The sequence below is a fragment of the Dyadobacter sp. BHUBP1 genome (genome assembly GCF_050587785.1).
Lineage (GTDB): Bacteria > Bacteroidota > Bacteroidia > Cytophagales > Spirosomataceae > Dyadobacter.
In genome coordinates this window covers 1-115,343 of record NZ_JBOBIH010000004.1, presented here as the reverse complement: position 1 = coordinate 115,343, position 115,343 = coordinate 1, and the positions used below count along the sequence as shown (strand labels likewise).

Annotated in this window: 90 protein-coding genes and 1 pseudogene (1 of these 91 running past the window's edge); 40 read left to right on the top strand and 51 right to left on the bottom strand. The window is 49.6% G+C overall.

Annotation, left to right across the window (positions count from 1 at the left end):
* On the top strand, positions 1–1,028 hold the 3' portion of the coding sequence (locus tag ACQ4MZ_RS17090) for a PQQ-binding-like beta-propeller repeat protein (RefSeq protein WP_430846601.1). Its footprint begins 574 nt before the window's first position; 1,028 of the gene's 1,602 nt are visible here — the last part of the coding sequence; its start codon lies beyond the left edge, outside the window; its stop codon occupies positions 1,026–1,028.
* A gap of 72 nt (positions 1,029–1,100) precedes the next feature.
* Here the strand turns inward: ACQ4MZ_RS17090 and ACQ4MZ_RS17085 are convergent, their stop codons facing one another.
* From ACQ4MZ_RS17085 to ACQ4MZ_RS17070, 4 genes are all read right to left on the bottom strand, one after another.
* Entirely contained in the window at positions 1,101–2,558 is a 1,458-nt protein-coding gene (locus ACQ4MZ_RS17085; protein ID WP_430846599.1) for a glycoside hydrolase family 30 protein, read from the bottom strand.
* A 56-nt stretch (positions 2,559–2,614) separates the two neighbouring features.
* Entirely contained in the window at positions 2,615–4,081 is a 1,467-nt protein-coding gene (locus ACQ4MZ_RS17080; protein WP_430846597.1) for a RagB/SusD family nutrient uptake outer membrane protein, read from the bottom strand.
* 12 nt (positions 4,082–4,093) lie between these two features.
* Positions 4,094–7,060 carry a SusC/RagA family TonB-linked outer membrane protein gene (locus ACQ4MZ_RS17075; RefSeq protein ID WP_430846594.1) on the bottom strand — a complete coding sequence of 989 codons (2,967 nt, stop codon included), beginning with the start codon at positions 7,058–7,060 and terminating at the stop codon, positions 4,094–4,096.
* A gap of 327 nt (positions 7,061–7,387) precedes the next feature.
* Positions 7,388–9,370, bottom strand: coding sequence for a 7TM diverse intracellular signaling domain-containing protein (locus ACQ4MZ_RS17070; RefSeq protein WP_430846592.1), 1,983 nt, complete (start codon positions 9,368–9,370; stop codon positions 7,388–7,390).
* 341 nt (positions 9,371–9,711) lie between these two features.
* Here ACQ4MZ_RS17070 and ACQ4MZ_RS17065 point away from each other — a divergent pair, with 341 nt between their 5' ends.
* The 5 genes from ACQ4MZ_RS17065 to ACQ4MZ_RS17045 all read left to right on the top strand — a co-directional run bounded on the left by ACQ4MZ_RS17065 (position 9,712) and on the right by ACQ4MZ_RS17045 (position 17,316).
* The gene (locus ACQ4MZ_RS17065) at positions 9,712–13,077 is read left to right on the top strand and encodes a PKD domain-containing protein (RefSeq protein ID WP_430846590.1); all 3,366 of its coding nucleotides are present in this window, start codon (positions 9,712–9,714) and stop codon (positions 13,075–13,077) included.
* A gap of 5 nt (positions 13,078–13,082) precedes the next feature.
* Entirely contained in the window at positions 13,083–14,093 is a 1,011-nt protein-coding gene (locus tag ACQ4MZ_RS17060; protein WP_430846588.1) for a PorP/SprF family type IX secretion system membrane protein, read from the top strand.
* Positions 14,094–14,523: 430 nt separating this feature from the next.
* Positions 14,524–14,904 (top strand): SPW repeat protein, encoded by a 381-nt coding sequence (locus ACQ4MZ_RS17055; RefSeq protein ID WP_430846586.1) that lies wholly within the window; start codon positions 14,524–14,526, stop codon positions 14,902–14,904.
* Between the two features lie 9 nt (positions 14,905–14,913).
* Positions 14,914–15,666 carry a DUF72 domain-containing protein gene (locus ACQ4MZ_RS17050; protein WP_430846584.1) on the top strand — a complete coding sequence of 251 codons (753 nt, stop codon included), beginning with the start codon at positions 14,914–14,916 and terminating at the stop codon, positions 15,664–15,666.
* Positions 15,667–16,443: 777 nt separating this feature from the next.
* A complete protein-coding gene (locus tag ACQ4MZ_RS17045) occupies positions 16,444–17,316 on the top strand; it encodes an AraC family transcriptional regulator (RefSeq protein WP_430846582.1) in 873 nt (290 codons plus the stop codon).
* A gap of 74 nt (positions 17,317–17,390) precedes the next feature.
* Here ACQ4MZ_RS17045 and ACQ4MZ_RS17040 read toward each other — a convergent pair whose 3' ends face one another.
* Genes ACQ4MZ_RS17040 through ACQ4MZ_RS17030 form a run of 3 tightly spaced genes read right to left on the bottom strand, consistent with a single transcriptional unit; the run spans position 17,391 to position 22,155 of the window.
* Positions 17,391–17,861 carry a SusD/RagB family nutrient-binding outer membrane lipoprotein gene (locus ACQ4MZ_RS17040; RefSeq protein ID WP_430846580.1) on the bottom strand — a complete coding sequence of 157 codons (471 nt, stop codon included), beginning with the start codon at positions 17,859–17,861 and terminating at the stop codon, positions 17,391–17,393.
* A 28-nt stretch (positions 17,862–17,889) separates the two neighbouring features.
* Positions 17,890–18,945, bottom strand: coding sequence for a SusD/RagB family nutrient-binding outer membrane lipoprotein (locus ACQ4MZ_RS17035; protein ID WP_430846578.1), 1,056 nt, complete (start codon positions 18,943–18,945; stop codon positions 17,890–17,892).
* A gap of 27 nt (positions 18,946–18,972) precedes the next feature.
* Positions 18,973–22,155, bottom strand: coding sequence for a SusC/RagA family TonB-linked outer membrane protein (locus tag ACQ4MZ_RS17030; protein WP_430846576.1), 3,183 nt, complete (start codon positions 22,153–22,155; stop codon positions 18,973–18,975).
* A 290-nt stretch (positions 22,156–22,445) separates the two neighbouring features.
* Between ACQ4MZ_RS17030 and ACQ4MZ_RS17025 the strand changes: the two genes are divergently transcribed.
* Positions 22,446–23,522 (top strand): dihydrodipicolinate synthase family protein, encoded by a 1,077-nt coding sequence (locus tag ACQ4MZ_RS17025; protein ID WP_430846574.1) that lies wholly within the window; start codon positions 22,446–22,448, stop codon positions 23,520–23,522.
* On the opposite strand, the gene ACQ4MZ_RS17020 is transcribed toward ACQ4MZ_RS17025, so the two are convergent.
* Positions 23,519–24,412: an NmrA family NAD(P)-binding protein gene (locus ACQ4MZ_RS17020; protein ID WP_430846572.1), complete on the bottom strand. Its 894-nt coding sequence runs from the start codon at positions 24,410–24,412 to the stop codon at positions 23,519–23,521. The genes ACQ4MZ_RS17025 and ACQ4MZ_RS17020 overlap by 4 nt on opposite strands.
* An 81-nt stretch (positions 24,413–24,493) precedes the next feature.
* Between ACQ4MZ_RS17020 and ACQ4MZ_RS17015 the strand changes: the two genes are divergently transcribed.
* The gene (locus ACQ4MZ_RS17015; protein ID WP_430846570.1) at positions 24,494–24,895 is read left to right on the top strand and encodes a winged helix-turn-helix transcriptional regulator; all 402 of its coding nucleotides are present in this window, start codon (positions 24,494–24,496) and stop codon (positions 24,893–24,895) included.
* A gap of 49 nt (positions 24,896–24,944) precedes the next feature.
* Here the strand turns inward: ACQ4MZ_RS17015 and ACQ4MZ_RS17010 are convergent, their stop codons facing one another.
* The 9 genes from ACQ4MZ_RS17010 to ACQ4MZ_RS16970 all read right to left on the bottom strand — a co-directional run bounded on the left by ACQ4MZ_RS17010 (position 24,945) and on the right by ACQ4MZ_RS16970 (position 37,472).
* Positions 24,945–26,135 carry a glycosyl hydrolase family 28-related protein gene (locus ACQ4MZ_RS17010; protein WP_430846568.1) on the bottom strand — a complete coding sequence of 397 codons (1,191 nt, stop codon included), beginning with the start codon at positions 26,133–26,135 and terminating at the stop codon, positions 24,945–24,947.
* A 100-nt stretch (positions 26,136–26,235) separates the two neighbouring features.
* Entirely contained in the window at positions 26,236–27,696 is a 1,461-nt protein-coding gene (locus tag ACQ4MZ_RS17005; RefSeq protein ID WP_430846566.1) for a RagB/SusD family nutrient uptake outer membrane protein, read from the bottom strand.
* A 17-nt stretch (positions 27,697–27,713) separates the two neighbouring features.
* Positions 27,714–30,797, bottom strand: coding sequence for a SusC/RagA family TonB-linked outer membrane protein (locus ACQ4MZ_RS17000; RefSeq protein ID WP_430846564.1), 3,084 nt, complete (start codon positions 30,795–30,797; stop codon positions 27,714–27,716).
* A 66-nt stretch (positions 30,798–30,863) separates the two neighbouring features.
* Positions 30,864–32,276 (bottom strand): PQQ-dependent sugar dehydrogenase, encoded by a 1,413-nt coding sequence (locus tag ACQ4MZ_RS16995; protein ID WP_430846562.1) that lies wholly within the window; start codon positions 32,274–32,276, stop codon positions 30,864–30,866.
* Between the two features lie 107 nt (positions 32,277–32,383).
* A complete protein-coding gene (locus tag ACQ4MZ_RS16990) occupies positions 32,384–33,445 on the bottom strand; it encodes a dihydrodipicolinate synthase family protein (RefSeq protein WP_430846560.1) in 1,062 nt (353 codons plus the stop codon).
* 200 nt (positions 33,446–33,645) lie between these two features.
* Complete coding sequence (locus tag ACQ4MZ_RS16985; protein ID WP_430846558.1) at positions 33,646–34,662, bottom strand: NAD-dependent epimerase/dehydratase family protein; 1,017 nt, start codon at positions 34,660–34,662, stop codon at positions 33,646–33,648.
* A 1-nt stretch (position 34,663) separates the two neighbouring features.
* Positions 34,664–35,896, bottom strand: coding sequence for an Nramp family divalent metal transporter (locus ACQ4MZ_RS16980; RefSeq protein WP_430846556.1), 1,233 nt, complete (start codon positions 35,894–35,896; stop codon positions 34,664–34,666).
* A 227-nt stretch (positions 35,897–36,123) separates the two neighbouring features.
* The gene (locus ACQ4MZ_RS16975; RefSeq protein ID WP_430846554.1) at positions 36,124–36,519 is read right to left on the bottom strand and encodes a DUF6223 family protein; all 396 of its coding nucleotides are present in this window, start codon (positions 36,517–36,519) and stop codon (positions 36,124–36,126) included.
* Between the two features lie 128 nt (positions 36,520–36,647).
* Entirely contained in the window at positions 36,648–37,472 is an 825-nt protein-coding gene (locus tag ACQ4MZ_RS16970; protein WP_430846552.1) for a helix-turn-helix domain-containing protein, read from the bottom strand.
* A 415-nt stretch (positions 37,473–37,887) separates the two neighbouring features.
* Between ACQ4MZ_RS16970 and ACQ4MZ_RS16965 the strand changes: the two genes are divergently transcribed.
* The 6 genes from ACQ4MZ_RS16965 (at position 37,888) to ACQ4MZ_RS16940 (ending at position 44,442) form a co-directional block, all read left to right on the top strand.
* Complete coding sequence (locus ACQ4MZ_RS16965; protein WP_430846550.1) at positions 37,888–38,217, top strand: hypothetical protein; 330 nt, start codon at positions 37,888–37,890, stop codon at positions 38,215–38,217.
* Positions 38,218–38,229: 12 nt separating this feature from the next.
* Positions 38,230–39,327, top strand: coding sequence for an ABC transporter permease (locus tag ACQ4MZ_RS16960; protein WP_430846548.1), 1,098 nt, complete (start codon positions 38,230–38,232; stop codon positions 39,325–39,327).
* Positions 39,324–40,715 carry an ABC transporter permease gene (locus ACQ4MZ_RS16955; RefSeq protein WP_430846546.1) on the top strand — a complete coding sequence of 464 codons (1,392 nt, stop codon included), beginning with the start codon at positions 39,324–39,326 and terminating at the stop codon, positions 40,713–40,715. The genes ACQ4MZ_RS16960 and ACQ4MZ_RS16955 overlap by 4 nt, the downstream gene beginning before the upstream one ends.
* Positions 40,708–41,403 (top strand): ABC transporter ATP-binding protein, encoded by a 696-nt coding sequence (locus tag ACQ4MZ_RS16950; RefSeq protein WP_430846544.1) that lies wholly within the window; start codon positions 40,708–40,710, stop codon positions 41,401–41,403. The genes ACQ4MZ_RS16955 and ACQ4MZ_RS16950 overlap by 8 nt, the downstream gene beginning before the upstream one ends.
* Before the next feature lie 32 nt (positions 41,404–41,435).
* Positions 41,436–43,886, top strand: coding sequence for a TonB-dependent siderophore receptor (locus tag ACQ4MZ_RS16945; RefSeq protein WP_430846542.1), 2,451 nt, complete (start codon positions 41,436–41,438; stop codon positions 43,884–43,886).
* Positions 43,887–44,022: 136 nt separating this feature from the next.
* Complete coding sequence (locus ACQ4MZ_RS16940) at positions 44,023–44,442, top strand: ester cyclase (protein ID WP_430846540.1); 420 nt, start codon at positions 44,023–44,025, stop codon at positions 44,440–44,442.
* 117 nt (positions 44,443–44,559) lie between these two features.
* On the opposite strand, the gene ACQ4MZ_RS16935 is transcribed toward ACQ4MZ_RS16940, so the two are convergent.
* Both ACQ4MZ_RS16935 and ACQ4MZ_RS16930 read right to left on the bottom strand, forming a co-directional pair.
* The gene (locus ACQ4MZ_RS16935; protein WP_430846538.1) at positions 44,560–44,958 is read right to left on the bottom strand and encodes a DoxX family protein; all 399 of its coding nucleotides are present in this window, start codon (positions 44,956–44,958) and stop codon (positions 44,560–44,562) included.
* A 131-nt stretch (positions 44,959–45,089) separates the two neighbouring features.
* Positions 45,090–46,028 (bottom strand): NADP-dependent oxidoreductase, encoded by a 939-nt coding sequence (locus tag ACQ4MZ_RS16930; protein WP_430846536.1) that lies wholly within the window; start codon positions 46,026–46,028, stop codon positions 45,090–45,092.
* Between the two features lie 182 nt (positions 46,029–46,210).
* On the opposite strand from ACQ4MZ_RS16930, the gene ACQ4MZ_RS16925 reads away from it, so the two are divergent.
* Entirely contained in the window at positions 46,211–47,734 is a 1,524-nt protein-coding gene (locus ACQ4MZ_RS16925) for a PLP-dependent aminotransferase family protein (protein WP_430846534.1), read from the top strand.
* A 77-nt stretch (positions 47,735–47,811) separates the two neighbouring features.
* On the opposite strand, the gene ACQ4MZ_RS16920 is transcribed toward ACQ4MZ_RS16925, so the two are convergent.
* From ACQ4MZ_RS16920 to ACQ4MZ_RS16905, 4 genes are all read right to left on the bottom strand, one after another.
* Positions 47,812–48,705, bottom strand: coding sequence for an alpha/beta fold hydrolase (locus ACQ4MZ_RS16920; protein WP_430846532.1), 894 nt, complete (start codon positions 48,703–48,705; stop codon positions 47,812–47,814).
* 29 nt (positions 48,706–48,734) lie between these two features.
* Positions 48,735–49,217 (bottom strand): SRPBCC family protein, encoded by a 483-nt coding sequence (locus ACQ4MZ_RS16915; RefSeq protein WP_430846530.1) that lies wholly within the window; start codon positions 49,215–49,217, stop codon positions 48,735–48,737.
* Between the two features lie 2 nt (positions 49,218–49,219).
* Positions 49,220–49,540 carry an ArsR/SmtB family transcription factor gene (locus tag ACQ4MZ_RS16910; RefSeq protein WP_430846528.1) on the bottom strand — a complete coding sequence of 107 codons (321 nt, stop codon included), beginning with the start codon at positions 49,538–49,540 and terminating at the stop codon, positions 49,220–49,222.
* 181 nt (positions 49,541–49,721) lie between these two features.
* On the bottom strand, positions 49,722–51,038 hold the full coding sequence (locus ACQ4MZ_RS16905; protein ID WP_430846526.1) for a sensor histidine kinase: 1,317 nt from the start codon (positions 51,036–51,038) through the stop codon (positions 49,722–49,724).
* A gap of 178 nt (positions 51,039–51,216) precedes the next feature.
* Here ACQ4MZ_RS16905 and ACQ4MZ_RS16900 point away from each other — a divergent pair, with 178 nt between their 5' ends.
* The 3 genes from ACQ4MZ_RS16900 (at position 51,217) to ACQ4MZ_RS16890 (ending at position 54,301) form a co-directional block, all read left to right on the top strand.
* A complete protein-coding gene (locus ACQ4MZ_RS16900; protein WP_430846524.1) occupies positions 51,217–52,383 on the top strand; it encodes a helix-turn-helix domain-containing protein in 1,167 nt (388 codons plus the stop codon).
* 149 nt (positions 52,384–52,532) lie between these two features.
* The gene (locus ACQ4MZ_RS16895; protein ID WP_430846522.1) at positions 52,533–53,165 is read left to right on the top strand and encodes an outer membrane beta-barrel protein; all 633 of its coding nucleotides are present in this window, start codon (positions 52,533–52,535) and stop codon (positions 53,163–53,165) included.
* A gap of 23 nt (positions 53,166–53,188) precedes the next feature.
* Positions 53,189–54,301 carry a serine hydrolase domain-containing protein gene (locus ACQ4MZ_RS16890; protein WP_430846520.1) on the top strand — a complete coding sequence of 371 codons (1,113 nt, stop codon included), beginning with the start codon at positions 53,189–53,191 and terminating at the stop codon, positions 54,299–54,301.
* A 233-nt stretch (positions 54,302–54,534) separates the two neighbouring features.
* Here the strand turns inward: ACQ4MZ_RS16890 and ACQ4MZ_RS16885 are convergent, their stop codons facing one another.
* The gene (locus tag ACQ4MZ_RS16885) at positions 54,535–55,602 is read right to left on the bottom strand and encodes a Gfo/Idh/MocA family protein (protein ID WP_430846518.1); all 1,068 of its coding nucleotides are present in this window, start codon (positions 55,600–55,602) and stop codon (positions 54,535–54,537) included.
* A gap of 311 nt (positions 55,603–55,913) precedes the next feature.
* On the opposite strand from ACQ4MZ_RS16885, the gene ACQ4MZ_RS16880 reads away from it, so the two are divergent.
* From ACQ4MZ_RS16880 to ACQ4MZ_RS16870, 3 genes are all read left to right on the top strand, one after another.
* Positions 55,914–56,252, top strand: coding sequence for a PadR family transcriptional regulator (locus ACQ4MZ_RS16880; RefSeq protein ID WP_430846516.1), 339 nt, complete (start codon positions 55,914–55,916; stop codon positions 56,250–56,252).
* Positions 56,249–58,900 carry an ABC transporter permease gene (locus ACQ4MZ_RS16875; RefSeq protein WP_430846514.1) on the top strand — a complete coding sequence of 884 codons (2,652 nt, stop codon included), beginning with the start codon at positions 56,249–56,251 and terminating at the stop codon, positions 58,898–58,900. The genes ACQ4MZ_RS16880 and ACQ4MZ_RS16875 overlap by 4 nt, the downstream gene beginning before the upstream one ends.
* Positions 58,901–59,085: 185 nt before the next feature.
* Positions 59,086–61,431: a TonB-dependent receptor gene (locus ACQ4MZ_RS16870; protein ID WP_430846512.1), complete on the top strand. Its 2,346-nt coding sequence runs from the start codon at positions 59,086–59,088 to the stop codon at positions 61,429–61,431.
* A 114-nt stretch (positions 61,432–61,545) separates the two neighbouring features.
* Here ACQ4MZ_RS16870 and ACQ4MZ_RS16865 read toward each other — a convergent pair whose 3' ends face one another.
* The 7 genes from ACQ4MZ_RS16865 to ACQ4MZ_RS16835 form a co-directional block, all read right to left on the bottom strand.
* Entirely contained in the window at positions 61,546–62,790 is a 1,245-nt protein-coding gene (locus tag ACQ4MZ_RS16865) for a M14 family zinc carboxypeptidase (RefSeq protein WP_430846510.1), read from the bottom strand.
* Positions 62,791–63,037: 247 nt separating this feature from the next.
* Positions 63,038–64,477, bottom strand: a complete 1,440-nt coding sequence (locus ACQ4MZ_RS16860; protein ID WP_430846508.1) for a RagB/SusD family nutrient uptake outer membrane protein — start codon at positions 64,475–64,477, stop codon at positions 63,038–63,040.
* Between the two features lie 15 nt (positions 64,478–64,492).
* Entirely contained in the window at positions 64,493–66,298 is a 1,806-nt protein-coding gene (locus tag ACQ4MZ_RS16855; RefSeq protein WP_430846506.1) for a SusC/RagA family TonB-linked outer membrane protein, read from the bottom strand.
* Positions 66,247–68,034 (bottom strand): SusC/RagA family TonB-linked outer membrane protein, encoded by a 1,788-nt coding sequence (locus ACQ4MZ_RS16850; protein ID WP_430846504.1) that lies wholly within the window; start codon positions 68,032–68,034, stop codon positions 66,247–66,249. Before ACQ4MZ_RS16850 ends, ACQ4MZ_RS16855 begins: the two co-directional genes overlap by 52 nt.
* Positions 68,035–68,445: 411 nt before the next feature.
* Entirely contained in the window at positions 68,446–69,615 is a 1,170-nt protein-coding gene (locus tag ACQ4MZ_RS16845) for a FecR family protein (protein WP_430846502.1), read from the bottom strand.
* A 70-nt stretch (positions 69,616–69,685) separates the two neighbouring features.
* Positions 69,686–70,276 carry an RNA polymerase sigma factor gene (locus ACQ4MZ_RS16840; RefSeq protein ID WP_430846500.1) on the bottom strand — a complete coding sequence of 197 codons (591 nt, stop codon included), beginning with the start codon at positions 70,274–70,276 and terminating at the stop codon, positions 69,686–69,688.
* Between the two features lie 212 nt (positions 70,277–70,488).
* A complete protein-coding gene (locus ACQ4MZ_RS16835) occupies positions 70,489–71,472 on the bottom strand; it encodes a GlxA family transcriptional regulator (RefSeq protein ID WP_430846498.1) in 984 nt (327 codons plus the stop codon).
* Between the two features lie 196 nt (positions 71,473–71,668).
* Between ACQ4MZ_RS16835 and ACQ4MZ_RS16830 the strand changes: the two genes are divergently transcribed.
* The gene (locus ACQ4MZ_RS16830; RefSeq protein WP_430846496.1) at positions 71,669–72,139 is read left to right on the top strand and encodes a DinB family protein; all 471 of its coding nucleotides are present in this window, start codon (positions 71,669–71,671) and stop codon (positions 72,137–72,139) included.
* 36 nt (positions 72,140–72,175) lie between these two features.
* Positions 72,176–72,535: pseudogene (locus ACQ4MZ_RS16825) on the top strand (hypothetical protein); the annotation flags it as partial.
* 17 nt (positions 72,536–72,552) lie between these two features.
* Here ACQ4MZ_RS16825 and ACQ4MZ_RS16820 read toward each other — a convergent pair.
* Positions 72,553–73,419 (bottom strand): LysR family transcriptional regulator, encoded by an 867-nt coding sequence (locus ACQ4MZ_RS16820; RefSeq protein ID WP_430846494.1) that lies wholly within the window; start codon positions 73,417–73,419, stop codon positions 72,553–72,555.
* Positions 73,420–73,541: 122 nt separating this feature from the next.
* Between ACQ4MZ_RS16820 and ACQ4MZ_RS16815 the strand changes: the two genes are divergently transcribed.
* Positions 73,542–73,949 (top strand): EthD family reductase, encoded by a 408-nt coding sequence (locus ACQ4MZ_RS16815; protein ID WP_430846492.1) that lies wholly within the window; start codon positions 73,542–73,544, stop codon positions 73,947–73,949.
* A gap of 442 nt (positions 73,950–74,391) precedes the next feature.
* Here the strand turns inward: ACQ4MZ_RS16815 and ACQ4MZ_RS16810 are convergent, their stop codons facing one another.
* From ACQ4MZ_RS16810 to ACQ4MZ_RS16770, 9 genes are all read right to left on the bottom strand, one after another.
* Positions 74,392–75,132: a hypothetical protein gene (locus ACQ4MZ_RS16810; RefSeq protein ID WP_430846490.1), complete on the bottom strand. Its 741-nt coding sequence runs from the start codon at positions 75,130–75,132 to the stop codon at positions 74,392–74,394.
* Between the two features lie 86 nt (positions 75,133–75,218).
* Positions 75,219–75,617, bottom strand: coding sequence for a VOC family protein (locus ACQ4MZ_RS16805; protein ID WP_430846488.1), 399 nt, complete (start codon positions 75,615–75,617; stop codon positions 75,219–75,221).
* 186 nt (positions 75,618–75,803) lie between these two features.
* The gene (locus ACQ4MZ_RS16800; RefSeq protein WP_430846486.1) at positions 75,804–77,591 is read right to left on the bottom strand and encodes a RagB/SusD family nutrient uptake outer membrane protein; all 1,788 of its coding nucleotides are present in this window, start codon (positions 77,589–77,591) and stop codon (positions 75,804–75,806) included.
* Positions 77,592–77,601: 10 nt separating this feature from the next.
* A complete protein-coding gene (locus ACQ4MZ_RS16795) occupies positions 77,602–80,757 on the bottom strand; it encodes a SusC/RagA family TonB-linked outer membrane protein (protein ID WP_430846484.1) in 3,156 nt (1,051 codons plus the stop codon).
* Positions 80,758–82,122: 1,365 nt separating this feature from the next.
* Positions 82,123–84,951, bottom strand: a complete 2,829-nt coding sequence (locus ACQ4MZ_RS16790) for an RICIN domain-containing protein (protein ID WP_430846482.1) — start codon at positions 84,949–84,951, stop codon at positions 82,123–82,125.
* A gap of 512 nt (positions 84,952–85,463) precedes the next feature.
* Positions 85,464–86,351, bottom strand: a complete 888-nt coding sequence (locus tag ACQ4MZ_RS16785; RefSeq protein ID WP_430846480.1) for a helix-turn-helix domain-containing protein — start codon at positions 86,349–86,351, stop codon at positions 85,464–85,466.
* A gap of 8 nt (positions 86,352–86,359) precedes the next feature.
* The gene (locus ACQ4MZ_RS16780) at positions 86,360–87,364 is read right to left on the bottom strand and encodes an aldo/keto reductase (protein ID WP_430846478.1); all 1,005 of its coding nucleotides are present in this window, start codon (positions 87,362–87,364) and stop codon (positions 86,360–86,362) included.
* A gap of 120 nt (positions 87,365–87,484) precedes the next feature.
* Complete coding sequence (locus tag ACQ4MZ_RS16775; RefSeq protein WP_430846476.1) at positions 87,485–88,312, bottom strand: NAD-dependent epimerase/dehydratase family protein; 828 nt, start codon at positions 88,310–88,312, stop codon at positions 87,485–87,487.
* A 70-nt stretch (positions 88,313–88,382) separates the two neighbouring features.
* Positions 88,383–89,243: an AraC family transcriptional regulator gene (locus ACQ4MZ_RS16770; protein WP_430846473.1), complete on the bottom strand. Its 861-nt coding sequence runs from the start codon at positions 89,241–89,243 to the stop codon at positions 88,383–88,385.
* Positions 89,244–89,408: 165 nt separating this feature from the next.
* Between ACQ4MZ_RS16770 and ACQ4MZ_RS16765 the strand changes: the two genes are divergently transcribed.
* From ACQ4MZ_RS16765 to ACQ4MZ_RS16750, 4 genes are read left to right on the top strand one after another with little or no spacing between them, the layout of a single operon-like run.
* Complete coding sequence (locus tag ACQ4MZ_RS16765) at positions 89,409–89,546, top strand: hypothetical protein (protein ID WP_430846471.1); 138 nt, start codon at positions 89,409–89,411, stop codon at positions 89,544–89,546.
* A 33-nt stretch (positions 89,547–89,579) separates the two neighbouring features.
* A complete protein-coding gene (locus ACQ4MZ_RS16760; protein WP_430846469.1) occupies positions 89,580–90,074 on the top strand; it encodes an RNA polymerase sigma factor in 495 nt (164 codons plus the stop codon).
* Complete coding sequence (locus ACQ4MZ_RS16755) at positions 90,058–90,705, top strand: hypothetical protein (RefSeq protein WP_430846467.1); 648 nt, start codon at positions 90,058–90,060, stop codon at positions 90,703–90,705. Before ACQ4MZ_RS16760 ends, ACQ4MZ_RS16755 begins: the two co-directional genes overlap by 17 nt.
* Before the next feature lie 34 nt (positions 90,706–90,739).
* Positions 90,740–91,243 carry a hypothetical protein gene (locus ACQ4MZ_RS16750; protein ID WP_430846465.1) on the top strand — a complete coding sequence of 168 codons (504 nt, stop codon included), beginning with the start codon at positions 90,740–90,742 and terminating at the stop codon, positions 91,241–91,243.
* Positions 91,244–91,296: 53 nt separating this feature from the next.
* Here ACQ4MZ_RS16750 and ACQ4MZ_RS16745 read toward each other — a convergent pair whose 3' ends face one another.
* The gene (locus ACQ4MZ_RS16745) at positions 91,297–93,558 is read right to left on the bottom strand and encodes an ATP-binding cassette domain-containing protein (protein WP_430846463.1); all 2,262 of its coding nucleotides are present in this window, start codon (positions 93,556–93,558) and stop codon (positions 91,297–91,299) included.
* Between the two features lie 47 nt (positions 93,559–93,605).
* Here ACQ4MZ_RS16745 and ACQ4MZ_RS16740 point away from each other — a divergent pair, with 47 nt between their 5' ends.
* The 3 genes from ACQ4MZ_RS16740 (at position 93,606) to ACQ4MZ_RS16730 (ending at position 95,248) form a co-directional block, all read left to right on the top strand.
* The gene (locus ACQ4MZ_RS16740; protein WP_430846461.1) at positions 93,606–94,037 is read left to right on the top strand and encodes a MarR family winged helix-turn-helix transcriptional regulator; all 432 of its coding nucleotides are present in this window, start codon (positions 93,606–93,608) and stop codon (positions 94,035–94,037) included.
* A gap of 243 nt (positions 94,038–94,280) precedes the next feature.
* Positions 94,281–94,466: a DUF3606 domain-containing protein gene (locus tag ACQ4MZ_RS16735; RefSeq protein WP_430846459.1), complete on the top strand. Its 186-nt coding sequence runs from the start codon at positions 94,281–94,283 to the stop codon at positions 94,464–94,466.
* Between the two features lie 2 nt (positions 94,467–94,468).
* Positions 94,469–95,248, top strand: coding sequence for an Fpg/Nei family DNA glycosylase (locus ACQ4MZ_RS16730; protein ID WP_430846457.1), 780 nt, complete (start codon positions 94,469–94,471; stop codon positions 95,246–95,248).
* Between the two features lie 274 nt (positions 95,249–95,522).
* On the opposite strand, the gene ACQ4MZ_RS16725 is transcribed toward ACQ4MZ_RS16730, so the two are convergent.
* A complete protein-coding gene (locus tag ACQ4MZ_RS16725) occupies positions 95,523–96,101 on the bottom strand; it encodes a DUF4142 domain-containing protein (RefSeq protein ID WP_430846455.1) in 579 nt (192 codons plus the stop codon).
* Between the two features lie 103 nt (positions 96,102–96,204).
* Positions 96,205–96,396, bottom strand: a complete 192-nt coding sequence (locus tag ACQ4MZ_RS16720) for a DUF2188 domain-containing protein (RefSeq protein ID WP_430846453.1) — start codon at positions 96,394–96,396, stop codon at positions 96,205–96,207.
* A 321-nt stretch (positions 96,397–96,717) separates the two neighbouring features.
* Here ACQ4MZ_RS16720 and ACQ4MZ_RS16715 point away from each other — a divergent pair, with 321 nt between their 5' ends.
* The 3 genes from ACQ4MZ_RS16715 to ACQ4MZ_RS16705 are packed head-to-tail and all read left to right on the top strand — an operon-like array spanning position 96,718 to position 99,575.
* The gene (locus ACQ4MZ_RS16715; RefSeq protein ID WP_430846451.1) at positions 96,718–97,779 is read left to right on the top strand and encodes an oxidoreductase; all 1,062 of its coding nucleotides are present in this window, start codon (positions 96,718–96,720) and stop codon (positions 97,777–97,779) included.
* A gap of 9 nt (positions 97,780–97,788) precedes the next feature.
* Positions 97,789–98,748, top strand: coding sequence for an SDR family oxidoreductase (locus tag ACQ4MZ_RS16710; RefSeq protein WP_430846449.1), 960 nt, complete (start codon positions 97,789–97,791; stop codon positions 98,746–98,748).
* A gap of 26 nt (positions 98,749–98,774) precedes the next feature.
* Positions 98,775–99,575 carry a helix-turn-helix domain-containing protein gene (locus ACQ4MZ_RS16705; RefSeq protein WP_430846447.1) on the top strand — a complete coding sequence of 267 codons (801 nt, stop codon included), beginning with the start codon at positions 98,775–98,777 and terminating at the stop codon, positions 99,573–99,575.
* Positions 99,576–99,579: 4 nt separating this feature from the next.
* On the opposite strand, the gene ACQ4MZ_RS16700 is transcribed toward ACQ4MZ_RS16705, so the two are convergent.
* The 5 genes from ACQ4MZ_RS16700 to ACQ4MZ_RS16680 all read right to left on the bottom strand — a co-directional run bounded on the left by ACQ4MZ_RS16700 (position 99,580) and on the right by ACQ4MZ_RS16680 (position 106,058).
* Positions 99,580–100,260: a sensor histidine kinase gene (locus ACQ4MZ_RS16700; protein ID WP_430846445.1), complete on the bottom strand. Its 681-nt coding sequence runs from the start codon at positions 100,258–100,260 to the stop codon at positions 99,580–99,582.
* Positions 100,261–100,936: 676 nt separating this feature from the next.
* The gene (locus ACQ4MZ_RS16695) at positions 100,937–101,962 is read right to left on the bottom strand and encodes a hypothetical protein (protein ID WP_430846443.1); all 1,026 of its coding nucleotides are present in this window, start codon (positions 101,960–101,962) and stop codon (positions 100,937–100,939) included.
* Positions 101,963–102,293: 331 nt separating this feature from the next.
* Positions 102,294–103,967, bottom strand: a complete 1,674-nt coding sequence (locus ACQ4MZ_RS16690) for a hypothetical protein (protein ID WP_430846441.1) — start codon at positions 103,965–103,967, stop codon at positions 102,294–102,296.
* 19 nt (positions 103,968–103,986) lie between these two features.
* Positions 103,987–105,429 (bottom strand): FAD-dependent oxidoreductase, encoded by a 1,443-nt coding sequence (locus ACQ4MZ_RS16685; RefSeq protein WP_430846439.1) that lies wholly within the window; start codon positions 105,427–105,429, stop codon positions 103,987–103,989.
* Between the two features lie 242 nt (positions 105,430–105,671).
* The gene (locus ACQ4MZ_RS16680) at positions 105,672–106,058 is read right to left on the bottom strand and encodes a hypothetical protein (protein WP_430846437.1); all 387 of its coding nucleotides are present in this window, start codon (positions 106,056–106,058) and stop codon (positions 105,672–105,674) included.
* A 521-nt stretch (positions 106,059–106,579) separates the two neighbouring features.
* Between ACQ4MZ_RS16680 and ACQ4MZ_RS16675 the strand changes: the two genes are divergently transcribed.
* Both ACQ4MZ_RS16675 and ACQ4MZ_RS16670 read left to right on the top strand, forming a co-directional pair.
* A complete protein-coding gene (locus ACQ4MZ_RS16675) occupies positions 106,580–107,473 on the top strand; it encodes an alpha/beta fold hydrolase (protein WP_430846435.1) in 894 nt (297 codons plus the stop codon).
* Positions 107,474–107,656: 183 nt separating this feature from the next.
* Positions 107,657–108,052, top strand: a complete 396-nt coding sequence (locus ACQ4MZ_RS16670; protein ID WP_430846433.1) for a hypothetical protein — start codon at positions 107,657–107,659, stop codon at positions 108,050–108,052.
* A 521-nt stretch (positions 108,053–108,573) separates the two neighbouring features.
* Here ACQ4MZ_RS16670 and ACQ4MZ_RS16665 read toward each other — a convergent pair.
* Complete coding sequence (locus tag ACQ4MZ_RS16665; protein WP_430846431.1) at positions 108,574–108,960, bottom strand: hypothetical protein; 387 nt, start codon at positions 108,958–108,960, stop codon at positions 108,574–108,576.
* Between the two features lie 71 nt (positions 108,961–109,031).
* Positions 109,032–109,655, bottom strand: coding sequence for a hypothetical protein (locus ACQ4MZ_RS16660; RefSeq protein WP_430846429.1), 624 nt, complete (start codon positions 109,653–109,655; stop codon positions 109,032–109,034).
* Between the two features lie 306 nt (positions 109,656–109,961).
* Here ACQ4MZ_RS16660 and ACQ4MZ_RS16655 point away from each other — a divergent pair, with 306 nt between their 5' ends.
* From ACQ4MZ_RS16655 to ACQ4MZ_RS16640, 4 genes are all read left to right on the top strand, one after another.
* Positions 109,962–112,745 (top strand): CshA/CshB family fibrillar adhesin-related protein, encoded by a 2,784-nt coding sequence (locus tag ACQ4MZ_RS16655; protein ID WP_430846427.1) that lies wholly within the window; start codon positions 109,962–109,964, stop codon positions 112,743–112,745.
* Between the two features lie 661 nt (positions 112,746–113,406).
* A complete protein-coding gene (locus tag ACQ4MZ_RS16650) occupies positions 113,407–113,994 on the top strand; it encodes a DUF416 family protein (RefSeq protein WP_430846425.1) in 588 nt (195 codons plus the stop codon).
* 221 nt (positions 113,995–114,215) lie between these two features.
* Positions 114,216–114,857 carry a DUF3885 domain-containing protein gene (locus ACQ4MZ_RS16645; RefSeq protein WP_430846423.1) on the top strand — a complete coding sequence of 214 codons (642 nt, stop codon included), beginning with the start codon at positions 114,216–114,218 and terminating at the stop codon, positions 114,855–114,857.
* Positions 114,858–115,066: 209 nt separating this feature from the next.
* On the top strand, positions 115,067–115,343 hold a 277-nt coding region (locus ACQ4MZ_RS16640), incomplete at its 3' end, for a DDE-type integrase/transposase/recombinase (protein ID WP_430846421.1).

Below are 115,343 nucleotides of genomic sequence, written 5' to 3'. Positions count from 1 at the left end.
ACGATGAAACGGCGCTGATCAAGTCGTCGGGCCTCCATTTGGTCAGGATTACCGATGGAGAGGGCTGGTCTGTGGACCGCGTCTCGCATTCCGAAAAGGTAGATATGAAACGGGTAGGGCTTGCGGTACTCACGGGCGTGGCATTAGGTGCGGCAAGCGGCGCCATGAGCGGCGGCGCATACTACGCCTATGGGATACCTTACGGCGGAAATTCCTACATGAACCTTTTCCTGGACATTTGCTCCAATCCGGTTTTCAATAAAGACACCGTTTTCTTCGCCGCGAAGAACAAAATCAGCTGCCATTCGCTGGATGGCAAAACCATCTGGTCCACTGATCTGAACGAGAAGCAAACCAGTAAATCGCATTTGTTCAGGGAAGGCGGTGTCCTGTATATGATCAACACGGGGTATGCGATGAAGTACGGCAGTCCGGCGCGTTTCGGTACGCCGTTTATTGCAGCGTTCGATGCAGCCACAGGCCGGCAGCTTTTCATGAAGGTTTGGGACGAGCGCAAAAGTTACTTCACGGACTATATGATCCAGGACCGCGACCTGTACCTCTTGTACCGCGATAAGCTCGAAGTCCACGAATTTTCGCCCGACGGGTTGACGCAAAAAAACAGGATAGAAATGCCTGACGGCAATGAAATGCATTCGTTCGTATCGGACGATTTATTCGCAAAAAAAGATTCAGCCTGCTTGCAGTTAAGTCTCGACCGCGAACATTATTATATCCGCTCGGAAGCCGGTGACATTCTGAAATTCAACAATGATTTTGTACTTGTCGAAAAAGTAGACAAAAGTATCCTGTACCAGAATTACTTCGAAAATGCAGATTTCCGGTTTGTGGGTAACGAGAAAGAAACATTCGTCGTCGATAAAATCGGCAATTTACCGGTAGCTCGCTGCGAAATCCCGGTTTACGCATCGCGCTTTGGGACGAAGTTTTACTATCGAAAGTCCAACCTCAATATCGCGGAAATGGATATGCGTCCGTTCATGAGCGTGTTCGGCAGGCCAGAATAATTTGCCGCAAGACCCATCCGGCCTGCCGACCTTTTGTGTCGACGGGCCGGGGATTTCCTATTGGTATTCAGGCTATTTCCAGTAGAAGGTCGCGACTGCACTGGGATCAATCGTATAGTTGAACTGATTTTCGCCAAATACAACCGTGAATTTGCTGTTATCCGCTCCCTGGTTCAGCACTACCAGTACTTTCGAACCGTCGGGATTGAGAAATGCAACGTGTTCCAGCTTCGTCGAAGCACTCAACCGGCCTGATTCCACGCGGAATGCGCCTGGCCGGACGAATTTAGACATATGCGCAATCGTGTAATATTCAACGTTTTTTGTCAGGCTGCCATCGGAAGCGATTGTAACTACACCCCGGCAGTTATCGCATCCTTTGTTTTTGGGGCCGTCGTTTTCGTCGAGCGCGATGTTCCAGAGCAAAGCATTTTTTGACCAGTTGTTGGCCGTTCCGATAAAAATATTGGACATATTCCATTTCAGGTTGTCGGAGAAATTGACAGCCCAGCGCCCGCCCGATATTTCGGTGAAATACAATCCTTTATCGGGAAATTTGTCGTGCACCTCGCTCATGGCGGCTACATTTCCCCCATAAGCATGAAATGCCGATCCCGCCACGTACTGGCTGGCCTGCGGATCATTCAGAATCGAGATCGGGTATCCCGGCCTGTCCCAGTTATGGTCGTACAGCAGGATTTTCGTTTTAATCGCTTTTGATTTAAAAAGCGGTCCCAAATGCTGTTTGATAAAGAGGCCCTGCGCTGCCGAATCCATGCTCATGGACGGATAGGCCGCCTGATGTAACGGCTCATTCTGCACCGAAATCGCGTCGATCGCAATGCCTTCCTTTTTATAAGCATCCAGGTATTTCACGAAATAATTGGCATATACCTCATACCACTCGGGTTTGAGGCTTCCGCCAGCCAGTTTCCCGCCCGTTTTCATCCATGCCGGCGCCGACCAGGGCGTTGCCATAATCCGGATGGCCGGTTGCAAGCCCACGACTGATTTCAGCACCGGTATCAGGTCCGTCTGGTCTTTGGCAACGGAGAATTGGGCTAATGCGGGGTCTGTCTGGCCTGCCGGCAGATCGTTGTACGTAAAATCTTCCAGCGAGAAATCCGAAGCCCCCATGGTAATGCGCAGATAGCTGATCCCGATGCCGTTTTGCGGGTCAAAAAAGTCTTTAAGGAGCTTTTCGCGTTGTGATGCATTCAGTTTTTGATTGATCAAATAGGCGGAAGAACCGGTCAGCGCCGCTCCAAAACCTTCCATTTCCTGCAATTTGGCCGAAAAATCAATGTTGATCAGGTTCGGGGAAGGCGCTCCGGTGCCTGCTTTTATAATGGAAAGCCCATTTTCGTTCTTGAATAATTTACTTTGCTGACCATTCGTAACCCAAACCGCTACCTTGTTTGCCGAGGTCGTATCGGTGGGTCTGGGGTTGTCGTTTGCCGGCGCTTCGGCCGAGCAGCTCGTTAACGCAAAGGTCAGGCCGGCGACCGTCGCCATCAGTATTTCTTTCATAAGTTGAGTCAAAAAAGAAGTCATGCCGGGACGCCGGCATGACTGTACATTATTTTCTAGTAACCTTTATTTTGGGTCAGGTTTGCGTTTTTATCGATCTCTCCCTGCGGTATCGGCCATACCAGCCTGTTTTCAGTCAATTTGTAATTCAGACTATTACCCGCGCCATCTTTCACCGCTTCCATTACCGGCACTACCCTGCCCGTCCGCAGCAGATCATACCAGCGCTGCCCTTCAAATGCGAGCTCCAACCGCCGCTCCTTTTCAATGGCCAGCCGCATGGCCGCCTGATCTGCCGCCGGCGTCGCCGCCAGTTTCGCCCGGGTCCTGATCTGGTTCACCAACGCACGCGCACCCGCCAGATCGCCGGTTTCGTTCAGAGCTTCCGCTTTCAAAAGGAGTACGTCGGCCAGGCGGTACATGATGATATTCTGCGAGGCGTCAGTATTGCGCATTTTATAAGCGAATGGAAACTTAGTCAGCGCCCAGTATTTATCCGACCATTTGCCGGTTACGTTGGCCGTGTAAATCGTCGATGCCTTGCGTACAACGTCTTTCTCATCGTCAAAAGCTTTCACCAGGTCATTGGACGGCGTATTGAATTTTTTCCAGTCGGTCCCGTAGAACATGGACGAGCCCCAGTTCCCGCCGGTTGACCAATCCTGGAAATTCAACTCAAAAATGGCTTCTGCACTGTTTTCATGTTTGCCGTCCCACAAATCCTCGAAATTGGGCATAAGCGTGTAACCCAATGCGATCACCTTGTCGGCATGCTCTTTCACCTTTGCCCAGTCCTTGCGGGTAGCATACACCTTGGCCTGTAAGGTGTACACGGCGCCGGGGGTTACCGTCATTTTGTTCGGTCCGGATTTCGGCACAGCGGGAGCCGCTTCGTCGAGGTCTTTCAGGATTTGCGCGTAAACCTGCTCCGCTGTGCTCCTGGCGGGGTAAAGCTGACCGTATATTTCCTCTACATTTTCAGAAGTAATGGTAGGCAGCTCGTCCACTACCAATGGTACGTCGCCAAAAATCCGCACGAGGTCAAAATAAGCCCGCGCGCGAATGAACTTCGCCTCGCCGACGATCTGCGCCTTCCGGGCAGCCGACAACGATGCATCGGTGACCTTAGGTACATTGGCGATGATCGAGTTGGCGCTCGCGACGTGGTTGTACAAATACCGCCAATCCCTGGCCGCAACCGCATTGGTAGACAGAATCCTGAACTCGTCCACCTCAAACCAGGCCGCATTGTCTGCCCCGGCATAGGAGTTGTCCGACTGCCCGTCTCCCAGGATGAAGTAATCCATCACATAATATTCCGCCGAGCCGTTCTTGAAAATCGCGTAGCTCCCCGCCAGGGCGGCCTCGGCGCTGGCCGCGTCTTTGATCGTGGAACCCGCCGTACCGCTACCGCTTTCCCCTACCACGGTTTGAGAAACCGGCTGTAAATCCAATTGGTCCTGGCACGCAGGCAGCAGTATCGACGCGCCCAGTACCCATGCTATATAATTAGTCCTTTTCATAAAATCCCTGAATTAAAACGAAACATTAAGACCTGCTACGAATGCACGGGACACCGGGTAGGTTCCGTAGTCGATACCCAGGGTAGCACCGCTGGACGTAAACGCATTCACCTCAGGATCAAACCCTTTGTATTTGGTGATGGTAAACAGGTTTTGCGCCGTGAGGTAAACGGACGCCCTGCTCAGCTTGATCTTTCCGGCAAATTCCTTGCTGAGCGCATAAGAAATCGTCGCGCTTTTCATTCTCAGAAAAGATGCGTTCTCCACAAACCGGGAGGAAATCAGTGAGTTGTTGACGTTGCCATCGGTAGCCCGCGGAATATCGGTGATATCTCCGGGTTGTTTCCAGCGTCTCAATACTTCGGTCGACTGGTTTTTGCTGTCGTACATTCCCTCCGTTTCCAGCCTCGAAGCATTGAATGCCTTGTTACCCTGCGAACCCTGGAAGAGGAACGACAAACTAAAATTCTTGTAGGTGAGGTTGTTGTTCATCCCGTAGGTGAATTTCGGCTGGGCCGATCCCAGGACAGTGCGATCCGAGGGCGAGAACGCGCCGTCGCCATTAACATCGCGGTAAATCATGTCGCCGGTTTCGGGATTCACGCCGTCCGCAATGTATCCGTAGAAAGTGCCCAGCGAGGCGCCTTCCTGCAAAATGACGATCTGATCGCTCCGGCCCTCAACATCGGCGTAGCGGTAGATCTTGCTCAGCTGCAACTCGGTGATTTTGTTACGGTTGAATGCGATATTAAAATCGGTCGTCCATTGAAAGTCAGCTTTATCGAAATTGACGGTCGATAATACGAATTCAAGCCCCTTGTTTTCCAATTTTCCGGAATTGCGGGGCATGTAGGTGTAGCCGCTCGTATTGGGTAACGGCACATTGAGTAGCAGGTCATTCGTCTTTTTCAAATAGGCGTCCGCCGTGAAAGTGACGCGGCCCTGCAACATGCTCAGATCGATCCCGATGTTGGTTTGCGTAGTCGTTTCCCATTTTAGATCAGGGTTGGGCGCGTATGTGGGTGGTGTTACAGCGGGGCCCGAAGGCGGAGTCGTAGGTGTGCGGCGCGTGTAGGAATTAAGGCCGTAGGAGGCATAATTTGCCAGACCTTCCTGATTACCGTTCTGGCCCCAGCCGCCGCGCAGTTTCAGGTCATTGATCACCTTCACATCCTGCATGAAAGGCTCGGCAGAAATGCGCCACCCGGCCGACACCGATGGAAAAAAGCCCCATTGATTACCCTTAGCCAGTTTCGACGAACCATCCGCCCGGAAATTGGCCGTGATCAGGTACTTGCTATCGAAATTGTACATCAGGCGTCCCAGGTACGAGTTCAGGAACCATTCCGATTGCTCGGTATACGCTTCCGTAATCTCGTTCGCTGCGTTCATCGTTTTCACGACGCCATCCGCAGGGAAATCGCGGCCTGCCATGTAAGCGTTGTTCCAGCTGTTTTTCTGGACGGTCGTTCCTGCCAATGCCGAGAACTCATGTTTTTCCCACTTCTTCTCGTAGTTCACGGTGTTTTCCCAGAGATAGGTAAAAGAGTTGCTGCGTGTCGCATTGCCCAGCCCGTGGGTACTGCCGTTGGCCCCCCAGCCTTCGGTGGTCCGGTAGGGATCGAGGTAGTAATCGTTGGTATGATTCATGAAATCGATCCCGAAATTGGAGCGCAACACCAGTCCTTTCGCCAGCGTCAGGTCGCCGGCCACATTACCGAAAATGCGGTTGTCGCGGGCGGCCTGCGTCGGCCCGAACATCGCTGCAAGCGGGTTGTCCCAGCCTGCTTTAAGCGGATTAGTGGAGAAAATAGTACCCCTGATTGAATCCTGGGAGTAAATACCCATGGTCGGCGGAGCACCTAATGCTCCCAGTACCACTGCATTACGGCCCGCATTGTTGTTGTCCTTCACGTCCCTGACCTTCGCGTTGGCATAGCTGACATTGGTCGTCAGCTTAAACCAGCTTTTGATCTGGTTATCGAGGTTCATACGGAACGAATACCGCCGGTAGCTCGCCGGCTGGATAATGCCCTTGTCCTGGGTGATCGCACCCGAAACGAAATACCGGTTTTTGTCGGTACCACCCGAAAAATTGAGCTGGTAGTTCTGATTATGCCCGGTAGTGAAAACCTCCTTGTTCCAGTCGGTGGTTTCACTGCCCACCGTCACATTGTGGCCCATTTCATTCATCAGGTCGGCATATTGCTGCGGGTTCAGGACCTCGATCTTCTTCGCGATGTTTGAAATGCCGTAATAAGCTGCAAAATTCACTTGCGACTGATTGGCCTTCCCGCGTTTAGTCGTCACGATCACCACGCCATTGGATGCCCTGGCACCGTAAATGGCTGCCGAGGAGGCATCTTTCAGCACCTGAATGCTTTCGATATCGTTGACGTTCAGGTCGCGCGTGTCCATCGTAGGCACACCATCGACCACGTACAACGGCTCGTTGCCCGCCTGCACGGACGTAGCCCCGCGCACACGTATGGATAATGCGCTGCCAGGCTTGCCCGAGGGCTGCGTAACCTGCACACCCGCGGCCTTACCCTGTAATGCTTGCGCCGCCTGCAAAATAGGCCGCTCTTCGATATCCTTCGTATCCACTGACGCAATGGAGGTCGTAACGTCGCCACGCTTTTGCGTGCCATAGCCGATCACGACCACCTCGTTCAGCGTTTTCAGATCGCCGCCGAGCGTCACATCGATTTGCGTCCGGTTGCCCACTGCAATTTCCTGCGTTTCGTAACCGATGAATGAGATCACCAGCACGGACTCCCCGTTGGGCACGCCGATCGAATAGTTTCCGTCTACATCTGTCACAGTACCTGATTGCGTCCCCTTCACCAAAACGCTCGCGCCGGGCAAGGTCTGGTTTTGCTGATCCCTGATCACACCTTTCACGACAATCTCCTGCGCATTCGCCAGGCTTGCTACCGCGAAAATCATGGCAATGAACATCGTAATTCTCTTTCCCATAGAGTGTTAATGCATTATTGGTAATTAATCTGATAAATTCTTGGACAATTCCATGGGGTCAAAGTTAGGTATACTTTGAGAAAAACAATAGCAAAAAATGAATGTAATCTCCTGTAATATAGACACTTATGAATATTTTGATACGGTTTAAACCCGTAGTAAAAAAGGAGTGATTTATCTGATTTACAAGCAGTGACGAAGGCTCTCGCACACTGGCGGGGTATAGGACTGATACGCCTGCAAACCGCCGCTTTCCGGTTAAAAAAAGTGCACGATTTTACCTAAACCTGGAAAAATATGCGGGAGACCTCGCGGGCGCAGTTCGTCTCAGATCGCTTCAAGGGGGTGTTCCAACACCAGCAGGCTCCAACCTTCGCCGGATTTGGAAGCGGCGATCTCTTTGCGGCGGTCATGCATTACTTTTTTGATCCTGCTTGCGTAAGCCCAGCAAGTGCTCTGCCGGATGGAGAGGATTTCAGACAGCTTATGGGAAGAGATTTTCCCCTTGGTTGTATACATCAAAAACACCATGTAGAATGCCTTATTAATCGGAATGCGCGTGTTCTGAAAAATGGTGTGCGCGATTACCGACTCATCATAGTCGCATTTGGCGCACCTGCGGCTGTACGGCGAATGCCCGTGAAAAAAGTGGTCGTGATTGCATTTGCGGCATTCGTAACGATCGTTCTCCGTATCGTTGCCCCACTTCATTCCGGCCAGGAACCGGAAGCAGCTCTCGTTGTCGGGGTAGATCTTGCTGAACTCCTCAAAATCCACTTCCGTGGACATGACGCGGGCTTGCGTCACTTTCACTACATTGGTGTGCAGGACCTCATTATCTTTTTCGAGCAACAGGTTCATTTGAAGGATTTCTTCCTTCTGCTTCTGCAACAGTTCGTTTACCTGGGTCAGCTCCTGGTTTTGCGCCTCAATGATCGCCGACTTTTCCACGACCTCGCGCGTCCGCTCCGCGACCTCGGCTTCAAGCCTGACATTCAGTGAGTCTTTCAGCTTTTCATTGAGCTTCATCTGGTGAATCATCTGTCTCTGCGCCTTATCCTTCTTCTTTTTCAGGATACTCACCTTATCGCCGATCGCGAACGAGAGAAAGATCATTTCGATGACAAAACAGATACTCAGGCTGTAATAGGTAACCACCCCGAAGTTCAGACCTTCCACATGCAGCATCAGCAACAGCTTGTGAATGAAACCCAGCGAAAGAAAGCTATACCCCAACACAAAAAAACGCGCCGGATGATACCCTTGCCGGTAAATATGGATGCCCGTGTAAAAAGCCACAGCAAGCGGCACCAACTCCACAAACTTATAGCTGAACCAGTTGGTATCTACGACAAAGCAGGCCACAAAAAAGATTGTCCGCAGCACCATCACCAGGATAATGAAGCGGTCCAGGGCAGGTGCCTTTTTATGGGTATAAAGCAATGTCCTGGTAAACTGCAAGGCGAAAATGCTGATCCCGTATAACGCAATACCGTAAGCATATTGGTTCCATTCGGGCGCATTGGGCCACAGGTACTGGTAGGCGATACCATCCACACACATCTCGAAAAGCCCTACACATAAATTATACAATACATAATACAGGTACTGCACCTGCCGGACCGCGACGTACATCATCAGGTTGTAGAAACTGAAAACCAGCACCATACCATAAAATATCCCGAAAATAAAATACTCGTCCAGCGCATAGGCAATGAACCGGTTGACCGATCTCAGTACGATAATTGCGTCGGCTGTCTGATGTGATTTTACGCGGAAATAGTAGGTGCCGTCAAAGGCTGTGTCGTTGGCGATATTCAATTCAAAGTTCTTGTGCGCATATTCCCGGTTACCAAACGGCAGCTTGTCGCCCATTCGCCGCACGCTGTATCCGCCTTTTCCATCCGGTAAATAGGCGGTGATGTCGTCGATTGTCTGGTCGAAAAATTCCAGCACCCAGTTTTTGCGGCTTTCGGGATTGTGACGGATCTTTATCCGGAACCAGTAGGTTGATTTCAGGTGGTAATTTTGGGGCGTGTTTGCCGGGTTATTTACAAAATGCTCGTTTAGAGGTGAAGACAGCACTTGCGAAAAGGTATAAGAACCCGCCGTATCTTCCAGATACTGGATTTCTTCCCCTACAAACATATGTTGATCCTGCCAGTCGACGATTTCCCTGGCAGGTTGGGAAAATACGCCTGTAACGCCGATCAGGGAAATCAGAAGGGTAATTCCAATCCGCTTGATCAAATTCAGAAAGACAGCAATATGTAAGAATAGGGGTTTGATCACCGTACCGCTTTCTTTCAAAGTTAACAGATTACACCCTACACGGTCAAAAAATCTTATCCACTTTTCAATGACCTAATTGCTCGCACGCCCCGAAGGCGTCTTCTTTTCGACACTTATTAACCTTCATTTTGTCACGTATACAAAACAACGTCCCCCCTATTTGAACAACTCAAATACTCCTTTGGCGATCGGCTCGCTCACAGAAATAACCATTTGAAAGCTTATTTCAACGCCAGGGCAATAAATAAGTCGTCGACGGTAAAAAGTTGGTGACTTATTTATTTCAGAGTGCTATCTTTAATGCCCGGATCTTTGTTTCCAACCCTCTGTCTTTCTGTGTTATCAAACTTAAAATTGCATTGAAATACCTTCTACCCGCCTTTCTATTCCTGTTTTTAACCTTTTCTGCACACGCGCAAATACCCGTTGACTTCCAGTTTTGTACCGGCACCGGCGAGCTCTGCGTAACACCCAGCGACTCGACGTACGAACTTTGTCTTACCCTCAAACCCGGTTTTTGTGATTCGAAAGAATATGAAATCAGGTGGGGCGATGGCAACACGGAGCGCGTTTCGCTGACTGCCGAAAAGAAAGCCATGCACGTTTATGACCTCAGGCAGTTCGCCAAAAATTGCAGTGCTGCCGAAATTGAATACAACTTCAATATTCGCGCCGTGAGCTGCGGGAATGATAATAAGGGTTATCTGCTGATATTCAAGAAAAGACCGGAAGCAAGGCCGGTGATCGACGCAGCTTGCGCAGGTGCTGCCGTGACGATCCGGAACGAGAGCTGCCCCACCTACGGCGTCGACTTTTTATGGGAATTCAGCGATGGCCGGACGAGTACCGACACCTATCCGTACCTTTCTTTTACAGACCCTACCAAAACCTACAAAGTAAAACTGACAGCTACTTCCAAGGTTTGCGGCACCAGTACGGCCGAGACCGAGTTTAAACTCGCCAAACCGCCTGTTCCGGATTTTAAAGTCTCCGGTGTATCGGTCATTGAAAAAGACACAGTTGTGTGTTTATCAAGCGGCGGCATCATCGATCTCGACGGTAGCATTTCACAGGACGAGTCGGGCTACGGCTGGGAGATTGAGGGTGGAAAATTCAGTTATCAGAACAATACCAAGCCTAATGCCGCGGCCATCAAAATCAAACTGGAAGAGGCTAAGGAGTATACCATTACGCTAACCGTCAACAACAGTTGCGGTAACAGGAAGATTACCAGAAAGTACAAGGTCATCAGCACCATAGCACCATCCATCACTCCGCAGCCGGATGTGTGTGAAGAAATAGCCTACAAGATAGCCAATCCTATCCCCGGTGCCGTTTATACCATGAATGGCACCCCGTTCTCGCCCGGCCAGGAGGTTCCTCTCAAATTTGCTTCCGCGCCATACATTGTGGTGGCCAAAGTCCAGAACGCCTGCGGCACGCAAATAGCCAGCGATACTTTCAGCGTTTCCCCGGCTCAACCGGTAAAAATCTTATCCATTCCCAAAGACACCCTTATCTGTACAAGCTCCGGGCGCATTTTACTTACCGCCAACCTGCCAGGCGGCGAGTGGAGCGGAGGTGCCATCGAAACCGTTAACGGGCAAAGTTTCTTTATTCCCAAAACACCCGGCAGTTTCAATATCACGTACACCCGCGGTACGGGCAAATGCGTGATGACGACATCCGTGAAGGTGTCTGTCGAAGGGATTGAGGCCACCGCCGACAATAAATCCATCTGCGAAGGAACGGCCTGGATCAAGCTCTCCGGCACCCCGGCGGGCGGCCAATGGGCAACCGCTTCCTGCTCTGGCTGTATTAAAGGAGACACCCTCTTTACCGCCGGATTATCAGGCAATGAATTTGATATCCGGTACTCCGTTGCCAGCAAGACCGGTTGCAGGGCGGAGGCACAGGCAAAGGTAACGATGGGCAGCCCCAAAGCAGAGTTCTCCCTTCAAGACGGTTGCGCAGGGCAGGCTTTTAAGCCTGTCAACACGTCGTTGCGGGCAGAAGCCTACGTGTGGATGGTCAATAATCAAATCGTTGCCAACGAGGCGAACCCGGAACTTCAATTGTCTCCCGGCAAACAAACCATCGCACTTGTCGCACGCGCAGGTGCTTGTGCCGACACGCTCATCCGGGAGATTACCATTACACGTCCGCCAGCGAAAATCAGTTTTACACCCAGCGTAACAGCCGGCTGCGCACCTTTAAATGTGTCCTTCAATGTGAGCGGCAATGCCGAACCTGGTATCGAATATGTTTGGAAGGTAAATGGTCAGACTGTTTTTAAGGGATTCCAGCTTGCAGCCAAAATACTTGAAAATACGAGCAGAAAAGATTCCGTCTACCAAATCAGCGTCGCGGCCGACAATGCCTGCGGAGGCCAAACCGATGTGAAGGAAGTGACTGTCCGGCCAGGCACAGTCGCCGAGATCGGCGTCGATTCGACAATGCTTAGGTGCACACCTGCTTCGCTCCTGTTTTCCAACCGGTCCACCGGCCACGACAAAAAAACGTCGGTATGGTCGTTTGGCGACGGAACCACGCTGGCATCCGCCAACGATACGCTATCCCACCTCTTTTCGGCGAAGGACAGCGCCAGAACTTACATTGTCAGACTGAAAGTCACCGGCGAATGCGGAGCCGACAATGACTCGGTGGCTATCCGTGTGTACCCCAGCACCGTGAAAGCATTGTATACCATTTCCAAATCGGAAGTATGTCCGGGAGAGGTTGTACAGTTCAAAGATGCTTCGGTTCCAAAGCCGGTCCGCTGGCTATGGCGATTCGGCGACGGAACCATTGCAACCACCGCTAATCCCACGCATACATTTTCGAAAAGCAAAAGCGAGTACAAAGTGACGCTGATCGCATTCACCGACTGTGGCTCCGACTCTACCCAGTTGACGATCAAAACAACAGAATCGCCCTCAGGAACCTTTGAGAGCCCCGCCATTGCCTGCAACAACTCATCGGTAAAGTTTGCCAATCAATCACCTCCGGAGATCGGATTTGTGTGGGACTTCGGGGATGGCAGTGCGCTGGATTCGCTGAACCACTCGCCAGAACACCTGTTTCCAGGCACGGGGACCTATCAGGTAACATTGAGTGTATTCCGTAAAACCCAGGCTTGCAAGGTAGTTGCCAAAAAAACTGCGGTAACCGTCGTTTCCCCCGCCAAAGCCGATTTTGGCTTCGCAGGCGACTCACTATTCTGCGCTCCCGGCCCGGTAGTCATCCGCAACCATTCCGAACCGGCCGACCAATATCTGTGGTATTTCAGTGACGGAGGAACGGCCGAAACGCGGGAGCCGGCCCTCCCCTTTGAACCAGGCACATACGATGTCAAATTGGTTACGGTAAAAGGCGGGGTTTGCCTGGATTCGACTGAGCGCGCAGCTGCATTTGTCGTCCGGGAATGCCAGGTAGACATCCCACAGGCATTTACGCCTAACGGTGATGGCCACGGCGACCGCTACACGTTGTTCGGGGCGGGGATCAGCAGAATTGGTCTTTTGCGGATCCGCAACCGATGGGGAGAAATTGTCTTTGAAATGAAAGATGTACAGCCCGGCAGCCAGCAGCCGGGCGAATCCTGGGACGGGACTTTCGGCGGCAAGGAAATGCCTGCCGACATGTACGTTTACGAAGCCGAAATACGCTATATCGACAAGAAAAAATCCGGGAAGCTACGGGGGAACATTTACCTGACCCGCTGACATTTATGAAAACAATGCTACTTTTCACGGGCGTGATTTATTGCCTGTGCAGTTCTGTCCGGGCACAGTCACCGCAATTTTCCCAATTTTACGCGAACCCTGTTTATGCCAACCCGGCACTTGCCGGAGATGCCGGAACGCCCCGTCTGATCGCCAACTATCGCAATCAATGGGCAACCGTTGGCACCGCATTTCAAACGGCTGCTTTCTCGTTCGACACTTATGCCGAGGATCTGCAAATCGGCCTGGGCGTTCAGGTGCTTCACGACCAGCGCGGCAGTGCTCTGAAAAGTGATCAGCTCTCCGGCCAGTTTTCGAAATTGGTGTACCTCGACGGCCAAAAGGAACTCCGGCTGATCGGCGGTGTCCAGGCTGCCTGGGCATTAAACCGATGGAACGGGGCCGACCTTACCTATGTTTCCGATTTCCTGGGCAGCCCGGATCCGCTCTCCGGAAATGCCATCCAGCAAAACCGGTTTACTTTGTCGGTCGGCGGCATTCTTGAATACGTACCCAGGCATGAAGACTATGCTTCCTACTGGATCAGCGGCGCATGGCACAATATGGGCGTCAATAGCCCTGTCAGCATCGATCATCAGCGGATCAACATTCAGCTCGGCTCCAAAATCCCCATCGGCATCCCGGCTTTGTTCGGCAACAACCTCGGCAGCGACCTGAGCCGGGAAAGCGCGCTGAACCTGGGAATGCAGGTCAGAAAACAGGGAAGCTCGCGGCAGCTCGATGCCGGCTTTAATATGATCTTTTCGCCTTTGGTACTGGGCGTTTGGTACCGCGGGATGATCTGGGGAGACACCCGGCGCGACGCGCTCATCGGTACTGCCGGATGGGCATATGGCAATATACTTTTCCAGGCCAGTTACGACCTTCCCGTGTCGTCCCTCGGCCTGGATACCGGGGCACTGGAAGTGTCTATTTGGTATGGCGTCGACGCCCTGTTCCGTTTCGCCGGCAAAAGAACGACTGATCGCAGAGCACGTAAATGCCTTCGTTACTGAAAACGGAATGCGGTGGCCAAGATACGCTGCCGGCAGCAATGACTCATACTCAGCTGTTACTTGCCTTCCGCCGGCGCATTTACAAACTCCTCTTTTTCCGTAGCGATCTGATTTCCCCAGAGTAGTTCGGTTGGTAAGCGGATCATCCTTTCCCTGCCCTCAAATTACTCCGTATCCGGAACGATTTTTGTAAGCCGGTGCAGCTCACAAAATCTGTTGCTGATGCTTACTACCCTATTCCGACGGCTGCGGCCAGGCACAACCTGCAAATTACTTTTGATAGCGTGCCTGCCTTATTTTGGCGACCAAAACGTGATTACTTCGGGGGAGACAATAGCCCCTGGACTGGACCAGGGTAACTTCAACTGGCACGGATTTAATGCATACTCGACGCTTTAATTTACACTTCTCACTATTAACCAAGCTTCCAATGAAAATCGTCAGCACAACCAACCATGCCCGAATTGATTATCTGACAGGGTTGTTCTTCATGTCGTCGCCCTGGATTCTAGGCTTTAAAGAATCTGTTGCAGCCACCTGGATTATGTTGCTGGTTGGTTTGGCAGCACTAATCATGTCGCTTTTTACCAACTACGAAGGCGGTATGGTCCGAAGCATTCCCATGCGCATACATTTAACCGTCGACATCTTCATGGGAGCATTTCTGGCGTCATCGCCCTGGCTGTTCGGCTTTGCTGAGCAAGTGTTTCTGCCCCAGCTGATGATGGGCCTTTTCCAGGTGCTGATCAGCCTTGTGACATCTAAACATCCCGCCGAGCAGCATTCGGAAAGGGTTGTTGACCGGCAATAATAACCACTTATGAACGACTCCGACTTGTACCTGGGCACCAGCGGCATTTTGCTGCCCTATAAAAATCAAACGCAATACCCACCCGAATTTGAGGGAAGAAGCAGGTTGCAGGTCTATGGACACTTCTTTAATTCCCTGGAAGTCAACTCCATATTCTATAAACTCCCCCGGCCCGCAACGATCGCCCATTGGAGCGAATCGGTGCCGGAGACATTTCGGTTTACATTTAAATTATCGAAGCAAATCACGCACAACCCTGGATTGAATTTCCATCTGGAAGATATTACCGCTTTCACAGAAACCATCCAGGCGGCAGGAAACAAATGCGGCTGCATTCTGATACAGTTCCCGCCGTCGGTCAAATTCAATTTGTTCGGGCGATTGGCTGACTTACTTTCGGCCGTAAAGGAAGGAACCGCAGACCAATGGCCATTAGCCGTTGAATTCAGAGACCGGTCGTGGTATCGGCAGGAAAGCTACGACCTGCTCGATGAATTCGGATTGCCAATGGTGTACCATGACAAAGCTGGTAGCCAATCCCCACAGCCGGCGCTTGACTCGGATGTCGTCTACCTGCGGTTCCATGGCCCGGACGGCAATTACCGCGGCAGCTACGATCCTGGCCTCCTTTATGAGTATGCGGGATACGTATCGGGCTGGCGCCAGGCCGGGAAAACGGTTTACGTGTATTTCAACAACACAGCCGGTAATGCTTTAGCTAACCTTCAAACCATGCAAACCTATCTTGAGGATTTCGATTAGCAGACTGCACCGGCTGGGTTTTTGCCTTTGATGCCAGAATCCGCTGAGTTAAAACCAACGATGAAATACATGCGCGGCTTCAAGTCTTACTAAAAATAAAGCAGGACTAAAAGCCCTGCCTATCCTCTGCCTAACTAAATTAAAAATGTCATAAATCCGGGTGTTGCCGTGCTCGTGCCCATCGTTCTGTTTCAATTCTGAGCTGTGCCGGTCTATTTCTGCCGGTGGAATCGGCCAGATATTGACACCCGGCAGGGACCTGGCACCAATGGCTGAGCAACAATGCCCGATCTTCGAAGTCGACGGTTTTTCATGACGAACTTGAAGCTAAATAAGCTTATAAAGAAAATTCCGGGCAGTTGTCGCAACCCAAAGGGCACAGCATAACCACCCACTCGTGGACTGTATCGAAACACGGAGGTCCGCCAACCGAACCTGTGGGAATCCAGTAAATAGAGCTCGGGTTAATATTTTACAATACTATATTTGTACATCGGGCGCTGGTTGCGGGAGTTTCCGTCAGCTTTCTCCCCTGTCAGGTATCATAAAACAACGCAACCGTCGATCTGAACGCTCGAACGCCTCATGCAAGAACGAGAGCTGCCGATCGGACAATACAAAGAAAATATATTGAAAAAGCTGCCGCGGACAGTATTCTATCCAACTATTAAGCTATCTTGGCATTTGAAATATTTCGCAGTTTTTCTTGTGTTTTTTTGATTTGCAAATTCCCCGGAAAAGGACGGGTACGCTCATATCCTCCTAAAATCCTTTACCATGAAACCTCATCTTTTGCAGGTAGCGACCGCGCCAAACAGATCGTTCAGCGTCAGAAAAGAACTGATTCCCAACATCAACTGCCGATGGCACCGCCACGCGGAAGTGGAGCTGATTTGCTTCCACAGAGGCAGCGGTACTCAGTTCGTCGGTGACGATATCAGGCGTTTTGCAGCGGGCGATGTGGTGCTTGTCGGCTCCAATCTGCCGCATTATTGGCACTACGACAGCGAATATCAGGCAGAAGGAAATGATCAAACCGATCCATTTGCAACGGTCGTTCATTTCACAGAGAATTTCTGGGGAGAGCGGTTTCTGATGCTCACCGAGAACGCGACGCTCAGGAATGTGCTGGACAGGGCCAGGCGCGGCTTGTCGGTAAGAGGCGAGCCGGGAGAGCTCATTGCCGGGTTGATGGAAAAACTGCACGTTGCCGAAGGCCCCTACCGCGTAATGCTTTTGATGGAATGCCTGATTGCTGCGAATCGCGCGGACGAAAACGACGCATTGGCTTCACTGGGATTCAGAGGAGACAATGCCGAACAGGAAAGTGAGCGGATCAACGCCATTTACAAATACACGCTCGCGCACTTCCACGAGAAGATCAGTCTGGAAAAAATCGCGTCGATTGCCGGACTTTCCCCCAACTCTTTTTGCAGGTACTTCAAGTCGCGAACAGGCAAGCAGTTCTCTCAATTTTTGATCGAGATCAGGATCGGAAACGCTTGTAAAATGCTGATTAATAACAATATGAACACCAAGCAGATCTGCTACGCAAGTGGTTTTCTGAATTTCACTTGCTTCTATAAACAATTTAAACAAATAACCGGAAAAACGCCTGCCGCTTACCAGCAAGCGTTTTCCAACCGATAGCTTTAAACGGGCGTCGGATGCCGCGGCGCCCGAACAACTGCTTTTGGTTTCTTATCGATTATCCTGTTTTTCGATTATTGTTTGTCCCACCAAACCCTTGTTTTAAAATTATCTGTCCCCTGACGCGCCACTGCTGCATTGTAGTTGGCGGCATTCAATACCGGTTCGTCCTCCGGATAGCGTAACCTGCGTGGGTAAGTCCCGTCGGTTTCGTTGCTCGGATAATTGATGGGCGTCAGCTTGGGGTAGCCCGAGCGACGAACATTCGCATAGGCTTCGAGACCATTCATAAAGCAGGCCGCCCAATATTGGGTGTTGATCTGTTCGTACGCTTTTTCCTTATCGGCGGCACCTACAAAAGGATTGGCCGTGAAGTAGGCATTAATTTCGGCATCCGTGATGACTGCTGATGCGTCGTATTTTGCCAGGTTTTTCATAGCCCCGGCAACACCGCTTTTGTAAAGCGCCTCCGCGTCACCGCTTATCCATCCGCGAATCGTCGCTTCTGCCAGCATCAGCTGGACTTCCCCATAGGTGAGGCCCATTCTCGGGCCATCGAGTTTGGCATAAACATCACGGTTGATACTGGTGCTGGTCTTTCGTATTGTCCCAGCTTGGGTCAGTTTTAATAGTTACCAGATTGAAACCGTTCGGCATGCCTTTCTGAACAGCGGGGTCCGTATTCTTGGTAGATGCCTTGGAAGGATCCGAATAAACGGCCACCATGTATTTCAGACGCGGGTCGTTGCGGCTTTTCATGTAGTTGAAGATCGTTGCGCTGATCTTGCCCGGTGATACACCCGATACGGACAGCGTCCAGCTTTCCCCATTCACAAGGGATTGGTTTGCGCCGGTTTTGTCCGGAAACCTGACGTACATATTATCATCGACGGACGTAAATACCCCGCCGGCGACGGCTTTTTTCACCCAGGTTTCGGCAGTTGCCGGTTCTACTTTTTGCAACCGCATGCCCAGGCGCAGCATCATGGAATACCCGAACTTCTTCCATTTAGCCACATCCCCGCCGTAAACAATGTCGGCCGTGACGGCCCCCTTCGATGCGTCCAGCTTCGCCGTCGCGTCTTCCAGCTCACTGAGCATATGGTAATAGATATCCTTTTGGGTATCATATTTAGGCTTATAGTTTTGTGCCGAAAAGCCCTGGTTGGCCTCCGAATAAGGCACGTCGCCGTACAGGTCCGTCAGACGATGGTATATTACCGTTTTCCAGATCCTGGCCATATTATGCAGGTTGCTCAGCTCTGGTTTGTCCTTCGATAATTGTATGGCGTCTTCCAGCAGCTTGCTTCCCCCGTTCACCGCATTGAATGTGTTCTTCCACAGGCTCTCGCTTCCGCCTTTGTTATACACATATTTGTCCCCAAAGAAATCGAATGTCCCCGCGTCGCTCAGCGTTGCAAAATGCTGGACGAAAGGCTCGGTATAATGCAGGGAAGCCCCGTCGTCACCCCTTGACGAAAATAGCTGTGCGGAAGTAAACAGATAAGCGGGGCTAAATCCCTCGGCAGTAGCTGCATTGGGGTCCCTATTGAGTTTTTCAAAATCGCCGTCGCAGCCTTGCAAGAGCATTGTGCTTACGGCCAATAGAATGCTGAATGTTTTTTTCATTTTAAACAGGTTTGGTCCGTTCCCGATTTAGAATTTCAAATTCACGTTAAAGCCGTAGCTTCTGGTTGGAGGAAGCTGTGTCGATTCGATCCCCTGGTCGTTACCGGCCGACAAATTCGTTTCCGGGTCGATCCCCGGTGTATGTTTCAGTAGGGTCTGGAGGTTTCTGCCAACGAGCGAGACGCTGGCACCTTTTACGAAGCCGATCTTTTCATACAATGCGCGCGGCAGGTTGTAGGTCAGCGACACGTACCGGAGTTTGATAAAACTTGCATTGTACAGATAGTCGTCCAGCGCATCGCGGCGCCTTACGATAATATCACGGTTGTTGACCTGGGCAGCCGTCACCAGTACCTTATTTTCCTCTCCCGTTTCGGTCACGCCGGGCAGCACCACGCCATTCGCCCTACCAAGCAATGAGCGCGGGGACATTCCGCGGTGTTCCAGGTTGTAGTTGGTATTCGAATAGATCAGCCCTCCGAATTTGCCATCCACCTGGGCCGACAATGTAAACGACTTGTAGCTGAATGTGTTGGTAATACCGGATGTATACCGTTGAATACCCGAGCCGAATGCCTTCACATCCGTAGGTACGATCGGCAAGCCTTTGGCATCCATCACATCCCGGCCATTGGCATCGCGCTTAATGGTACGCCCGACGATCTGCGAATACTCCTCTCCTACCACTTGTTTCAGGAAGACCTTGGTGGCCGTCCCCAGCAGGAACTCGTTGGTCGAATTCGAGATTTTCAGGATTTTGCTCTTGTTGTAGGCCACGTTGAGCGAAACATTCCAGCTGAAATTCTTAGCAGTAACGGGCCGCGCGGTAAAAAGCATTTCGACACCCCGGTTGCGAAGCTCTCCCACCGTTACCACTGCACCGTTATAACCGGTAACCGACGAGACTGTTTCCGTAGTAATATCATTTTTGGTAGACCTGTTATACGCTGCCACGTCGATTCCCAGCTTGCCATTGAAAAGGCGCAGGTCCAGGCCCGCCTCCAATTCATTCACGCTCAGCGGACGGAGATTTTTATTGGGCACCACGGCCTGGTTAATGGTGCCCAACGGTTTGCCGTCGTAGCTGTAAGGCAGTACGCCGTAGGTCAGATTGAGCTGGTACGGGTCTGTGGCCCCGCCCACCGATGCGTATGACACCCTGAATTTGCCGAAACTGATGGCCTTGGGCATTTCAAACGCATCGGAGAATACGTAGCTAAGACTGGCGGACGGATAAAAGTAGTTGTTCGACTCAGGACTGAGGGTCGAGAACCAATCGTTCCTGCCCGTTACGTTCAGAAACAGATAGTTTTTATAGGCCAGCTCCGCAGTACCGAACAGGGAGTTAATCTTATTATCCATAATACTGGTGGTTGTGTTTCGGACCGAAGTGTTGTTAATGACTTCCAGGCGGGGCGTGATAATGCCCGATCCGCTGATATTGGTACCATTGCTGTGCTGCGCCATGAGGTTACCGCCCGCATTGACCACCAAATTAAAATCCTTGTTCAGCGCCTTGTTGAGGCCGATCATCCCTTCGAAATTTCGCTCGTAGAAGTTGGTCGTGATCTGGTCGATCTGGCCGTTGGGACGATAACCGGTACCCTCGGGAACGATCTTATTGATTTGATAGGAAAACATATCCTGTCCGACCTTCCCCTGCACAAACAGCCAATCAGTGATGTTCCACCGCGCATTGATCGCCGCAATGAACCGGTCCTTCTGCGTATGGTTTTTGATCTGATTGAGGGCATAATACGGGTTGGTAGCGCCCAGGTCGGTGCCAAGGACTTTCTCCTTAAATGTAACGGGATCGTACCCGGGTGCCAGCGCGCTGGTGGGCATGTTACTGTTCACAAACAAGATAGTCCCCGCACTGTTGGCATTGTTCGTTTCCAGCACGTAACGGTTATCTACCTTTTCGTTGATGTAGTCGACATTGGCGCTGATCGCGATGTTTTTGGTAGCATTCTGATTGATGCTCAGGCTGACATTATCCCTGCGCATTTTCGCATTCCGAATAATGCCTTTGTTGCGCATATCTGTCACGGCGAGCCTGAAATTTCCCTTATCCCCGCCCCCGGTAAAGGCTATGTTGTTGGAAGAAGTATACCCGTTGCCATAGAAATCCTTCAAAACCTGGTCCTTTACGTACGAATAGGGCCTCTCCACGCCATCCAGCTGCACGACCATCGATCCATCGTAAGGCGCACCCCAATGATTTTGCCCATGCGCCGCCGCAACACCAACACCCGACGGTTTCACGCCATTATAGCCCTGCCCATATTCCTTTTGCAGGTCCCAAATAAAATACGGCACCTCCACGGTATTGTTGGAGTTGAGTTCGATACCGATGCCTTTGTTCCCTTTGCCCGATTTGGTGGTGATAATAATGGCGCCGTTTTTAGCCCTGGACCCATACAATGCCGCGGCAGCCGCACCTTTGAGGACCGTCATATCTTCTACGTCATCGGGATTGATGCTGGATATATTGTCCCCCCAATCGGGATTATCGCCCTGTGTCTTCCCGAACTTTGTATTGTTCATCGGAATCCCGTTGATGATAAAAAGCGGCGCATTGTCGCCCGTAAGCGAAGTATTGCCCCGGATGGTGATCCGGCTAGACCCGGCCGGTCCGGTCGCCGCTGCCGAAACGTTTACCCCAGCGACCTTGCCGGCCAGCGAGTTGCCGATGTTGGTTTCCCGCGTCTTTGTAAATGCACTCCCTTCCACTCTGGTTACCGAATACCCTACCGCCTTAACCTCCTTCTTGATACCCAGGGCCGTCACCACCACCTCGTCAAGTGATTTGGTATCAACAGCCAGTTTTACTTCCAGGACGGAACTGCTGCCGACAGTGATTTCCCGAGGCTGGTAGCCCACAAACGAAAATACCAGAACGGCGTCGGGCCCTGGCGCTTCGATCGTAAAATTTCCACTCGCATCGCTACTCGTGCCCTGCTGACTTCCTTTCACCAAAATATTCACACCGGGAAGGCCATCCCCTTTTTCGTCGGTTACCCTTCCCTTCACCGTTTGAAGGAATGCGGGCCTGCCGACGCTCCCGCTACTAATAACAATGCTTGCGGATTCAAATGGCGCGGCCGCGCGCGTGGAGATTGACAGGCCTACAAGGGCGGCTAACAGGCAACACCACTTGCAACTACTTGTAAAGCGCGTACCATGTTCTGGTAAAACTTTTTGTTCCATGGACTTAATTGGGTTAAGTTTTGAAAGGATCCACAAAACGCTTAGCAACTAAGTCATAGGTGGATACAACTACATGTACGGCTTCACATTGCAATCAGGCCTCCGAACAGTACAATTTTTTAGAAATAAATTCCAAAACAATTGCGTCGTGGCATTGCGAAGCAGATTCACCCGGAAGAATCTTCCTCCGAAAGGAGCAGTCCGAAAAAATATTGGATGAAAAAGACTACCCATTGTGACATTTTCAAGTACTCCTTACATCACTGGATCATCTTAACCCTTAACATTCCATGAAAACCGAGAATAAAGTGAGCAGAAGGGATTTCCTCGAAAAAATGACGCCTGCGACGTTAGGAATTCTGGCTGGCGGTGGGATTAAGCAGTCCGCCCGCGCACATGATCATGCGACAGGCGTAACAGCCCCTCAGGCTTCCGCAGCAGAGGAGAAAAAATTCGTCCCGGTTATGATCACCCCATTCGGTACGGATCTGAAAATTGACTATGACAACGTTTCCAGGGTCATCGACTTTTACCTCGCCGCAGGTGCAAAGGGTTTCTTTGCCAATTGCCTGAGCAGCGAAATGTATTTTCTGAACGATCAGGAACGCATTGACCTCACCAGACACGTGGTGAAGCGTGTAAAAGGAAAAGTGCCGGTCGTGTCAACGGGCTCCTTTGGCGATTCTCTCGCGGACAAAGCACTATTTGCCAAAAAAATTGAAGATACCGGCGTGGATGGTGTTATCCTGATATCCAGCCATTTTGCCCGACCAAACGAAAGCGACGAGGTGCTGATGGAGAATTTCGAGCAGTTTTTCGCGCTTACCGGGAATATGAAATTGGGCACCTACGAGTGCCCCTCGCCGTATAAGCGGATTCTTTCCCCTGAGGTATTCAAGTTCCTGGTGTCCAACAGGAACCTGATCTACCACAAGGATACGACCGAAGATCTCGGGAAAATCGAAGAAAAGCTGGCTGTATCAAAGGGCACTCAGATGGAGCTGTACAATGCCCATTCCGCAACCGCCCTGAAATCACTGCAAAGGGGTGGAAAAGGCATGTCGCCTATCTCTGGAAATTTCTACCCCGAAATACATACATGGCTCTGCCAGAATGCAGATAATCCCTCCAAATCAGAAGATGCGAACTGGATACAGGGCGAAATAACACGCATGGAGCCGCTGATCTCCAGAGCCTACCCGCTGAGCGCAAAGTATTTTCTTAAAAAACGGGGCCTGCCTGTTGAACTCACATGCAGGGCGAACAGCAAAGTCATAACGCCCGAGCAACAACAAGTTCTGGATACAGCACACAGCACGTTTACCGGCTGGTGCGACCGGCTGGGGATACAGGTGGTGAAGGGTTAGACCGGGAGGCGTGCAGCAGAAAACTCTCTCGAAAACGCATCCAATGTGACTCCGCCGACGGGTTGCTGCTGTTGTTTTTGGTAATCCTCGGCAAAGCTCCCATCACGAATGGCCATCCCGATTTCGATGATATAAACCTGCGCCATAGTCCGGGAAAAACCGTCTCGCATAAGGGCTTCCAAAAGCTGTTTATCGGAGAACTCTGCCCAATAAACGTCGTCCTTCCCAATCGCCGCGCCAAGCGCCCGGGCTACCTGTTCGCCGCTCTTTACATCACTGACCACGTACTGAATCTGTTTTCCCGAAACTGAGAAATCATCGATCGCCCTGAATGCGGCCTCCGCAATATCCCTCGGGTGCGTGAGCGGCAGATGAATGGATCCGTTAAAGTTGTTGCCGACTATGCCCTGGTGTTGGATCATCGGCATTGCTCCATAAAAATTGGTCATAAACATCCCCGGACGCAGGTGCAAGATGTGCACGTGTTCCAACTCGTTAAGGCGCTGTTCAACATAAAAATTCGGGCCGGTCGGTCCGAGGCCATCTTCCAGGTGCGCACCGATACTACTCAGATTCACCGCGAGCCTGACACCGGTTTCCTTCACGGCATCTGCGTATTGCCGACCGATAGTCTTTATATATTCCTTGATATCCGGTGCGTGAAAATCGGGAGGTATCATCAGGTACACTGCGTCACTGCCTTCAAAGGACCGCTTTACAAATTCGTAGTCATGCACCAATCCCACCATCGGTACCGCACCCAGGGTGCGAATTTCTTCCGACCGCTCCGGATTGGACGTAACAACCTTGACCGTATGTCCTTTTGCTGTTAATTTTTCTGTCAGGATACGTCCTACGTTTCCCAGAGAGCCTGTTACTGTTACAATCATTTTTTGTCTGTTTAAATGTTTGCCCAAAACTAGATTTGAACTTACTTTTGTACAAGTACTTACCCAATGGTATGTTCAACTATGGCAAATATTAAAGAGACCTCGGTCATCCAGGAAAACAAAAGCAATGCCTTTGCAGCATGCCCTGTGACGTTCGTAATGGAACGGATCGGCGGGTATTGGAAACCCATTATCCTGTTCAATCTCCTGACAGGCACCAAGCGTTATCACGAGCTGCGAAAGTCGGTACCGGGTATTACCGAAAAAGTACTGATCCAGCAATTGAAGCAACTGGAATCCGACCAGCTTGTCACGAGGATATCAAAACCGGTCGTTCCACCCTATGTTACGTATGAGCTTTCTTCCCAGGGCAGGGCATTACGTCCGGTACTACTGGCGATGGCCGAATGGGCCGTCGGGCATGGAGGGGCACAATCCGCGCAATTCGAAAAGCAATTAGCCGACTTCCCCGGCGAGGAATGATGGTACATTCTCAGAATGAAATCCGTGATTGTGCTACCAAAAAGTTTCTCTACTTCTTGTTCAGTATTTCAATGTCCGATATCCTGGCTTTGGAAATATGGGCCTTCCCAAAATCAATCAGGGCGTTGCCAGTCAAGCCTTTGTACGTAATCGACACATCCCTTAAAAGCAACTCATTTACGACCATATTGTCGTCAAAACGGAAAGTTGGCTGGGCATACCGTCCCTCTTCCCGGCTGACACCTTCAATGACCAACCGGTCGATTTCCGAATTTTTAAACGTAACGGGTGCATAAGAAGCATGCAGGTTCGGGTGCTCGGACCGGGAATACACATTGGTGCCTTCGACGCGGGAAATCCTGACATTTGAGAAATATCCCTTCTTATCGAACAAACTATAAAACAAAACCGAGGCCGCGGCGGTGTTGCCCTTGACATTGTCGATTGTAATGTTCGAAACGCGGGTGTGCTCAAACGTGTAGAATGCTACACCTTTCAATGCGGGGATAGAGTCGTAAATATTTTCAGGGAAGATGTTACGTACCGTCACGTTTTCGTAGTTCCTGGCGGGGAACGGCGACATTTTCCCCTGAAAACTGGCACCGCCCGATGCAAATGCGATCAGATCGTCGTTGGTAAAGCCCGAAATATTTTCGATCAATACATTGTTTCCCCCGCCGGTAACGCCGTCGCCATTGTGGTTCAATGCGCTCGTAAACCGGGCATCGCGGAACGGATTTTGCTGAAAGCGGATATCGTGGATGTACACGCTGTCGCATTCCATGTAGGCAATCCCCCAACTGCGCGTACTGTCGATCTGCAACTTACCTACTTCCAGGTTTTTGACCTTGTAAAAGAAGAACCCGAAACAAAAGTCCGAATTTTCGACCTTGTCACGGATGGTGCGCGTTTGCGTCCAGGCATTGCCGTTCCATTTTCCGCCAAAGATCCTGATGTTTTCGTTTCCCTTTTCGATATCCTTGTTACGGAGCAGGTACTGGTTCGATGATTTCTTCAATTCCAGATAGGCCTTCGGATCGGCGACGAGCGTAAAATTGGAAGGGATCAGCAGCGGAGCCGATAGTATATAATGACCGGCCGGGATTTCCACCCGGTTGGTCCCTTTCTGGGCGGCGCGGTCGATGGCTTTTTGCAGGGCTTTGGTGTCATCCTGCTGACCAATTGCACAAAATGCTCTGCCAAACGCCAAAAGAATCACTAACAGATGCCGGAATTTCACTGGTTTGAGGGTTAAGGATTGCGAATGCAGTAAAAATAAGGGTTTAGGTAGAGACTGCCCGTAACCGGCAGCTGCCGGTTACGGGCGTCGAAATAACTGCTTAATATCCGTTGTTCTGCTTCAAACCAGTCGAAAGATCGATCTGTGCCTGCGGAATAGGGTATACTTTCATGAAGTCCTTGGGTGTAAGGTTCACTACAACAGGCGTTTTGGCCGCATAGTTGTAAAGACGTTCCTCCTGCGCCATCACGGTCAGGTATTTGCCGGTACGCACGAGGTCGAACCAGCGCTCGTGTTCGTAGGCAAGTTCCAGCTGCCGCTCGTTGAGGATCAGGTCCATAAAGTCGGCGGCTTCCGTGCCCTTGTAGTTGTGTGTTGCGTTTCCGAATGCGCGTTCGCGGACTTTATTAAGCTGTACGAGCGCATTGGCTTTATCTCCCAGCTTGAAAAGCGTTTCGGCGTACAACAGCAGAATATCCGCATAACGCAACACGGGAATATCGATCCCTGATGCGCCATAGGAATGCTTGACGGCATATTTGCTCACATACGGGTAATAAATGGGCTCCGCATTGGGCTGTGCCGGCGAAGTCCACCACTCCTGAACCGTGGCGGCTTTACGCTTGTCGCCCGTTTCGTATTTCTTCATCAGGCTCCACGATGGCAGCGAAGTCTCGGCCCCGCGATCGGCAATCCCGACAAGGCCGCCATTGGGCGTATAAGACGTCGACAAGCTTTGCCCATTGGTTCCGTCTACATACTTGACGGTAAACAGAATTTCGTCGTTGTCCTCCGATTCGAGCTTCCAGAGAGAAGCGAAATCGCTCACCAGTTTGTAATCCTGCTCATTGACGAGCTTTTCCAACTGCGTTTTCGCATTTGCCCAATCCTGGCGATAAACATAGACTTTGCCTAACAGACCCATAGCCGCTCCCTTGCTGGCACGCCCGGTAGCGATGGATTTGCGTGCGGGGAGTTTAGCGATGGCATCGGTCAGGTCTTCGACGATCAACGCATATATTTCCTCCTCGGTCGATTTAGGCAATGCCGCCGCTTCGGTAATGGAAATTTTATCGACGACTTTGGGAACACCGCCAAAAACCCGCACGAGATCGAAATAAAACAGCGCCCGCATGAATTTGGCCTCTCCGATATACTGGTCCTTTAAACCCGCCCCGTAGTTGGTAGGCGTGTCGATATTGAGCAACACCGCATTTGCCCGGAAAATACCATTGTAAGTTGTATTCCAGAATGCGGCTGTCAAAGCATTGTCGGCGTTCACGGTCAGGAAATCGACGTCGTTAGAACCGGCGATGGTTGTATTGGCCGACATATACAGATTATCCCCGGGCACTTCCATCAGCAGATAATCGGTCGGGCGGCGGGTTTGCAGTGAATTATACACGCCCAGCACGGCCTGGTTGATATCATTGGCCGTCTTGTAAAAATTCGTCGGCGTAAGTACCGATTCCGGTGTGAGGTTCAGCAGCTTGTCTTCGCAGCTGGTCAGGCCCAATGCAATCAACATCAGGGCGGTTTTAATAGGGTTTGTAATTTTCATATCCTGATTTTCAAGCATTAAAAATTGAAATTGAGACCCAGCGTGTATACCCTGTTGATCGGCGCCGCGCCATTGTTATAGCCTGGTTTGCTGGCCGTTCCGGCAATTTCGCCGCCCGTGTAACCCTCCGGATTGTAGCCATGAAAACTTTTTTTGGTAAACATGAATGGATTCGCGAGCGACGCATACACGCGCAGGCCCGACAAATGCAGCTTCTGCGAAATATTCGCTGGTACCGTGTAGCCGAGGTTGATATTCCGCACCGCCAGGAATGAGGCGTCCTCGATATAAGCGTCCGACGAGGACTGATAAGTGAGCTTGCTCAACGAACTGGCGGGTACCATGCCATTGCCTGGCTCCGCTTCCGACCACCACTGCGTATCCACCAGCGAGCGGCGCATTGCACCGAGCAGTGCACCCTGGTAATACTCGTTTTCAAAATTATACATCTTAGCCCCTACCGAAGCCTGCATGGCGATGCTCAGGTCAAATGCTTTGTAAGCAAAGTTATTGATCAAGCCAAAATAGGCCTTAGGCTGAAAGTTGCCAAGAATCACTTTATCCGCCGAGGTGATCTGACCGTCCCCATTCACGTCCTGGAATTTGGGGTTACCCGGAACCGATCCGGCCAGCACCGGCGAGTTCTTCACGTCCTCCGCATTTTGCAGCACGCCCACGATTTTGTAGCCATAATAGGAGAACATCGGCTGGCCCAGACGCAGGATCCAGCCCATCCCGTAAGCATCGGTAGTAATTCGCTCCTGCACACCGCCGAGGTCTTCCACTTTATTGACATTCCTGGCCATATTAAACGAAGTCTCCCATTTGAACTCCCCTACCAGGTTTTTGGTGGTCAGTTCGATTTCAAAACCCTTGTTACTCACGCTACCTACGTTGGACAGTGCGCTCGGGAAGCCCGTGATAGAGGGAATCGACACGTTGTAGAGCAACCCGCTCGTGCGTTTGTCGTAATAGTCGAGCACCAGGTTCACGCGGTTGCGGAACAGGCCCAGTTCGAGACCGAAGTCGTAGCTTTTGGTTTTCTCCCAACTCAGGCTATTGTTACCATAGGATGTCTGGGTCTGGCCTTTGGTCAGCGTGTTGTTAGCTGAGTAATATACATCGCCGATCTGGCCGAGGTATTCAAAATCACCAATGTTAAAGTTACCGGTGGCCCCATAGCTTGCACGCAGTTTCAACTCGCTCACGGGACGGACATTTTTCATAAAATCCTCCTGCGAAATGCGCCACGCCACGGAAGCCGACGGGAAGTACCCCCACTTGTTGTCAGGCCCGAACCGGGAACTTCCATCGGTGCGGATCGACGCAGAAAGCAGGTATTTGTCTTTAAATCCATAATTCACCCTGCTGAAATAGGAGATCAACCCCCATTGCGACCTGGACGAGGACGAAGCCGATGGGTTGATGATCGCATTGTTGAGCGTATGGATAATATCGTTGTTGAAAGAACCATTCACCGCCGCCAGCGACGAGCTGCTCGAATTGTACTTCTGGTAGGAGGCGCCGGCGATTGCACTCACATTGTGCACGCCTTTGAAAGTATTGGTATAGCTCAAAACATTCTCATTGGCTATGCTGGTAGTCGAGCTCAGTGCCTGCGAACCGGAGTTCAAACTGGTACTGGTCGCCCAGGATGCCTGGAAGCGGTCGGTTGTATTCGATGCCAGGTTGGTGCTCAATGACGAGCGGAATGAAAGACCTTTGGCCAGGTTCAGGTTAATAAAGGCTTCGCCCAGGTTATTGACGGTCGTTCCGTAGTAATAGGTGCCGTCGAGTGTCGCCATCGGGTTCGCCTGCCCGCTCACCACGGCTCCCCAGTACGAGCGCGCGCTTGGATACGTACCGTCGGGGTTCTGCACGGCTACGAAGCTCGGGAACTTCACGTAGTTGTTAATGTCCGAGGATGCAAAACGACGTTTCGAGTACGACGGGTTCAGCATAAAACCCAGGCTCACCACGGAACTGACCGTCACGTCCAGGTTCGCGCGCAGGCCGTAGTTTTTGTACCAGGTGTTTTTCAAAGTGCCCTTTTCATCCTTCAAAGTACCCGATACATAATATCGTACGTGGTCGTTGCCGCCACCCACCGAAAGATTGTAGTTCTGGATGGCTGCGCTTTGCGTTACCGCGTCTTCCCATATTACATTGTTGCCGTTTTTCAATACGTCGCTCACCTGGTAGGCGTTCGGGCGGCGCGAGTCGTTCCAAACAGGGATACTCGTATCTCCTCCAATCCACTTATACTCGCGGTTCTGGTAACGCACAGCGTAGTCATAATATTCCTGACCAGTGATCCAGTCCTTATGGCCTTTGGCGTTTGCCACACCGGCATATGCATTAAAATTGAATCTGGCTCTGCCCGATTTCCCTTTTTTGGTGGTAACAATAATTACGCCGCCCGCACCCCGCGAACCGTAGATCGCCGCTGCGGACGCGTCTTTCAAAACCTCGATCGATTCGATGTCGTTGGTACTCACGCTGCCCAGACTACCGCCGGGAAAACCGTCGATTACCACCAGCGGGTCGTTACCGGCGTCGATGGAGCTCGCCCCGCGGATGCGGATCAGCGGAGCACTGCCCGGTGAGGTATTGTTTTGCGTCACATTCACGCCGGCAAGCCGTCCTGCCAATACCGATTCGGGCCTTCCGACCGGTATCTGGTCGAGCACGGTGTTTTCGACCTTGGCTACCGAAGCGGTGACCGAACTTTTCTTGACCGTACCATAACCAACCACAACCAGCTCGTCGAGGACGGTATTATCCTGCCGCATCACCACCCTTATCACCGACTGGTTGCCCACCGGCACTTCGACTTTCTTGTAGCCGATGAACGAGAACGTCAGCACATCGCTCGCCGTGGCCTGAATCTGGAATTTACCGTCCACGTCGGTCGTGACGCCTTTACTTGTACCTTTAATTACCACACTCACACCGGGCAAAGTGGCGTTGCCGACGCTGTCCACCACTGTCCCCGACACATTGCCGGCGTCCTGGGCCCGCAAGCGGCCCGACATACACAAGGCCAGCGCCAGCATCACCGCCAGCAGAGGCTTTCTCAGGTAAAACTTCATTTGGATCATAGGGTATTGGGGTTTAACTAGATATACAATTGGTGACGTGCACGTGCCCTATTATGGACAAAATGATTACTTGATTCGTATTTTAGCAACATCCTGAACGCTGACGGGATCAAGGTCCCGGTTAAAGAACTGCCGTACATATGTTGCGATCTCCGCGATCGACGCATCGGGCAGAAAGTCCATCGCCGGCATATGCTGGTCGAATTCTTCGCCTTCGACGGTTATCTTCCCCGAAAGGCCATTCAGAATGATCTGTACAAGCTGGCCCTTATCCTTCACCTGCTGCGTGCCATGCAGGGTTGGGAAAGTACCGGCTATACCTTTGCCGTCGGGTTTATGACAGGATGCGCAATATTGGCGGTAGAGCTTTGCCCCGTTCGGCGCATTTTCGGTTACCGCCTGGTTTTGTGTGTTGCGGGCGAGCATATCCGCCCGCGTCCCGCGGGTAATGCGTAGAATGCGGTCATCTTCCGGTTTCGGAAAACCACTGCCCGGATTCCAGTCGCGATTGCTGGTGGAAACGTAAATACTGCCGTCCGGGGCTACGCATACGGCGCGCAAACGCCCGTAGGCAGCATCGAGGGGAATGCTTTCCGACACAATGCCGCTGCCTTTCGCGTCCGTTTTCAGGATACGCAAATCGGCTTCCTTCAAAGTTGTAAGCAGGATCGCCCCTTTCCATTCGGGAAACAACTTGCCTTCGTAGACCGCGATCCCCGCCGGGGCGATCGTGGGCGTCCATGCCTTCGCAGGCTCCGTCACCTTCACCGAGTCGCAGAATGCGTTTTCCTTCGGCTGGTCGCAAAAGCCTTCGACCTTCGGCCAGCCGTAGTTATGTCCTTTTTGAATGATATTCAGCTCATCTTCCACCGCATCGCCGTGCTCCGAGCTGTAAAGGATGCCGTTAGGTCCATAGGCCAGCCCCTGGATATTCCGGTGGCCCCACGACCAGACTAGACTCCCTTTGATCGGATTATCGGCCGGCACACTTCCGTCCAGGTTCATTCGCAGCACCTTGCCATTCAATGAGCGTGTATTTTGCGCATTGGTAATGGTGACCGCGTCTCCGGTGGCGAATATCAGCTTGCGATCAGGTGAAATCGCGATCCGCGAACCGTTATGGCCCGTATGTGCAGGGATTTCCAGCATGATCAGCGGATCGGTCAAGCGGTTCTGACGGTAGGTGAAGCGCACCAGTTTTGTCGTGATAACCGAATCCTTCTTACAGGTATAGTCCACATACACATATGGTTTTTTGGGAAAATCCGGATGCAAGGCCATCCCCAGCAGCCCCAGCGAGCGGTGGCGATATACCTCGTCGATTTTCACAAGCAACTTTTTCTCTCCTGTCCTGGGATTAAGCTTGCTGATGCTGCCGCTCTGTTCGGTATACCAGATCCAGTTATCCGGCCCCCACACCATCTCCCAGGGCACATTCAGCCCGGAAGCCACTACGTGCACGTGCACGGAAAGCAGCAAAGAATCAGGTTCGACAGGGCACGGCCATGTTGGGTCATGTCGACGTTCCGCCACAAATACCACCGCAAGGGCAGCTAACCAAACCGGTAAGGAACGCAATAAATCCATCAGATCACATTCATTTCATTTTCAAGAAAGCGAGCGACAAAAGCATCGTCTACCAAATGCGGGTAGGCGGCGATCACACGCGTAATTTCTTCGGACTGGCCCGGCGATAAGTTTTCATTCGGGTTCAGCGTCCAGATGCCATCCAGCAGGCCCTGGCGGCGAAGCACCTCATGCACGCCGGTAATGCAGCCGTGGAATGCATGTGCAGGGTCGAAAATAGCCGCGTTCATATCGGTGACGGCGATATTGGTACCCAGCATCGAAGCGGCATTGGCATAGTCGGTGGCGAGGGTGTGCTTCACGGCTGCGAGAAGCTCTACGGCCTTTTCCGTCCAAACAGCCCAGTGGCCAAGCAAACCGCCCACAAAACGTTTTTCGACTATTTTCCCATCAATTTCAAAGCGGTAGGGCGTCAGCAGATCGGCTACGATATTGTCGTCATTACCCGTGTACAGCGCGATTTCGTCCCGACGGCTCGAATGCGCCACCGCCCTAACGACATCCAGGGTTTGGTAGCGGTTAAATGCCGCCACTTTAATCGCATATACATTGGGAATTTCCGCAAATTGCTGCCAGAAATCGTAGCTGTAAACCCGCCCGCCGATGGCCGCCTGCAAGTAAAACCCAAATACGGGAATCACTTCCGCCACCCTTTTAACGTGCTCGATAATCTCCGACTCGGGTTGTGTTTTAAAGGCGGCCATACTGACCAGCCCAAGGTCATAACCGTGCTTCATCGCGATTTCAGCTTCTTTCAAAGCCTGTTCCGTCAATCCGCAAATGCCGGCTACCTTGATAAACGGGCGCTTCAATGCCGCCTTATCGATTTCCCCGGCCGCTATCGCCAGCACTCTTTCAAACAAATTCACTTCCGGATCGCGGATCTCGAACTGCGTGGTATGCACACCAACCGCCACTCCTCCGGCCCCGCTGGCCATATAGTAGCGCGTCAGCCCGCGCTGTTTCTGCTCGTCAAGCTGCAGGTCACGCGTCAGCGCCAGCGGATGAGCCGGAATCACTGTTCCGTCAAACAAAAGCTTCTTAATATCCTCCTTCAACATACTTAAATAACCACCTAAATATCAAACAATTAACTAAACAAACACCCCCTCACCATTCATGGCTACCCATGACACTCATGACAAAACCTGACCATTCATGACTACTCATGACAAAACCCGACCATTCTTGACAACCCCAGACGACCCATGACAACACCCAACCATTCATGACTGCTCCCTTCCTCCCTTTCTTCCCTGGATTAAAACTGCCCCTTCCGCTCCTGGAAATGCGTGGGTTTATTGATGGTTTTGCCGCCTTCGAGCAGCCATTGCGCCGTAATGCCGATCATTTGTTTCAATGTCGTGCGTGGATAACCGAACAAACGAAACGACTCTGCGGCATTGCTCAGCAGTGCCGTCGGCTGCTCTTCACCGACAAACTGTGGTTCGATGTTGAATATACGTCCAAACTCGCCGGCCAACCAGCGCAGCGAAACCGTTTCCGGACCGGTAATATTGAGGATCTTCGAAGGCGATTCGCAATGCAGCAGCGAACGGATCGCCATTTCATTCGCATCACCCTGCCAGATCACATTCACATGTCCCATGGTTACGTCCAGCGGCTTGCCGTTCAGCACCGATTTGGCTACTTCGAGCAGCACGCCATATTTGAAGTCGATCGCGTAATTGAGCCGGTAAAGCAGGATGGGCGTGCCGTAGACCGACGAAAAGTACTGGAACATCCGCTCGCGCCCGAGGCACGACTGCCCGTACTCCCCTACCGGGTCTGTCCGCATTTCCTCCGTTGCCCCGCCCGAGCCCACCGGCGTAAACGGGTACACATTACCCGTCGAGTACACCACAATGCGCGACTTGCGGAACTTCTCCGCCACCCGTCCGGGCAAATAGGTGTTCATCGCCCAGGTGTATGGCTCATTGCTGGACGTACCAAACTTCTGCCCGGCCAGGTAGAGCACATTTTCAACCTCCGGGAGGTCCTGCAACTGCGAATCGTCCAGAATATTGGCGACGATCGTCTCGATACCCTCGGCATTCAGTTCCTGCACAAGCCCCTCTTCGCTGAAACGCGACACGGCGATCACCCGCTTGTCGAGCCCCGCCCGTTCGATGGCCTGCATCGTCAGCCGCGCAATGCTCGGCCCGATTTTCCCTCCTGCACCCAGGATCATAATGTCACCTTCGATACGCTTCATATCCTCGATCAGCGCGTCGGAAGGGCTAAGCCATTGTTCCTCAAAAGATTCTATACCGTTCATTTTATTTAAAAAGCGGATTGTTAAAAAATAATTCTTTGACATTCACCAGCGCCAGCGCGAAAATGATGAGCAGTCCTAACCCCGCGAAAATTTTCACGAAAGGCTTGTTGACTTTCTCGCCCATGATCTGCGCATCGTTGCCTACGAGGTACATAACTGTCCCGATAAACGGCACCACGAAAATGGTTACGCTCTGTGCAAAGACGATCAGTTCGAGCGGCAGTTTGCCGAAGCGGATGGCCACAGTTGCACCAATCACCATCACGAGCGCGACCAGATAACGCACCTGCCTGGAAGAGAAATTACTGCCCATTCCGAGCGCGTCGCCCAGCAACGTGCCTCCGACCGATGCATTACCGATCACCGATGAAAATGCCGCACCGAAAAGACCGATCAGAAAAACTGCGGAAGCATTGCTCCCGAAAAGCGGTTCAAGGGCCTTGGCCATATCCGATGCGGAGTTGACGGCAATGCCCTTGGGTTTCAGGATCGCCGCAGCGCATACAATCACGATCAGGCACATGACGCCAAGCAGGATAATGCCGGTATTACTGTCGTTCCTGCCCTGCCTCACCGCCGGGTTAATGCGGATCCGCTCCTGGATCAGGTATGACTGGTACAATGCACCGACGATGGAAAAGCAGGAAGCCGTAAATGCGATAACCAGCCCCAACGAACCTTCCGGCATCTGGGGTGTCACCAGGCCGCGAGCTACCTCGGCTGCCACCGGCTCTGCCCAAAACAAGGTAGTAATGAAAGAAAGCAGCATCATTACGATCAGAAAGATCATCGTCTTTTCGAGTACCGGGTAAAAGCTCCGGAAAAACAACAGGCATATCGCGAATGCATTGAAAAACAAGATCCACGGCACCGGCGATGTGTGAAACAGCTCTCCGGCGGCAATGCCCACTCCTACCGAATTTCCTGCCTGGAAGGATGATGCTACCAGGAAAACGCCGATACCCATTGCCACAGCCGCTGCCTTGCCCCACTTCCTGCGCACCGTGGCCAGTAGCGACTCGTTCGTAGCGACCCCGATACGTGTGGCCATGCTGGTGAAAATGGCCATAAAGAATATCGCGACCACCACCAGCCAAAGCAACGAGTAACCGTAGTTAGCCCCCATTTTCGACGTGATAGTCATTTTGCTGGGCCCGAAAACAAGCGCTGCCGTAATCATGCCCGGCCCGAGCGTTCCGAGCCATTTGAGAAATTTTTCTTTGAAGTTTTCCAAGGTAAAAGGGTTTGGCTGTGATTGAATTCAGGGTTGATAAAGAATTTACGGGCACGTGCCCGTAAAGGTAGAAAAGAATTTTTAAATTCCACTTTTTGAGAATTTATATCGATAAAATTTCGCAAATTCTCTCCTCACTGCCTTTTTAACAGTCCTATCAGCGTTTTTGCGATATATAAGAACAATTCGACCCGGATACCTAAATTTCCCAATCACTATGACCGTATTTACTGCACCCTGCGACGGAAAGACAGTCCACCCAGGCATCCGCCGATCAGTGCGAGCACAAGGGCGACAATTGCCCCTGCTTTACCACTGCCTGAACCGAAGACCGCACCGGCAGAGGTGCTAAGGTGCATAATACTAAGGATAATGGCTACCCCTGCAAGCGACAAGGCAACGATGGCCTGTGTTCGTTTGTTTCCTGTCCGATCTGTCATCTCTGAGCGCACTTTATTGGCCCGCCAGCCGACGATCACGCTGACCAGCGCGATTACGCCCCCAATCAGGGACCTGGCCCGCCCTGCCGTGATGCCGGTAACAGGCTGCGAACCTTCATCACCTGTCGATTGAGCAGATACCTGCTCCGGTATCCAGAAAGAAAGCGCGACAAGTAAGCACACCAATAAAATGAATGAAGCGTATTTTTTCATAATGCCCTTATTATGTGAGTTCATAATGTTTTTTGGGCAAAGCTAGGCACCATCCCACAGAGAGAATTGTAAAATCGCGCCATCTTTCCAATCCTTGTTCAGGGATGGAATTCTTCCAGAGCCCGGTAATCCGCTACCTGGCTTTGCTGCGAGAAAAAGGCCTTTGGATTGTATCCGGAGAACAGGCGAAAGTCGTGAATGAAATGGGATTGATCGTAGTAACCGCATCTGTGTGCGATTTCCGTCAACGAAAGGGGCGGCTGTTCAAATCCTTTGATGACCGTATTGAACCGGGCGATTCTCTGGAACTGCTTCGGACTGTACCCAGCGTAATGGATGAATTTTCTTTCAAAATGCCTTCGGGACAGGTAGCATTCATCTGCCAGCTCGGGAATAGATAATGCGGCTGAGGAATGAAGAATTCGCCTGATCGAAGTAAAAACCGGGCTGTTTACTTCTTTGCTGCGCGCCAGACGTTGCAACATAAACTCAGAAACGAGCATGGCACGCGCAATGTGATCCGGAGCCCCGAACACGATTTCTTCAAGCATTTGCCCCTCTTCGCCGAGCAACGTTCGGGTATCAACAGTCTCATCGCTAAGCACATGTGCCGGAAGATTAAAGACGGCCGGAATAGCATATGGAAAAAGGTAGACACCGAACAGGCAGAAATCGCTCGTGGTAAACAGCTTCTTAAAGTGTTGCATTTGGCCGGACAGACAGGAAGCCGGCGTCCTGTGCCGCTCGGGTCCGGCACCCGAAAGCTCAAACTGCCCTTTACAATAAAATATCCATTCGGGTGCGCTCTCGGCCAGCACTCTGTGATGAAACGGTTTTTGTGCAGTGGCCGAACCTTCCAACACCCAGAAAAACTGAATGTATTCTGCAAGTTTAGCGGGAGGCTGAATGGTATGGTAGTTCATAGTAATTGGTGAAATATCTCAGAACTTACTTGAAGCCAGGGAATTCGAATAGCCAGGCATCACCGCTCGTTCCGTATACAGTTCTTCCAGGGCTTTTGGTGAACTGTTCGTTTCGGCAATAGTCGGATAAGCGAGAAATCTCTTAGCAATTCCGGCTGCTTCCCCATGATTGTCGGTGGGTGTAATCACAAAACGGTCTCAAACAGGGAAATCGGACAAAGATTAGTTAGGTCGGGAAGTTAGCGAAAATACATTAATCCGCTCACGACCTCGCCCATTCAAATATTTTCTCAATTAAAAATGCAACAATGTTGCATTTTTAATTATTCGACCTTTATTTGCAACAATATTGCATAAACACAATTATTCCGCCCGCTATTTCTTTGGAAAGGGGGGTGATAACCCATTCAGGTCAATGCATTTCTCTTTAATTAAAATTATTGCCCGCCAGGAATGGCATTCCGTTTTTCGGAGCGGGACACCCCTCGCACTCTTTGCGGTGTTGCTGGTGGTTTCATTGCTGGCGGTTTTCACTGGCTGGCAGTACGTTCACAATTTCAACAAGCAGCAGCATGCGGCACACCAGGAAGTGCATGATCAATGGATGAACCAGCCCGACCGGCACCCGCACCGGGTGGCACATTACGGATATATGGTTTTCCGCGAAAAATCGCCGCTTAGCTTTTTCGACTTCGGGCTCGACAGCTATGTCGGCAATTCCGTTTTCCTGGAAGCCCACCGGTAGAATACGGTCAATATGAGCGAGGCCGGATTCTCGAACGGAATGTTGCGCTTCGGCGAGCTGAGTATGGCGACGGTCATGCAGCTGCTGGTGCCGCTTTTTATCATTTTCATCGGTTTTCAGACCGTCGCTGGGCTCAAAGAAAACGGTATGCTCAAAATCCTGTTATGCCAAAGGGCATCTTACCTGGATGTTCTGCTCGGTAAAACCGCAGGCCTGACGGCCGTAAGCTGGGCTTTATTCCTGCCCATTCTTACATTAAGCCTTATACTGGGCACCGCTATGATCTCCGGTGGTTTCAGTCCCGGTTCGTCCCTGCGTATACTGTTGATAGTTCTGCTGTACGCGCTCTATTTCCTGGTGATTACCATGCTCGTCGTGGGAGTTTCTGCAGCGAGTAAATCAGGCAGAAGCGCTTTAATGTTGCTCGTACTGATATGGATGCTGTTTTGCATCGTACTGCCCAAAAGCGCACAGACGCTGGGCAGTACCTTATACCAGGCCCCCGATAAAATTGCATTCGAACAGGCTATCCTGGCCGACGTGAGCAAGGCAGGCGACAGTCACAACCCCGACGATCCGCATTTTGCAGGTTTGAAAGCAGCTACCCTCAAAAAATACAATGTGGACTCAATTTCCCAACTGCCGGTCAATTACGGCGCATTGGTGATGCAGGAGGGCGAAAATATTACTTCCCGTATTTTCAACCAGCATTTCGACCAGCTGATCGACACCTACAAATCACAGAATGCGGTATCCTCGCTCCTCAGTTTCGCCGACCCCTATCTTTCCATACGCAACCTCTCGATGAACCTGTCCGGTACCGATTTCGACACGTTTACAGCATTTCAGAAGCAAACCGAAAAATACCGGTTTGAAAAAACAAAAACACTCAACGAAATCCATTTGACCCGGATCAAATTCAAAGACGATAACCAACAGAAGGTGAGTGCTAAAAACTGGCAGCGGCAGCCCGATTTCACTTTCCGACCGGTGCCCGTCACCGACAATCTGGCCGCCGGCGCGTATAGCATGGCTGCCTTGCTTGTATGGGTTGCCGGCGGGTTCGCCGCATTGGCCTTTGTTTCTTCCAAACGTGAATTCCAGTTATGAAACTGCCGCAAAAAGTATTAATCCTCGAAGCCAAAAACTTCCTGATGAGCAGGACCGTGCTCACGTGTGCCATTGCTTTGCTGCTCTTCGGGTGCTATGGATTTTACCACGGAAGCCAGGTGATCAGCCGCCAGCAGCAAACAATTGCTTCGGTACCGATGGTACAGCGGCAGCATCTCAAGGAAATTGTCGGACATGGCACGGGCAAGCCAGTCGGCACGACCGCTTATTATCCGTTCTTTTATACCACCCATCCGGCGTCACCGTGGGCTGTCTTTTCCATCGGCCAGCGCGACGTGAACCCTTTTAGCCTCAAAGTAAAAATGCTCGCCATTGAAGGGCAGTTGTATGATTCCGAGCTGACCAATCCGTTGACATTGCTGGTCGGAAACCTGGATGCTTCTTTCGTGTTCATTTTCCTGTTTCCGCTGCTGATCATCGCATGTACCTACAATACGTTTTCGGAAGAACAGGAAAATGGCGTCTGGAAAATCGTGCGTACCACCACACAGAGCATCCGCTGGGCGATTGCCGGCAAACTTGTGGTCCGACTCGCGGGCATTTTTGCTGCGACGATCCTGCTGTTTGTCGTTGCTGTTATATGGCTGAGGTTACCCCTCTCCCAGCCTACTTTTCAGCTTTTGGTGGTTGTGCTGCTGTATATGCTTTTCTGGTTTGCGCTTTCGATACTGGTGGTCGCGCTAGGCAAAAGTTCCGCTTTCAATGCTACCGCGCTGGTTTGCATCTGGATTTGTCTCTGCATGCTCTTTCCGGGAGTGGCCAACATTGCGGTCAACCGCCTGATCCCGGTGCCGGAAGCGGCCGAAACGGCGATCCGCCAGCGCGAGGGTTACCATGCCAGGTGGGATGAGCCTAAAAAGCCGACCATGGAAAAGTTTTACGCCGCATATCCGCAGTACCGCAAATATCCCATTCCCGACGACCGCTATTCGCCGGGCTGGTATTATGCGATGCAGTTTTCGGGTGATTTGGAATCGGCCTATTCTTCTGAAAAACTGATTAAAAAACTGCATCAACGCCAGGCGGTTTCCGAGCGCATAGCGGGCTTCAATCCGGTAATCGCCGCGCAGCAATCGCTCAACAAAGTGGCCAATACCGACCTGACGAGCCATATCCGTTACCTGCAATCGGTCAAAGCACACCATCGGCAGATCCGCGAATACTTTTACCCCTTCATTTTTGAAAACACTCCTACCGAAAGCATCGACTGGGCCGGTTACCCCGCTTACCAGTCTAATGGCTATACCCATGAGGCTATTACCGGCGGGGCGTTCGCAATACTAGCCTGGACACTGCTTTTGCTGGCGGGTTCTCTGCTGCTTTTCAAGAAAAATTTCATTCAAATCAAAGAAATACAAAATGCTTGAAGCGAAAAACCTTACCAAAAAATATGGCGACCATACCGCGCTCAACAGTCTGAACCTGAGCATCGGCGAGGGCGAGATATTTGCATTGCTGGGTCAGAATGGTGCGGGCAAAACCACGACGATCAATCTCTTCCTGGGCTTTATCGAACCTACTGCCGGCGAGGCACGGATCAATGGCGTTTCGGTAGCCGATCACCCGCAGCAAATCAAGCAGTACCTGGCCTACATTCCGGAAACAGTCATGCTGTATCCTAATCTAACGGGCATCGAAAACCTGGAATATTTTTCGGCCCTTGCCGGTTTTGATTATACTACAAATGAGCTGCGCCACCTGCTTTCTACTGCCGGATTACAGTCCCAGGCTTTAGATCAGAGACTTGCCGGCTACTCGAAGGGAATGCGGCAGAAAGTAGGTATCGCCATAGCCGTTGCCAAAAAAGCCAAAGTACTGCTGCTCGACGAGCCGACCAGCGGTCTGGACCCGAAAGCTTCCAATGAATTCTCGGGGATCATTAAAACACTCGCCTCGCAAGGCACCGCTATTCTGATGGCGACTCATGACATTTTCAGGGCCAAAGAAGTGGCGAGCCATATTGGTATCATGAAGGAAGGTACCCTGCAATCGGTGATCGATGCGGCGGATATCTCGGCCAACGAGCTGGAATCGCTCTATTTGAAAACAGTTTGAAAACGCTTCATCTCCACCCTGTCCCTGCTTATATGATCAGAATTTTTATCCTGCTGCTTTTATTCGCTCCATTACCCGCAACCGCGCAACGCATAGCCGGCTCGGTTTCGGACGCGGCCACCGGCTCCGCGATAGCCGGAGCGACGGTTACCCTCATCGGAACTGGTACCGGAACGGTTACCGATTCTGCGGGGCAATTTTCAATGCAGGGCCGGGGCACCATTCAGGTTAGTTATATGGGTTACAAAACGGCCAGACTGCAAGCCTCGCCCGACTACATGCGTATCGAATTGCAGTCCGCGACCAGCCAACTGCAAACCGTAGAGGTGACCGGCCGCGCCGCGAAAGATTACAACAGCGATTATTCTTTCTCGGCCACGCGAGTTTCTGCCCTGAACAAAGACATTCCCCAGTCGATCGCCTCCATTACCAAGGAGCTGATGGCCGACCGGCAGGCATTTCAGCTCGCGGATGCGGTAAAGATCGCCAGCGGCGTGATCCCGTCCAGCTATTACAATCAATATACGATCCGCGGCATCAGCCAGAATGAGGAAGGACAGATCGTGAACGGAATGCGGACACGCCAATACTATTTTCTGCAACCATTGACAACCCATATAGAGCGTGTGGAGGTGATCAAGGGACCAGCGAGCGCAACCTTTTCATCGGTTGATCCCGGTGGGAGCATTCACCTTGTTACCAAAAAGCCCCTGGCAAACGAGCGCAGGGAAGTCGGCATGAGCGCAGGCAGTTTTAGTACGTTTCGCGGCACGCTGGATTTCACAGGTCCGCTGAATGAATCGAAAACGCTGCTTTACCGCCTGAACGGCGCCTTTCAGCAGGCACGTTCGTTCCGGGATATGGTCGGAAGCAAAGCCCTGCTCGTGTCGCCGTCGATCAGCTACATTCCCAATGAGAAAACGGCGCTGAATGCGGAGCTGATTTACAGCAATATGAACGGAATGCTCGACCGCGGTCAACCTATTTTCGGAGCGATAGCGGGAAAAACCGGACTTAGCAGCACGCCGATCGCGCTGAACCTGGGCGCTCCCAACGATTTCTTCCATTCCAAAGAGATGATCATCACGGGTAGCCTGGCCCATAAGCTGACTTCGCAGATGGGCTTCAACGCGTCGTACATGAAACAATCCTGGTCCGAAGATTTGCAGGAGCACCGCACCACCAACGCATTCGCGCCCGACATCGATAACCAGCCGGTAACCAGTCTTGCCGCGATGCAATTTGTGCAGCGCAGGCAGTATTGGAACATCGACAATGTGAATGCATATTTCAATTTTAATTTTAACACCGGTAAAATGATCCATAAACTGCTCGCAGGCTATGACCTGAGCAGCTGGCGCAAACTGAAAGGAGGCGGACAAAATGCAGCCCGGGGCTTTTTGCTGAAAGACGGCACCGTAGCGTCCTCCTTTGTACGGGCCAACTCCGCCAGCTATCAGACGATCACCGTCAACGACAAAACACTTCCTAAACCAAACGTGAACCATTTCGACCTCCAAAACCCGGTGTATACCATCCGGAATGCGGAAGATTATAACTTGAACGTCCGTACCGCGCTGCCTTCCGCATTGACCACCACCCATGCGGTCTACATTCAGGAGCAAATACAGATTAGTAAACTGACTGTGCTGCTTAGCTTGCGACACGAATGGTTTGAGGATATTACCAATTACAAAGCACCTAATACACTAACGGTGCACCAAACCGCGGTGCTGCCAAGGTTGGGGCTGACCTACACTATTAACAATGCGTTGAATGTGTACGGCACCTATCTCGAAGGCTTTCAGCCTCAATCCAATACCGTCACGCTCATGCCCCAAACCGGCGCCTTGCCCGCCGGAAGCCAGTTCGATCCGCTGCGAAGCGACCTGAAAGAGCTCGGACTGAAAGCAGATTTGCCCGGTAGCCGGCTGAGAGTAAACCTTGCATTGTATGAAATTGTCCAGAAAAACATCCTGATGAACGCCAACGATCCGGCAAACCCCGACCGCCTTGTAACCCGAGGAGCTGAGCGCAGCCGGGGAATAGAATGGGACCTCGCAGGATACATTACACCCGAATGGCAGGTAAATGCCTCATACAGTTTTATCGACGCGGTGATCACCCGCGACCAGGACGAAAGCCTGATCGGCGCCAGAAAACAGAACACGCCCCGGCATAGCGCCAATTTGTGGACGCGGTATAATTTCACGGGCAGCTCCGCATTGAAAGGGTTTGGAATCGGGCTGGGCGTGCAGCATCAGGGCAATAAGGTACCGTGGTTTACGCGTGCGTTCATCGTGCCGGCGTTCACAGTTTTTGATGCTGCGCTGTATTATACGCCAACCAGGAGCAATGTTCAGCTGGCCCTGAATGCGGGAAACTTGCTGAACAGGACCTATTGGCTGGGCGCGCAAAATTACTTTCGCCTTTTTCCCGGAGCGCCCAGGAATGCGGCGCTTACGATCACATTCCGTTTCTGATTTTGTCGGTGTCTTGTGTAGGGCCAAATTCTTCCCCGGCAAGTAGCCGCCGACGGCGGGTGACGGCCCAGCTTAACGGGACGATGTTATCGGTCCGATTTTTGTCAGTCGATGCTAAACCAACGAAACTGGCGAAATGGAAAATATCGAATCAAAAGAAATAGCCAAAAACTACATGGAGATTTGGAATGCGGGGAATGACTTTCTGCTGGACATGTGGGCAGATAATGAGTTGAATGTCGAGTACACGCACTTTCCGAAACGTCTCGTCGGCATTGACGAATATCGTCGGGTATTGAAGCAGACGTATCACTCATTCCCGGACATAAGAATCTCCGTCCACGAAGTAGACGTTTATGATAACAAGGCGATCTTGAAATGGACATACACCGGCACCCATCAGAAAGATACACTTTTCGGGGTCGATCCTGCGGGTAAGAAGGTAAATGTCAGCGGGCTCACTATACTTGACATTAGCGGTGGTAAGGTAATCCGCGAGTACGGGATTGTCGACAACTTATCGCTGATCATGCAGCTGGGTGCATTAAAAGTCTGACTCCAAGCTGCCTCATCCCCTCAGGACTGCTTATGAGTTAAATGTTATTCCTTTCGGGAGCAGAAGCTTGTGTTGTTTGTGGAACTCTTCCACGCCGATAGCTACCTTTTTTCAGCTCTATGATTTCGGATCGCTGTCGTTTTGTGTGGCAAGCAAAAATGCAGCGGCGCTGCCTAGCCAGACGGAGTAATCAAGGGGTGCCTTTGGCCCCAGTGTGACAGCCATAGACACTGCGAAAATCAACAAGAGGACTGCTGTGCCCATGGCGACTAGTTTCGTTTTGAAGCCCAAAAGCAGCATGATCGAGAATACTGTTTCGAAAAAGGTGGCGGCATAGGCCGAGAACTTGCTCAAAATGCCGGGAAGGAATGAAGTAATCTGCGCGGTGTACTTTTCAAAATTCTGCCAGTTGCCCCAGCCGGATTGCGCACCCCAGAGGCCAAATCGGTCAGCCACTGCTGAAAGCATTGTTGCTGCGATGGCAACTCTTAAGAGAATCTGAGCATTTCGGTTCATTTCGTTTGTTTCGAGTGGAAGTGGTTAATCGATAACGACCGGTCTGATACCAATCAGTTCCAGGTTTGTGAATTGCAACCATCAGGAAGACGGCGATGATTAAAAAGGATAAACATCGCCGTCCCGTACCATTATGGGCCTATACGAATGATCGTCTTACCCTTGGTTGGTTTGGCGGTATTGAATGCGGCGACAGCGTCGTCAAGGTTTGCTATGTTGCCGATGTATGTCCTCAACCGTCCCGACTTCACACGCTCAGCAAGCTCCGTCAATTGAGCGCGATCAGGTACAACGATGAAATCAATAGTCAGGCCACCGGTAGGCCGTGCATCGGTAGGGCCGGCGATGGTTACGAGCGTTCCCCCGTGACGTATGATTCCCGCGGACCGTTTCGCAATGTCGCCACCCAGCACATCGAAAACGAGGTCAACGGCCCCGACATCTTCCAGGGAGTCGCTTTCCAGATCCACAAACTCGTGGGCACCGAAGTCCAACGCTGTCTGCCGGCCGGCAGTCCGACCGGTACCGATAACGTAGGCTCCGGCCTCCCGTGCAAGCTGGCTTGCCATTGAACCGACAACACCGGCAGCACCATGTATGAGTACCGTCTGGCCCGACTGAAGACGGCCATGCTCGAACAATCCCTGCCAGGCCGTCAGGCCCGGCATAACCAGGGCTGCCCCTACCGTGAAATCAATGTCCGCCGGCAGCGGAGCAAGGTTGCGCGCTTCAACCGCTACATACTCTGCGAGCGAGCCGTCGCGGGTCCAATCGGTAAGGCCGAACACCCGCTGCCCCACTGAAAACCCGGTCGTTCCATAACTGAGCGAAGTGACCACTCCTGCCACCTCGTGGCCGGGAATAGAAGGCGTCCTGTCACGACCAAGGCGGTCGACCCATGTTGAGGGCCATGCAAGCTCATCTCCTGTAAATCCTGATGCACGAACCCGGACAACGACATCGCCGTAGTTCGCACCATCAAGGCTGCCGAGCCCTTGTGGTTCGGGCCGATCCGCTAGCTTCATTCCGGCTGTTCCCGCAGCCTGGTCTGTTACAATGATCGCCTTCATTGCACACCTCCTTTCCGGCTAATGAGCGATCCAGGAGTTATCAAAAGCGTGACTGTTTTCAATGTTATTTTTTGCATGATTTAATTAGTTTAAAATGTTTGATGAACTGTGATACTCTGCAAAATTATCTATTCGTTTGGCTACCTTAGCGGGCCAGTTTTAAAATACCTGTGGGTCCAGATATGATTGAAAAAATTCTCGAGATCTCGTTTAAAAAAGGGAGCCAGCACAGCCCGCTCTATTTGCAACTGGAGTCTGAAATTATTCAGCTGATTTGTGAAGGCATTTTAAAACCCGGGCAGGGATTACCTTCTTCGCGCGAGCTGGCGCAGCGGCTGCAAATCAACCGAAAAACCGTGGTTGCGGCCTATGAAGAATTGGCCGCGCAAGGCTGGGTCGAGACCAGAGACAGAAGCGGCGTTTATGTGTCCAGCCATTTGCCTGATACTTCATCAAGTGCCATTAAGGTAAACAGTAAAAACCGGGTGCGGAGCCGGCAACCCGGATACCAGCTGATACAGCAGACAGGCTATGGCCCAATCCCGAACGATGCGAACATTGAAGCCAACACCTTAAAGGGGCCACCGCCCTTGTACAAAATCGAAGACGGCTTCCCCGATCCGAGAATAGCACCCATCGAGCAGATTGTACGGGAGTACAGAAGATTAGGGAAAAGCCGGTTGACAAACAAGTTTCTCATGTATGGTCCGGAGCAGGGTTCCTACCGTCTCAGGGTGGAGCTTGCCAAGTATCTGAATCGGACGAGAGGAATGCAGGTTTCTGAAAAGGAAATCCTGATCACTAAGGGAACGCAAATGGCCATTTATCTGACAGCTCAGCTACTGCTCCGTCAGGGTGACACTGTATTTGTGCCCGAGCCCGGTTACATGGACGCCAATCGAACATTTAACCTGGCCGGGGCCAAACTGGTATTTATTCCGGTAGATAAAGAAGGAATGGATGTAGACAGGATTGAACAGTTGTGCGAAAGGAAGCCGCCCAAGATGGTCTATATTATTCCCCATCATCACCGGCCCACCACTGTTACATTAAGTGCAGAACGGCGTATGCGGCTGATGGACCTGGCCCGTAAATATGGATTCGCGTTGCTTGAAGATGATTATGATTTTGACTATCACTTCGCCAGTAACCCTCTTCTTCCTCTGGCTAGTCTGGATACGAGCGGACATATTATTTATGTAGGCTCTTTTTGTAAAAGTATTGCACCGGGCATTCGTATAGGGTTTATGGTCGCTCCGGAAGAAGTGGTGGAGCAGGCGGCTGCCCTTCGCAAATTAATAGACCGCCAGGGTGAGCTTTTGCTCGAAGAAGCGATCGCCGAACTTCTGAGCAACGGAGAGATTTCCAGACACATCAAAAAGTCGCACAAGATTTATCAGGGCCGGTTGGAAAACACCTGCCGATTGCTTCGGGAACAGCTCGGAGAATTTTTAACTTTTGAACAGCCGGATGGTGGCCTTGCCATTTGGGCAGCGTACAGACAGGGCATAAGTGCCAGGGCGATTTCCCTGAATGCCTGGAAATTGGGGTTGAAGATCAACGACGGCCGGGGCTATTTTTTTCAATCTGCTGTTTCCATGCCCAATGACTTCATACGCATAGGTTACTGTTCCCTGGATGAACGGGAAATGGCCTGCGCAATTGATTTATGGAAACAGGCCCTTTCTCCGTTTTCGGCAAAATAGCCCATCTGCACTTTCCGGCAATCATCAGTTAAGATCGCCGATATGCCGAAGCTCGACAAAAGGACCTGTTTCTCCTATTAATCTGTGCTATCCAAAAACCGTTCAATCATCGGCACCACAAAGTCTGCCTGACTGGATAATCCCTGTTTCAAAGTGGTGACTTCGCCTATATACTCTCCGTGCAAACCCGGAATGACAGCCAGCTGCGATTTCTGGATTTGTCTCTGCATTTCGAGGGCATGCGCGGGTTCAATTACATCTTTGTCAGCAATGATAATGAGTGCCTGCGCCTTGATCGACTTTAGCTGTGCGTCAGAAATGTCTTTGAAATTAATCACCCGCTTTGCATCCTTACGCTGCATCGTCCGCAGGCCCGCCGTATCGGGAGTAACCGCCAGATAAGCGTCCTTTAACTCTTTTGGCATGTTATCCAGATTTGCCTTGCTCATAAAATCCCAGAATTCAACGGGCACCCCGCTGCGCTTAGCCAGGGCAGAACCTAACACCATTTTACGAACCATTTCGGGGTGGCGTATCGCAATTTGCAGCGTAGTAGTCCCGCCATTGCTGAAACCAAAAAAATCTGCTTCGGCAATGTTCAACTTCTTTAAGAGCGCCGCAACATCGTCCGCATCCTGCTCAAATGACTCGTCCTGGTTCCGGTCACTGGTCCTTCCGTGGGCTTGCAGGTCCATGGCAATGACCCGCCGGTGCCGGGCAAGCAAGGGAATAACCCTTCCAAATGTGGTTTCGATGGTCGAACCACCACCGTGGATCAGCACGACGGGCTGTCCGCTACCGTGGATCTGATAGTACATTTTAATGCCATTAACCAGCAAATACCCGCTTTGAAAAGCGACTGTATCCTTCCGGTCTGCCGGAAGCTGGCGACCATCAGAAGTTTGCCGGGCCTGGCTATTATACCCCACCGTCAAAAACATCAGGGCAAAGTATAGAATTGTCTTTTTCATCTTCTTGATTTTTAGTACAGCAACTGCGATCAGATTTCGACCAGCATCGATGAAAGTCTGCCGAGCATTTTAAGCCATCCCTGATAAGCACCGGTTTTTCTGGCCTCTTCTTCTGATACGGTCTGGTAAATAGATACCTTAGTTTGAGCGCCCAGCGCCTGAAAAGTCACCGTAGTCGTTTGATGCTCGGGCCAGTCCGCACTTTTACCCGCCGCAACCGAGCTAACCGAATTACCGGCCTCATCTGACATGATCATCGTAAAAACAAGCCTCCGGTTCGGAGTCACTTCCAGGTAAGTCCCTTTAACCCAGCACTCGCCATGTACCGGATCGTGTATACAAGAATGAAACCTTCCGCCGGTACTGACATCGATGGTCCTGAATTCAATGGTGCATCCGTCTGGCGCGTACCAGTGTGTGAGTTGGTCCGGATCGACCCAGGCCTGGAAAACGGCTTCGACAGGCGCGTCGAACAGGTGGGTGATGAAAAGCTGCTTTCTTTCTGTATTCATAGCTATTGTTTTTTGGTGTTGATCAGGAATTGTTCCAGTTTTTCAAAGCGGTTGTTCCAAAGTTTGCGCGACGCCGTTACCCAGTCTGTAACCTCATCAAGTTGGTCAAGACGCGCTTCGCAAACCTGCTGGCGCCCCTTCTGGCTCATTAGGATCAAACCGCATTCACTGAGTATTTTGATGTGTTTGGCAATGGCTTGCTTACTGATGCCGAAATCCTCTCCTATCTGGGTGATATTCAAGGGCCCCTGGGACAATTTTTGGATAATCATCCTTCGTGTTGGATCGGCTATGGCCTGGAAAACATCTCTTCTTTCTATCATTTGACAACCATTTGGTTGCCAAATATAAAAACAACCAAATGGTTGTCAAATTTTTCCGCAGTTTTTTTTCAGCCCAAGCCGCAGTAGTATCCGGAAAGGCAGCAATTCGCGAACCCACGTACTCCGAGGTCTGAGTAGCCGGCAGTGATCTCGATCGGGAAAATTCACCGGTCGGTCATTCTCAGGACATTACCGGAACTTCATTAGAATGGTGAATCACCGGAAGCTTGATAAAGAAGGCGGTGCCTCTATTGGCGTGAGTCGTAAACGTCAATTCACCGCCCAGCACCTCGGTGTATTTTTTGGAGAGCATTAAGCCAAGCCCACCGGAATGAAGGGTGTGCAGCAGCGGATTTTGCCAGCGGTCCAGAATATCTTTTTGCGCTGACTCAGAAATACCTGGCCCGGTATCGCTTACAGAAAAAACGTGATAGCAGCCCTGGTATTCATGGGCAAGTTTAATGTTGTCCGCAGCACGGCAGGCGCGGGCCGCATTGTTGATTAAATTTCTTACGATAATGGTAAAAAGGTAAGGGTTTCCCTTCAAAAGCAGCGTTTCCGGCAGCACCGATTCAAATGTCAGGCCTTTCGCACGGGCGATATCCTGATAGACTTTGATCGTATCTTCAACGGCGTAGTACGGGTTGAAACAGGTATCCTGATTGACTAGTCTGCCTTCGGATTTGGTCATATCCAGCAGGTTCATCAGCAGGTTTTGCGTGTTGACGATCGATTGCCTCAACTCGTTGGTAAGCATTTGCTTTTCAGCACTGCTAAGATCATAGTTGTCTATAATGTCGAGGTATTTTTTTAAGGAAATCAGCGGGGTATGGTAATCGTGGGAAATGACGGAAATCAATCTGGCTTTTTCCTCATGCAGTTCATCGAGCAGCATTGCCCTTTGCTCGGCCTTGTCTTTCTCCTTGCTATAATTACTGATAATGTATCCCAGGCCAATCAGTATCATGACGACATTGACCGCGTAAGTTGAAGCTATATCGATAAAATGCTCTTTTCTATTAGCATAGGCCGTAAGGATGAAAGACGGATCCTGGTATTCGAGCCAAAGCAACCCACCCGCGGTGGCCAGGTTGACGACCGTCAGAACCAGGTATCCGCGCCTGGGCGCAACCGCCAGCGAAAGAAAATAGACCAGGCATAATGAAAGCAATGTAGAGCCATTAACGCCATCACTAACACGGTAACTTACCACAAAAAAGATATGGAACAGCAACGAGTAAACCGAAAGCGACAGGAGCGTAAATCCTCTGACCCGCGACAGGTAGTACAAAAGCAATTGCAATGGAATCAGCGCCGCCGTAATCCACGCGTATTGTATCATGCCGACAACCATACTGAATATCAGCACATAAACCATTACCAGCAGCGTAGCAATACAAATAAAATGGAAAATACGGGTTTGCAGGGTAAACCGGTGGGCAGGGCCCTGAAGGAGACTCCAGAGCACCTTGGGATTTAAATCTAATAGCTTAGTCAAACAATACTGGTTTTAGGTTAGTATCGAAATTGGCTGTAAAATGCATATTTATTTTCATGGATTGAACACGAGTACCATTCATAATGCCTAAACCCACACTCTATTTCGCTGCCAAATGTACAGTTTGATTATTAATGCAGCTACCGCCAGTTGCCTGCTCTTTTTATCGGTTCTGGCTATGACCAAGAGGAGCCGGAATTTTCTTGGTTACCGTTTTCTGGCTGCACTTTTTACCGGTATCGCCTTCGATTTTACAGACGAAATACTGGCCACCGCAGGAGCCTACAACCGGTATCCCTGGCTATGTGTGGCTTTTCAGCCGGTTTTGTTCGCATTTGCTCCCATTATTTATTGGGCCACCTTTTACCTGACATCGGTTTCGCAGAAATGGTCGGCGAAAATCTTCTATCACTTTGTTCCATATCTTCTCATCCTGTTGCTGTATTTTAAAAGCTACGTTTTCACAAACGCTGACCTGGCGACCCTGAGTAAAGCCGTTGTTTCCGCTGAACACAATCCGATTGATGCATTTCTGGTGGCCGCATTCTTTCTGCAAATTGCGGTCTACATGTACCTTTCAATCCGTAAACTGACCAAACACCGAAAATCATTGCCATTGTTTGTGTCCAACCTTCCCGACAATGATTATCACTGGCTTTCCAATATCATGATAGGCATGTGCATTTTGTTTGCGGTTTCTTTGGCAGAAGTTATCGCAGGCAATGCTTTTCTGTCGGGCTTTTTTCCCACCGTTTACCTGGTCGGATTCTATTATGTCGGCTTTCAATTGGTCCGACAGCAAGATGTTTTCTCCTTCTCCACTGACCAGGCGAAAAGTTTATCGGACCTTGTCGATAGTCAGTCGCGGCTGTATTCGCCAAACCGGGAAGTTGACGAAGACCCGGATATGGCAGATTTGGATGGACCCTATTTGGATACCGTTCCTGAAAGCCCCGCTCTCCAAAAGAAGAAGGCGGTCAGCGATGAAAAGATGTCGCTTTACCATCAGCGATTATTAACTCTAATGGAAACGGAAAAACCTTACATGGACAGCGAAATTACCTTACCTAAACTGGCCAGGATGATTTTACTGAATTCCTATCAGACATCCTATCTAATCAATTCCAGGTTCCACGAGAATTTTTACAATTTCATCAACCGGTACAGGCTCGAAGATTGCAAAAGAATGCTTGCTAATCCGGAGTTCGATCATCTGAGCATTCTCGACATCGCTTTCGAATCGGGTTTCAATTCCAAAACCTCTTTTAATACCGCCTTCAAAAAATACACCGGTTACTCTCCGAGGGAATTTCGCGAGCGCAGCAGACCGGCGGAAGATTCCTAAACAAGTTCCGATTTATCAATTTCCTGATTTACAATCACTTAAATACAATAAAAATACATAAACCCGAACGTGTGACGTTTGGCACCCAGGTACTTTTGTCAGGTAGTAATTATCTGCTCAACCTTTATCCCTGATTGCCAGACTCCGCCATGAAATGTATTTCTTTATTCACACTCATTATTTCTTTTTTGCATTTAGGCCCGCACGGCTTTGCACAGAACAAACTGTCGGTCGGTGTGAGATTTATGCCCTCGGCCACGATGTTTCGTTACGATACCGGTATTCCCATCGCCGATTTCCTCAAAATCGCGCCGCATTATTCCCGAATTCGTACTGCCCAGGGTTTGGGCCTGAGCTACAACCCGACCCGAAAACTCAATGTCGGATGCGACCTGCTTTTTGCTTTTCAGGGTGGTGGATTTGAACAAAGGCGAACAGATCTCGGCTACCTGAATCTACCATTCTGGGTCGGATATAATACGGCACCGGAAAAGAAGCTGATTTTTACCATTCAGTCGGGCATACAGCTTTCATATCTGACCCAAGCGAAACTCAGCTATGAGCATGGCGCGTCGGCCAATATTACCCCATACCTCCGTAAAACGACGATGGCGGTCCCCTTTGCTGCGGGTTTTAAATTTAAGTTGACGCATTCATACTACCTCTCGACACAGCTTTACCTGTCTTCCGATCTGAAATCAATTTCCAAAACCAACAAAGAATTCGGGGTATATAATTATGTATTCCCGGGCCTTAGAATTGCCCTTGACCACAATATTTAACAGCCATTGAAATTCATACAGACATGTCTTCATTTAAATACTCCCTGCTTTTCATCCTCATCGCTGCCTTATGTTGTTCCTGCGAAAAAAAGGTGCCCGCGCCCAGAACAGTCAAAGAAGCGGTCGACCATGCGGTTTATCCCTACATCGCAACAGGTGCGAACGTCGGCGTCATCGTCGGGGTCGTCAAGGATGGCGACAGGCAAATATTCAGTTATGGTGAAAAGGAACCGGGCGCTCCGGATCCGATCGAACCGACGTCAGTTCTCGAAATCGCATCCATTACCAAGACATTTACCGCCATCGCGTTGGCGAATATGCACTTGCGCGGAGAGCTGAACCTGGACGACCCCATTGAAAAGTACCTGCCTGCCGAAGTGAAAGTCCCTTCGTTCAACGGAAAAAAAATCACCCTGCGACACCTGGCAAACCATACATCGGGGTTTCCCAGGCTGCCTTCCAACATCGACGACGACGCCTACAACCCCTACATAGGCTATACCGAGCAAAAGATGTATGAATTTGTCAACGGCTACACCCTCGACCGCGAGCCCGGCAGCAAGCTCGAATACTCGAATGTGGGGTATGGACTATTGGGACAGATCCTGAGCAACCGGTACAAGTCGGGTTACGAGGAAATGATCAGCCACAATGTGCTGAGGCCGTTGGGCTTGACACACACCACAGTTTCATTCACCGAAGAGCAGATGTCAAACCTGGTCAGCGGCCACCATGGGAATAAGCCTGTCGAGTCGTGGAGCAAATATATGGCCAACATCTTCCAGGGAACCGGATCGCTGATTTCCAGTCTGAACGACATGCTGACTTTCCTCGAGGCGAATATAGGCCTGGTCAACAATCCACTCAAAGAGGCCATCAGTCTCACCCATCAACGTACATTCACCCACAATGGAGACCACCAGGACGGTATTGGACTCGGGTGGACGCTGGTTGCATATGATCAAAAGAACTACATCTGGAAAAACGGCGGAAATGGCGGTTACACTTCTTTTATAGGGTTTGACGAATCGTCGAAGACCGGCGTGGTAATCCTGTCAAACTCTTCGCTGAACCCGGACCCGTTCCAGACTCAAATGGGGTTTGAGATTCTGCGGGCGATAAATGGCAAGTTATAACCGGACATGAAGAGAAGATATGGAAGTCAAATCCCATATCTTCTCTCCATGTCTGAATACTCTTTGTTTTATATTTCACCACAAGCACCTTGATCTGTACATAATTGCTGTTCGCCATAGAAGGTGAAGGCTTCCCGTACGTTAAACATTGAAAATAGGGATTAAAATTTAGTGATTTTATGAGGTATTTACGCAGTGATCGAACAAGAAATAAGGTCTGATAACTATTATTTTCATCCACCCTCGCCGGGTATGGCGAAATCGGCTAAATATAAATCTACTTTGGCACGCTTTTCTGCGGACTCATACACAGCAGCGATAATTTTCATATCCCGGAGTCCCATTTCCGCCGGTACACGCGACTCCTTACCAGTGACCACGCAGAGCGCGAAATCATCCATCTGCAATGCCTGTTGATTAACGGGCCTGCACTGCATTTCCCCCTCCGAAGTTCGGCCCTTTAACCCTTCGTATTCATACGCAGGATCAAGTTCGAACCAGCCCGATTCTGCCTCCGCCCGCATCAGATTCTGATTTTTTGAATAGCTGCTTTCGCAGTCGGCCACTACGTTGTCCCCGAAATACATCGTCCAGGTGATACCCTCCTCTACTCCCCGGAATTTTTCTGGATCGGTTTTGGGCGTAAACCTGGCGTCGACCGCAGCGGGCAGTTTGCCGGTGATATAAATGGCAGCCTGGATGCAGTAAATACCATTGTTGACCAACGGTCCACCACCCGACCGGGCCGGATCCAGCCGCCATTGGTCTTTTTCGCCGATCTCCATGCTGTCCAGCAATGTCAGATTTCTCACCTGACCGTATTTCTCGCTCCGGCCCAGCCGCATCATTTCCTGGTTGAACGGATCGAAATGCAGCCTGTAACCCATCGAAAACCGCATTCCGGTCTCCCGGACCGTTTCAATGATTTGCTCACACTCGGCCACGTTCATCGCCATTGGTTTCTCACAAATGACATGTTTACCGGCTTTCATCGCGCGTATGCTGTACTCGGCGTGCAGGCTGTTGGGAAGCACAATATACACGATATCGATCCGCCCATTTTCAGCGATCGAATCAAAATTTTCGTAGCTATAAAGGCAATCGTCCGTCAAACCGAACTCGTTGTTGTATTGATCCAGCTTCCGCGGGTCGCCACTCACGAGTCCGGCCAGAAAACAGTTTTTTGTTTCTTTCAGTGCAGGCATCAATTGGCCGGTCGCATACTCTCCCAGTCCGACCAGGGCCACTCCCAATCTTTCTTTTCCACGTTCCATTGTGTCGATATTTTTTACAACAGCCATATCCGTCATGTTTTAAGTCCAATATTTCCGCCGCGCAGATTTGCGAACCGGCATTTGTAAATAAATGTGCCAGAAAGGCTTCCTGTGCCCTTGCCGTATGCCAATCCGGCATTTGGAAAAGTAATTCCTGAATTGCTGAGCAGTACTAAAATGTTCTACCCTACACAACCTATAACCGGACATTTTACCGTCCGCAAATGAACATTTCATATTGCCTACCCGAAAATCAACTAACTGTTTTACAACAAATTAAACTTCCAACAAAACGCTGGCAAAGTATTTTATCAGCAAATATGAAACTAATTGAACGTATGAACAGGGCCTACTTAGGAGAGTTTGAAGAAATTGTGCTGCTTTCCACGGCCGCGCTCGACGGACGTGCATATGGCGTGGCGCTCGTGCATGAGATTACGGAAACCACCGGGCGTCTGGTGAGGTTGAATCAGGTCCACTCCGCACTGCAACGGTTGGAGGAAAAAGGGATGGTCAAATCCGCGATGGGCGAGCCTACTGCGGAACGCGGTGGCCGCCGCAAGCGCCTGTATACGATTACAGCCTACGGCGAGCGCACGCTTACGCAAGTGCGCGAAGTGCGCGAAAATCTCTGGTCCCGTCTTGCCAAACCGTTTAAACTCGTGATCGACTTATGAAACCGCCCCTGCCTCCTCAGCCGCCCGCCTGGGCCGATAAGCTGCTGAGCCTGATTTGCAACCCATACTTTCTGGAGTCGATACTGGGCGACCTGCATGAAGAGTTTGACTACCAGGTCCGCCGCTCCGGCGAACGGAAAGCGCGGCTGCGGTACTGGCGCGAAGCTCTGGGTTTTCTGAAATGGAGGTATATCAAAAGACCTGAAAACTACTATCCATCCACCTTTTTATTCGGCCATGATATGCTCCATAATTACTTCACCATCGCCCGGCGGACCCTCGTCCATAACAAGATCTACTCGTTCATTAATATTGCCGGACTGAGCATCGGGCTCGCCGCCGCTATGCTGATTTTGCTTTATACGAAGGACGAGGTCAGTTTTGACCAATTTCATGACAACAATCCAAACATTTATCGCATCACCAACAAATACATCTCCCCCGACGGCAAGCAGGTCGGCTCGATGGGGAACACGGGCTATGTTGCCGGCCCGAAATTTGCCGCAAGTGTGCCGGAAATCAAGGCATTTGTGCGTTTCCACGGTTACCGGAACGATGTCAAAAAGGGTCATGAAATCAGGAGTGAAGAAATTTTTCGTGCGGACTCTGCCTTTTTTTCGATATTCTCTTTTCCCTTGCTGAGCGGTGACCCGAAAACTGCATTGAGAGAACCCCGGTCGGTAGTACTCTCTGAAGAAATGGCTGAAAGGCATTTTGGCAGTAAGAATGTGCTCGGAAAGACGATTTTGATGAAAGACAGCTTTGACAAAGACGCTCGCTTTGAGCCTTATAACGTAACGGGCGTGGCCAAAAAACTTCCCCAGAATTCGTCGATCAGGTTCGATATGGTCATTCCGATGATCATCGGGCCGGGAGAAGTCCATCGCGCTACAAACTGGTTCAATACCTTCATGAACACGTTCGTCCTCCTCGCCCCGGGAGCCAACGTGGCGCAGGTCGAGCGGAAAATGAACCTGGTGTACAATGCCGACGCTAAAGAAGCCATTAAGGAAGTGGCACTGAAATACGGTATGAAGGACCGGAAAGTCTATACCCTTCAACCCTTTACGGATATGCACCTGAGCGCCGAGTTACCCTCTGACGGCGGCCTGGTGGGGCACAGCAATCCGCTGTGGTCATACATTCTCAGTGGCATCGCGGCTTTTATTCTTATCATTGCCTGCATCAACTTCATAAACCTGACTATCGCCCGCTCGCTGAAACGTGGGAAGGAAATCGGCATCCGTAAAGTGGTTGGAAGTGGCCGTATACAGTTGGCGATGCAGTTTCTCGGTGAATCCTTCCTGCTTTGCATGATTGCATTCGCTTTTGCGCTTTTGCTTGTCCAGCTTGCATTGCCTGCATTTAACGACCTCGCCAACAAGGCCCTGTCCCTTTCGTATCTTTTGGATACTGACCTTGCACTGGGCTACATCGCACTTTTGCTGGTCACCGGTTTACTGGCCGGTTTTTATCCGGCGATTGTGTTATCAGGTTATAATCCTGTCAAAACGCTTTACCATCGTATGCGGTTTTCGGGCAAAGGCCATTTACAGACTACCCTCGTGGTACTCCAGTTCGCCATCGCTTCCTTTCTAATCATCGGAACGCTCACGATTGACTCCCAGTTTAATTTCCTGATCAACAAAGATTTGGGCTACAACGACGAGCATTTGATCAGCATCGAAAAGCCTAACCTCACCAGGGAGCAAGCGTATCTGCTAAGGCAAGAACTCCAAAAACACCCCAACATTATTGCGGTAGCACCCAAGAATGCCGGCCGGTGGAACACAGCGGCAAAGGTCAACAGAGGCGATGAGATTCCTTTCACGTACGAAACGATCGACCCTGAGTATTTGCCCGCCATCCAGGTGCCCGTTGTGGCAGGCCGTAATTTCTCGGCTGCATTTCCGGCCGATTCAACCCACTCGGTACTGGTGAACGAAGCATTTGTCAGGCAGGCGGGATGGAAAAATCCGATCGGCCAAATCGTGGATTTCTCGTATGAAAATTTCAAATGCACGGTCGTGGGCGTTGTAAAAGACTATCACTACACCGATTTAAGCGAGAAAATCGGCCCCCAGCTCTTCACGATGCGGCCAGCTAACCCATACGGAAGGTTTTTGGTCAAGGTCAAACCCGGAACCGAAACTTCCAGCCTACGGCATATCACCAAAACTTACTCCACGCTGTTTCCCCTCAATCCATTTGTTTATCGGTTCATGGACCATGAGAATATGAAACAGTATGGATACGAGGCTAAATGGAGGCAAATCATGCTCTTTGGTACGATCCTCACGATTTTCATTTCATGCACCGGGCTTTTCGGGCTGGCTACGCTTTCGGCCGAGCGACGCAGCAAGGAGGTCGGTATTCGCAAGGTCATGGGAGCGTCGGTGGCCAGCATTACCCGCCTGCTGACTTCCGATTTTCTGAAACTGGTCCTGGTCTCCTTTGTTTTCGCATTTCCTCTGGCTTACTGCGCCATCTACAAATGGTTGCAAAACTATCCCTACCGGGTTGGTGTCGATGCATTCATATTTTTGAAAACCGCACTATTAGCCCTGCTGGTAGCATTTCTGACAGTCAGCTTTCAATCCATGCGGACCGCCTTTATGAACCCGGTAAGGAGTTTGCGAAGCGAATAAAGGTCAGGGGAGAATGATCATTATACCGCAGTTTCTGCCCATTCATTTGTGGTAAACTGCGTGTAACATGCCTTCACAAGGCCCAGAGTGCCTTTTTCCGGAAAGGATTGATTTTTTCGATAAAAATATTTATAATAAGTCTAAATAAACTATTTTTGCGGAAATTTCATCTATTCCCAACATCAATGCACCCGAGAGTTATACTTATTTTTCTACTATCCATTTTTGTATTATCCCAAAATCTGGTTGCTCAAACAGAAAGAGGAACGGTAAAGGGTATCGTTAAAAATTCGTTCAATCAACCCGTCCCGTCGGCCCATATTTTGATTAAAGGGAGCGGCTTAGGCGCTCAGACCGATGAAAATGGGGCTTTTGTCGTAACAGACCTCGCTCCCGGCGCTGTGGTCTTCACAGTATCCTCGCTGGGCTTTGCTCCGCAGGAGAAAAAAGTCCGGATCGGCTCAGGAGAGGTCACGACCATCGAATTCAACCTCGAACAAAACACATCCCAACTGGACGAGGTAATCGTATCGGCCAGTCGCAGGGTTGAATCGCTCTCTGAAACGCCATCCTCGGTAACGGTAATCAGCCCCAGGGAAATTGACGCTCTTTCTACGGTCAGCCCCAATATTGCCAACATAGTGGGATATGCCGTTCCAGGGCTGGGCTCACCGACCAATCAAACCGGTAATTACGGCCAAACCCTTCGCGGGAGAAACCTGCTTGTGCTAATCGACGGCATCCCGCAATCCACACCGCTTCGCGCAGGCGGAAGGGACATTCGCTCGATTGATCCTTCTGTGATCGAACGGGTTGAAGTAATAAAAGGGGCGACGGCCATATACGGAAACGGGGCCGATGGAGGATTGATCAACTACATCACCAAAGTGCCCAGAGACGGGCGAAAAATCGGCGGACTTTCTCAGGTCGGCCTGACCGGAAATACCAAAGGGGATAGCACTATTGGGTTTCGCGTGTCCCAGCAACTTTTCGGGCAACTCAATAAGTTCGACTATGTGGTCAGTGGCATGTATGAAAAAACGGGCGTTTACCGTGATGCCGAAGGCCTGGTGATTTCACCTGAATATGGCCTTGGCGAAACGAAAATATACAATGCTTTTACCAAGCTGGGCTACAATTTTTCCCAAAATCAGAGATTGGAGTTGATGTACAACTTTTACAGCTCAAATCAGCATTCCGCTTTTGTTTTGAAAAACGGTGTGTTCGGGAAAAGTCCCGCCATCGGGGTTCTTGGAAAGAGGGTCGGGATCGATGAAGGTACAAGGCATAACCACAATCTTAACCTTCAATATACCAGCAAAGAAATCTTTGGCAAAACAAGCCTGACAGCCAACGTTTACTTGCAGGACTTTTGGACTGTATACTCCAATTCCGCCTCCTTCTACGGCAGCGGCCAGTCCGAAATTGTTTCCAACAAAAAGGGTCTGAGAGTTAATTTAAACACTCCCTTACGGTTAACCGACAAAATTTCTGGCGATGTGACTTATGGTTTTGACCTTTTGAATGATAAAACCGCGCAGAGCCTTGTCGACGGAAGGGTGTGGGTCCCCAAAATCGATATGCGTAACCTCGCACCCTACGCGCAGCTTTCAGTCCAGTGGTTTGACCACCTGAATTTGAAAGCCGGCGCCAGGGCGGAAAACATAAGAATTCAAATTAACGACTATAACACACTGGCCACCGGAGCAAACGGAGCAGGCAGCATTGCGGTGAAAGGCGGGACGCTCAATTATAATGCGCTCGTTTTCAATGCCGGAGCCCGGTATTCGAAGTTTCGCCTCTTTAACCCGTTTGTGAGCTACTCGCAGTCCTTCTCCATTTTTGACTTGGGCAGGGTACTCCGGGCGGCCAAAGAAAGTACGATATCCAAACTGGAAACAAAGCCTATTATCGTCAACAACTACGAAGGTGGTTTCAGTAGCCAACTGGGTAAAGTCGGCCTGACAGCCGCCTACTATTACAGTACGTCGAAACTCGGATCCAATCTGCTGGAAGTAGATGGCGTGTACATTGCTGAGCGTATGCCCGAGCGCGTATGGGGATATGAAGTCCAGGTGGATTATCGCGTGCTTTCCGGGCTGACCCTTGGAGGCAACTATGCTTATGTGGAAGGCAAAGGAGACAAAGATCAGGACGGATCTTTTAGCGGAGAAAAAGACATTTATCTGAATTCCAACCGGATTACACCGGCCAAGATTACCGCATATGCCAAGTTCAATCACAAGAATCTGGGCTTAGACCTTAACTGGATGTACGTTGGAAGTCGCAACAGGTTCAAACCAAATGAAAAAGGTATTTATGCGCTCGGGGAAGCTCCTATCGAATCTTTCAACCTCTGGAACCTGGCAGCTGCCTACAAAATCACCAAACAGTTAAAACTTAGCCTGGGAGTGGAGAACTTGCTTAACACGGCCTACTATCCTACAATTGCACAGTTTTACGGTAATGATGCGAACTACACGCGAGGAAACGGCCGCCGGTTCAACCTTGTTCTCGGCTATGCATTTTAAGAGAGTCGAATCTTAAAATCTGTTTATGGGCAATGATGCGTAAAACACACCATTGCCCACGATTTCAGGTCCGGGCCGGAGTTGCCGGGCAGTTTTTGCCGGAGGGAATACCGTTTACCGCTTTTCACTGAAATAGTTGTAAAACACCTCCCCAAGATCTTTTCCCAGTGAAATCCAGTCCTCCGCCAGAGGGGCTTTATTCAATCCGGCGATCCATTCGTAGTTCAGTTCATAAACAGCGGCGTGAATGCCGAAGCGTTCCATAAAACCTTCGCCGAGCGTGCCCGGGTTGCGGAAACTCGGTTTTGTAGAGCCGGCCGTAAACCAGGTGTGTTTGCGCAACAGCATTTCCAGCTTTTCCATATTGGAGAGATAGGCGCTGATGTCGCCGTCGGGGCGGCTGATGTGCAGGTAGCCGCCGGCATCGTTATGGATGTCCAGGGCCAGGTGGGGCCGTTTATTGGCCTTGATCATGCGGTGCAGCCATTGTTCGAGATAGTAGTTCTCGGGGGCGATGAGCGAATCGGCGGGAACGTCCCATTTGCGGTTCAGGTCGTAACCGTTCGCGTTGAAACGCGTTTTGCCGCGCGCCACGCCGTCTTTGTTGGCCATCGGGAGAATATATACGCAATAGCTTTTGAGGTAACGTTTGGCAACCTCGTCGTTGCTGAGCAGTTTCTGCACCAGTCCTTCCACGGTCCAGTTCCCGCCCGCCTCGAACGCATGCGCGCGGGCCCGCAGGAAGAGCCGTTTCGGCGCATTCTCGTTGCCAATGCGCACGATTTCCAGCGAGCGCCCTTCGGATGTTTTCCCGATGGTAGTCACACTGGCATGCTTATCCTGCCTGACGCGCGCCAGCATTTTGTCCAGGTCGCTGATCCGGTATGGCTCCACGCTCGCAATGTAGGCATGCGGCGCCTCCATTTTGAATTTGATAAACACCCTGCGGCCCGGCAGCGGAATCACCGAACGGCTTTCCCACTTTTTATTGTCAAAAGAAACTACATACCGCGACTTCTCCGAAAGGTCGCTGGCAAGCCTGCCGTTCCAGATGTTATCGAAATTTTCGAGGATCAAAGTCACCTCGGTACCCACAGCGGCTTCCACCCGGAAATGGTAATGGTTTACGGCCCGGTTTGGTGAGAAGCGCTCATGGTCGTACACCATCTGCCCGATCACCCGCCCCGCCGAATCGATACGCCAGTTCATGGGCGAGGCGTTTTCGAAGCCGGTGTTGATAAATATTTTGGGGGTCACAATGCTGTCGGCGGTCGCGCGGCTATGCGAGCCCTCCCGTGCGCCAAATGCCGCCCCTACCAGGTGTGACAGAACGAAGATGAAAAATGCAACTTGCTTCATGGTGATAATGATTGAATGATTGAATGACTGAATGACTGAATGATTGAATGGTTGAATGGTTGAATGACTGAATGATTGAATGAACCGCCGTGGAACGGGAATGAGTGAATGAATTTTGAATGAGCGAAGGAGCCGCCTTGGAACGGGGAACGAGTGATTAGATTTATTCAGAAGATTCACAATGACAATACCTGACTATTCTTGACATTCAGTCATTCAGTCATTCAGTCATTCAGTCATTCAATCATTAAAAACTATACCCCGGATTCTGCTTGATCCCGCTCGGATTGATATCGATCTGCGTCTGCGGGATGGGGAAAATGGCATTGAAATCCTGCACGACCGTAGCTTTGAAATGCGCATTCATCACCACCACCTCCCGTCCGGTACGCACGAGGTCGAACCAGCGGTGGCCTTCGAATGCCAGCTCCACCTGCCGCTCGTGCTCGATGGCCAGTGCAAATGCCGCTTTGGACAAGCCTGCGGGTAATGCGGCCAATTTCGCCCGCTTCCGTACCACATTAATGGCCTCGTAGGCCGCAGGGGCGGGGCCGTCGGTTGCATTCACGGCCTCGGCGTACATGAGCAGCACATCGGCATAGCGCAATACCGGCCAGTTGTTGTCGGCATCGCCATCGGAGAAGGGTGTGTCCTGAAATTTAAGTGTGTAAGGATCAGCCACATATTTGCCGGTCACATTGTCGGTGTAACCCAATGATAATGAAACATTTTTACGGTAGTCGCCTGCTTCGTAGGCGGCAATGAGATCGGTGGTGGGCAAATGCCGCCCACCGGCAAAGCCGACTTTAATCACCGAGCTACCCGAGTTGCGCGGGGCGAAATTGTTATAAAAACTGCTGCCGGTACCTGTCCCGCCTTTTTTGAATTGTACTTCAAAAAGGGACTCCGCATTGTTCGCATTGGCAACGGGCCAGAGCGCCGCATAATCGTCGAGCAGCTTGTAGGTTCCCGCGTCGATCACTTCTTTCAGCTTATCTTTTGCTTTGGCAAAATCGCCGGTGGTGAGGTACACCTTGCCGAGCAATGCCCTGGCCGCACCGCGCGTGGCCCGGCCGATGTCGTTGCCGGAATAGGAAACGGGCAACTTTTGCTCAGCGTCCGTCAGATCGGCGATGATCTGGGCGTACACTTCCGCTTTCGGCACACGGGGCTGGCTGTAACCTTCGTCTACCGATTTGGTTTCGGACAGCACGAGCGGCACGTCGCCGAATGTACGTACGAGGTTGAAATACTGCAATGCACGCAGGAAACGCGCTTCACCGATAAACCGCTGCCGTAACGCATCGTCCATCTGCGCACCGCCGATATGGTCGAGCACGGTGTTCGCGGCGAGGATGCCGCGGTAGGTATCCACCCACATTACGCGGATAATCTCGTTGGTCGAAGCCATTTTGAACTGGTCGAGCTCGGCGTCGGGCAGGTTTCCTCCGCCTTCCCAGTTCATGGTGTTATCCGAGCGCACTTCGGCCACGTTGTAATAGGCGTAGCCGTATTCGCCGGCATTGGCGAGCATTCCGTAGGCGGCCGTGACGGCGGCCTGCATATCGGAGGCGTTTTTGTAAAAGTTGTTCACGTTGGTGGCGTCGATGGGCGCGAGCTCCAGAAAGCCCGAGCAGCCCGAGGCCAGCACGCACAAGGAGCCGAAAATGATGGTATTGAGTTTCATAAGTTCAGGTCGGGTTTAGAATGTCAGGTTCAATGCGAGGGTGAATGTGCGGGCGAGCGGATAGCCGTTGAAATCGACGCCCGGTGTGAGCGAGCTGCTGCCATTGAGGCTCTGCTCGGGATTATAGCCGCGGTAAGGCGTGAATGTGAGCGCATTCTGCACAGAAAGCGTCACAGCCGCATTTTGCAAATACACCGATTTCGAAATGCTTTCGGGAAGGTTGTATCTCAAATTGATATTCCTGATCCTAAAAAACGAAGCATTCTCGACCAGCAAACTCGACACGTAACTCACGTTCCCACCCGTAGGCGCCACGTTCGCGCGCGGCGTGCGCCCATCGCCCGGCTGCGAGGGCGATTGCCAGCGGCCGAGTACGTCTTTCCGGGCGTAGCTGCCGTTTACCAACCCGATATTCCGGCGGGAGCCATTCAAAAGCTGGATACCCTGCACGCCATCGCCCAATATACTGAGGCTGAACCGGCCGTAGGAGAAATTGTTGGTGATGCCGTAAAAAAAATCGGGGCTGTTGTCGCCGATAATGGTGACGTCGCTGGGTGTAATAGCGCCGTCGCCGTCGATATCGCGGAATTTGAGGTCGCCCGGGCGCAAGCCATTGGCCCCTCCCACCCTCGGGCTGTTGTCCACATCCTCCTGCGACTGGTACACACCGATCGCATCATAACCCCAGAAGCTGCCGATCGGCGAACCGATTTTGGTAATATGCGTATTAGGGCTGAATGAAGGGCTTTTCGAGATGATCGGGTTACCGGAAGGTCCCAGTTTGACCACCTTATTTTTATTGAAAGAAATATTAAATGCCGTCGACCATTTGAATGCGCCCGTCAGGTTTTTGGAATGAATACTAAACTCCCAGCCGCGGTTGTTGAGCTTACCGATGTTTTGCAGGGCAGTCTCGTAGCCGGTCGAGGCCGGTACGGGCACATTGAGCAGCAGGTCGGTGGTGTTTTTGTTATAAAAATCAATGGTGAAACTCAGCCGGTTGCGCAGCAATGCAAAATCGACGCCGATATCGAACTGGTGCATCATTTCCCAGCCCAGCTGCTCATTGCTGATCGAACTCGGATAAAGCCCGTACACCAGCGAGCCGGTACCCGCGCCGAAACTGTAACGGCGGTTGGAAAGCAGCCCGATATGGTTATAGTTACCGATCGTGTTGTTACCGGCCAGGCCGTAGCTCGCCCGCAGTTTCAGGTCGGTTACCACGTTCTGCGATTTCATGAAATTCTCCTCCGAAAGGTACCAGCCCACGGAAGCCGACGGGAATGTGCCCCATTTGTTACGTGCCCCGAAACGCGAAGAGCCATCGCGCCGCATGGTGGCCGAAACGAGGTATTTGCCCCCATAAGTGTAATTCACCCGCGCCAGCAGCGACAGCAGCGACCATTCCGACGCATAGGTACCGCCGCCCGTCACCTGGCCGCCGTTCAAGGTCGGAATAAGGTCGGTCGGGAAGTTGGTGGCATTCAATGCTGCGGATTCTCCGTGTGCTTTTTGGGAGGTAAAACCCGCGAGCAAATCCAGCTCATGTTTGGTATTGAATATTTTCTTGTAGCTCAAAATATTCTCGTTCAGCCAGTTCAGCTCACGACCGGTAGAAGCTATGGCCCTGGCCTGGACTGGCGCAGGGACGCCATTCCAGCCTAAATCAGAGGGATAATAGGCATTCTCGCGGGCGTCGGAATAATCCAGACCGAACGAAGTGCGGAATTTGAGGCCGTCGAGCAGCTTCACTTCGGCATACACATTGCCTAATGTGCGGAAAACGGTGCGCTTGTCCTTGATCTTGCTGGCAATAGCCACGGGTTGTCGATCACGCCGATGTTGTACGGCGACGGGCCGAGCAGCGTCGTAAACGAGCCGTCGGGATTATAGACCGGCACTGTAGGCGGCAGCGATAGTGCCGAGCCGAGGATACCGCCGGTGAATACCTGGTCTTCCACAGGCAAAATGCGGCTTGTCGCAAACGAAGGCGAGAGGTTCATGCCCACACTCACATTTTTGGAAATATGGTGGTCGAGATTCACCCGCGCCGAATACCGCTCGAAACCGGTTTTCATCACAATGCCGTCCTGCTTGAAATAGGCCCCGGACATAAAAAAGGTCGTTTTATCATTCCCACCCGAAACCGAGAGCTGGTGGTTTTGAATGGCGGCAGTACGGAAAACCGCGTCCTGCCAGTCGGTACCTTTGCCGAGCGACTGCGGGTTCATAAACATTTCCGGGATTTGCAACGCCGCGGGCCGCACGTCGTTCGGATCGGTGGCCTTGCCGCCTTTGTCTACCCAGGCATTATTGCGGGCTTCGGTGTTGTACTCCGCATATTCCCGCGCATTGAGCATATCTATTTTGTTCGCCACCTGCTGAAAACCATAGTAGGTATCGAGCTGCACCATCGATTTGCCCGACTTGCCGTGTTTGGTGGTCACCAGCACTACTCCATTGCTACCCCGCGAGCCGTAAATAGCCGCCGCGGAGGCGTCTTTGAGTATTTCAATGGATTCAATGTCGTTGGGATTGATGGACGAAAGCGGGTTGAAATTGCTGTTGAAATCGCTCGAAACCGGGAAGCCGTCGATCACGTACAAAGGCTCGTTGCCCGCGCCTATGGAGCCCGTCCCACGTACGCGCACGGACACGCCCCCACCCGGCGCACCTTTCGTCTGCGCCACGTTCACGCCCGCGATCTGCCCGCCCAGCGCCTGGTCGAGGCTCGTGAGGGGCTGACTGGCCACATTTTTCATCGGTAACGAGGCCACCGAACCGGTAATGCTGCTTTGCTTCTGGGTACCATAGCCCACTACCACCACGTCGTTCAAAGCCTTGGTGTCGACGGTCATGCCAAAGTTCAGTTCCGCATTGTTACCGACCACGATCTCCTGATTTTTATAGCCTACAAAACTCGCGACGATCACCAGCTCGCCGTTCCCTGCCAGCGACTCGGGAATACTCAGGCGGAACTCACCGTTGGAATCGGTAGTTGTGCCGGTCTGCGAGTTTTTGACGATAATGCTCACCCCAGGGAACGGGCTGCCGTTTTCGTCGGTCACACGGCCCCGCACAATGCGGTCAGCGCTGACGGGCAACGGCTCGATACTCCGCCGATTGAGCTGGATTAACGGCTGCGGCTCAGGAGTGCGACTCGGAAGTACTGTTTCCGTAGCAGGCATTTTTACAGTCTTTTTCAGTACGATATTCCGCTGGAAGATTTTGTAAGAAAGCGGCGTATCCTTGAAAACAGCATTCAAAAGCGCGTCGATCGACCCGTTTTTCAGCTTCACCGACACTTTTTTGGAAGCGGGCAAATCGAGCTCGTCGTACAAGAACAGGTATCCCGTTTGCTGCTCGATGCTTCGCATAGCGGTTTGCAGCGGGACATTTTTGGCTTGAAAGGAAATCTTTTGACTAAACCCGTCCGCGGTTACGTGGGAGAGGGTTACGATGAGCAAAAGCATGATCCTGGTCATAGTCATAAGTGTTTGGGCGACAATATGCGCCCTGCCGCCCGCCGGAAAGCGGGGCAGAAGGTTAATTTTCATAACTTTGTTAAAGTTTAGGAATGGCAAAATGACTTTTTCAGAGAAGCTGGTTGCGCCTGAACTACGGGGAAAATGTTAGCGCATTTTCCCTTTTGTTTTAGCACCGGCATTTCAGGGCGGAATGTGCGGTTTGTTTAGCATGGGGTTTATGAGTTTTAGAGTTTATGAGTTTAGAGTTTATGAGTTTAGGGTTTAGAGTTTAGAGTTGAGGGCTGATGAGTTGAGAGTTTATGAGTTGAGAGTTTATGAGTTTAGGGTTTAGAGTTTAGAGTTGAGGGCTGATGAGTTGAGAGTTATGAGTTGAGGGTTGAAGAGTTGAAGATTAAAAGTCGGAGGTCGAACTTTAAACTTTAAACTTTAAACTTTAAACTTCAAACTCATTAACTTTAAACCCTAGTCACTATACGCAAACTACGGTTCAACCACAATCGTATTGCTTTGCACACTGCATTTTACGCCAGCATACTGCAGCATTCCCACAATCTCGGAAAGGTTCACATTGCGCGATACTCTACCTGTGAACTGCCGCACGGGCACCTCGCCACGGTAACTCACCTCCACGTCATACCAGCGCGAGAGCTGCCGCATGACGTCCTTCACACCTGCATTTTTGAAATAAAACATACCTTCTTTCCACGCCACGGCTTCGTCCACCGGCTTGAAGGCCATCTCGATGCGCCCACCGGGCATTAGTGCAGCCTGCTGGCCGGGCCGCAGCAGGGCACGCTCGCTTTGGTTGCGGATGGCTACGGAACCTTCTACCAGCGTCGTTTTCGACACCCGTTCATCGGCATAGGCCATCACATTGAAACTCGTGCCCAGCACCTGCACTTCCGAGCCATTGAAACGCACGGTGAACGGTCTGGCCTTGTCTTTGGTCACTTCAAAATAGGCTTCACCCGTAATTTCCACGCGGCGCTCTGAAGCCGGAAAAACGGATGGGAAGCGAATGGAGGACGACGCATTGAGCCACACCTTGCTGCCATCCGGCAGCTGCACCTTATACTGCCCGCCCCGGGGTGTGGTTACCTTGTTGAAACCGGTCGACGCAACTGACTTTACTCGGCTGTTATACACCACGAGCCCGTCCTCCTGCTTCGTAATTTCTGTATTCCCCTGCCGGGCCACCAGCCCGCTTCCGATACGGTCCAGCTCGATGCCCTTTCCGTCTGCAAGCGTAAGCAATGCTTTATTACCGCCGGGCGCTACATCGTGGTTTTGAATGGTTTCCGTTGCCACCGGCTTTTCTGGCGCATTTCTTCTGATTATCCACAATCCAGCCACCACCGCGAGCACGGCCGCCACCGCCGCATACCTCACCCAAATACCCGCACGCCAATGTCTGCGCTGCCTACCCGCGGCAAGAATGGCGCCCAGCATATCCCGGCTGCGCGACGCATCGAACAATGGCCGCGCGTCGGCCGGTTGAAGCCAGTTGCGTTTCATGGCACCTTCTATCGCGTCATCATGCTGCCCCGACCGGATGTGCCGCATGAATTCCTCCTCCTCTTCGGGCGTGGCCTGGCCAGCGTAATAGCGGTCGAAAAGCTGTTGCAGCCTTTGCGGGTCGTCCTGGTTCATCGATTTAAATCAATTTTCAATCACAGGACAACAGCACCCCTAAAAAAGGGGCTATTGGATTGGAAAATTTTTAAAAGAAAATTTTCAGCACCAGAACCGGGCTCATTTTGGCGCTTTTTCCAATGTAGGAAATGATGGAGGCCGTAGCGATCTGGAGATACTTTTTGACCGTCTCTTTCGACAGCCCCATTTGCAACGCGATTTCATGATAAGACAGCCGCTGGTGCCTGCTCAGCAAGTATACCTGCCGCTGCTGGTGCGGGAGCTGGTCAATCGCCTCGTCGATCAATGCATAACGGTAGTCGTCCGGCTGCTCGGCCTGTCCTTCCTCGGCATCGTCGAGGCCGGTGAATTTCACCCGCTCGGCCGCGATCTTTTTTAGGGCGTTCAACGCCGCGTTTTTGGATATTACAAAAAGGTAGACCGGGAAGTTCTCGACTTCCACAAGCAACTCGCGGTTTCGCCAGATTTTCAGAAAAACGTCATGGACGAGCTCTTCGGCAACTGATTCCGAACGGGTAATGCGGTAAATATGCATTCCCAGTCGCTGGTGATAATGCTCGAAAATCCGCGTAAAAGCCCGCTCGTCCCCCGCAGCGACCTGTCGCAAGAGCGCTTTTTCGTCATTCAATGCGGACCGGTACATGCGTAAATTCGGCAAATGGGTTCGGATATAACTAGTGTACCACTTAAAGCCGGGCTACTCTTAAATCTAATTACCGCCAGTGCACCAAGCCTGCTTTTGAAACAGGTACCCAATGAAAGAGACCAAGCTTGCTGATGAAGCATTTTCCCCAACGTGTTATCTGTAATTGCTACCAATTGTGTCGCGCATTCTGGTGCGGTTTACATGGATAGCATTCGCCAGTGCTTCTATGCCTCTTTGTTATACCTGCTGCGATAGACCTGGGGTGATAATCCCGTGTGTTTTCTAAATACTTCCCTGAATGCTTTCAGGTCGGAATACCCTACTTCGTACATCACCTCGTTCACGGACTTGCGGGTCGTTTCCAAGTTTTTTTTTGCGGATTCTACCTTGACGCGTTGCGCATATTCCAATGGTGTATTCCCGGTCGCTTTAATAAATCTTCTGTCAAAATTCCTCCTTCCGATAAAAAACCGGGACGAGAGGTCTTCGACCGAGATCTTTTCAGTCAATTGACTTTCGATGTAAGCCTGAGCCTGCCGGACCATTTCATCGCCATGTTGCTTCTGTCCTTTGAAAATAATAAAAGGCGACTGGCTGTGCCTGTCAATTTCGATCTGAAAAACCTTCGAACAAAAAATAGCCGTCTGCCGGTTATAATATTTCTCGACAAGGTAAATGACAAGATTCAAAAACGAATAGGCACCACCGTTGGTGTAAATGCCATTTTCGTCAGTGATCAGTTGTGTAGCTTGCAGCTTCACCTTTGGAAAAAGCGCTTTGAATTTATCGGCATAATTCCAATGCGTTGAACAGCTTTTACCATCAAGGATACCAGCTGAGGCAAGCATAAACACGCCGCTGCACATGGTAGCTATTTCTGCTCCGTGCTTGTACCGTTCCAGGATCCACTCGACAATTTCGATGTTACCGTTTTTCGCCGTTTCAAAGCTGCCATCCAGTGATGGAATGACAATCAGGTCGGTCTTACTAATCTCCGAAAAGCACACATCCGTTTTCAAGGAAAACATACCGTCTGCCAGATCGGCCTTACGGCTCAGGCCAGCTATTTCGACCCGGTATGTTCCTTTGTTGCCACTGGCCTCAAAATACTCAGTAGCCCTTGCGAATATTTCGTAAGCACCTGCGATACACGCGACAGTACTCAGGTTAGTCTGGTTATCGGGAGCAATGATGGTAATATGCTTCATGCAGTTTTCCTGCAAAGTTAAGAAAAGCCTCACGTCCAAATCAACCCATCAGAATGTCTATTTCCACCCATATTGAGGTGGGAAATTGTACGTAGTTTTGTCATCGAACTCAAAACATCAACATTAAAAGGATCGACTCATGAAAATTAGGAATTTACTGCTTATGCTATATCTAACCATCGCAAGCCAACTTTCTATGGCACAGACCAACGTATCGGCCCTCGTAAAAGAATGGGAGCGGTCGAAGGCGTATACGATGCAATACCTGGCGGCCATGACGGAGAGTGGGTACGGCTTCAAGCCAACACCTGAAATGCGTTCTTTTTCCGAGCAGATGTTACACCTGGCAGATGCCAATTATGGCCTGGCTTCATCGGCGATGGGTATTCAAAGCCCATTTGCGGTAGGCATTCTGGAGAAAACCAGCGACAAGTCAAAAGCGAATGTAACCCAAGTCGTACTGGCCAGTTATGACTTTGTAATTGACAATTTAAAGGCAATGGCGGACAGCAGTTTGGACGAGTCCGTTAAAATGATTGGAAAATTCGAGATGTCTAAAAGGCTTGCCCTGGCCAAGGCCTTCGAGCATCAGGCGCACCACCGGGGACAGACCACGGTCTATCTTCGCCTGGCAGGCGTTCAGCCACCTCAAGAACTACTGTTTTAAACATCATCGGACCCACTCACCGCTACCGGTCCGGCCGTTTTAGAGCTATTCTCTGATCCGGAAAAGTATGCCGGCAAATCGCTACCGGTCATTGGCGATATCATTTCACCGCGGGAAATGGTAGATACCTTCATGCGCCTTACCGGCCGGAAAGCCGCATACATTTCCGCATTTTCAGCGGAGGAATTGCTGACGCATTTCCCTGATTTTGCTTCCAACGAGGATCTTGTACGTGAGATTTCAGGGATGGTTGCATATGCTTTCGAGTATGGATATTATCGCGAAGACCGTGACCTGCAATGGAGCAGGCAAATAGACCCTGGCGCACTTACCTGGGAGCAATTTTTACGGGTTACTGGCTGGAAGGGGGGCAACAGTACGCTATTAAAGGGTTAAAAAACAGATCGCTGTTTTCAAATCTTTGCCAACATCTCATAGAATTTCGTCACCGCTTTCTTTTCGTATGCTTCTCTGAGGGAAATAATCATAATGGTTCGTCGCATGTGCTTTCCATCGATAGGAATTCCCACCACGCCAGGGTCGTTTACACTGGTCTCGCTGAGTATGGTGTGCCAATGACCTGTTTTAACAATTTCGAATAGCGTAGGAATGTCGTTTATTTCCATGCAAACATTTGGGGTCAGGTTTTTCTGGCCGAATGACTCCTCAAAAAACTGAATGCTGTTGCTGCCACTGAAAGGCAGGGCCAATGGCAGCCCGGCCACTTCGTCGAGTGATATGCTGTTCTTATGAGCGAGCGGAGAATTTTTGGCAGTTACCAGTACCATATTCGCTTTCAAAAGCGTCTGATATTTGAGATGCGGCTCCCGGAGTTCTTCATGAAACGTCAAAATGAAGTCGAAATGGTGCAAATTGAGTCTCTCAAGAAGATCTTTTGTGGTACCAAATACCACCTGAATCTTGATGTTGGGGTACTGGCTTGCAAATTCTATCAGTATTTTGGCAAATAGAATCCGCATGGAGTAAATTACCCCAACAGCGATTTTCCCTGTATTTAAATTTTTCAAATCGCTCAAAAGCAACAGGCCCTCATTGGCTCTGCTTATACTCTGCAAGGCATATTCGCTGAATAACTCACCCGCTTCGGTGAGTTTTATTCTTTTCCCGATGCGGTTGAACAAAGGGACATTCAGCTCTTCTTCCAGTTGCTTGATTTGCTGTGATAGGGTACTCTGACTGATGTTCAGCGCCGCTGCAGCTTCTGTAAAATTCAATAGCTCTTTGGCTTTCAGAAAATATCTGAGCTGGCGTAATTCCATTTTTTCCTAATCGGTTTTTTCGATTGATCCCATCGAAAAATAACGTTTTGCGAATATAGAAAATATTCCAATATTTGCCAACCAACTCAAAATGAACACCTTACTTACCAACCAAAATAATTATGAAATTAAATCTAATGCTCTCATTTGCCTTCCTGACAACTTGCTACGCTGTGTTCGGTCAGGAAAAACAGAAAGTCGCTACCGGGGAAAAAGGCATAACAAAAGTGTCAGTCATGTACCCTTATGCCGAAGGTAAGACCTTTGACATCGAGTATTATGAAAGCAAGCACATGCCTATGGTAGCAAAGTTTCTAGGATCAAACCTGATTAAATACACCATAGAAAAAGGGATCGCTAGCGGCATTCCCAACCAACCTCTGCCCTTCATGGCGATCGGCACATTCTATGTAAATAGTCTGAGCGACTATCAGGCGGCCATCGCGCCAAACAGAGATGCCATTCGAGCCGACTTTTCAAATTACACCAATATAAGTCCCATTATTTTGGTGAGTGAGGTTGTCAAGTAAATTTGCTTCGTGTAGCCGCTCCTACACGATAACTACGCAGGTTCCCGAGTGCGGGCTAAATAGTCTTCCCCGGTGGTTCTATTCTCTCAAATCTTTCGCTCATGCCGCAGGCTAAAATACTAACGTGAAGCACTTTCCCGAAAAAATCAAAAAGCAGCGTAGTTTGCAGGGATATAGGATTTCATCGCCCGTATACACACGAGCCGTTTTCAAAGCCCATTTTTTCTAACAAATAAAGCTAAAAAAACCTTGAAGTAGGTAAAACGGTGTGCCACAGACACACCGTCCGGAATGACGCAGTTCACATGATCCAAAAATGGGAATTTAATCGCCAGTATTCCCGTCTTTATACCGGAAGTTGTCTATCGCGACGATGAAGATGTCAAGAACCAAGTCCCGGGCATTCTGCCGACATTTCCGCCGGTTCCACCGTAGCCAAATTTTACCGGGTTTGCCGGCATGGAACGCAGACGTGCGGCACAACCTTCGGGTTAAACGACATCCTGGCTTCGGCAATGTCCCTGTACCATTGATAATTATACGGCGCTTCCCGCAGCATTTGTGAAGTTTTTACATTTTGTACCAATAAATAGTAATTGGAAAACAGCGGATAATCGAGGTAATCACCATTGTAATTAAACCGGCCGGAGAAATCGTAGGTGACATCGTAGGTATATGTGCCGCCCACCGGGATATCGATAGTGACCTGCGGCAGATCCTCATCCTTTTCAAGCTCAAAAAAACCTGACCGGCTATCATATTCGCCGATAGGCCTTCCTCCCGATTCAGACACCAGATCCTTTCTCAATATATATTTGTTGGAACCGGCGGGTGGCGGGGCAATGCGTTTAATCGTCACCTTGCCTTGAAGACCTATATAGAAGAACTGACTAATGTAACTTATCACCCAATCTCCATATTGTGACTCTATAAGTTTCACATCCGGTTGTCCTGGCGTTACTGTTCCATAATACACGGTATCTCGCCTTCCTGAATAGTTATTGACCCGAAAGAAATCTGCTTTTACAAATTCAAATTCACAATTTACGGCGCGCGGAGTGCCATCTATCCGATTGCAATTGGAAACGGGATCCGGAATGTTATGATCCTGGCAGGAAAATGCCATTGCAGTTAGAAAAATAGCCAAAAGCGCCGCCAGTTTTAACAGGGAATAGTGTTTCATTTGAGTGGTGTTTATAATGTGTACGAAATGTAATCGAAAGTTACAAAGAAGTCTTCGATAATTCGACCACCATCCATCTGAACCATCTACTGACGTTCTTTCGCCTCGAGAGTAACAGGGGTGAAGAAATTCACCAGGTTACCATCAGGATCGCGAAAAAGCAGCGACCGGTTGCCCCATGGCATTGTGGTCGGTGCCTGCACAAGCGCTGGTCCAAGGTAGTCTGCAAGTCGTTCGAAATGCGAATCCACATCGTCGACGCGAAATTCAAGAATCAGCGAACGGTTAGTGGCAGGTGACGCGATGCTGTCGCCACCAAACAACTGCAGCGTTCGCGTGCTTCCAATCGCAAGTACGGCTACCGGTGTGCGGAGCTCTGCAAAATCCTCCGTGTAGCGGACAGCGGAGTAGCCGGTAACCTGCTCGTAAAAATCGACAAGGTGGCCGATGTTGGCGGTGATGATACGGGTCGAAACAAATGTCATAAAAGGGATCGTTCAGTTTTTTAATTCCCAAAGAAATACCCGCCGGTTGACAGCCGTATGTCAGTAGCCACAAAAAACACGCAATATGATTTCCAGCGGGGCTATCGGCTCGCGCCGAAGCAGCTCCCAACTATCATAAAAAATGAACGCCGGGCTGAGCGTCCGGCGTTCATTTCACCTACTTTATTAGTACCCCGGATTCTGAATCAGCTTGCTGTTCTTATTCATTTCATCGAGTTTAATAGGCAGGAAGTAGTTTCTGTCCACCCATTTACGCTCTTGCACTTCAATGATCTTGTAAGTAGGTTTTGCAGCGGTTGTTTTGTCGGGATTTAACTTGTAGGTTGGTTCAACACCCCGTGCGTTGGAATAAACCTGAGGAGCGATCATCCAGCGGCGAACATCAAAAAAGCGCTGCTCTTCGTAAGCCATTTCAATACGGCGCTCATTCTGGTAACGTTTCATCAGCGCTACACCGGTTTCGGTAATATCGGGCATAGCAGCACGTTTGCGGATCATGTTCAGGTACTTTTTTGCCTCGGCTTCTTCGCCCAGGTTGAGGCATGCCTCCGCATAGTTCAGCAAAATCTCTGTATACCGGATAAATCGCCACGGCACCTCAGATCTGAAAAACTGGGCATCCACTGTCGGATCCATAAACTTTTTCAGATAATACCCTGAATAAGTCCCGTTCCAGTCTTCGATAGGTCCTTTACGGGTATCAAGCCCGGCCACAACTTCCACTTTCGAAGTCGTCGGGTTCCATTTTTCCCAATAGCCTGTCTGAATGATCCCTTTGGGGTCTTTGTCAATCACATCGGCCGGGCGCTGTCTCCATGATGCGCCTTCGTATAAAATATCGGAATAGAAACGTGAATCACGCCCAACATACGGATCTGCGGCATGCGCCGGGTTCGACCACGAAAATCTGGTACCGTCCTTCATTTCATAATCATCCGCCAGCTGGCCAAGCGGCGTATTGCCTCCCCAGTTATGGTAGCCATTAGGCCCGTTAGAACGCCCCGGCCATGCGCCGTCATTATCCAGTTTCGCCAGGAAGAAACGTACGTGTATATCCTCCGGCGATTGTTTCGAGACAAACATGTCCGCCCTGTTTTTGGAGGCTTCGGCCAGTGTAGCCGGATTGGGCGCGTTCAAACTGTAAATGTTCAGATCCATAACGGCCTTTGCTGCGGCTTTGGCTGCTCTCCACCTTGCAGCCCGGTCACCGCCTTTGTAACCGATCAGCTCCGGATTGGCGTATCCGGACGCCCAGGTCGGATTAGCATACAAATCACTGGCCGCATACAAAAGCGTACGTGCTTTAAGTGCCAGGGCAGCGCCCTTGGTAGCGCGGCCCGCGTTGGCAGCAGACTGTGTCAGAGGAAGCAACGCAGCGGCCTTATCACATTCATCCGCAATGAATTTGATACACTCTTCATAAGTGTTACGGGGCATGGAATATTCTTCGCCGAGGCCGTACGCCTGGGTTACCAGCGGCACACCACCATAAACGGATACCAGATTATGGTACAGATAAGCCCGTACAAAATGCTCCTCACCCATGTACATGTTCTTGGTAGCCGCATCCAGCATGGTAGCGCTTTCAATTTTGCTGAAAAACAGGTTGGTTGCACGGATATTTTTGTAAACATTGTCCCATACAAAATAGCTGGCCCGGTCATAAGCCCAGTCGTTGATATCACTGGCATTAATAAGACCTTTGGTCACATTTACAACAGGTCCCCAAACAGCCATGGACTCATCGCTGTAAGTAGAGAACATCACGTTGTTGAAGCCGTGGCCCAGCCCCCGGTAGGTGTTGTTGATAAACGTTTGGATCAGCGCCGGATCACTCCATACTGCGGTTTCCGAAAACTGGTCCTGCGGCTGCTTGTCAAGAAAATCCTGATTGCAGGAAGTCAAATTGCCAAAGCTGAGCGCCACTGCTAAAAAAGCTACAATCTTTTTCATATATATTGTATTAAAAAGTCAACGATAAACCGCCATTTACAACCCTGGAAAGCGGGTAATTAATACCGCCCGTGTTGTTATCCTCAGGATCGAACCCTTTCAGACCAGGGCAATAGGTAGCCAGGTTATTTCCATTCACATACAAGCGAACGTTCTGCACGCCAAGACGGTTGGACAGCCCCGTTGGGAGGGTGTACCCAAACTCCAGGTTTTTCAGCCTGATGTAGTTGGTATTAAAAAGCAGGTGCGTATTTCGCTGTGATCTCCAATACTCGTCACTTCTGTTACTCGCACGCGGTTTGGAACCGTTGATGTTGTCGGGAGTCCAGCGATCATCGAAATCTTCTTTCCAGTAGTTTCCGAAATCGCCACTTTCGAGAGAGAGGTAACGAAGCGCACCGGTAGCTGCCTGAAACAGGATAGAAAGGTCAAAGCCTTTGTAGCTCAGGTTAGCACCGATACCACCCTGAAAGCGAGGCACATCCGTTTTATAGTTGCGGACGCGGTCACTCGCATCGATTTTGCCATCATTGTTCACATCCTGGAAAACTACGTCACCCGGACGCGCACCTCCCCAGTGCGGATAAGCATCCACGGCAGCCTGGTCTTTGAAGATGCCGATTGCCTGATAATACAGGTCGCGGTCAGGATCGAAAGGCGTATTGGGATCGCTGGGCTTGGTCGGAAGCGGATGGCCGGTAACCTGTTGATAGTCGGGACGCCCCGGTGTTTCATCAATGAAGTTTACCTTATTGATCGCATACCCTCCGTTCACAAAGACCGTGTATTTCAGGCCCTTCACATCGCCACGATACGACACATTGAAGTCAAATCCTTTGTTTGACGTCTTTCCAATGTTTTCGCTTGGAAGGGTTAGGCCCGTTGAAGTAGGAACGGATGCGTTCCTTTTCCAGAGCAATCCCGAACGACGATAGTCAAATACGTCGAAGGTAATATTGATGCGATCATTCAATAAGCTTGCATCGAAACCGATATCGCCCTGGCTGGCTACTTCCCATGTCACGTTGGGATTGGGGATACGGGTTTCTCCCAATGTTTTATTTTCAATATTGGTCCCGAACACCATGTTTTGGTTCTGGAAACCGTAGGTTCCAAGGTATTGCCATTCTTCAATGCGGTCGTTACCGGTTTGCCCCCACGAAGCGCGAAGTTTGAACTGATTAATAAAGCTTACATTGTCTTTCCAGAAGCCTTCTTCCGAAACGCGCCATCCCGCAGACACACCCGGGAAAAACCCGAAACGTTTTGCTTTGGGGAAAATGTAGGATCCATCTACCCTCCATACAAACTCCATCAGGTATTTCTCCCTGAAACTGTAATTGACACGTCCGAAGTAGTTCAGCCTTGCACTTTGGTAGGCTGTTCCGGCATTGTCCTTCTCCGCATCCCCACCTGCGTTGAGCTGATCGAGGGAAGTCGATACGAAATAACGACGGAACGCATTGAACTTGTCGCCATTACCGGTTCTCTTTTCAGTACCCACCAGGAACTTTACCATGTGGTTGGCACCAATGGCTTTCTCGTAATTAAGATAACCATTGAGCAAAATATCCTGCTTGTCTTCCGTATACTCGGTAAGGTTAGGATCGCCTACCCCTTTCTTTCCACGTACCAGTATAGGCTGCCCATTCGCATCAAGACTGGTCCCATCCCAGGAATTGAGATACCATGGAGTTTGAAAACGCTTTCTGAAATTGAACCCTTTATCAACCCCGGCATTACCCGTGAATGAAAGTCCTTCAATCCAGGGAATTTTGACATTCAATTGCAGTGTACTGTTCAAGACATACCACTTATCGCGGTCGTATCCGGTTTGGTTGGTACTCACCACGACAGGGTTATTTCCATACTCGATATCCGGCCCCGTAGCGCCGTTTGGCCAGTAAGCGGGCATATTCGGCTTGCCCCTCATCACCATCCATAATATATCTCCCGCTGATCGCGTAGGATAGTTTTTATCTTCCATACGGCCTGATACGTCGAAGCGCAGACTGATATTCTTGGTGATAGTCGCATCGAGGTTTGTTCTGAAATCATGCTGCGTGTACTTGGTCGCACTGTTCTTGTAATATCCATCCTGGGTTTTGGTACCCAGCGAGACAAAATAGCGCACGGCCTCGCCGCCACCTGACACAGTAGCGTTGTAAAAGTGCTGGCCCGACCAATTTTTGTAGATTTCGTCGAACCAGTCCGTATTCGGATATTTCCATGGATCCGAACCATCGGCAAATTTGGCAATGTCCTCGGAAGTATACCGGGGCGGACGGTTTCTATACAGATCCACCTCGTTCAATGCCTGTGCATACTCCGATGAATTCGTCATTTTAGGCAGGATGGTAGGCTGACTGAAACCCTGATTGGCATTGAAGGTAATGGTAGGTTTTCCGGTTTTACCACGTTTGGTGGTGATCAGAATAACCCCGTTTGCGGCCTGAGCGCCATAAATCGCAGCAGAAGCGTCCTTCAAAACCGAAATCGTTTCGATACTGTTGGGGTCAATGCGATCCAGCGAACGACCTGGGATACCATCCACCACCACAAGGGCATCGTTGTTGCCCAACGTGTTCATCCCACGGATACGGATGGTAGATCCGTCTTGTCCTGGTTCGCCGCTTCGTGAAACCAGCGTTACCCCTGGCAGACGTCCGGCAAGACTGTTACTCACATTGACGGCCGGAGATTTTACAACCTCAGATCCCTTCACGGTTGTTACGGAACCGGTTAATGTCTCCTTCTTCTGCTCTCCATACCCTACTACAACCACCTCACTAAGGGCCTGTGAATCGCCCACCAGCGTCACGTCGATGGAATTCCTTGTGCCAACTATAACTTCCTGCTTAACAAAACCAACGTAACTATATACGAGGATCGCCTCTGCATTGGGAACTGCGATTGCGTATTCTCCGGAAGCATCCGTGGTAGTACCTGTGTTTGTCCCTTTTACAAGGATACTTACACCGGGCAGCGGGGTTCCGTTTTCCTCGGTAACTTTTCCCTTCACAGTAAGATCTGCTTGCAAAAGGGCTGTTTTCATTTCGGGCAGCCCAGCGGCTTGAAGCGGCAAGGGTTGGCTCACGAGCAGAGCCATAGCCAGGCACACACCTGCGGGTGGGCATAGCTGTTTTAGGTAAAGCGTTTTGATCATAGATTTCAATTAATACATGGTTTAGAATACCGTCATTTCAGGGCATAAGGATTCCTCCCGACCGAAAAATCGGCCGTTGCCTTCAATGGAGTTTAGATGCTGTTAGTTTTTTTTAGTCATAGGCAAAAGGTTAGAAACAGGAATAGATGAATACGTTGAAACACAGATCTTGCTGATAGGGAAATGTGATAGTATTAATGAACAGTAGCCAGAAGTGGCTCAAAAGTGGGTTTAATAATGGAAATGCACCGATTCGCATCTCTGTTTGGCGAGAATGAAACATTAGTGTGGATAATAATTAATCGATAACCGGTGTGAGTAAGTAACATTATCGGAAGTGAAAGATGTTTGACAAAAACACAACACTATCATCCGCGACAGATCAGGACTACTCCCTCCATTAAAGGGAGACAAATCGTCTCGAATGCCTCTTTACGGGTCATATTTCGTTCCCTGTAAGCCATTTACAGCGCCCGCAAAAAAGCTATATATATTTTTTACACAGATATAATTAATCAGATAAGCATTAAATTACTTTTCTCTATCATTTCAAGATAAGGAGTGACGATAGCACGCAGAACAATCGATTTTACAGCACAATTTTAAAGTGAAACAGCACCAAAAATACTTCTATATTTGATTGATTTAGACTGTATTTTGATATTATACAAGATTTAAGACAATTCCATAGAAAAATATTACCAAATAATGCAATCACAATGATTTGTTATTTTTGCATAATTCAATAGCCGGATACTGCCATCAGTTCTAGAATTACAACATCGAGCCGAGATAGGAGCACTGGGTTCACCAGCTAGCTGTAAAAGCTCCTGATATAGAAATATACTCAGGCCAATAGACTTTTTGGAAAGCAATTCCGATAGGTTAATTTATCCTTGAAAATTCGTGGGTCTATTTTCATCATTACACCTATTTTGACCCGAAACGAGTGGAGAGTTTTAGTTGTCCGGCGCTTAGCTTGATGTGCGCCTATTAGTCGATGAGCATATCATTCGTCTTCACAAATGTTATCATTCATCTAAATAATTTAGCTATTGGTCGAAATGAATTCAATAACCTTTCACAAAATTTTCAGGACCAATATGAAATTACTATAATTGAATGCGGTTAATCGTATAGATTAAGCGTTGTAGTAAGATGTTGCTTAATCCCCTCCCGGTCTTCGGGGGGATGATTTTCTTCTCATCCCGATCAGGAAGCGGTTGTCCCGGCAAAATAAATTGGCCGGAGTAAATCCCCGGCCAAGATTAATTGTTGTATCTAAAATGAGGCCCCGGATGATAAACCAGAGCCCCAGGTTGCCTTATGCGCAAATCGGGCTATCACAACCCTCCCACGTTACATTTACTGTTTGAGCAGCTTGATGACTTTGCTTACGCCACCCATACGTAATTTGATTAAATGCATGCCAGGCCGCAGAGTCTGACCGACCAGGGTTCCGTCTTTCCCCTCCCCGCTTTCTACTTTCATGCCTGCCGCATTATAAATTTCATAACTGAATTCAGAAGATGCCCTGATCTGGAAGAATTGGGAAGATGGATTAGGATAAGCCATTGCACTTGGCTCAAATTCCACCGATTCCGGTCCTGCCAATCGGGAAATGCCTGCCGTGCTTACCTGTTCGAGCCGGAATTGCTGGTTGATGCCATTGTTGCACGCCCATTGCTGAATGAGTGCTCCATTAGCTGTGGAAGCAGCTGCCACGTCGAGACATTTACCGCTATGCCGGGCCTTGATCTGGTAATAACCGTCTCCCGAATCCATCAACTGAAACTGTTGGTTGGTACCTGCGCCGGCCGTCCACTGCTGCACTTTCGCTCCGTCATCCGTAGAAAACCCACTGATGTCCAAATTTTTGCCACTGTGAACGGCCTTTAAAGTATAATATCCGCTTCCATTGGCTGTCACTACCCAATGTTGGTTAGCGCTGCCACTGCCAGGCCACTGGTCCACCTGCGCGCCATCAGCGGTAGACGCGCCGACGACGTCCATCAGTTGATTGCTATGCCTCGCGATAATGCGGTAAGTTGCGCCGGAAATAACCGAAGCTGCATTTTGTATATCTCCGTAAATAATTCCCCGACCGGCTCCTCCCAGGTACAACCTGCCGTACACACGCGGATCGCCGGTAATGGTGGTAACCGTGCCATACTGGTGCTGGGCATCGTTTATACGTGTCCAGGTGGCCCCGCCGTCGTCCGACCGGTAGAAGCCGGAAGTGCCGTTCACGGTGCCGACGATAAAGACTGCCGGATAAGTTTTCCCCGGAGCTGCTTTTCCGAATGAAACCGCCGTAGCATTTTGTACGCTGCCCACCTGCGTAAAACTGGTGCCGGAGTTCGTGGAACGATACACCCCATTCGGATTGGCGAGCCAGATGTCGCCTTCCGAGCCAAAAACGGTGCGGATTCTGGTTAACCATGCCTGATAATCGGGAACCGTCGGCAGGCCGGTCGCTTGTATCGAAAAGGAAGTTCCCCCGTTGGTACTTACCCAAATCCTGCCATTCACAGGGTCGTATGCATAGAATTTCTGAGAATTCACCCGGTCGGAGATGGGCTTTAAGTTGGCTGGCACACCACCGCAGGCCGTCCAGGATGTTCCGCGATTGGTAGAGACATACATTGCGGAAGCCCCCTCGGGAGCCCACACAATCCTGTTGCCATCGGCGGAAACTGCGATATTGCCACCACCGGTTGTGCCGGAAGGTACGCTGGCAAACGACGTCCAGGTACTGCCGCCGTCAGTGGAATAGGAGCCATAGTTACCACCGGAATTGTTGTAGGTACGGGCCATAAAACCGGGAACGCTCTGCGCAAAATCGATACTGAGGCTGGTGCCATACTGGGGCGATAAGCGACCGCCGGATGGCGAAACATCCAGGTTATCATGTTTGAAACCGTCAATATCACCCAGGGCGCTCAAAAGCGGGGCACCGGCAGGCGGGCTGATCAGTTCCAGGGCGGCGGTTTCTTCTAAGCCTTTATTTTGAAATATCCAGTTGGTCGGGCTCGCACCGAGATTATTCGAATTGTAGACCCCATAACCCGTTACAAACCATGCATTATTAGCATTGAACGGATCGATTTCTACGTCACCCAACCAGTGAGGATTCATGGAAGCCGCATACGGAGCCAAAGCATGATCCCACGTAGCATTGGTCAACAGGGCGGTCCAGTTGCTGCCGCCATCTGTCGTGCGAAGAACTTCATCGCGCGGCCACCAGCGGCCCAATGTACTTACGATCACATGATTGGCATTCTGAGCGTCGACGGAAATGCCCCCGTACCCCCCTTGTCCGGCAGGTGGGGATATATTGGTCCATGCATTACTGGCCGGATTCAGCTTCCACACCGCTCCGGCGCCGACATTATTCGGACCGCTGGCGTCAGAATAGGACAGATAAATAATACCGTTCGAAGCCCGGGCCGCCTGATGCGGCATCAGATTGGTTGGCTGGCCGGAGACGGCCGTCCAGGTAGCTCCGCCGTCCGTACTCTTGTATAGGTTGGTACCTGTCTGCATGACGCCCACGTAGATCGTTTTCGTCGCTGTACCGGATGAACTACTGCTTTTATCAAACAGTACGAAGGAAATACCTCCCGAACCAACCGGACTGGAACTGACCGGAAAGCTGGTGACTTTGCTCCACGTAGATCCGTAGTTGGTGCTTTTCCAGAGTCCGTCTGTGCTGGAACCCAGGAAGAGGACGCTTCCCAGGTTCGGGTCTACCTGTAGACGTTCACCGGCTGAGCGCCCGTTTTCGTTCCCTCCGAGTTTAATCGACAGGCTGTTACGTGTCCACGTCGCTCCCTTGTCGGTCGACGAATAGACTGCTCCTGTTGCGCCCCATGACTGCGTGTAAAGGCCTGTTGCCATATACACCCTATTGGGGTTTGAGGGATCGGTCGCCATACTGACCACGCCATAATCATCGCTGGAAGCAAAGCTATCTGAGAGCGGGATCCATATTTTATTAGCGGCATCCCAGCGATAAGCTCCTCCTATGTCCGTGCGCGCATAGATCAGGTTTTGCTGGGTAGTGCTATAGATAACACCCGTCACAAATCCCCCGCCCAGTATCTGAACGTTTTTCCATTTGTACGTCTGAGCAAGCAGCGTGGTTGCTGAAAGGAATGTCAGCCAGCAACAGACCACTAATGTCAATTTCATGACGGGTGGCACTATTCCCTTGCTACTACTATTTTGATTCACACCTCTGCCTCCTTTGCGAAACCTCGCAAATTGCTCCGACGGGGCTTGATTTTGGATCAGCTGATGGCTGTGTGTTGGTTTCGTTGAGTAAGTTTTGTCCATATGCATGTGTTTAAGTGATTGCTAAATAGTTCAGATGAACCGCGGCTTTGACCTCATATCCATGTCCACTCCTAAGTCGGGAAACGGCGCGCTCGCATCCGGTCAGAGTGGTACAATAACGAGGATTCATTGCATCAAAGGTAGATCACTAACAGTCTATGCATGGGTACGAAATAGTCCAAATAAGGGGGCTAAAAAGTCCATAATGGTATTAATTAGCCAAAAAATGAAAAAAATTTAATTTTTACCGGCTAGGGCAGCTCTGAAAAGCGGGACACATTTTCAGACATTCTAATGCAAAGTGAAAGCTCGGAAACCGATGAGACTCGTAGAGGTTACGATGGTGAGCGGCCGGTCGGCCCCGGCAATCAGTTAAAAGTCTGACGAAATTCCAGCGGCGATAAATTCGTCTTCTTTTTAAAAAGCGTGCTAAAAGATTGTGCGTGCTCAAAGCCCAGGGCATAGGCGATCTCGCTGACCGAAAGACTGGTGGTAGAAAGTTTCTCTTTGGCTTTTGCGATCAGTTTCTCATGAATATGCTGCTGCGTATTCTGCCCTGTATGAATTCGAAGCAGGTCGCTCAGGTAGTTCGGCGACAGGTTCATCCGTCCCGCAATATATTGTACCGTGAGCAAGCCGTGAACGTCGCTGTTATAATAGTCATCGATCAGCTGCTCGAACCTGGTCAGCAGATCCGAATTGTTATTCTTGCGGGTCAGAAACTGCCTTTCATAAAAACGGTTGGAGTATTTGAGCAGACTCTCAATCTGCGTCAGAATGATATCCTGGGTATATTTATCGATATGCCGGCACTCCTTATCAATTTTATGGAGGATCGTGATCAGGTCATCTTCCTCGTCGGCCGACAGGTGCAGCGCTTCGTTTACTGCGTAATCGAAAAAACCATATTGGTGAATATTATTTGCCAGCGGATGCTGTAAGAGGAAGTCCGGGTGAAAGATCAAAAGATAACCGGACCCACATTCCATATTTTGCAGGTCCAGTTGTTGCACCTGGTTAGGCGCGGTAAAACTTAATACTCCTTTGTCGTAATCATAGTGTTGTTGTCCGTACCGGATCTTGCCTCTGGCATCGCGTTTGAGCGCCACGCAATAAAAGCGGTTAACAAAACCTTTCCAGATATCGTCTTCCAGAAAAACACTTTCCGCCAAGTTAATTATGCTTACCAGCGGATGGCGAGGTTCGGGCAATGATAGCAACCGGTGAAATTCCGATATAGAGTTAATGGCGTTCATAATTAAAATTAATCAATTAAGCCCATACTGAACTCGTCGTAAGGTGCACCCGTGTCCGTACCCAATGGAATAATGCTTTCCAGTTGTGAAAGATCCGCCTCCGTCAGCGCAATGGTAGTCGCCGCCAGGTTTTGCTCCAGGTACTTTCTGCGTTTCGTACCCGGTATCGGTAAAATCCCCTTACTTATGAGCCAGGCCAAAGCCAACTGCGAAGAAGTGACGTTCTTTGTTGCTGCCATGGCTTCAATTGCCTTAACCAGTTCAATATTCTTATAAAACATTTCGCCCTGAAAACGCGGGATCGCTCTGCGGAAATCGTTATCCGGCAAATCATCGATGCTTTTGATCTGTCCCGATAAAAATCCACGACCCAACGGTGAGTAAGCAACAAACCCGATACCCAGTTCATTTAATGTCGCCAACACCCCGCGCTCTTCCACCGTCCGTTCAAATAAGGAATACTCGCTTTGTACTGCGGTAATCGGGTGAACGGCATGCGCCCGCCTAACCGTTTCAGACGATACTTCTGACAGACCGAGATAACCTACCTTGCCTTCCTTGACCAGCCCCGCCATGGCGTCAACCGTTTCCTCGATCGGCGTATTTTTATCCAGGCGGTGCAGGTAATACAGGTCGATGTAATCGGTATTGAGGTTTCTTAGCGAACGCTCTAACGATTTCTTTACATAGTCTTTTTTACCATTGATGGCCCAGGTCACTTTATCGTTATCATCGATTTCCCATCCAAACTTGGTGGCCAAAATAACCTGATCACGTTTACCGCTGATGGCCTTTGCAATGAGCTGCTCGTTTTTGAGTGGCCCGTACAGGTCGGCGGTATCCAGAAAATTACCGCCTAATTCGAGCGAACGGTGAATTGTCGCGATGGCTTCCTGCTCATCCGCGGGGCCGTACATATGTCCTTCTTCAAAGCCTGTCATACCCATGCAGCCCAGGCCGATCACTGGTACAACCAATCCTTGGCTGCCCAATGCAATACGTCTAATTTCCATGGCTCAAAGGTCGGTAAGCAAAATCGCGCACACGTATGCAAACCCCTGAGGCTTGTAAGCAAATCAACGAATGCTATTAAGGTCTATCGACATCGGGACTTTCAGGGTAGGATCCGGGCGTCAGAGTAGCTCTTCTTCAATCGCCTGGTATACTGTTCTGACCAACGGCCGAAAGCCCAGGCTTCGCGCAAGTGAACCGTCTGCATGGAGATACCAGGGATTTGTCAGAGGCCTCGATGACGACGCCATAGGTTGCCCGACAATTTTTAAAAGCTCATAGAGTGAGGTTGGCGCTTCATCGGATATGTTGACGATGCGGCCATCCAGTATCCCGTCCAGGGCCATCTTCATTGCAGTGTAGATGTCGCGGTGATGGATCGTGCTCATCCTCATGGCCGGGTGAAAATTCGCCGCCGATACATGCCTGGGAAGTTCTTCGAGGTGCCCGTCGCCGTCGCCATATACAAATGGAAAGCGCAAAACGGCCCATTTCAAGCCGCTCTCACCAAGCGCATTTTCAGCCGCGACTTTGCTGGCGGGATAGGCGTGTTGGGGGTTGAGCGCATCTTCTTCCCGGCCGGGATGCGGATTGTCGATATTGTACACGTGGCTGGTACTTGCCATGATGAAGCGGGCACCGGGTGCGTTTTTCTTTACCGCATTGATCAGGTTGCGGGTACCATCAAGGTTGCTCTTCCAGATCAGATCGGTGTCAGCTGAGCGGAACACGGCCGCAAGGTGAATGATTGCTGTGGTACCTTTCACCGCTCGTTCCAGGCTTGCTGCATCAAAAAGATCGCCTTCGACAGCAATTGCGCCGGCAGCAACGTTCTTCCCTCTTACCAATGCGGTGCACTCATAGCCCGATTCCACCAGTCTGCGCAGAAGGCGCGAACCAACAAGGCCTGTTGCACCGGTTACCAGAATTTTACCAGATTGTCTGTCCATAATTTTAGATTTTTATGAACACAAATGTCTGGCTAATCAGTTGACTGGGCTCGCACAAAAACCGCTTTTATCAGGACAAATCCTGATAAAAGGCTGCCACCGTCTTGCCAGTAGCTTTCTTAAATAAGCGGGAGAAATAGCCGGGGTCGTTAAAACCGAGCTCGTAAGCCAACTCCTTCACCGAAATATTCTGACCGTAGTGTATGCGGCGCGTTGCCTCCAGCATCAGGCGTTGGGTCATAAACTCCTTTGGCGAGAGGCCCGAGTGTTTTTTTACAATACGATATAAAGAATCGTCTCCGAGAGCCAACTTCTCTGCAATGGTGGTTATGGCAGGCTGACTGGCAAAATTGGATTCAACAAACACCTTGAACTCGATGAACTTATCAATCTCTCCACCGGCTGGCCTCTTCTGCGATCTGAAATAGGCTGAATTGATTTCCGTGAGCAGGCTGTTCAGGTATGCCAGAACAAGGTCGGGGTCGCCGTCAGTAGTACGCAGCAGATCTGTCAGTATTTGAAATATGGCTCGCAGCCGGTTTGCAGCACCGGGCAAAAAACTGATCTTTTGCTGGCTGAGAGGATTCAAAAGGAATGGAAATTTCCCAGGCAAGCGGTAAAGACATTCATCATCGAAGCCCAACTTGTAATAATCCAACCCATGTGCGTTTTCAGGGAAATCCTGAAACTGATTAGGAAGGGAAAACAACATTTCATTCTTTCCCACCGTGATTTTTTCTCCGTCGACCCTATATCGGCAAGAACCTTCCAACACGAGCAGGAAAAAATAGTAGGAAAGTCGCTGGCTACTTCCGTAATTTTCAGAGGCTTCTTCCGACAAGTGCCCAAACGCCGGTGACACCACCCGGATCGGTAGTATGTTGTTCTGACTGAAATTCGTCGGTAGCCGATATTTGTTTACCTTTTCCACAATCACTGGTTAATTGCCGTTTATAAAAATACAGCTTCGTATTCACAATGCCAGCGTTTACACCAGCTCAGTTCTAAGCCTCCCGAATCTACCAGCGCAAAAAAAGTCCTGGGTGAGTGTAATGTTCTTTGAAAATAGCCACTAACTCAGCCAAAGAACAGAACCATGAAGAAGTTAATCCTATTGCTCGCACTTGTCTCGACCAGCAAACGCTCAGAATATCACCGGGAAATGGAACGGAATGCTTCGCGCCCAGGGAATGGAGCTCCGATTGACCTTTCAGAAGAACGCGGTCGTTATTGAGAAACTTACGGGTTGGGTGCTAGCAAAAACAAAATGAGTCAAGATTTTTACCAGTTATCGATTCTGCCCTTTGCCGCGATTATTATCAAAATCTGTCGGGCATATACCAACTCTCAGGAAGATTTTGAGGATTACTACCAGGAAGTCTGTCTGCAAATATGGCGAACCAGAGACAACTTTCACCGCCAATGCAACTGGTCAACCTGGGTGTATCGCGTTTCACTGAACGTCTGCTTGACACTACTCAAAAAAAAGAAAAGACATGGAAAGACCTATTTTACGTCGGAAGTTCTACCCGATGTATTGATCACCGAAAATCGGGCTTTTAACGATGAGCTTCTCAACCAATTATACGCAGCTATAAGACGCTTATCCGAAGTTGACCGGGCCGTGATCCTACTGTATCTGGAAGAAAAATCGTATCAGGAAATTGCGGAAATCCTGGATACCAATGCGAATAATATAGGTGTCAGGGTGACCCGGATTAAAGAACGTTTAAAGAAACTACTCGATGAAAATTCCCATTGAAACCATCTGGAAAGAAGGCTTTCTAAATGAAAAGAGCTTGGCTGCCCCAGCCATTAACGACTTGTACAATCAAAAATCAAAGCACCTGGTTAACAGAGTGGACAGGATGTTCAGGATTAATTTATATGTTCTACTTGTCATTGCCCTGATCATCCCTGTCATCTATTATTTCCTGGATGCCACTTGGCAAGGGGTTGCTGCATCGATCCTGCTCCTGCTGACAGCCTGGTATAACAAACGGCAATTGCGGCATATCGACAATTTGGATCAAGGGGCAACAAGTCTTGACTATCTCATCTCGTTAGAGCAATGGCTCAAAACCGTTCTGCTGAAAGGCGAAAAAATAGCCCGTCTCTCCTACCCGCTTTACATCCTGATTGCTATCGGTACGATCTGGTCTGCCTGGAATAAGCAAGGAGTAACCTTAAAAATACGCCAAAAATTTCCGGCCTTATTCCTGATTGAGGATTACCCGGTATTCATGTTACTTATGATAGGGACAAGCCTTTTCCTGATCGTCTATATATCCGCTAAAATTTACCAATTTGAAGTGCGCCTGATGTATGGACGTGTACTGGATAAACTGGAAGAAACCATTATTGAAATGAAAAAATTAAAACAAGGTTTTTAGAATAGCCACAACTAAATTAAACAGCAATACCACTATGGCAGATTATCTGGCAAAATCAACCAACTCCTTAGCGTTTGACGTAACGCAAGGCGATCAATTCATTGGCAAGCTTTCTTACAAAAGCTGGTTCTCTTTTACAGCGATAATTGAAATGGCCAACCAGGCAACCTATCAAGTTGATCCCAAGGGATTTTGGGGTACGACCATTGAAGTAAAGGACGCCGCCCACCGATTACTGACATTCACCCTGAATTGGCATGGAGACATTGTTATGGAAACATATTTTAACAACGTTGAGAGAGGATACATTTTCAAGCACCGGGGTATTTTCAATGAATCGTTTGTACTGACTGACCAGGAAGGGGTGGAGCTGTTGGTCATGAAGCCTCATCTGAAATGGCAAAACATGACTTATGAGTATCAAATAGTAACCTCCGACCGCTTTAATTCTTTTTCTACAAAAGAACTATTGCTGTTGACTTCGTTACATTGCGCAAATTATTACATGTCAATGCTTGCAACTGGCATAGCAACCTAACGTTCGGTTATTTGCAGAGTAACTTTTACTCTGGAGAAAACTGTATATTCATTCTACCCAGCTTCGACGCCAAGATGCTGCCTCAAATAATCTGCCGTTACCGAAGCACTATCCTTCAATAAGTCGGATACGGTTCCGGTGAACAAAATATGGCCTCCGTACTTTCCGGCCCCGGGACCAATGTCGATGATCCAATCGGCGTGGGCGATAACGTCCAGGTTATGTTCGATCACGATCAGCGTATTGCCCTGATCGACCAGGGCATCGATAAAATCCAGGAGCTTCTGCGTATCGCTCGGGTGGAGTCCGGTGCTCGGTTCATCAAGAACAATTATTCTATTGGAGTGCTTCAATTCCCTAGTCAATTTCAGACGCTGCCTTTCTCCGCCCGAAAAACTATCCAGCCGTTGTCCCAGGGTCAGGTAGCCCAGCCCAAGTTTGGACAGCACTTCAAAAGAGCCGGCGTACAATTTGTCCGGGAAGAAACCTGCAGCTTCTTCAACGGTCATCTCCATCACATCCACGATGTTTTTGTCCCTGTAAAAGTATTTAAGGACTTCCGGCTTAAAACCCGAACCTTCGCAAAGTTCACAAGGCTGTTCTATATCGTCCATAAATGCCAGGTCGATTTTTTCTACGCCGGTCCCCCGGCAGTTTTCACAAGCTCCTTCGCTGTTTCTGCTAAACAGCTTTGGGGACACATGGTTCGCCTTCGAGAATCGCCCTCTTAGATCGTCAGAGAGATCCAGGTAGGTAAGCAGGTTGGATCGTATGCCGGTGGCAAACAGGGACTGGTCAATAATAGTAATCTGTGGATAAAATCTAGGCAGCACCTTGTTGATCAGGGTACTCTTGCCGGAGCCGGCCACTCCCGTTACTGCCGTTAATACATTTTTGGGGATTTTTACGCTGACGTTTTTGAGGTTATGCAGGCTGCCATTTTCAATTTCCAGGTATCCTTTCGCCTTTCTCTGGCTGTACTTGAAATGGGGTTTCTTAGCGAAATACAGGCCCGTTTTTCCGGTTGACTTTTTTAAGCCTTCAAAGGAACCTTCGTAGAGGATGGTTCCTCCATCTTTGCCAGACTGCGGTCCCATGTCGATAACCCAGTCGGCGATCTTGATGAGATCGGGATCATGCTCGACAATCAGTACCGTATTTCCTTTATCCCTTATTTGCCTGATGATCGAGGCAATATTCTGCAGGTCTTTAGGGTGTAGCCCGACGCTGGGTTCATCGAAAATATAGAGCAAATCCGTCAGGTTGTTGCCCAGGTTTTTGACCATTTTTATCCGTTGACTTTCGCCGCCCGAGAGCGTATCCGTCCTTCTGTCCAGCGTCAGGTATTGTAGCCCTATGTCGATGATGTTTTGCAGCTTCTTTTTGAGCTCTGTCAGTATGGTTTCATAGATGTCGGATTCAAGTGTATCTATAAACCCGAGCAACTCATCTATTGAAAGCCTCGTGCAATCGGCGATGTCTTTGTCAGCGACTTTGCAGGACAGGATTCTATCGTTGAGTCTTTTGCCGGCACAAGCCGGACAAGGTTTGGTTACGGTGATGTTTTTTAAAGCCTCCTTCCGGGCGTTATATTCCTTTGATTCCTTTTTCAGGAAGGCTTTTTCGATCCGGGGGACTATACCTTCGTATTTCACCGACTTTCTCCACTCCTTATGCGGCTTCCTGGGTTTATGCTCCACAGCATTTAACAGCATGTCCAGTTCTGCCGGCGAATAGTCTGCCAGCTTTTTGTCGTTATCGAAATAGCCTGACTCCGTGTATCTGGTTAAACGCCAGCCTCCGGGCTGGAAAGTGGGAAACAGGATCGCACCCTCGTTCAAAGATTTCCGCTTGTCGATCAACGCATCGACATCTACGCTCTGTACAAAACCAAGCCCCTCACATTCAGGACACATCCCCAGGGGATTGTTGAACGAAAATGCATTTGAATATCCCACAAAAGGTTTTCCGATCCTGGAAAAAAGAAGTCTCAGAGACGCATAGACATCTGTGGCTGTCCCTACGGTCGACCTTGCGCTTCCGCCGAGCCTTTTTTGGTTAATTATAATGGGCACATTCAGGTTTTCAATTTTATCTACATCCGGTACCCCGATGTGCTGGAGGCGATTTCTAAGAAAGCTGCCCTGCGTTTCGTTAAACTGGCGCTGTGCTTCGGCCCCTATTGTTTCAAAAACCAGTGAGGATTTGCCTGAACCGGAAACCCCCGTAAAAACGACAATCTTGTTTTTCGGTATGGCAAGAGAAATATTCTTCAGATTATTCTGTCTCGCATTGAATATCGTAATCTGCTTCATTTTTCTTAACTTTGCTAATAATTAACAAAGTTAACTATTTTAGTGGCATGGAGCAAGCCCAGAAGGAATTTTACGAAGTGTTTACCGATTTGCAGTGCTTTATTCTGGCCAATATGCAAAAGGGCAATATCAACGGCGTGACGGCAACCCACTACAACATAATCGAATACGTTTATCGGCACAACAGGTGTACAGGCAAGCAGGTGGCAAAGGCGTTCAGCATAAGTCCACCGGCTATCTCAAGGCAACTTAAATTTCTCATTGGAAACGGCCTGATCGAACAGGAACAGTCCTTAGACGACCGCCGGGTCTTTTACCTGAGCGTTACAGACGAAGGCCGCTTTATTGTCGACAACTCAGAAAACTTTAGAGAGGCCTTTGCCCAAAGGGCTGCCAAAACGCTCACCAGGGCCGAACTGAAAAACTTAACATCCCTGCTGGCAAAAATCATGCGTGATGTTGAAGGAACAGCCTCTTAAAAGCAATCCCTTTTTGTCGGCAAATTCGAAAAGGGCTTTCGAATTCACTGCTGAAGCAAAAGTTTTAACGGCTGTCCATCGCATGTTTCGTTGATACTTCACAGAATGATTATTGCAAGGCATGAATATTCCGACATAATTTAATTGTCCTGGCATCGCGGGCGGATGCGCAGGAGACGAGTATTAGCACAGTTTTTTTCTGAACATTCAATAAAGTGATTGTTGAAGATAAAAACACAAGTCATGGCAGACGATAAATTAAAAAAAGACTTTCGCGACCGCAACAAGATCGCCGCTGATGAAGATTACGAACTGGATTACGTAGCTAATGAACACGGCGTCAGCAGGCAAGACGTGCTGGGTGCGATCAAAGCAGTCGGCAATGACCGGTCGAAAGTTCAACTATATTTGAAACGTCAAAGCAAGTAGTTATGCCCGAACTTCCGGATCTACAGGTATTTGCCCGAAACCTATCAAAGACACTGAAAGGTAGCAAACTGGAGAAAGCCACCTTGCTCCAGACGAGCAAAATGAAAGTTTCTGAAAAGGAGCTCAATGAGCTGCTTTCCGGCAAGAAACTTCACGGGGTGACGCGTGTCGGGAAGCAGCTTTGTTTTGATTTCGGAAAAGATGCACAGCTATTTATGCATCTGATGCTTCATGGGAAACTACTTTTGCAAGATCATAAGGACGATCCGCCTAAACAGGTAATCGCAGGTCTCTGGCTGGGTGGGAAGGTGCTTTACTTAACTGACTTTCAAAAGGCAGCGCACTTACTGTTGAACCCCAAGCCAAGCAAGGCAGTTGATGCATTGTCCGATGAGCTAACCGCCAGCTGGCTTACCGCCAAGCTTGAAAAGAGCCGCGCGAAGATCAAGTCGCTGCTGATGGACCAAAAAGTGATTGCGGGAATCGGTAACGCTTACGCCGATGAGATACTTTGGGAAGCCAGGATTAATCCAGAGTCCATCGCCGGCCAAATTCCTGCGGCTGCGGTTAAGGCGCTGAGTGTGACCATCGGAAAAGTATTAGCTGATGCGGAAAAGGCAATTATGAAAGCGCAGCCGGATATTATCAGTGGTGAAATAAGAGATTTTCTACAAATCCACAATCCAAAAAAGGAAACGAGCCCTACTGGGGCAAAAATCATTACGACCACCGTCGGTGGCCGTAAGACCTATTACACAAATGAACAGAAACTATATAAGTAGCGCAGCTAAGCATCGACGGGCTGCTCTTTAAGCAACGCGATAAGCACCTTGGCCGTCGGGCCGGCTGACAAGGGGTTATTCGTGAAGCCGGCGATGCGCTTTCCACTTAAAAAGCAAACTCACCCAGCCACACCGGTTGTGCCATCGGTATGCTCCATTTGCGCATGGGATGTCAACACCATCAATATACTTTTCATTTGCACGTAGATTTAAAGTAAAAATAAAAAGCTGACGGTCGCCATCAGCAGCCGCCAGCCCGAAAACCAATTATGATTTATTTCGCCTTATCAAGGCTTTTGATGTGGTCCAGGTGAGATCTAAGTACCGGCAGTGTTTTGTCAATGAAGGCTTTGATCTCGACATCTTTCACATTCTTCTGGCCGTCCTCAAATAGTTTAACGGTTTTTTGGTGATCGTCGACCATCTGATCGATATAGGCTTTATCGAAGTCCTTGCCGCTTTTAGCGGATAAATCAGTCTCAACTTTTTGCTTGTCTTCGCTCGGCACGGCAGGTAGGGTGATGTTTTTGCCCGCAGCGAGCGCTTTGAGCTCATCATTGGCTTTCGTATGGTCGGTCACCATCATTTTACCGAATTCCTTGACCTTCGGATCGGTCCCCTTGTTTTGTGCCAGCTCTCCGAGCGCGACTTCGGCCATCCCGCCATCTGCTGCATCGACGGCGAATTTTGCATCTTCCTCGGCAACAGCCGTGGCGGCTGTTGTTCCCGCGCTATCGGCCATAGCTTCATTGGCGCTATCGGCGGCCTCGGTGGAATCGGTGGAATTGGATGTGCCACAACCCCACAGCATGGCGGCGGTGGCTAATGTCAGTAATGTGGTTGCTGGTTTCATTTTACGAATTTGTTTAAGTGGCATTAACAGACTATTGTTTAAACAGTAGCTCGCCATGTCTTAAAAAAGCATGCCCGCTCAATTGAATCTTCTGCGGAGAGCCTCATTCGCTTTTTTCCTTTTGGGCAGAGTTCTTTTTGAATGTTTCGCGCGCTCGTTTTAACCCGGTGGCAATCGCAACGCCCTCCTCCGCTCCTTCTTCCAATAAAGCATTAGCAATTTCGACAGCCTTCTCACGAATTTTCACTGGCTGATTCTTGTAGGATGGTGGGTAATCCCCGTTGTACCAAGGCATAACCATAGTTATTTAAATGACAATGGCGAAAATGCAGCAAAAAACGCGCCTGCGGCAGCTTAGAAACGCTCAAAGACCCACAAGCACCAGCTATAAACCGGTTTATTTGGGTGTAAAAAGTGTGTAAACATTATAGTTCACTTGTTTACAGCCATATTCATATACCCTACGGTGCAAAAGTCGAATCATTTGCTGGATGACTTGAGGAGATTGACAGCGCTGTTTGAACTACAATTTTAAGGACACCGACGACTAAGACCATTCTTCCTATAAGGCTCCCGCCCACTTTATTGGCAACCGGTCAAATTCATTTTTTCCGTATTGATAACAGCACGGTTATTTCTGTTTTTACATCGGCAGCCAGGTTTACCGACCAATGCACTGGACTTCACAGCAAAGCAAAGTTGGACTTCACAACAAAGCTATCACCCGTCGATTTGCCGAATTTTGCAGAAAATAATATCGCAAGTAATGTGGACATCAAACGACATACCTGACTTAACAGGCAAAACAGTTATCGTTACAGGGGCCAACACAGGGATCGGATACGAAACGGCTAAGGCACTGTACGCCAAGGGAGCCAGTGTAACAGTGGGCGCCAGAAACATGCAAAAATCAATTGCGGCGGCACAAGCGATCTCCAAAGAATCCGCAAAGGCAGGCAGTTTGGAAATCGGCGTGCTGAACCTGGCATGCCTGGATGAAATTAAAACCTTTGCTGAAAAGTTCAGAAGCAGTCACCGGCGTTTAGACATTCTTGTCAATAATGCAGGTGTGATGATACCTCCGCCATCTAAAACAAATGATGGTTTTGAATTGCAATTCGGGGTCAATTTTCTTGGGCACTTTGCCCTCACGGCGCATTTGTTCCCCTTGTTGAAAGTGTCTGACGGCGCCAGGGTGGTGACGCTGTCCAGCGGCGCTGCGACGCTGGCGTCCGGTATCGACTTTGGCAATCTGAAACTCGAAAAGCCCTACGACCCGTGGCGGGAATACGCTACCAGCAAACTTGCCGACGTCCTTTTCACTTACGAAATGGATCGCAGGTTGAAAGCCGGCAACAGCAAAATATTATCAGTGGCTGCACACCCGGGTGTAACACGCACGGACCTGCAAAGGCATATCAGCAGCGAGATACTAACAGGCCTGTTTGCTCAATACGAAGCAGTTATGGAGCCTTGGCAAGGTGCACTACCCAGCCTGTTTGCTGCTACTGACAACTCCATCAAAGGAGGCGAGTTTATCGGACCTGATGGTCAAAACGAATACGCCGGCTACCCGGCACGCTCAAAGCATTCCACGCCGTCAATGAACGACCAGGTTTTGGCACAGCAGCTTTGGGATTACGCAGAAACAGTAACTAACACAAAATTTCATTTTTAAAATCAGGACATGAACAAAACAGTATTAGTGACGGGCGGAACCGGTTTTCTGGCCGTTCATACGATCTTGCGTTTGCTTCGGCAAGGATATAAGGTGAAAACCACCATGCGTTCCCTCACCCGAGGAGAGAGCATAATCCAAGCGTTGAAAGAAGGTGGGCTTACTGAATTCGACAATTTGTCCTTTTACGAGGCAAATCTGAGCGCCGACAAGGGTTGGAATGAGGCAATGCGAAATTGTGACTATGTATTACACATAGCCTCTCCATTTCCGGCCGAGCAACCGAAAGATGAAAACGAACTGATCATACCAGCCAGGGACGGGTCCTTACGCGTGTTGAAAGCAGCCAGGAACGCCGGTGTAAAAAGGGTTGTGCTTACATCTTCATTTGCGGCAATCGGTTACAGTAAAGATCCCCAAAATCACATTTTCACCGAAGAGGATTGGACCGACGAGCGCGCGCCGATCATGCCCTATATTAAATCAAAAACCATCGCCGAAAAGGCTGCCTGGCTCTTTATCGAAAACGAGGGCAGGGATATGGAACTAACTGTAATAAATCCTGTTGGAATTTTCGGCCCCGTACTGGGAGAGATTTCTTCTGCCTCGCTGGACACGGTCATCAAAGGGATAATTAGCGGCACCATCACCGAAAGTCCGGCACATACATTTGGCGTGGTAGATGTCCGGGATGCGGCAGCCCTTCACATCAAGGCAATGCTGCACCCGAAGGCAAAAGGACAACGCTTTCTTACGACTTCCGATGGCGCCATGAGCTTTTACGATGTAGCACAATTTATCAAACAGCACCGGCCGGCGCTTGCTACCAATGTTGCCGATATGAAGCCTACCGAAAAGGAGCATTATGTTCAGATGTCAAATCAAAAAGCTGTAACAACGCTCGACTGGCACCCCAGATCCCGGGAAGAAGCTATACTGGCGAGTATTGATTCGCTATTTAATCGGTAAATTTGCAGGTATCAAAAGCTGAGACATTGAAAATAAACAACATTCAATCCTGTCACCTCGGCCCGGAAATATCACCGGAGCAATTCATCCCCGAGCACTTTTTTCTATATCTGCTGAAAGGGTCAATGAAGGCATTTGACGGCAACAAGTATTATCACATGGTTCCTGGCGATTACTGCATCGCCAGGAAAAACCATCTGGTCCGCTACACCAAGTATAAGGTTGATAATCAATTTGAGAAGATTATCATTACGTTTGACGAGCCGTTTTTAAGGGCATTTTTGGAGCGGCACCCCGTTCAGACACATCCCTCAAGTACCGGCGATTCATTCCTTTTTCTTCCGCAGAACAAACTGATTAAACACTATATCCAATCGCTCGAACCCTATTATACAGGGGATTCTCACATCGATGAAGCATTTGCCGACATCAAGCGAGAAGAACTACTGACAATTATATTAAAGACAGATCCGGATATGGCCGATATCTTTTTCAATTTCGCCAATCCTGCCAAAATTGATCTGACAACTTTTATGAACCATAATTTCCGGTTCAATATCAGCCTGGAACGGTTTGCTTTCCTGACCGGTCGAAGCTTGTCATCTTTCAAGCGTGATTTCCAAAAAACCTTTGGCACAAACCCGGGAAGCTGGCTCAAAAAGAAACGCCTGGAAGAGGCATATTTTCAAATTAACCGGCAGAATCGCAAGCCGAGCGAGGTATATCTGGAAGTCGGATTCGAAGACCTATCTCACTTCTCATTTGTTTTCAAGAAGGAGTTCGGCCGTGCTCCGTCGGAAGTGATGCCGCAAATGCGGCAGACATAGGTATCTAGTCATTACCCGCAACAACAGACGAAGAAAAAGGCTGCAGTACCTTTGGCAATACAAAGGAAATTGACACGGTCGTACCATTGGCGCCATCAATGGTCAAATCTCCATTTACCTCTGTCGCAAGGCCGTACATGAGGTTCATACCCAGCGAGCCGGCGCGGCGGGTATCGAAATCCGGGCTGAGGCCGATATCATTGTCAGAAACAACCAGATTCACGTTTTCCTCTTCGCCGCCGAAGGCCACACGGATACAACCCGGTTCGTTATCAGGAAACGCGTGTTTGATCGAATTGGTAATTGCTTCATTCAAAATTAACCCGATCGGAACCGCGTTTGAAACATCCAGGTAAATTTCTTCCAAATCAGAGGTAAACGTTATGCTTTGATTCGAACCGATGCAGTCCTTTAAATAAGTGATTAGCTCGTTGATATACCAACGCATATTGACGGTGGTCACATCCTCGGACAGATAAAGCTTCTGATGAATTAAGGACATCGCTTCAATCCGATGTTTACTATCCAGCACTGCATCCAGCGCACCATTATTTAAATAGGAGGCTTGTGAATCTATCAAACTGACAATCATTTGCAGGTTGTTTTTTACCCTGTGGTGAACCTCCCTTATCAACCATTCCTTTTCCTTCAATAAAATTTCGAGTTTGCTATTTTTTTCCTCCATGCTACGGCTGAACGCCCTGCTTATTTTCCACCTGCTAAATAGCGAAAGCACCAGCATCAAAAGAATTATTACCGCTGCGATAATCGATATAAAGTGTCATATCACCTGCCTCTATCATCAGGCCAGCCCAGGACAATTTCGTAATTTTCATTTTACAAATCTCGATTAATAACGCAATTATATATACGCAAAAAAAATAGTACGGTTCTTTTAATCACTTTGAGAGACTTTGCCTGATAACCGCGCCAGCTTGCAGCAATGCAATTTGGACCGCATCGACATGAGCAATTGGATTCAAAGGTCTTTCCTGTGCCATGGCAATTGGGTTTAAATGGATAAATGTGACAACTAGCAGGAAAAAAATGTAGCGGTAGGATATTGTTTTCATCATCGTATTGTTAAGGTAATTGGACAATAATTTGCAAACCAGGCCGGATTCAAATTCGACCGGTATGCCGATATGGAAATGAAGGCGGGAAGGTCAATGAAAAAGTGGTGTTGCCGCTCGCAAATGCCGGTCAAGATGCCAGTGAGATGTTTGATGAACACGGTTATGACTACCAGGCAAAGGTAAGCAAGACGCCATCGACGGTAATTGACGCTAGCCAGGTGTTCGTTGTCAATTCCCTTTGCTCATTTCATAATTCAGGCCAGCGGCAATGAAACCATCGCAGGATTACCTCCTTAATTTTTGGTTACTGATATCTTTATACGCATTAGGGACATTAAAGTTAAAATGAAGCCAGTTGAAAAGTTGGTATCCCTTATTGAATTCTTCCATAGTAACCGTTTCTTGGGTCTGAACAAGGGAAAGACCAGATTCAACGGCCCTTGTGACCTTGTCTTGCAAGGCCAACACGTAGTCAATTGTAAATCGAATACCGTCTTTGTCAGTTATTCTTCCATGGCCGGGCACCACGACGTCATCTTCTCCAATCATATCGTATATCTGTTTTAGATTCGACACCGGATCGAGGAAATAGCCGTCAAACAACCATGGAATTGTGGGACTCTCAGCAATGAACGGATTGCCAACCCACCAGACCGTGCGATCCGATCGTCTCACTCTCACGAAAAGGTCGGCCGGTGACTGGGCAGTGCCTACGTTAATTAACTCGACCGTTGTACCACCTCCCATGTCAATCTTCATATGCTGGTCGAGCGGTACGACCAGGTTTGCCGGTCGGTGAACGCTTTCTTCAATACCGCGACCGGCACCAAAAAGTGTTATCATGAATTGCTTGATAGCCTCATAATTTCCTGTCAGATTGTTGTGACAAAACTCGTTTTGAATGACGATGGTCTGCTCGGGCAGCAGGTAATTTCCGAAGCAGTGGTCTCCGTGGTCGCTGGTATTGACTGCGTATATAATTGGTTTTGAGGTAACTGATCGAAGCAATTTGATTAATTGGCCATATAGACGCTTATTGATCATGGTTTCAATGAGTAATACCCCGTTACTACCAACAACAAAACCAGCCGTAGTCGCCTGCGGAATACCTAGTGTGGTTTCTGATCCGGCCGTGCTGGGAACAACTGCATAAATATTCTCAGCGACTTTTTGCAGCCGTAATGTGATTTGATTGGCATCCCAGATCGGGATTTTAGGCGGCATTGGCATTTGCGCATTCCCCCGCCAAGGGGAAAACAATGCAATCAACAGGGTAATCAGAATTGTACGGTAAGTAGGTGAAGATGCCATAAATTATCAGTTTGGTAATTGAAGGTCATATTGATGCTGGATAATTAATCCAAGTACATGCTCACATGATCCAAAGAAACCAAGCCAATCTTTATAGTAATTGATTATTAACGACTTAAATAGAACACATCCCTGGCGTCGCTTCTATATTTCGTCAGTTGATATCGTACCCGACGATATTTCGTAGATACGTCTTTAGCAAAAAGTCCCGGATGTTCTCGGCGCATGAACTCGATAAAACAGTTATTTCATGACCCAATGTTTCGCTGGCCTGACAGGGAAGGCAAAATTCAGCAATCGCTGCAAAGTTTATTGTTTTCCCCGGAAACAGCTAGCGAGCGGAAAGCCTCTCTTTCAGGACATATATCGTTTCACCATGGATGGTGGCTACTTGATGGTAGTGTTTTGAAATAAAGCTGGAAAGGCCCGGTATCCGGGCATGCCCAAATTGAGCGGGATCGTTGAACCAGAACGAAGCAGTGGTAATCTGGTCGACGAAAACTACCGGCATGTTTTTCTCCAAATCCCGTAAATACCTTTGCAAGTGACTTTGCTGCCTGGGACCAGGCGTCAGAACCCGAAAAGGGATTACATCGGCTGTGGCTTGAGACAACCTCGTTTCCAGATGATACGCCGGATGCCATCCCCATATGGTAAGCAGCTCGCCGGGCCGTGAAAACCGCAGAATGGTATTTCCGACAGGCGACATCACAAGCGGTTTTCCAAGGTCGGTTCTGCTGATTCTAGTTACCGATCCCGAAGACCGGCTCGTCGTTGACGCCCATTTCGAGACAAAGTGCGGAGCGAAACATGTCAGCAACCAGGCCGATACCATTGCGTTTTTTTGAAGGCTGCTCCATGAAGGCGGTTCGGCCCCCCTCTCTACCATCGTCCCGGCCAATACCGTCAGGGGAATAATTAAAAACAATTGGTAGTGCGGGAACAGATAACCCGGTTTGATGACCACGAAAAAACCGATGATTACATGCAACAATCCGAACCAGAAAATCAGCCGCGATACCCCGTGTCGCCCGCCTGGCCATATCAATTTTGCCGCCGCACCAACGATCAGTAACGCGTTACAAATAAAGAAATAAAAGAATTGCCCCGATTGACGCAGAAACCCGGGATACCGCAATGCTTTGTCCCAAATGGAGCCGCCGCCGGAATACTCCATGTTGCCAAGCACATAGAACTGCCAGAAATAGTCCAGCACGTCATAGCGAATGATCTGTACCAACACAATCGCCGGAAAAAGTATGCCTGCACCGACCAGGCAAGCTAGATGTCTGATTTTATATTGGCTGCGTTTCACGATGAGAATCACAGTAAAAATCACAATCAAAAGCGCCGTAGGGACACCCTGCAATTTGGCGAACGGCACCATGCCCGCCAAGAAACCGAGCAGTAACAGTTGATAAGACCGTGGTTGGGTTTGGCGGTGAACAGCTGAAAACTGCCAGAAGCATAATGCCAACAGGAACATCACCAAATACTCGTTGTAAAGTGTCGAAAACACTCCCTGACTCAATAAGAAGAAACACGCAACAGGCGTAAAAACCATCAAAGCGGCTGTCTTTCGGAACAGATTCCTGAGCGTAAAAAAAATAGCCAGCAAAGTCAGAAAAAGCAAGAGTACCCCCATGAGCCTGCCAGAAGTGTAGTCGAACGGCAATCCCAGCCACGAAGGAATAATCAGGGCATAGCTTGTGAGCGGCCCTTGAGTCAAGCCGTCCACAAACTGCCAGTATCCCCCCAACTGCTTTAAGCTCATCGCCTGCGCCAGCATCTGACCTTCGTCAACGTCCAGTTCGCGATTGTAAGCAATAAAAGGAAGCCTCATCAACAAGAGAAGCCCTAAAAGCAAACCAGCCCAATATACGTTTGAAGGCAGACGGGTAACCCTATCCGGTACCGAAGCCTTGTAGTAAAAGCCTACCGCTACTAAGACCAGGATAAACCCGGTCCAGGTGTAATTGGTCAACCATTCGTCAAAATCGAGCATGGCAAGTCAAGTAAGATGATCACGAAGCGATGGAGTCGGCATTCGTGGTGATTTTTAGTCCTGTCTCTGTTATTAGTGCACTTTCCTGATAGTTCTCGTAATCAGTATTGACACCCCAAAGGTCGATGCTTTCATCTCCATCAATTTTTTGTGCTGCCAGCATCCCCATCAGGATGCTATGATCCTGGTTGTTATACTTGAATGCACCATACCTTCCGATGGGATACAAGTTAGCTATCCGGGAGAAATATTGTTGGACCGGAAGAAGCGCTTCCATATATCCTTTGGAATATACCGGGTAACATTTAGGGATGCGGTAAACCGCTCCATCGATGATCGGCAGCCCCTTACCCAGCCCTGTTTTAGCCAGATCGGATTTCGCGATTTCGACCAGGCTTTCCTCCGTAGCATGCCACATCGGATCGTCTGCATTGCACCACAGCTCCAACGCCAGGATTGTCTTCTCCGAATTGCCGTACAAATCCGGCAACCAGTTCCGGAAATTGGTAATTCTCCCTACACTCAGGCCCGGCGAATGGATATATAGCCATTGATCATCGAACAAGTCCTTGCCGTCGACCAGCAGGTACACCAGCACCGTGTTCCGGAACGTGAGTGTGCGTAAACTTTCGCGCACATTCGCAGGTGTGCCTTCCAGATTGCGGGCAAGCGTTGTCAAGGGCATCGTGCTTACGATGGCATCGTAGTACCTTACACAGCCATTTTCAAGTTCGATACCACAGGCAACATGATTTTCTACCATTACCCGCTTGACTTTGGTGCCTAAGAAAATACAACCGCCCCGCCCCTGAACGTATTCTCCCATACGCTCATAGATCATCCCTGTTCCTTGTACCGGGTAGGCAAATTGGTCTACCAGGGTTTTGTGCCGGCCACTGTTGCCCGTGAAGCCATTTTTGATTGCCTCATACAGTGAGAGTTTCTTGATCCGCTGGGTAGCAAAATCGGCGTCCAGCTCGTTACACTTAATTCCCCATAGCTTTTCAGAATAATTCTTAAAGAAGATAGAGAACAGTCTTCTGCCAAACCTGTTAACGACCCAGCTCTCAAAATCACCTTTCAAAGGAACCGGAGCTGCCTTTTGAAAACAATAGCTCAGCAGACAGCGCAATGCCTCAACCATCCCCAGGTTTTTTAGCGCATTCACAGGTTTGAGCGGGTAGTGAAAGAACCGGCTTTTGTAGAATATCCTCGTTTGCCGGTTCACCATCCGATAGTCATTGCCAGCAAGCTCCAACCAAAGTTCATTGATCCGTTTGTCGCTACTGAAAAACCGGTGAGGTCCCAAGTCCACGCGGCATCCCCAGAGCGTTATGGTCCGGCACATGCCGCCAACTTTATCCTGAGCTTCAAATATCTCGACTTTGTAGTTGCGCTTTGCAAGTTCATAAGCGGCGGTAAGCCCCGCCGGTCCGGCACCAATAATGGCTACTGTACGCATAATTGGAATATTGAAAACAAAAAAGCTTTAACGACTTCCCCCAATCGGGTAAACTGCGCCACTTCAATGACGAGGAAAATCAGGATGGTTCTTAACCTTTAAAATTCGCCGTAAATGCCGGTCGATGTGCCATTGATGAATTAATACCTGATGCAAAACTTGCGGTGCGTGGCCGTACCCATGCAAGGCCAGGCATATCGCCGCAAGCAGAAACCAGACATTTTTCATGTTCTCTTGCAGGGTTATTCGTTCCAGGCAATCTTCTTGCAGTCGCCGGCGGTGATTTTTGTCGGTGCTTCCGACCAACTCCCAACCACCTTCCCGTCTTTGTACTGCTTCGCGCCGATCATGTGGGTGCCGGCCGGCAGCGCAATGTTGCTGACCGACTTTGAGGCCGGTGTCCCGCATGCCGGTTTCAGGAATGACGTCCCGCTCAGCACTGCCTTGACTTCACCGCTGACGGTAATATCTATACGATCAAACTTGGTCGAGCTGATGGTCGTATAGGAAACCAAAGATCCCATCGGTTCCGGGGCCGATTTTTCCTCGTCGTCCTTACAGGAGATCAAAAGGGCTGCCGCCATTACAAATAGTTTTGCACCGAAGGTTGTGTGTTTGAATGTTTTCATGACTTTTTAAATTTCTATTTTTGATAGTTCAAAACTAGTCCGGGATACAGCGGCGGGCGAAGTTTTATTTGCCGAAGCGTGGCATTTTACGCTTGATAAGTGCCAAACGCGGAGGGAACCGTTCAAATAGCGTAGGTTAGGCGAACCGAAATGGCTTCGCGGCCTGTTTCGGCATCCATTTCTAAGGTGTTGAGCTGTCAGTTCTTCCTGGCAGGAGTAAATGTAAATTTTGACAAATATCATCGTTGAGGAACACTTATTGCTCATCGATTTGAGAATGAAATTTTTTACTCGACTCCCCATCGCTATCGCTAATTTCAAATAGATATGACCGTCGACCAAATTGCAACCCGCCTGGCAGATTATTGCCGGAGAGGACAATTTACCCAAGCTCTTAAGGAGCTGTATGCAGAAAATGCGAAAAGTATCGAACCGCTTTAACTTCCAGGTTGTACTGTACGAAAATTGACCTTCGAAGTTTGTTGCGCCATGTCCCCCATCATTAAACAAATTCAAAAGCAATGTCAAGACAAATTCACAATCGAACTATTTCAATCGACGGAATTGACGTTTTCTATCGGGAGGCCGGAGAAAAGGGGAGTCCAGCTCTATTGCTACTGCATGGATTTCCCACGTCATCGGTAGCTTTTAAAAATTTGATGATTACTATGTCTGATAGATATCATCTCGTCGCTCCGGACTATCCGGGTTTTGGTTTCAGTCAATTTCCCATACCAGATGATTTTGACTATACATTTGGAGGCATCTCGGCATTAATCAACAAATTTACAGAAGTCATAGATCTGAAAAGGTTCTTTATCTATCTCCATGATTATGGCGCACCGATTGGGCTGCAGCTATGCATGAGCCACCCCGAAAAGATTGCCGGAATAATTGTTCAGAGTGGCAACGCACATCGGGAAGGAATGGGGCCGGAATGGGACGAGTATATCGATTACTGGTACAACCCGACCCCTGAAAAAAAGGAAAAGCTCATTCAATTCCTAAGTGAGGAAGGTATCAAAAATCAATACTTTGGAGGACTTCCCCCAGACGTATTAACCAGGGTCAGCCCGGAACTATGGATGCTTGACTGGGCGTTTTTGAAAAGACCGGGTAACATTGAAAAGCAGTTTGAACTAAATTGCGATTTCAAAACTCATCTGGAAATGTTCCCTGCTTACCAGGAATATTTGCGCAATTACCAGCCCCCGGCGCTTGTTATCTGGGGAAAATACGAAATGTTTTTTTCAGTGAAGGAGGTAGCGAGCTATAAACACAACTTACCTGACGCTCAAATCCATATTTTAGACGGGGGACACGATGTGCTGGACACACATTTTGATGATGTATCGAAGCTCATAACCGATTTTGTAGCTGCACAAAGTGCCCGGGACAAATCCGGGGGGAATTGAAACACAATAAGACCACTTGTAGTAACAAGGTTTGAACGTGCGAAAGATTTCATTTAAACTAAACCGGGAGGTCTTTTAATTTTTGGTGCACGCAAAGGAAGAAAAGTCGTCTTCGAACCATGATGCAACCTTAATTCACCTTTTGACATCTTACAGTCGAAACTCTAATCTTTCTGATTCAACGTGAAACAAATTACACTTACTTTCCTCGTTACCTACCTTTTATGCGGTAGTGTTCACTCGCAACAGAGCAAAGCCCCAAAAGAAGTGACAGATCTTCAGGCCTTGCTGGCTCAAGCTAACCCAGATAAACATCCCGCTGTTCAGCTGATGGCAGGAAACCAAGTATTACAAATCGACGAATATTTAATCCCTCTGGCAGAAACGACGCTGGTACGCTGTGAGAAAGATGGAGGAAAATATCAGGTCAAATTTTTCCTTCAAAATGGAACGGCTGTAACAAAAACAAGCGATCCGGCTTTTCGGCATGCCTATTGGGCAATTGAACTACGCGATAAAAAGGCATGCGAACAATTTGTCGCTCTTTTTGAAAAGATGATAGATCGTCGAAAGGGCTGATTACACTAAACCTAAATAGACCTGCCTGGAGATGTCCGGCTCATCGTCACTTTCCCAACCAAATTCATCTGAGGTATAATTGGCTTGTGAAACTTTTGATAACCACCGAAAACGCTTTTTAGCACTCATTTTGACTCGTTTAAAAAGAGGCTTTTACTACATTCAGCGTGAAGTCCAAAAGTATATTCCTGACTTTTTGCCTTGGCAAAGGGTTAACTTACAAATGCGGGGAAGCTTATAAGTTGCTCCAATCTGTTGATCTCTTTGCAAATTATAGGAGCGGACATTTTAAAGCCGACCAGCCAACGACTTCGGAGTGCCCGGCCGCCAGATTCCGTTGTGGCACAAATGAACATCAGGCCGATCGCGGTTGAAGGGCTATTCATGGTTTTGCGAACAAGTAAGAACAGAGAATAGAGACGGAAAGTCATAATCACCAGTCGCTCAAAAACGAGTAGTTATAGTACAACTCTTTGCACAGCCAACTTTGCAGACGAATTGAATGACAACCGTAAGGGAGATCAGAGTGTACCAAGATTCATTAATTCGACTACCTCACAAATAGCAATATCGATAGATCCGCTAGTCATATAACCAATCAACCCAACCTTCAAATGCAGTTGGTGATATTCGCGCAATTTTTGGTTTACAATCCACATCTTGGCAGTACCCGAAGGCTGAATGGGCAACCATTTACTTAAAATAGTGAACCCTCCGTCATCTTCAAACTCTGGCCAAATTATGTAGTGGGAGTTCTTCAAGGGGCCATCATTGGCATAGCGAAAATCAAGCCTAGCTCCTTGAAGTATATAACGAGGACTTTCATCTGCTTGTGGAAGAAATTGATATTTTACACGAAAGTCGTGTAACCGCCTAAGGGTGTAGAAATAAGAGGTGTAACTTTCCATCGTTGTCTAAACGCTTGAGTTGCTCTCGTGTTTCTGCTTTTAACTGGTTCAACACTTTCCAGTCGAATAGTTTAGAATTTCCCCTTTCTGATATTTTCAATTTGCAACTCCATCCTATGTTGCCATCCAGGGCCGTTTCTTCGATCCAGAAATGGCGCCGTAAGCTGTTCGTATTCGGATTGGGCTTTTAGCAACGGAGCTGTCACCATACATCCGATATTCCGGCTTTCAATACCATATGTCCTCATTAGGCTGTCGATCTTATCCTCCTTTATTTGCTCTACTAGACCCGATGATATTGACAATCCGGCGGTCTCATAAACTATAAGCCCATTCTTTATGTCGGATTCAGCCTTGATTTTGTACTCAGATAACAATGCTTCGTATTCCCTTTCGGCTTTAAGAATTGCCAAGATCCCGTGGTACGAAATGAAAAGGAGAAATGCCAGGTTGAAGAAAACATCGGCTCCTAGAAATCGACGCTTGAATGGGATGTTTTTAAATTTGATACATGCAAAAAGAGCAGAAACCAGGGCACCTGCCGCTAATATACCTAAAAAGGTAAGCCATTCGAAGCCAGAGAGTGAATCCAATACACTAGCATACACTTGATAATTTAGGTAATAGTTGGGGGCGACAGCTGCCATAAAAAGCACCGTTATCGTCACCGCATCTATTATCAGCAATTTTTTCAATGTGAGGAGAATTTGAAAAGTTATTCAAAAATATAAGCTTACCGGTAATGTGCAATGATTTGTTGCAATACGTGATCACCAGGACTATCCAAACTGCCCGCTTGGTAAATGCAAGGTATTGCTTTGGAATAAGGTGATATTAGTTTACAGTGACCTATAATGGCCCTGTATCCGAAGAGTGTTTATTGGAAAACTTTTCGTAAAATAACTGACGGTTACCTCTTGATAAATATCGGTTACTTAAAGATGCTTTATCGGCGGAAGTGGTACTTTTGCAACCTGTTACAATCGCTAACATACATACCCATGAAGAGATTTTACCTAAGGAGGATTTTGGTCGCCATGTTGCTCCTGCGGCATTTACTACCGATACACAACGCATTTTCGCAAGCCACCTGGCCGCAATATGGCACGGGCGTGTTCAGACCTACGTTGGCGTGGCTTACCTGGGATGATATTCTGCCGGCCAACGGGCTGGTCGCGGGTCAGAGCATCACACGCACCATCAATTTTGGGGATATGATCGTGACGGTGGTGCTGGACGAGATCAGCTTTTCGGGCACGGTGCAGGCACCTGGCACGCTGGATAATACCAAACTCATTGGCTACACGCCTGGAACGAAAGCTACCGATGGAACGCAGACATTATATGACTATCATGATTTGTGGGGCGAACATCCTCCCATTGGCCTTGCCCCCAATTTTGCTGGGGCTGGCACGGGGTTGAAGGTCAATTTCCGGGTCAGTGCCCATGCAGTGTTGTACGGCCAAGCAATGGACTTGAGCATGTTTTTCGCGCAAAATGAGGATGGCAACGAAGTGGTGGGCGCGATAAACGACTATGTGCAGGCGACCACCAATGGCTCGGCATGGAAGCTGGCATCGCAAACCGACTGGGAGATAGCGCACAGCTCCAACCTCGCCTCTGCGGTGTTTACAAATGCGAATAAAACCGTCAAGGCGCATGTGGGTGGATACAATTCGGCGGTATTTCATACGATTAAAACCGAAGCTTCGGCCGCCGCACCCTTGCAGGCCAATATAGAAATGAATTGCGCCACAGGCTCGTCGATAGCGCTCGGCTTTATGGTTTACTATGATACCGGTGACGGCGATCCGACCTACGGGATGGCCATTAACAAGCAGCCATTTGTCATCACGGGAGGCGATCCGGTGGGGAACACAGCTACTATTACTAACTACTTTAATTGGAACCAGTCGTCACCGGCCACGCCCCGTATCCAGCCCGGGACCGTTCCTGAGGCATTTTATAAGAACTTGCGAACCGGCATGTACGGCGCCGATGCCGATTCGTTTGGCCCTACCTATGGGGGTTTTGCTGACGAGTATTCCGGATATGACGAAGGCATCTGGCCTGTGAATATTGAAGAAGTTTCGGTGTTCCCGATCAGTGTTGCACCCACATTTTCCTATACCGTTCAGGCGTACAAAAAATCCCCCGATCCCGCCACGCCGGCTTACGTCACGGCCTGGATTGATTTTAACCAGGATGGCGTTTTCAGTCCGTCGGAATTTGCCTGGAACACGCTAACGGATGATAATGCGCAGCAAGATCTTAATTTTACCTGGAACCTGACGTCCATTCCTTACGGCGCCGGGCAAACTTACACCCGTGTAAGAATTTCCTACACCGACCCGGCGACGCTGACCGATGACCCGGCCACGCCAGCAGACGAACGAAGCATTGCTATCCTGGGCGAGGGAGAAACCGAAGATCACCGCATATGGCTGACCAAACCCAACATGATTACCGGAAAGGTATTCAATGATGCCAATGGGATGACGGACAATGCGGTAGGTGGCGGTGGTACCAACGCAGGTGGCCTGAATGTTATTGCAGTAGGCACGAATGGAAAAGTATGGGCCTTCTCGGCGGTGGACGCGTCGGGTAATTTCTCATTACCTAATGTATACAATGGCACTTATGAATTGCGGCTCACAACTGCCCATGCTTACCTTACGCAAAACGCCGGCGCTGCATTATTGCCGCAGGGCTGGGTAGCAACCGGTGAAGGCGCGACGGCTACCGGCGATGGCACCCCTAATGCCAATATTGCCGGGATCAATGTCACATTGGATAATCCGCTGACCAACATCAATTTTGGGATCAACCGCCGGCCGGTTACCGAAAGCAAGACGTTCGTCGTTCCAAACGAGGCGTTGTCGCTATCGCCTGCGGGTGGGCCTGCGCTCGCCGATTACCTTGGCATTCCGCTGAACAGTGCCTCGCTGACCGGTTACAGCTCGGGTGGCTCGCTGGCGGGTAGCGACGCGGAAGATTGCGTGGCAGCCGGCAGCTGCAATGCAGGCAAAAGTTTTGTCATAGAAAGCATTAAACCCAATTCTAAACTATTTTACGACGGGCAGGAGTTAATCCCCGGCACTTCAAATACCACCATTGCATCGCTGGATGTGGCGAAATTAGTCCTTTACGGCCAGGTAGGTGCTGGTGGTCCGGGTGATCCGGTTGGGTTCACGTATTCGTTGCTGGATGCCGCCGGGGTGAAAAGCAGCACACCGGGTACGTTCAATGTAACGGTCAACGCAGCATTCCCCGTCAAGTTGGTCGATTTTACAGCAAGAATAGCCGAGCGTAATGTGGTACTGAACTGGTCGACCACCGAAGAATCAGCCAGTAGCCATTTTGAAATACAACACAGCATAGAAGGTCGGAATTGGCTAGCTATCGGCGGGGTCGAATCGGCAGGAAACAGCACAATAGTCCGGCACTACGACTTCATTCACACGAATATAGCGGCTGGCGATCATTACTACCGCTTGAAAATGGTTGATCTGGACGGCACCTCCGCCTGGAGTGCCATCCGCCACGTTTCGCTCAATGTCGGCGACTTCAAAATTTACCCGAACCCGGCCAGCAACGTCGTACAAGTGCACGAACAGGATGGCGAGGAAGTGCGGGTGTACGATTTAAATGGGATATTAAAACTAACTACGAAGGTCCTCAATGGCAAAATTAGTGTGGAAAGCCTTGAAAACGGAAGCTATGTGCTAACCACCGGTAAAAACGCGCTCAATCTTCCGGGACAAAAACTGGTCATTGTGCGATAACATAGCAGATAACAAAACAGAAATTCTCTTAATATTACTTCGATAGTAAAAGAACCCAAACAAAATGAGGAGGTACTGGCAATGCGCTTTGTTGCGGCATTAATTACCGTTATGTTGGCTCCAAGTGTAATACTCCCCAAAATTGAGGCCATCGGTTAAGTTTAGTAACTTGACTCTAATGCCGTTTCACCGTTGTACGGACATCTATGGCTTGATAGGCCAGGTTAACCAAACTGTTGTACGCAAGGCAGGTTACCGAAAAGGTTACCAGATGTTTAGCCCTATTGGATTGGAATGGTATTCTTATCTTTTTAAGTACTCGCAATAATGAGTTCTTTGAATGAAAAAAGCACCCTTTGAGGCACTCTGGGTTATCACACTGGGAACAATTTTTATTCTGAAAGCGCTTATATGTCAATTGCTTGTATTTTCTTTCAAAATAGGTACCCGAAACGGTAACCGATTCTTTTAGCTTGTTTTGGTGGTGGTACGCCGATCTATCCGATGAGGGATTTGTGAATTCCTTATTGGTCGGTAGATCCGAAGATGATCCAAAGGATAAAATATATAGCGATGATATCCCATAACTTGCTTTTGGGAACCCCTTAGTATAGTTCAGTCTTTGCCTTGCAAAGTCAAAGGAACCCACTGCAAATATCACATGGATAGTTTTCAACTGGACATAAGAACTGCACTACTTTCATTGTCCGAGAAAGGAAGGTTACTTTTCGCGGCTATAACCTGCGTCCATCTTTACCCAAACTACGAGAACTTTGTCACGGCTTTTGGATGGGGTAGCCCTCAGGTTATCCAGCACGCAATTGATGAAATTTTTCTGGTTCTGAAGGAGGATAGCCCATGCTCTGTGCGGCAACTACAGGATTTAATTGACGCTGTTGATTTAGTAATTCCCGACACGGAGGATTTTTCAGATATCGCTTGTTCACAGGCGTTGGATGCTGGTGTTGCAGTTTTAAGTACCCTGGAATACATAAAGACGCGGGACCTAGAATCTGTCGTGAATGTTGCTCTATGTGCGAGGGATACAGTAGACATGTTTATCCAAGTCCGAGACGATTTTAATAGCAATGATCCCTCGTGTGAATCTCGAATCGAGTCGGATCATTTGATGCTGCGGGAGAAAGCCAGGCAAGAGCTGTTAATAAAGCAGCTCGCTATTTTAAAGCTCGATGCTGTAAGTGATGGGTTGATCAATAGTTTACTGCCGCAACTGTCTATTATTGAGTAGTCTATATTTTATTCTTGCGTTTTCGTTGTCCTGCTCGACGATCTCTCGCATAAAAATGGAGGCTGCGCCAAATAAAAAATGCCGCGCTAACCTTCCGCGCCAGAATTCTTGGGAGGCACCTGCTGGTGCGAGGATATAAAGTCGCTCATTGTCTTTTTAGCGGTGGAGTGGAACCGAAAATTTCGTATCTATCGCTTAGAGTATTAAAAAAAACAAAAAAGGTGAAGTCAACTACTACTGAATGTCGCCAGTTCTTAAATGACAATTTCAAAGGATTGAGGTTTAAAATGCCGCTATTTTATAGCTGGAATCATGGCCTCCGTTTTGATTTGCAAAGTGGTGACACGAGCACTGACGAATATTTCAAGGAAGTTATCAGAAGAGCCTCGATAATTTTTCAAACCGCATTTAGCAGGTCTGACAACGTGTACTTGGTAATGTTAGATTGGAAATACAAGCGTAGGAAAATACGGTTTGGGAATTTTACATTCAAACAAATTAGCAACCTCAATAAATCAGAAGTTTATTACTCAAAAGAAACGGGGCTTTATTCTCCCAAGGACAAGTTTGATGTTGCTATTATTAAATTAACCTCGGACAGAATAAACCTCGAGAATATTTTTGCTGCAATAGGACACTCGGACTTTCCTCCTAGACAGCCAAGGCTTGACAATAATCGTTCTTTGACAAGCAAAGAAGTTTATTTTTTAAACATCGAGAAGAAACTCATTCTTCACATGTATGATGACCGAGGGCTTGACATTATAGCAGCAGATAGACAAACGTTGAGGTCAATTTATGAAAGACATAATGACCTGATACTTAGCTATGATCGAGAGCGGATTGACAAACAATTTGAGTGAATTGGTTAACCACTTGAACGTGCGCTAGCTTTTACACAAAGGGCCAATTTCAAACAAATTCCTCGACCGGCATCTTAGGTCTTGGTCCGTATTTGTTCCTATCCGGGTGGCCCGGGGCAAGCGAAAGGGGAAGCGGCGATTACCCGATCGGATTAGGCAACCGTTAGCACCGCCTGCCCAGGTAAATGAAGTATGGAGTGATAGTATGATTGGCAACCGCAGGTTCCGCACCGCACCGGCGGCCCGGATTCAATGTTATCGACGATTGTTCTCGTGAGGCATTGGCCATAGAAATCGACACTTCACTTTCCGCTAAGCGGATCATTAGGACTTTGAATCGTATTGGTGAAAGCAGAGGATTCCCAATTGCAATCAGATCGGACAACGGACCCGAATTCACTTCCGGAAATTTCACGATCTGGTGTGAGGAAAAAGGGATTGAAACCAAATTTATACAGCCAGGCAAGCCAACGCAAAATGGCCACA

What these genes read in the sequence shown, in the direction of transcription:
- ACQ4MZ_RS16790 (WP_430846482.1), bottom strand. Translation starts at nt 84,951, where the DNA reads ATGAAATTGACATTAGTGGTCTGTTGCTGGCTGACATTCCTTTCAGCA.
- ACQ4MZ_RS16690 (WP_430846441.1), bottom strand. Translation starts at nt 103,967, where the DNA reads ATGCTCGATTTTGACGAATGGTTGACCAATTACACCTGGACCGGGTTT.
- ACQ4MZ_RS16880 (WP_430846516.1), top strand. Translation starts at nt 55,914, where the DNA reads ATGAACAGGGCCTACTTAGGAGAGTTTGAAGAAATTGTGCTGCTTTCC.
- ACQ4MZ_RS16755 (WP_430846467.1), top strand. Translation starts at nt 90,058, where the DNA reads ATGAAAATTCCCATTGAAACCATCTGGAAAGAAGGCTTTCTAAATGAA.
- ACQ4MZ_RS16870 (WP_430846512.1), top strand. Translation starts at nt 59,086, where the DNA reads ATGCACCCGAGAGTTATACTTATTTTTCTACTATCCATTTTTGTATTA.
- ACQ4MZ_RS16685 (WP_430846439.1), bottom strand. Translation starts at nt 105,429, where the DNA reads ATGCGTACAGTAGCCATTATTGGTGCCGGACCGGCGGGGCTTACCGCC.
- ACQ4MZ_RS17045 (WP_430846582.1), top strand. Translation starts at nt 16,444, where the DNA reads ATGAAACCTCATCTTTTGCAGGTAGCGACCGCGCCAAACAGATCGTTC.
- ACQ4MZ_RS16875 (WP_430846514.1), top strand. Translation starts at nt 56,249, where the DNA reads ATGAAACCGCCCCTGCCTCCTCAGCCGCCCGCCTGGGCCGATAAGCTG.
- ACQ4MZ_RS16850 (WP_430846504.1), bottom strand. Translation starts at nt 68,034, where the DNA reads ATGAAAATTAACCTTCTGCCCCGCTTTCCGGCGGGCGGCAGGGCGCAT.
- ACQ4MZ_RS16780 (WP_430846478.1), bottom strand. Translation starts at nt 87,364, where the DNA reads ATGGAAATTAGACGTATTGCATTGGGCAGCCAAGGATTGGTTGTACCA.
- ACQ4MZ_RS16960 (WP_430846548.1), top strand. Translation starts at nt 38,230, where the DNA reads ATGAGCGAGGCCGGATTCTCGAACGGAATGTTGCGCTTCGGCGAGCTG.
- ACQ4MZ_RS16950 (WP_430846544.1), top strand. Translation starts at nt 40,708, where the DNA reads ATGCTTGAAGCGAAAAACCTTACCAAAAAATATGGCGACCATACCGCG.
- ACQ4MZ_RS16730 (WP_430846457.1), top strand. Translation starts at nt 94,469, where the DNA reads ATGCCCGAACTTCCGGATCTACAGGTATTTGCCCGAAACCTATCAAAG.
- ACQ4MZ_RS16945 (WP_430846542.1), top strand. Translation starts at nt 41,436, where the DNA reads ATGATCAGAATTTTTATCCTGCTGCTTTTATTCGCTCCATTACCCGCA.
- ACQ4MZ_RS17085 (WP_430846599.1), bottom strand. Translation starts at nt 2,558, where the DNA reads ATGAAAGAAATACTGATGGCGACGGTCGCCGGCCTGACCTTTGCGTTA.
- ACQ4MZ_RS16900 (WP_430846524.1), top strand. Translation starts at nt 51,217, where the DNA reads ATGACCAAGAGGAGCCGGAATTTTCTTGGTTACCGTTTTCTGGCTGCA.
- ACQ4MZ_RS17060 (WP_430846588.1), top strand. Translation starts at nt 13,083, where the DNA reads ATGAAAACAATGCTACTTTTCACGGGCGTGATTTATTGCCTGTGCAGT.
- ACQ4MZ_RS16820 (WP_430846494.1), bottom strand. Translation starts at nt 73,419, where the DNA reads ATGGAATTACGCCAGCTCAGATATTTTCTGAAAGCCAAAGAGCTATTG.
- ACQ4MZ_RS16655 (WP_430846427.1), top strand. Translation starts at nt 109,962, where the DNA reads ATGAAGAGATTTTACCTAAGGAGGATTTTGGTCGCCATGTTGCTCCTG.
- ACQ4MZ_RS16865 (WP_430846510.1), bottom strand. Translation starts at nt 62,790, where the DNA reads ATGAAGCAAGTTGCATTTTTCATCTTCGTTCTGTCACACCTGGTAGGG.
- ACQ4MZ_RS17025 (WP_430846574.1), top strand. Translation starts at nt 22,446, where the DNA reads ATGAAAACCGAGAATAAAGTGAGCAGAAGGGATTTCCTCGAAAAAATG.
- ACQ4MZ_RS16720 (WP_430846453.1), bottom strand. Translation starts at nt 96,396, where the DNA reads ATGCCTTGGTACAACGGGGATTACCCACCATCCTACAAGAATCAGCCA.
- ACQ4MZ_RS16800 (WP_430846486.1), bottom strand. Translation starts at nt 77,591, where the DNA reads ATGAAAAAGATTGTAGCTTTTTTAGCAGTGGCGCTCAGCTTTGGCAAT.
- ACQ4MZ_RS16860 (WP_430846508.1), bottom strand. Translation starts at nt 64,477, where the DNA reads ATGAAACTCAATACCATCATTTTCGGCTCCTTGTGCGTGCTGGCCTCG.
- ACQ4MZ_RS16955 (WP_430846546.1), top strand. Translation starts at nt 39,324, where the DNA reads ATGAAACTGCCGCAAAAAGTATTAATCCTCGAAGCCAAAAACTTCCTG.
- ACQ4MZ_RS16830 (WP_430846496.1), top strand. Translation starts at nt 71,669, where the DNA reads ATGGCACAGACCAACGTATCGGCCCTCGTAAAAGAATGGGAGCGGTCG.
- ACQ4MZ_RS16845 (WP_430846502.1), bottom strand. Translation starts at nt 69,615, where the DNA reads ATGAACCAGGACGACCCGCAAAGGCTGCAACAGCTTTTCGACCGCTAT.
- ACQ4MZ_RS16680 (WP_430846437.1), bottom strand. Translation starts at nt 106,058, where the DNA reads ATGAAAACATTCAAACACACAACCTTCGGTGCAAAACTATTTGTAATG.
- ACQ4MZ_RS16935 (WP_430846538.1), bottom strand. Translation starts at nt 44,958, where the DNA reads ATGAACCGAAATGCTCAGATTCTCTTAAGAGTTGCCATCGCAGCAACA.
- ACQ4MZ_RS16740 (WP_430846461.1), top strand. Translation starts at nt 93,606, where the DNA reads ATGGAGCAAGCCCAGAAGGAATTTTACGAAGTGTTTACCGATTTGCAG.
- ACQ4MZ_RS16700 (WP_430846445.1), bottom strand. Translation starts at nt 100,260, where the DNA reads ATGGAGGAAAAAAATAGCAAACTCGAAATTTTATTGAAGGAAAAGGAA.
- ACQ4MZ_RS16915 (WP_430846530.1), bottom strand. Translation starts at nt 49,217, where the DNA reads ATGAATACAGAAAGAAAGCAGCTTTTCATCACCCACCTGTTCGACGCG.
- ACQ4MZ_RS16910 (WP_430846528.1), bottom strand. Translation starts at nt 49,540, where the DNA reads ATGATAGAAAGAAGAGATGTTTTCCAGGCCATAGCCGATCCAACACGA.
- ACQ4MZ_RS17015 (WP_430846570.1), top strand. Translation starts at nt 24,494, where the DNA reads ATGGCAAATATTAAAGAGACCTCGGTCATCCAGGAAAACAAAAGCAAT.
- ACQ4MZ_RS16775 (WP_430846476.1), bottom strand. Translation starts at nt 88,312, where the DNA reads ATGGACAGACAATCTGGTAAAATTCTGGTAACCGGTGCAACAGGCCTT.
- ACQ4MZ_RS16650 (WP_430846425.1), top strand. Translation starts at nt 113,407, where the DNA reads ATGGATAGTTTTCAACTGGACATAAGAACTGCACTACTTTCATTGTCC.
- ACQ4MZ_RS16750 (WP_430846465.1), top strand. Translation starts at nt 90,740, where the DNA reads ATGGCAGATTATCTGGCAAAATCAACCAACTCCTTAGCGTTTGACGTA.
- ACQ4MZ_RS17005 (WP_430846566.1), bottom strand. Translation starts at nt 27,696, where the DNA reads ATGAAAATTACAAACCCTATTAAAACCGCCCTGATGTTGATTGCATTG.
- ACQ4MZ_RS16925 (WP_430846534.1), top strand. Translation starts at nt 46,211, where the DNA reads ATGATTGAAAAAATTCTCGAGATCTCGTTTAAAAAAGGGAGCCAGCAC.
- ACQ4MZ_RS16725 (WP_430846455.1), bottom strand. Translation starts at nt 96,101, where the DNA reads ATGAAACCAGCAACCACATTACTGACATTAGCCACCGCCGCCATGCTG.
- ACQ4MZ_RS16920 (WP_430846532.1), bottom strand. Translation starts at nt 48,705, where the DNA reads ATGAAAAAGACAATTCTATACTTTGCCCTGATGTTTTTGACGGTGGGG.
- ACQ4MZ_RS17035 (WP_430846578.1), bottom strand. Translation starts at nt 18,945, where the DNA reads ATGAAAAAAACATTCAGCATTCTATTGGCCGTAAGCACAATGCTCTTG.
- ACQ4MZ_RS17000 (WP_430846564.1), bottom strand. Translation starts at nt 30,797, where the DNA reads ATGATCCAAATGAAGTTTTACCTGAGAAAGCCTCTGCTGGCGGTGATG.
- ACQ4MZ_RS16785 (WP_430846480.1), bottom strand. Translation starts at nt 86,351, where the DNA reads ATGAACGCCATTAACTCTATATCGGAATTTCACCGGTTGCTATCATTG.
- ACQ4MZ_RS16990 (WP_430846560.1), bottom strand. Translation starts at nt 33,445, where the DNA reads ATGTTGAAGGAGGATATTAAGAAGCTTTTGTTTGACGGAACAGTGATT.
- ACQ4MZ_RS16835 (WP_430846498.1), bottom strand. Translation starts at nt 71,472, where the DNA reads ATGAAGCATATTACCATCATTGCTCCCGATAACCAGACTAACCTGAGT.
- ACQ4MZ_RS16795 (WP_430846484.1), bottom strand. Translation starts at nt 80,757, where the DNA reads ATGATCAAAACGCTTTACCTAAAACAGCTATGCCCACCCGCAGGTGTG.
- ACQ4MZ_RS17055 (WP_430846586.1), top strand. Translation starts at nt 14,524, where the DNA reads ATGAAAATCGTCAGCACAACCAACCATGCCCGAATTGATTATCTGACA.
- ACQ4MZ_RS16895 (WP_430846522.1), top strand. Translation starts at nt 52,533, where the DNA reads ATGAAATGTATTTCTTTATTCACACTCATTATTTCTTTTTTGCATTTA.
- ACQ4MZ_RS16815 (WP_430846492.1), top strand. Translation starts at nt 73,542, where the DNA reads ATGAAATTAAATCTAATGCTCTCATTTGCCTTCCTGACAACTTGCTAC.
- ACQ4MZ_RS16810 (WP_430846490.1), bottom strand. Translation starts at nt 75,132, where the DNA reads ATGAAACACTATTCCCTGTTAAAACTGGCGGCGCTTTTGGCTATTTTT.
- ACQ4MZ_RS16760 (WP_430846469.1), top strand. Translation starts at nt 89,580, where the DNA reads ATGAGTCAAGATTTTTACCAGTTATCGATTCTGCCCTTTGCCGCGATT.
- ACQ4MZ_RS16765 (WP_430846471.1), top strand. Translation starts at nt 89,409, where the DNA reads ATGAAGAAGTTAATCCTATTGCTCGCACTTGTCTCGACCAGCAAACGC.
- ACQ4MZ_RS17040 (WP_430846580.1), bottom strand. Translation starts at nt 17,861, where the DNA reads ATGGGCCTCACCTATGGGGAAGTCCAGCTGATGCTGGCAGAAGCGACG.
- ACQ4MZ_RS16745 (WP_430846463.1), bottom strand. Translation starts at nt 93,558, where the DNA reads ATGAAGCAGATTACGATATTCAATGCGAGACAGAATAATCTGAAGAAT.
- ACQ4MZ_RS17030 (WP_430846576.1), bottom strand. Translation starts at nt 22,155, where the DNA reads ATGGAACAAAAAGTTTTACCAGAACATGGTACGCGCTTTACAAGTAGT.
- ACQ4MZ_RS16710 (WP_430846449.1), top strand. Translation starts at nt 97,789, where the DNA reads ATGAACAAAACAGTATTAGTGACGGGCGGAACCGGTTTTCTGGCCGTT.
- ACQ4MZ_RS16890 (WP_430846520.1), top strand. Translation starts at nt 53,189, where the DNA reads ATGTCTTCATTTAAATACTCCCTGCTTTTCATCCTCATCGCTGCCTTA.
- ACQ4MZ_RS16985 (WP_430846558.1), bottom strand. Translation starts at nt 34,662, where the DNA reads ATGAACGGTATAGAATCTTTTGAGGAACAATGGCTTAGCCCTTCCGAC.
- ACQ4MZ_RS17050 (WP_430846584.1), top strand. Translation starts at nt 14,914, where the DNA reads ATGAACGACTCCGACTTGTACCTGGGCACCAGCGGCATTTTGCTGCCC.
- ACQ4MZ_RS16940 (WP_430846540.1), top strand. Translation starts at nt 44,023, where the DNA reads ATGGAAAATATCGAATCAAAAGAAATAGCCAAAAACTACATGGAGATT.
- ACQ4MZ_RS16735 (WP_430846459.1), top strand. Translation starts at nt 94,281, where the DNA reads ATGGCAGACGATAAATTAAAAAAAGACTTTCGCGACCGCAACAAGATC.
- ACQ4MZ_RS16930 (WP_430846536.1), bottom strand. Translation starts at nt 46,028, where the DNA reads ATGAAGGCGATCATTGTAACAGACCAGGCTGCGGGAACAGCCGGAATG.
- ACQ4MZ_RS16805 (WP_430846488.1), bottom strand. Translation starts at nt 75,617, where the DNA reads ATGACATTTGTTTCGACCCGTATCATCACCGCCAACATCGGCCACCTT.
- ACQ4MZ_RS16695 (WP_430846443.1), bottom strand. Translation starts at nt 101,962, where the DNA reads ATGGCATCTTCACCTACTTACCGTACAATTCTGATTACCCTGTTGATT.
- ACQ4MZ_RS16970 (WP_430846552.1), bottom strand. Translation starts at nt 37,472, where the DNA reads ATGAACTACCATACCATTCAGCCTCCCGCTAAACTTGCAGAATACATT.
- ACQ4MZ_RS16665 (WP_430846431.1), bottom strand. Translation starts at nt 108,960, where the DNA reads ATGGAAAGTTACACCTCTTATTTCTACACCCTTAGGCGGTTACACGAC.
- ACQ4MZ_RS17075 (WP_430846594.1), bottom strand. Translation starts at nt 7,060, where the DNA reads ATGGGAAAGAGAATTACGATGTTCATTGCCATGATTTTCGCGGTAGCA.
- ACQ4MZ_RS16965 (WP_430846550.1), top strand. Translation starts at nt 37,888, where the DNA reads ATGCATTTCTCTTTAATTAAAATTATTGCCCGCCAGGAATGGCATTCC.
- ACQ4MZ_RS16675 (WP_430846435.1), top strand. Translation starts at nt 106,580, where the DNA reads ATGTCAAGACAAATTCACAATCGAACTATTTCAATCGACGGAATTGAC.
- ACQ4MZ_RS17080 (WP_430846597.1), bottom strand. Translation starts at nt 4,081, where the DNA reads ATGAAAAGGACTAATTATATAGCATGGGTACTGGGCGCGTCGATACTG.
- ACQ4MZ_RS17020 (WP_430846572.1), bottom strand. Translation starts at nt 24,412, where the DNA reads ATGATTGTAACAGTAACAGGCTCTCTGGGAAACGTAGGACGTATCCTG.
- ACQ4MZ_RS16885 (WP_430846518.1), bottom strand. Translation starts at nt 55,602, where the DNA reads ATGGCTGTTGTAAAAAATATCGACACAATGGAACGTGGAAAAGAAAGA.